The organism is Vibrio splendidus, from assembly GCF_003345295.1.
GTDB classification, from domain to species: Bacteria; Pseudomonadota; Gammaproteobacteria; order Enterobacterales; family Vibrionaceae; genus Vibrio; species Vibrio splendidus_K.
This window is the reverse complement of record NZ_CP031056.1, coordinates 1,209,211-1,324,553: the sequence shown is the minus strand read 5'-3', so window position 1 is coordinate 1,324,553 and position 115,343 is coordinate 1,209,211. Positions and strand designations below refer to the sequence as shown.

The 115,343-nt window shown below is 42.8% G+C and carries 93 protein-coding genes and 2 pseudogenes (2 of these 95 only partly in view); 55 read left to right on the top strand and 40 right to left on the bottom strand.

The genetic code is table 11. From position 1 onward, the window contains the following. Window positions 1-77: the end of a LysE family translocator gene (locus DUN60_RS21545; RefSeq protein WP_114635400.1), read on the top strand. It extends 550 nt beyond the left edge of the window; 77 of the gene's 627 nt are visible here — the last part of the coding sequence; its start codon lies beyond the left edge, outside the window; its stop codon occupies window positions 75-77. A 143-nt stretch (window positions 78-220) separates the two neighbouring features. Here DUN60_RS21545 and DUN60_RS21540 read toward each other — a convergent pair whose 3' ends face one another. After that, a complete protein-coding gene (locus tag DUN60_RS21540; protein WP_054546927.1) occupies window positions 221-826 on the bottom strand; it encodes a short chain dehydrogenase in 606 nt (201 codons plus the stop codon). 153 nt (window positions 827-979) lie between these two features. On the opposite strand from DUN60_RS21540, the gene DUN60_RS21535 reads away from it, so the two are divergent. The 3 genes from DUN60_RS21535 (at window position 980) to DUN60_RS21520 (ending at window position 4,735) form a co-directional block, all read left to right on the top strand. Beyond that, window positions 980-1,864 (top strand): LysR family transcriptional regulator, encoded by an 885-nt coding sequence (locus DUN60_RS21535; protein ID WP_114635771.1) that lies wholly within the window; start codon window positions 980-982, stop codon window positions 1,862-1,864. Window positions 1,865-2,285: 421 nt separating this feature from the next. Next, on the top strand, window positions 2,286-3,812 hold the full coding sequence (locus DUN60_RS21525; protein WP_208638374.1) for a methyl-accepting chemotaxis protein: 1,527 nt from the start codon (window positions 2,286-2,288) through the stop codon (window positions 3,810-3,812). 383 nt (window positions 3,813-4,195) lie between these two features. After that, entirely contained in the window at window positions 4,196-4,735 is a 540-nt protein-coding gene (locus DUN60_RS21520) for a type II secretion system protein (protein WP_208638364.1), read from the top strand. A 97-nt stretch (window positions 4,736-4,832) separates the two neighbouring features. On the opposite strand, the gene DUN60_RS21515 is transcribed toward DUN60_RS21520, so the two are convergent. Beyond that, the gene (locus DUN60_RS21515; protein ID WP_114635397.1) at window positions 4,833-6,215 is read right to left on the bottom strand and encodes an MATE family efflux transporter; all 1,383 of its coding nucleotides are present in this window, start codon (window positions 6,213-6,215) and stop codon (window positions 4,833-4,835) included. A 406-nt stretch (window positions 6,216-6,621) separates the two neighbouring features. On the opposite strand from DUN60_RS21515, the gene DUN60_RS21510 reads away from it, so the two are divergent. Continuing rightward, the gene (locus DUN60_RS21510; protein WP_114635396.1) at window positions 6,622-7,197 is read left to right on the top strand and encodes a hypothetical protein; all 576 of its coding nucleotides are present in this window, start codon (window positions 6,622-6,624) and stop codon (window positions 7,195-7,197) included. Between the two features lie 145 nt (window positions 7,198-7,342). Continuing rightward, complete coding sequence (locus tag DUN60_RS21505) at window positions 7,343-7,618, top strand: hypothetical protein (RefSeq protein ID WP_102555074.1); 276 nt, start codon at window positions 7,343-7,345, stop codon at window positions 7,616-7,618. Between the two features lie 1,652 nt (window positions 7,619-9,270). Here the strand turns inward: DUN60_RS21505 and DUN60_RS21500 are convergent. The 4 genes and pseudogenes from DUN60_RS21500 to DUN60_RS25065 form a co-directional block, all read right to left on the bottom strand. Beyond that, window positions 9,271-11,754, bottom strand: coding sequence for a phospholipase D-like domain-containing protein (locus DUN60_RS21500; RefSeq protein ID WP_114635395.1), 2,484 nt, complete (start codon window positions 11,752-11,754; stop codon window positions 9,271-9,273). After that, a complete protein-coding gene (locus tag DUN60_RS21495) occupies window positions 11,751-13,406 on the bottom strand; it encodes a hypothetical protein (protein WP_114635394.1) in 1,656 nt (551 codons plus the stop codon). The genes DUN60_RS21500 and DUN60_RS21495 overlap by 4 nt, the downstream gene beginning before the upstream one ends. A gap of 79 nt (window positions 13,407-13,485) precedes the next feature. Then, the gene (locus tag DUN60_RS21490) at window positions 13,486-14,157 is read right to left on the bottom strand and encodes a BrxR family transcriptional regulator (RefSeq protein WP_244212226.1); all 672 of its coding nucleotides are present in this window, start codon (window positions 14,155-14,157) and stop codon (window positions 13,486-13,488) included. A 24-nt stretch (window positions 14,158-14,181) separates the two neighbouring features. Further along, window positions 14,182-14,280: pseudogene (locus DUN60_RS25065) on the bottom strand (WYL domain-containing protein); the annotation flags it as partial. 345 nt (window positions 14,281-14,625) lie between these two features. Between DUN60_RS25065 and DUN60_RS21485 the strand changes: the two are divergent. Genes DUN60_RS21485 through DUN60_RS21470 form a run of 4 tightly spaced genes read left to right on the top strand, consistent with a single transcriptional unit; the run spans window position 14,626 to window position 21,130 of the window. Then, window positions 14,626-18,393, top strand: coding sequence for an ATP-binding protein (locus tag DUN60_RS21485; protein ID WP_114635392.1), 3,768 nt, complete (start codon window positions 14,626-14,628; stop codon window positions 18,391-18,393). Beyond that, the gene (locus DUN60_RS21480) at window positions 18,390-19,031 is read left to right on the top strand and encodes a condensin complex protein MksE (RefSeq protein WP_114635391.1); all 642 of its coding nucleotides are present in this window, start codon (window positions 18,390-18,392) and stop codon (window positions 19,029-19,031) included. Before DUN60_RS21485 ends, DUN60_RS21480 begins: the two co-directional genes overlap by 4 nt. Then, window positions 19,032-20,270: a hypothetical protein gene (locus DUN60_RS21475; RefSeq protein WP_102290488.1), complete on the top strand. Its 1,239-nt coding sequence runs from the start codon at window positions 19,032-19,034 to the stop codon at window positions 20,268-20,270. Beyond that, on the top strand, window positions 20,270-21,130 hold the full coding sequence (locus DUN60_RS21470; protein ID WP_114635390.1) for a DUF7281 domain-containing protein: 861 nt from the start codon (window positions 20,270-20,272) through the stop codon (window positions 21,128-21,130). The genes DUN60_RS21475 and DUN60_RS21470 overlap by 1 nt, the downstream gene beginning before the upstream one ends. 79 nt (window positions 21,131-21,209) lie before the next feature. On the opposite strand, the gene gcvP is transcribed toward DUN60_RS21470, so the two are convergent. From gcvP to DUN60_RS21455, 3 genes are all read right to left on the bottom strand, one after another. Next, window positions 21,210-24,089: an aminomethyl-transferring glycine dehydrogenase gene (gene gcvP / locus DUN60_RS21465; protein WP_114635389.1), complete on the bottom strand. Its 2,880-nt coding sequence runs from the start codon at window positions 24,087-24,089 to the stop codon at window positions 21,210-21,212. A gap of 89 nt (window positions 24,090-24,178) precedes the next feature. Further along, window positions 24,179-24,559 carry a glycine cleavage system protein GcvH gene (gene gcvH / locus DUN60_RS21460; RefSeq protein WP_017074376.1) on the bottom strand — a complete coding sequence of 127 codons (381 nt, stop codon included), beginning with the start codon at window positions 24,557-24,559 and terminating at the stop codon, window positions 24,179-24,181. Window positions 24,560-24,610: 51 nt separating this feature from the next. Beyond that, the gene (locus tag DUN60_RS21455; RefSeq protein WP_017074375.1) at window positions 24,611-25,903 is read right to left on the bottom strand and encodes a serine hydroxymethyltransferase; all 1,293 of its coding nucleotides are present in this window, start codon (window positions 25,901-25,903) and stop codon (window positions 24,611-24,613) included. A gap of 441 nt (window positions 25,904-26,344) precedes the next feature. Here DUN60_RS21455 and DUN60_RS21450 point away from each other — a divergent pair, with 441 nt between their 5' ends. The 3 genes from DUN60_RS21450 to DUN60_RS21440 all read left to right on the top strand — a co-directional run bounded on the left by DUN60_RS21450 (window position 26,345) and on the right by DUN60_RS21440 (window position 29,919). Next, window positions 26,345-26,968 (top strand): helix-turn-helix domain-containing protein, encoded by a 624-nt coding sequence (locus tag DUN60_RS21450; RefSeq protein ID WP_017074374.1) that lies wholly within the window; start codon window positions 26,345-26,347, stop codon window positions 26,966-26,968. Window positions 26,969-27,461: 493 nt separating this feature from the next. Continuing rightward, entirely contained in the window at window positions 27,462-28,595 is a 1,134-nt protein-coding gene (gene gcvT / locus DUN60_RS21445; protein WP_114635388.1) for a glycine cleavage system aminomethyltransferase GcvT, read from the top strand. A 265-nt stretch (window positions 28,596-28,860) separates the two neighbouring features. Next, window positions 28,861-29,919 (top strand): S1 family peptidase, encoded by a 1,059-nt coding sequence (locus DUN60_RS21440; RefSeq protein ID WP_114635387.1) that lies wholly within the window; start codon window positions 28,861-28,863, stop codon window positions 29,917-29,919. Window positions 29,920-30,011: 92 nt separating this feature from the next. Here the strand turns inward: DUN60_RS21440 and DUN60_RS21435 are convergent, their stop codons facing one another. Then, complete coding sequence (locus DUN60_RS21435) at window positions 30,012-30,338, bottom strand: hypothetical protein (protein WP_065206070.1); 327 nt, start codon at window positions 30,336-30,338, stop codon at window positions 30,012-30,014. A gap of 201 nt (window positions 30,339-30,539) precedes the next feature. On the opposite strand from DUN60_RS21435, the gene DUN60_RS21430 reads away from it, so the two are divergent. After that, on the top strand, window positions 30,540-30,857 hold the full coding sequence (locus DUN60_RS21430) for a helix-turn-helix transcriptional regulator (protein ID WP_065206071.1): 318 nt from the start codon (window positions 30,540-30,542) through the stop codon (window positions 30,855-30,857). Between the two features lie 93 nt (window positions 30,858-30,950). Here DUN60_RS21430 and arfB read toward each other — a convergent pair whose 3' ends face one another. After that, on the bottom strand, window positions 30,951-31,361 hold the full coding sequence (gene arfB / locus DUN60_RS21425) for an alternative ribosome rescue aminoacyl-tRNA hydrolase ArfB (RefSeq protein ID WP_004730912.1): 411 nt from the start codon (window positions 31,359-31,361) through the stop codon (window positions 30,951-30,953). A gap of 87 nt (window positions 31,362-31,448) precedes the next feature. On the opposite strand from arfB, the gene DUN60_RS21420 reads away from it, so the two are divergent. Beyond that, window positions 31,449-32,054: a beta-phosphoglucomutase family hydrolase gene (locus tag DUN60_RS21420; RefSeq protein ID WP_114635386.1), complete on the top strand. Its 606-nt coding sequence runs from the start codon at window positions 31,449-31,451 to the stop codon at window positions 32,052-32,054. 36 nt (window positions 32,055-32,090) lie between these two features. Here DUN60_RS21420 and DUN60_RS21415 read toward each other — a convergent pair whose 3' ends face one another. The 4 genes from DUN60_RS21415 to DUN60_RS21400 all read right to left on the bottom strand — a co-directional run bounded on the left by DUN60_RS21415 (window position 32,091) and on the right by DUN60_RS21400 (window position 38,198). Further along, window positions 32,091-33,995: a sensor domain-containing diguanylate cyclase gene (locus tag DUN60_RS21415; RefSeq protein WP_114635385.1), complete on the bottom strand. Its 1,905-nt coding sequence runs from the start codon at window positions 33,993-33,995 to the stop codon at window positions 32,091-32,093. A 237-nt stretch (window positions 33,996-34,232) separates the two neighbouring features. Then, window positions 34,233-35,981 (bottom strand): formate--tetrahydrofolate ligase, encoded by a 1,749-nt coding sequence (locus DUN60_RS21410; RefSeq protein WP_114635384.1) that lies wholly within the window; start codon window positions 35,979-35,981, stop codon window positions 34,233-34,235. A 293-nt stretch (window positions 35,982-36,274) separates the two neighbouring features. Next, window positions 36,275-37,579, bottom strand: coding sequence for an inosine/guanosine kinase (locus tag DUN60_RS21405; protein ID WP_054546914.1), 1,305 nt, complete (start codon window positions 37,577-37,579; stop codon window positions 36,275-36,277). A gap of 142 nt (window positions 37,580-37,721) precedes the next feature. Continuing rightward, on the bottom strand, window positions 37,722-38,198 hold the full coding sequence (locus tag DUN60_RS21400) for a CreA family protein (RefSeq protein WP_114635383.1): 477 nt from the start codon (window positions 38,196-38,198) through the stop codon (window positions 37,722-37,724). A gap of 248 nt (window positions 38,199-38,446) precedes the next feature. Between DUN60_RS21400 and DUN60_RS21395 the strand changes: the two genes are divergently transcribed. The 3 genes from DUN60_RS21395 (at window position 38,447) to DUN60_RS21385 (ending at window position 41,841) form a co-directional block, all read left to right on the top strand. Further along, a complete protein-coding gene (locus DUN60_RS21395) occupies window positions 38,447-38,941 on the top strand; it encodes a hypothetical protein (protein ID WP_054546913.1) in 495 nt (164 codons plus the stop codon). 60 nt (window positions 38,942-39,001) lie between these two features. Next, a complete protein-coding gene (locus DUN60_RS21390) occupies window positions 39,002-40,810 on the top strand; it encodes an HD domain-containing phosphohydrolase (RefSeq protein WP_114635382.1) in 1,809 nt (602 codons plus the stop codon). 305 nt (window positions 40,811-41,115) lie between these two features. Next, the gene (locus tag DUN60_RS21385; RefSeq protein ID WP_114635381.1) at window positions 41,116-41,841 is read left to right on the top strand and encodes an HAD-IA family hydrolase; all 726 of its coding nucleotides are present in this window, start codon (window positions 41,116-41,118) and stop codon (window positions 41,839-41,841) included. A 490-nt stretch (window positions 41,842-42,331) separates the two neighbouring features. Here the strand turns inward: DUN60_RS21385 and DUN60_RS21375 are convergent, their stop codons facing one another. Next, on the bottom strand, window positions 42,332-43,756 hold the full coding sequence (locus DUN60_RS21375) for a methyl-accepting chemotaxis protein (RefSeq protein WP_114635380.1): 1,425 nt from the start codon (window positions 43,754-43,756) through the stop codon (window positions 42,332-42,334). Between the two features lie 148 nt (window positions 43,757-43,904). Continuing rightward, window positions 43,905-45,128, bottom strand: coding sequence for an aromatic amino acid transport family protein (locus tag DUN60_RS21370; protein WP_114635379.1), 1,224 nt, complete (start codon window positions 45,126-45,128; stop codon window positions 43,905-43,907). A 446-nt stretch (window positions 45,129-45,574) separates the two neighbouring features. Between DUN60_RS21370 and DUN60_RS24915 the strand changes: the two genes are divergently transcribed. From DUN60_RS24915 to DUN60_RS21360, 3 genes are all read left to right on the top strand, one after another. Further along, a complete protein-coding gene (locus tag DUN60_RS24915) occupies window positions 45,575-45,703 on the top strand; it encodes a hypothetical protein (RefSeq protein ID WP_004730901.1) in 129 nt (42 codons plus the stop codon). 174 nt (window positions 45,704-45,877) lie between these two features. Then, a complete protein-coding gene (locus DUN60_RS21365; protein ID WP_017086305.1) occupies window positions 45,878-46,489 on the top strand; it encodes an acyl carrier protein phosphodiesterase in 612 nt (203 codons plus the stop codon). Between the two features lie 57 nt (window positions 46,490-46,546). Further along, on the top strand, window positions 46,547-47,818 hold the full coding sequence (locus DUN60_RS21360) for a DEAD/DEAH box helicase (RefSeq protein WP_114635378.1): 1,272 nt from the start codon (window positions 46,547-46,549) through the stop codon (window positions 47,816-47,818). Window positions 47,819-47,945: 127 nt separating this feature from the next. Here the strand turns inward: DUN60_RS21360 and DUN60_RS21355 are convergent, their stop codons facing one another. After that, window positions 47,946-48,686: a TetR/AcrR family transcriptional regulator gene (locus tag DUN60_RS21355; protein ID WP_114635377.1), complete on the bottom strand. Its 741-nt coding sequence runs from the start codon at window positions 48,684-48,686 to the stop codon at window positions 47,946-47,948. A 150-nt stretch (window positions 48,687-48,836) separates the two neighbouring features. Here DUN60_RS21355 and DUN60_RS21350 point away from each other — a divergent pair, with 150 nt between their 5' ends. From DUN60_RS21350 to DUN60_RS21340, 3 genes are read left to right on the top strand one after another with little or no spacing between them, the layout of a single operon-like run. Further along, on the top strand, window positions 48,837-49,925 hold the full coding sequence (locus DUN60_RS21350; RefSeq protein WP_114635376.1) for an efflux RND transporter periplasmic adaptor subunit: 1,089 nt from the start codon (window positions 48,837-48,839) through the stop codon (window positions 49,923-49,925). Next, the gene (locus DUN60_RS21345) at window positions 49,925-50,980 is read left to right on the top strand and encodes an efflux RND transporter periplasmic adaptor subunit (RefSeq protein WP_114635375.1); all 1,056 of its coding nucleotides are present in this window, start codon (window positions 49,925-49,927) and stop codon (window positions 50,978-50,980) included. The genes DUN60_RS21350 and DUN60_RS21345 overlap by 1 nt, the downstream gene beginning before the upstream one ends. Beyond that, window positions 50,977-54,036, top strand: coding sequence for an efflux RND transporter permease subunit (locus tag DUN60_RS21340; protein ID WP_114635374.1), 3,060 nt, complete (start codon window positions 50,977-50,979; stop codon window positions 54,034-54,036). Before DUN60_RS21345 ends, DUN60_RS21340 begins: the two co-directional genes overlap by 4 nt. A 193-nt stretch (window positions 54,037-54,229) precedes the next feature. Here the strand turns inward: DUN60_RS21340 and DUN60_RS21335 are convergent, their stop codons facing one another. Then, a complete protein-coding gene (locus DUN60_RS21335; protein WP_081279982.1) occupies window positions 54,230-54,967 on the bottom strand; it encodes an EAL domain-containing protein in 738 nt (245 codons plus the stop codon). Window positions 54,968-55,542: 575 nt separating this feature from the next. After that, complete coding sequence (locus DUN60_RS21330; protein WP_114635373.1) at window positions 55,543-56,178, bottom strand: hypothetical protein; 636 nt, start codon at window positions 56,176-56,178, stop codon at window positions 55,543-55,545. A 285-nt stretch (window positions 56,179-56,463) separates the two neighbouring features. Between DUN60_RS21330 and DUN60_RS21325 the strand changes: the two genes are divergently transcribed. The 3 genes from DUN60_RS21325 (at window position 56,464) to DUN60_RS21315 (ending at window position 58,000) form a co-directional block, all read left to right on the top strand. Beyond that, on the top strand, window positions 56,464-56,709 hold the full coding sequence (locus DUN60_RS21325; RefSeq protein ID WP_048660209.1) for a DUF2164 domain-containing protein: 246 nt from the start codon (window positions 56,464-56,466) through the stop codon (window positions 56,707-56,709). Window positions 56,710-56,894: 185 nt separating this feature from the next. Next, window positions 56,895-57,434 (top strand): cytochrome b, encoded by a 540-nt coding sequence (locus DUN60_RS21320; RefSeq protein WP_114635372.1) that lies wholly within the window; start codon window positions 56,895-56,897, stop codon window positions 57,432-57,434. After that, complete coding sequence (locus DUN60_RS21315; RefSeq protein ID WP_114635371.1) at window positions 57,431-58,000, top strand: YceI family protein; 570 nt, start codon at window positions 57,431-57,433, stop codon at window positions 57,998-58,000. Before DUN60_RS21320 ends, DUN60_RS21315 begins: the two co-directional genes overlap by 4 nt. 305 nt (window positions 58,001-58,305) lie before the next feature. Here DUN60_RS21315 and focA read toward each other — a convergent pair whose 3' ends face one another. Continuing rightward, entirely contained in the window at window positions 58,306-59,757 is a 1,452-nt protein-coding gene (focA, locus tag DUN60_RS21310; RefSeq protein WP_114635370.1) for a formate transporter FocA, read from the bottom strand. A gap of 273 nt (window positions 59,758-60,030) precedes the next feature. Here focA and DUN60_RS21305 point away from each other — a divergent pair, with 273 nt between their 5' ends. Then, window positions 60,031-60,936, top strand: a complete 906-nt coding sequence (locus DUN60_RS21305; RefSeq protein ID WP_009845304.1) for a LysR substrate-binding domain-containing protein — start codon at window positions 60,031-60,033, stop codon at window positions 60,934-60,936. Between the two features lie 204 nt (window positions 60,937-61,140). After that, a complete protein-coding gene (locus tag DUN60_RS21300) occupies window positions 61,141-61,635 on the top strand; it encodes a DUF1097 domain-containing protein (RefSeq protein WP_017079195.1) in 495 nt (164 codons plus the stop codon). 182 nt (window positions 61,636-61,817) lie between these two features. Here DUN60_RS21300 and DUN60_RS21295 read toward each other — a convergent pair whose 3' ends face one another. After that, entirely contained in the window at window positions 61,818-63,611 is a 1,794-nt protein-coding gene (locus DUN60_RS21295; RefSeq protein ID WP_114635369.1) for an ATP-dependent endonuclease, read from the bottom strand. Window positions 63,612-63,849: 238 nt separating this feature from the next. Between DUN60_RS21295 and DUN60_RS21290 the strand changes: the two genes are divergently transcribed. The 5 genes from DUN60_RS21290 to DUN60_RS21270 all read left to right on the top strand — a co-directional run bounded on the left by DUN60_RS21290 (window position 63,850) and on the right by DUN60_RS21270 (window position 70,151). After that, entirely contained in the window at window positions 63,850-65,589 is a 1,740-nt protein-coding gene (locus DUN60_RS21290) for a bifunctional metallophosphatase/5'-nucleotidase (RefSeq protein WP_114635368.1), read from the top strand. Window positions 65,590-66,246: 657 nt separating this feature from the next. Next, the gene (locus DUN60_RS21285; protein WP_114635367.1) at window positions 66,247-67,248 is read left to right on the top strand and encodes a TerC/Alx family metal homeostasis membrane protein; all 1,002 of its coding nucleotides are present in this window, start codon (window positions 66,247-66,249) and stop codon (window positions 67,246-67,248) included. A 312-nt stretch (window positions 67,249-67,560) separates the two neighbouring features. After that, on the top strand, window positions 67,561-67,749 hold the full coding sequence (locus DUN60_RS21280; protein ID WP_017079198.1) for a hypothetical protein: 189 nt from the start codon (window positions 67,561-67,563) through the stop codon (window positions 67,747-67,749). 231 nt (window positions 67,750-67,980) lie between these two features. Continuing rightward, window positions 67,981-68,721, top strand: coding sequence for a DUF1223 domain-containing protein (locus DUN60_RS21275; protein WP_065206090.1), 741 nt, complete (start codon window positions 67,981-67,983; stop codon window positions 68,719-68,721). A gap of 143 nt (window positions 68,722-68,864) precedes the next feature. Further along, a complete protein-coding gene (locus tag DUN60_RS21270) occupies window positions 68,865-70,151 on the top strand; it encodes a DEAD/DEAH box helicase (RefSeq protein ID WP_114635366.1) in 1,287 nt (428 codons plus the stop codon). A gap of 91 nt (window positions 70,152-70,242) precedes the next feature. Here the strand turns inward: DUN60_RS21270 and DUN60_RS21265 are convergent, their stop codons facing one another. From DUN60_RS21265 to DUN60_RS21255, 3 genes are read right to left on the bottom strand one after another with little or no spacing between them, the layout of a single operon-like run. Next, the gene (locus DUN60_RS21265; RefSeq protein WP_114635365.1) at window positions 70,243-71,598 is read right to left on the bottom strand and encodes an FUSC family protein; all 1,356 of its coding nucleotides are present in this window, start codon (window positions 71,596-71,598) and stop codon (window positions 70,243-70,245) included. A 13-nt stretch (window positions 71,599-71,611) separates the two neighbouring features. Next, the gene (locus DUN60_RS21260) at window positions 71,612-72,472 is read right to left on the bottom strand and encodes an HlyD family secretion protein (RefSeq protein WP_054546894.1); all 861 of its coding nucleotides are present in this window, start codon (window positions 72,470-72,472) and stop codon (window positions 71,612-71,614) included. A 10-nt stretch (window positions 72,473-72,482) separates the two neighbouring features. After that, window positions 72,483-72,695, bottom strand: a complete 213-nt coding sequence (locus DUN60_RS21255; protein WP_054546893.1) for a DUF1656 domain-containing protein — start codon at window positions 72,693-72,695, stop codon at window positions 72,483-72,485. A 237-nt stretch (window positions 72,696-72,932) separates the two neighbouring features. On the opposite strand from DUN60_RS21255, the gene DUN60_RS21250 reads away from it, so the two are divergent. Continuing rightward, a complete protein-coding gene (locus DUN60_RS21250) occupies window positions 72,933-73,847 on the top strand; it encodes a LysR family transcriptional regulator (RefSeq protein ID WP_114635364.1) in 915 nt (304 codons plus the stop codon). A 72-nt stretch (window positions 73,848-73,919) separates the two neighbouring features. Here the strand turns inward: DUN60_RS21250 and DUN60_RS21245 are convergent, their stop codons facing one another. The 3 genes from DUN60_RS21245 to DUN60_RS21235 all read right to left on the bottom strand — a co-directional run bounded on the left by DUN60_RS21245 (window position 73,920) and on the right by DUN60_RS21235 (window position 78,409). After that, the gene (locus DUN60_RS21245) at window positions 73,920-74,477 is read right to left on the bottom strand and encodes a PhnA domain-containing protein (protein WP_004730927.1); all 558 of its coding nucleotides are present in this window, start codon (window positions 74,475-74,477) and stop codon (window positions 73,920-73,922) included. 220 nt (window positions 74,478-74,697) lie between these two features. Next, on the bottom strand, window positions 74,698-77,136 hold the full coding sequence (locus DUN60_RS21240) for a VolA/Pla-1 family phospholipase (RefSeq protein WP_114635363.1): 2,439 nt from the start codon (window positions 77,134-77,136) through the stop codon (window positions 74,698-74,700). A gap of 13 nt (window positions 77,137-77,149) precedes the next feature. Continuing rightward, on the bottom strand, window positions 77,150-78,409 hold the full coding sequence (locus DUN60_RS21235) for an outer membrane protein transport protein (protein ID WP_048608352.1): 1,260 nt from the start codon (window positions 78,407-78,409) through the stop codon (window positions 77,150-77,152). Between the two features lie 356 nt (window positions 78,410-78,765). Here DUN60_RS21235 and DUN60_RS21230 point away from each other — a divergent pair, with 356 nt between their 5' ends. Then, complete coding sequence (locus tag DUN60_RS21230) at window positions 78,766-79,848, top strand: site-2 protease family protein (protein ID WP_114635362.1); 1,083 nt, start codon at window positions 78,766-78,768, stop codon at window positions 79,846-79,848. An 85-nt stretch (window positions 79,849-79,933) separates the two neighbouring features. Here DUN60_RS21230 and DUN60_RS21225 read toward each other — a convergent pair whose 3' ends face one another. After that, on the bottom strand, window positions 79,934-80,722 hold the full coding sequence (locus DUN60_RS21225; protein ID WP_065206097.1) for a M48 family metallopeptidase: 789 nt from the start codon (window positions 80,720-80,722) through the stop codon (window positions 79,934-79,936). 188 nt (window positions 80,723-80,910) lie between these two features. On the opposite strand from DUN60_RS21225, the gene DUN60_RS21220 reads away from it, so the two are divergent. From DUN60_RS21220 to DUN60_RS24815, 4 genes are all read left to right on the top strand, one after another. Beyond that, window positions 80,911-81,336 carry a hotdog fold thioesterase gene (locus DUN60_RS21220; protein ID WP_004730936.1) on the top strand — a complete coding sequence of 142 codons (426 nt, stop codon included), beginning with the start codon at window positions 80,911-80,913 and terminating at the stop codon, window positions 81,334-81,336. A gap of 76 nt (window positions 81,337-81,412) precedes the next feature. Then, window positions 81,413-81,646, top strand: a complete 234-nt coding sequence (locus tag DUN60_RS21215) for a DUF3389 domain-containing protein (protein ID WP_004730938.1) — start codon at window positions 81,413-81,415, stop codon at window positions 81,644-81,646. A gap of 154 nt (window positions 81,647-81,800) precedes the next feature. Continuing rightward, on the top strand, window positions 81,801-83,513 hold the full coding sequence (locus DUN60_RS21210; protein ID WP_114635361.1) for an SgrR family transcriptional regulator: 1,713 nt from the start codon (window positions 81,801-81,803) through the stop codon (window positions 83,511-83,513). Continuing rightward, window positions 83,500-83,748: a recombinase family protein gene (locus DUN60_RS24815; protein WP_244212225.1), complete on the top strand. Its 249-nt coding sequence runs from the start codon at window positions 83,500-83,502 to the stop codon at window positions 83,746-83,748. The genes DUN60_RS21210 and DUN60_RS24815 overlap by 14 nt, the downstream gene beginning before the upstream one ends. A gap of 109 nt (window positions 83,749-83,857) precedes the next feature. On the opposite strand, the pseudogene DUN60_RS24810 reads toward DUN60_RS24815, so the two are convergent. Together DUN60_RS24810 and DUN60_RS21190 are read right to left on the bottom strand one after the other, a co-directional pair. Continuing rightward, window positions 83,858-84,462, bottom strand: a pseudogene (locus DUN60_RS24810) (transposase); the annotation flags it as partial. A 924-nt stretch (window positions 84,463-85,386) separates the two neighbouring features. After that, complete coding sequence (locus DUN60_RS21190) at window positions 85,387-85,584, bottom strand: hypothetical protein (RefSeq protein WP_114635358.1); 198 nt, start codon at window positions 85,582-85,584, stop codon at window positions 85,387-85,389. A 554-nt stretch (window positions 85,585-86,138) separates the two neighbouring features. On the opposite strand from DUN60_RS21190, the gene DUN60_RS21180 reads away from it, so the two are divergent. The 6 genes from DUN60_RS21180 to DUN60_RS21155 all read left to right on the top strand — a co-directional run bounded on the left by DUN60_RS21180 (window position 86,139) and on the right by DUN60_RS21155 (window position 91,207). After that, the gene (locus DUN60_RS21180; RefSeq protein ID WP_114635356.1) at window positions 86,139-86,405 is read left to right on the top strand and encodes a hypothetical protein; all 267 of its coding nucleotides are present in this window, start codon (window positions 86,139-86,141) and stop codon (window positions 86,403-86,405) included. 117 nt (window positions 86,406-86,522) lie between these two features. Beyond that, entirely contained in the window at window positions 86,523-87,770 is a 1,248-nt protein-coding gene (locus DUN60_RS21175; RefSeq protein ID WP_114635355.1) for a hypothetical protein, read from the top strand. 7 nt (window positions 87,771-87,777) lie between these two features. Further along, window positions 87,778-88,617 (top strand): hypothetical protein, encoded by an 840-nt coding sequence (locus DUN60_RS21170; RefSeq protein WP_114635354.1) that lies wholly within the window; start codon window positions 87,778-87,780, stop codon window positions 88,615-88,617. A gap of 97 nt (window positions 88,618-88,714) precedes the next feature. Continuing rightward, window positions 88,715-89,874 (top strand): IS3 family transposase gene (locus tag DUN60_RS21165; protein WP_114633672.1). Its coding sequence is split into 2 segments (ribosomal slippage): window positions 88,715-88,982 and window positions 88,982-89,874, totalling 1,161 coding nucleotides; the frame shifts between segments, so codons are not numbered across the junction. Window positions 89,875-90,025: 151 nt separating this feature from the next. Further along, window positions 90,026-90,934, top strand: a complete 909-nt coding sequence (locus DUN60_RS21160) for a DMT family transporter (protein ID WP_114635353.1) — start codon at window positions 90,026-90,028, stop codon at window positions 90,932-90,934. A 21-nt stretch (window positions 90,935-90,955) separates the two neighbouring features. Continuing rightward, on the top strand, window positions 90,956-91,207 hold the full coding sequence (locus DUN60_RS21155) for a hypothetical protein (RefSeq protein ID WP_017082269.1): 252 nt from the start codon (window positions 90,956-90,958) through the stop codon (window positions 91,205-91,207). Between the two features lie 93 nt (window positions 91,208-91,300). Here DUN60_RS21155 and DUN60_RS21150 read toward each other — a convergent pair whose 3' ends face one another. Continuing rightward, window positions 91,301-91,909 carry a DUF2238 domain-containing protein gene (locus DUN60_RS21150; protein WP_114635352.1) on the bottom strand — a complete coding sequence of 203 codons (609 nt, stop codon included), beginning with the start codon at window positions 91,907-91,909 and terminating at the stop codon, window positions 91,301-91,303. Window positions 91,910-92,111: 202 nt separating this feature from the next. Between DUN60_RS21150 and DUN60_RS21145 the strand changes: the two genes are divergently transcribed. Beyond that, window positions 92,112-92,951, top strand: coding sequence for an isopenicillin N synthase family dioxygenase (locus tag DUN60_RS21145; protein WP_004730947.1), 840 nt, complete (start codon window positions 92,112-92,114; stop codon window positions 92,949-92,951). Between the two features lie 308 nt (window positions 92,952-93,259). Then, on the top strand, window positions 93,260-93,880 hold the full coding sequence (locus DUN60_RS21140) for a DNA-J related domain-containing protein (protein ID WP_065206102.1): 621 nt from the start codon (window positions 93,260-93,262) through the stop codon (window positions 93,878-93,880). A 96-nt stretch (window positions 93,881-93,976) separates the two neighbouring features. Here DUN60_RS21140 and mrdA read toward each other — a convergent pair whose 3' ends face one another. From mrdA to DUN60_RS21115, 5 genes are all read right to left on the bottom strand, one after another. Continuing rightward, on the bottom strand, window positions 93,977-95,875 hold the full coding sequence (mrdA, locus tag DUN60_RS21135; protein ID WP_114635351.1) for a penicillin-binding protein 2: 1,899 nt from the start codon (window positions 95,873-95,875) through the stop codon (window positions 93,977-93,979). A gap of 258 nt (window positions 95,876-96,133) precedes the next feature. Continuing rightward, a complete protein-coding gene (locus DUN60_RS21130) occupies window positions 96,134-97,789 on the bottom strand; it encodes an ABC-ATPase domain-containing protein (protein ID WP_114635350.1) in 1,656 nt (551 codons plus the stop codon). A 119-nt stretch (window positions 97,790-97,908) separates the two neighbouring features. Further along, window positions 97,909-99,816 carry a bifunctional diguanylate cyclase/phosphodiesterase gene (locus DUN60_RS21125; RefSeq protein ID WP_114635349.1) on the bottom strand — a complete coding sequence of 636 codons (1,908 nt, stop codon included), beginning with the start codon at window positions 99,814-99,816 and terminating at the stop codon, window positions 97,909-97,911. Window positions 99,817-99,994: 178 nt separating this feature from the next. Further along, a complete protein-coding gene (gene fabV, locus DUN60_RS21120) occupies window positions 99,995-101,194 on the bottom strand; it encodes an enoyl-ACP reductase FabV (protein ID WP_114635348.1) in 1,200 nt (399 codons plus the stop codon). An 81-nt stretch (window positions 101,195-101,275) separates the two neighbouring features. Further along, window positions 101,276-101,893: an arylesterase gene (locus DUN60_RS21115; RefSeq protein WP_114635347.1), complete on the bottom strand. Its 618-nt coding sequence runs from the start codon at window positions 101,891-101,893 to the stop codon at window positions 101,276-101,278. Between DUN60_RS21115 and DUN60_RS21110 the strand changes: the two genes are divergently transcribed. The 3 genes from DUN60_RS21110 (at window position 101,892) to DUN60_RS21100 (ending at window position 106,992) form a co-directional block, all read left to right on the top strand. Next, window positions 101,892-102,566 carry an ABC transporter ATP-binding protein gene (locus DUN60_RS21110; RefSeq protein ID WP_004730959.1) on the top strand — a complete coding sequence of 225 codons (675 nt, stop codon included), beginning with the start codon at window positions 101,892-101,894 and terminating at the stop codon, window positions 102,564-102,566. The genes DUN60_RS21115 and DUN60_RS21110 overlap by 2 nt on opposite strands. A gap of 1 nt (window position 102,567) precedes the next feature. Then, complete coding sequence (locus DUN60_RS21105; protein WP_114635346.1) at window positions 102,568-105,006, top strand: ABC transporter permease; 2,439 nt, start codon at window positions 102,568-102,570, stop codon at window positions 105,004-105,006. Between the two features lie 531 nt (window positions 105,007-105,537). Next, window positions 105,538-106,992 carry an FAD-dependent oxidoreductase gene (locus DUN60_RS21100; protein WP_114635345.1) on the top strand — a complete coding sequence of 485 codons (1,455 nt, stop codon included), beginning with the start codon at window positions 105,538-105,540 and terminating at the stop codon, window positions 106,990-106,992. 318 nt (window positions 106,993-107,310) lie between these two features. On the opposite strand, the gene DUN60_RS21095 is transcribed toward DUN60_RS21100, so the two are convergent. The 3 genes from DUN60_RS21095 to DUN60_RS21085 form a co-directional block, all read right to left on the bottom strand. Beyond that, window positions 107,311-108,261: a 5-oxoprolinase subunit C family protein gene (locus tag DUN60_RS21095; RefSeq protein ID WP_422641392.1), complete on the bottom strand. Its 951-nt coding sequence runs from the start codon at window positions 108,259-108,261 to the stop codon at window positions 107,311-107,313. Then, the gene (locus DUN60_RS21090; protein WP_114635343.1) at window positions 108,254-109,015 is read right to left on the bottom strand and encodes a 5-oxoprolinase subunit B family protein; all 762 of its coding nucleotides are present in this window, start codon (window positions 109,013-109,015) and stop codon (window positions 108,254-108,256) included. Before DUN60_RS21090 ends, DUN60_RS21095 begins: the two co-directional genes overlap by 8 nt. A 176-nt stretch (window positions 109,016-109,191) precedes the next feature. Continuing rightward, window positions 109,192-109,935, bottom strand: coding sequence for a 5-oxoprolinase subunit PxpA (locus DUN60_RS21085; RefSeq protein ID WP_114635342.1), 744 nt, complete (start codon window positions 109,933-109,935; stop codon window positions 109,192-109,194). Window positions 109,936-110,105: 170 nt separating this feature from the next. Here DUN60_RS21085 and DUN60_RS21080 point away from each other — a divergent pair, with 170 nt between their 5' ends. From DUN60_RS21080 to galE, 4 genes are all read left to right on the top strand, one after another. After that, window positions 110,106-112,169 carry a TonB-dependent receptor plug domain-containing protein gene (locus DUN60_RS21080; RefSeq protein ID WP_114635341.1) on the top strand — a complete coding sequence of 688 codons (2,064 nt, stop codon included), beginning with the start codon at window positions 110,106-110,108 and terminating at the stop codon, window positions 112,167-112,169. Continuing rightward, window positions 112,159-112,695: a YfiR family protein gene (locus DUN60_RS21075; protein ID WP_017082256.1), complete on the top strand. Its 537-nt coding sequence runs from the start codon at window positions 112,159-112,161 to the stop codon at window positions 112,693-112,695. The genes DUN60_RS21080 and DUN60_RS21075 overlap by 11 nt, the downstream gene beginning before the upstream one ends. Then, the gene (locus DUN60_RS21070; protein WP_114635340.1) at window positions 112,695-114,668 is read left to right on the top strand and encodes a sensor domain-containing diguanylate cyclase; all 1,974 of its coding nucleotides are present in this window, start codon (window positions 112,695-112,697) and stop codon (window positions 114,666-114,668) included. The genes DUN60_RS21075 and DUN60_RS21070 overlap by 1 nt, the downstream gene beginning before the upstream one ends. A gap of 85 nt (window positions 114,669-114,753) precedes the next feature. Further along, on the top strand, window positions 114,754-115,343 hold the 5' portion of the coding sequence (gene galE, locus DUN60_RS21065) for a UDP-glucose 4-epimerase GalE (protein WP_017079232.1). The gene runs 424 nt beyond the window's last position; 590 of the gene's 1,014 nt are visible here — the first part of the coding sequence; it begins with the start codon at window positions 114,754-114,756; the stop codon falls past the right edge of the window.

The window sequence follows — 115,343 nt, the reverse complement described above, 5'->3', positions numbered from 1 at the left end:
GCGCACATAAAAGATTAAACCAAAGTGCCGGTGGAATAATGATTGCTGCTGGCTCATATTTGGCGATAAATCGATAAACATGGCTTTTTAAGCACGACTCTTTAAACAAGAAGGCGAACCGAATGGCTCGCCTTTTTTGTTCTAGAGGAATGGACTATGTGCTTGTAAAAACTATTCTTATAAAAGGCGAGCGCTTATAAACACAGTTCATTTGCTAAATCTAAGCATCTACAAAAATCACTTCACCGGTAATGAAGCCATCGACAGAACGCTCGAAGGCTTTACCGACTAATTTGCTCGGTACAGGTTCAAAGCCTGGCATCATTTCACCGTAAACATCCCATGCTTCAGCAAGAACCGTTGGGTTGATTACATTGATACGTGTGTTTCTTGGCATTTCATAAGCGACACACTTTACGAATGTATCAATTGCGCCGCTGGTGGTTGCGTCTGCAATAGCGAAAGGGATTGGTTTAACGTTCAATATGCCACTAATCAGCGTAAATGAACCACCGTCAGCGATGTACTTTTGGCCGATACGAACAAGGTTAATTTGTCCCATCATTTTGCTCATTACCGTAGTCATCCACTGTTCTTCCGTCATATCTGCAAAGGTATTGTATTCGCAAAGGCCGACGGTGTTCACAACCGCATCAAAGTGTCCCACTTTCTTGTAAAGCGCCTCAATTGATTGTGGGTCAGTGATGTCAACAATATGGTCTACATCGCCAGAGCGACCCGCAGTGATAACGTTATGATTGCCTAAGCCCATTAATGCTGCTTGACCCATCTTGCCACGTGCGCCAATTAGAATGATTGTTTTCATGTTGTTCTCCGATCTGTATATGTTTCGTTTCGATGGAAGAACTTTAACCAAATAGCCAAACAAGTAGAAACAAAGCTTAGTTGTGAGTGTTACTGGTTTTATTTGTTGAGTGTTACACTGACATGGAATCCAACTTCACCGAAGCGAGTGCGTGTGAGCAAACTAGACCGACTAGACATAAAGCAACTTAGAGTTTTCCAAGCTTTAATCCGTGAAGAGAACGCGTCTAAAGCTGCGAATCAATTGGGGCTGACCCAGCAAGCTGTTAGTGAGCATTTGAAGAAGCTGCGAGAAGTGTTCGACGATAGGCTGTTTGTGAGAAAAACCAACGGCTTTGTTCCGACCACCTTCGCACAAGAGTTATCTGTTGGTGTTGATCGTTTACTGATCGATTTCAATTTGTTGTTATCTAGAACAAATTTCGTACCAGAGAAAGCAAAAGGGACGTTTGTGATTGCGGCGACGGATTATGCCCAGCAGATCATCCTACCAAGCCTAATTGCAAAGCTAAGGGAGCAAGCGCCAGAGTTAAAGCTGATTGTGCGTGACTTCGAAATCGACAACCTGCACGAGCTAATGGAAAGCGGCAAGGTTAACTTAGCCATCGCGTTTCCGGACTACATTCCAAGCAGCTACAAAGTAATCACTCTGTTTGAAGAGCACCATGTGTGTGTTGCATCACCTCATTCTTCAATAGCACAGATCACGCCTTCATTAGAGGAGGTGGCGACCTATCCAACCATTATTGCTTCACCATCGCGTCCAAACTTCAAAGGGTCGATTGATGAATGGTTTGGGAAGTTCGGATTAAAGCGCAATGTCGTAGTATCCGCCCCGTGTTTCTCTATCGTACCTATGTATTTAAACACTACTGACTCTATTGCTTTCTTACCATCAAGGGCAATCGAAGGGCTGAACTTGGTGACTATTCCAATGGAACAGTCACCCGAGAGTTTTGATGTGATAGCCGCATGGCACCCAAGGTATAACGATGATCCGCTACAAAAATGGGTGACGTCTTTGTTAGAAGTCGATTAATGGGGAGAGTGTTTTTGTATCGCAGCGAACCAAAGAAGGCTCTTATTGGGCTGTCTATGTGATTAGATTGGATTAGATTAGGTATTTCGACCTGAACCGACGCTACTTTAATTGGTGTTCTTGAACTTATTTGTTCATCGACATTTTTTTCTTCTAACCTGAACTCTAACTACTTGATTTTCAGTTAATGGACCTATATTGAATGATTTTGCGTGTTGCATAAATGTGACCAATGTATGTTTTTTATATTCTTCGGCTAAAGTTATCGGGATTTTTACAGATAAAGGAATAGAGGCGAGCTCTAACACGAGATAAAACGTGCGAGCTTTGGTTTCGATTTTTGAAACCTTTAGAGAACTTTTAACAAACTTGCGTCGAGACAACCTAAATGAAGAAAACAATCCTATTTGCCGTTTTTATTATGTTTGGCATTGCCGTCGCTGCGAGTATGGCGTCAACTTATTTCATTTCAAGCGAAAAAATTGATGAGATAATATTGAACAAATCTCAAGTTCAAGCTGAATTTTTGGCTGGGAATGCTGGGTATATCTTAGAGAATTCGGACAATCCAGTTCAAGATTTACAAAAGCTGGTGGGCGAGCTGAAACAACGATCTGATGTCACTTATGCCATTGTTATTGATAGTAACGTAAGTGCTATTGCTCACAGCGACAAAAATAAACTGAATAAAGTTTATGAAGATAGCTATACCGTTAAAGGCGCGACCCAAGGCGTACAACAGTTTTCAAAATGGTACGCTGATGTTCAACAAGTGTGGGTGTTTGACATCATGGCACCTATCTACGTCAACGGTGAGCTGTACGGTACTTTTGATATCGGTATTCCTATCACAGAGGTTAGCCAAGCAACGAATGGCATTATTAGCTACCAGCTCGCTTCAATGGTTTTCATTTTTGTTGTTTGTCTCGTTGTTCTATCACTTCTTCTTAGCAAACTGATGCAACCTCTCTTGGTATTGAAAAATACATTGCATGATATTTCTGAAGGCGATGGTGATCTATCAGTACGTTTGCCAATCAAAGGGAATGACGAAGTTGCTCAAATCTCATCGGCTTTCAATGTGTTCGTTGGCAAGGTGCACGAGATAATTACGCAAACAGTGAATACGGGTGTCGAATTAAATAAGACCGCTATTGGGCTTCGTGAACAGTCGCAGCAAGCATTGCAAAGAGGGCAAGAACAGAACGAACAAACCATGTTGGTCGTGACGTCTATGAATGAAATGATTGCCACGGTTAATGAAATTGCATCTAGCGCGGCTGGTGCTGCAAGCGCGGCAAACATGGCAGCGAGTGAAACTCAAGAAGGTCATAAGACGATTGAGAAGACCACGACTTCAATCTCGAACCTTGAAGCCGAAATGAATAGTGCTTCTGACATCATTGTGAGCCTTGCTGATAATACTCAGTCGATCGGTACTATTCTTGACGTTATTCGAGGTATCTCTGAGCAAACGAACTTGCTGGCACTTAATGCTGCAATTGAAGCTGCACGTGCTGGTGAAGCTGGCCGAGGCTTTGCTGTCGTTGCTGATGAAGTTCGTAACCTAGCGACAAAAACAGCACAATCTACCGATGAAATTGACACTATGATCAACCAACTTCAAACCGAAGCTAAGAACGCTGTTAGCTCGATGAGTAATAGTAAGAGCTTAATTGAAGAGGGTACGACTGAAACTGAAATGGCTCGCCAAGCTTTGGAAAAAATTTCCACGCAAGTATTGGCTATTCTCGATATTAACACGCAAGTCGCAACGGCAACGGAGCAGCAATCAGCGGTAGCGAATGAAATTAATATGAACATGGATACGGTTAATAGCTCAGTCAAAAACGGTTTGAGCGCAAGTGAGAAATTAGAGCAATCAAGCCAGCAGCTGGCAGAGTTATCACAAGTTCTCGATCGTTATGTTGGTTCATTTAAAATCTAGACTTCCCAACATATTTCTTTGAGAGAAGTGTTGAGTCTCCAGTTATTTAATAGCGCTTATGTCTTGCATGAGCGCTATTTTTTTGCGATATGCAGACGCAGATACTCCGATAGAGCGCAACAGAAATGAAGAATGTACCTGCAGTGTAATATCGACAATTTAGCTCATTCAAAACAACGCGATCAAATAAGACAGCGGCAACAGGCGCTAATTTTCATCCTCCCATGCGTAAGGTCTAAAAATCGACTAAACAACAACTCTGACGCGACACATAAGGTGTTCCGCATCTCATCACGATGTATAGTTATTGATAATTCATTCAGTAATTGTATCTGTAGTTGTCAGTTGATGTGGGTGTTATGAAGAAAAACGGATTTACTTTAATGGAATTAATCATTGTGATCGTGATACTCGGAGTATTGGCCGTTACAGCAGCCCCAAGGTTCCTCAATATTCAAGAGTCAGCAAGAGAAGCGGTACTTGAAGGTGTTGCTGGTGCGATGGAAGGCGTGATCACACAGGTGACTTCTAAAGCCATTATTGTTGGGCTTGATCCTAGTGCGGAAAACCCGGATGACCAAGGTGACTATGTTATCGATTTTGGTATCGGTAGCGTTGAAGTCGATTGGGGAACACTTTGCCCTGAAAGCCGAGGGGAGTCCGGAGACAAATTAAAAATGCTCGATTTCCTCACATTGTCAGATGATGACAGTATTATCTCAGATTATGGAAATAGACATACGGTAGTCGGATACAATCAACCTTTTAGCGACGCAGACCTGAACAGCAATAATATTACCGACGATGCCTTACCTTCGGGTTGTTATGTTATCTATGATTCTTTTGGCGGCAGGACAAGTGGAGACACATGTCCAGTAGATGGTTGTGAGTGTACAGTTCGTGTTATGAACGATGAGTGTTAAACCAAGCACATCATCTGGTTTATAGAAATTCAATAAAAAAGCGCGTTATTGCTGAGTAGCAATAACGCGCTTTTTTCTATTAGCTTATTGACCTATCTTAGTTTGCCAATGGAGCACTTGCTGGTGGCAAGTCACGTTTCTTAATCACGTGTCGTAAGCGAATTAACATCAGCGTCGCTGAAACGCTCAAGCCCGTTAGGATACCAATCCAAAAGCCTTCTTCACCCATTGCTGGAACAATATGGTCTGTTAGTCCTAGCACCATGCCGAGTGGCAGCGCCAAGCCCCAGTATGAAGCGATAGCTAAGATCATTGGGATCTTAGTGTCTTTATAGCCACGTAATGCACCGTTAGCAGACGTTTGCAATGCATCGCTGAATTGGTACATCGCCGTAAAGGTCAACAATACCGCTGCCGTTGCGCTAATTGCAGGGTCGGTGGTGTAAAGCCTAATGATCCACTCAGGGAACAGAAGGAACATCGCAACTGAAAGCAATGAAATCAAAGCTGCAACCAAAATACCGACTTTGCTGCGTTCAATTGCGCCTAGTTCGTCTTTCTCACCTAATGCATGTCCAACACGAATCGTAATGCCAAACGAAATACTCATTGGAATCACGTAAGTCAGGCTCGATATATTCAGAGCAATTTGTGCTGCTGCCACGTTCTCTGCACCAATACGACCAATCATCAGAGCGATTACCGCAAAGATACTGCCACATACCGCGATGTTCATCCCGATAGGTAAACCTAATCTTAGAAGGTGAAGCATTTCTTTAGCTTTTGGTTTTGCATCTGAAAAGTTGATGATGGTTTTGTAGTGGTGGTGACCTTTAATGTAGGAATACAGCATTCCCGACATTAACCAATACACCAAACTTGTTGCCCAACCACAACCTACAGCGCCCATTTCAGGGAAGCCGAACTTACCGTAGATAAGTACGTAGTTGACCGGAATATTCACTAACAACCCAACCACCGAAATAATCATTGGTACTTTGGTGTTGTTCATACCCTCACAGAAGCCATTCAAGGTGTAGAACAGGGCAATTCCCGGAACACCGAAGGCTAGGGCAAAGGCATAATCGCTGCCGATAGGGATGATCTCAGCGGCTACCCCAATCCATTCTAAGATCGGTTTCGCACTCACCAAGTAAGCGATAAGTAGCACACTCGCGATTAATGCCAACCAAACCATCTGGAAGAATTCAACAGAGATACTCTGGAAGTCACGTGAACCGCGGTGGTAAGCGACAACAGGCGTTAATGCCATAATCACGCCACGCAGTAACAGCAATACAGGAATCCAAAGACTGGTGCCAAGTGCAATAGCGGCGAGATCGGCAGGGCTTACTTGGCCAGCCATTGTCGTATCGACAAATCCCATTGCTTGGGTAGCTATTTGAGTCAAAATGATTGGAATCGAAAGATGCATAAGCGCACCCGATTCACGAGTAAAAGGACGAAATTTCGTTAGCATGGAAGTTCACAACACCATTATAAATACACGAATGATGGCAGGATGGCCGGTGTGCATTTTAGGATGTGCCCCGTTGGGCGGGCGACAATATAAACACCTTACCGTATAGGGTCAAGCTTTGGATTTATAGAGTTTCACTTGCTCCGAGATACGGATAGGTTCGGATGGTCAAAACACAGCTCCAACGCACGTAAGTTAATGATTTAGTGGGAATCATTCGAGAAAGATAAATTCTATATTTGCCACGCTAATCACTAAGCTAACGGTATAAGTGATTGTTATGGAAAGACAAAGGCTAGTACAATTGGTGGCATAAGGAACTAGAGAGTAAGATTCTGTATTTAGATGCGGGATTTTTTCGGTCTAAGAACTATTAGGTTTTTCAATACATGTGGAGTAAGTATAAATGACTAAGGACGATGGTAGAGATTATATCGCCAAGCTTATTGGCGGGAAGCTATTGTCGATAGTTTTAGCGGTACTTTATTTTGGCGGTGCAGCTTTAAATAACAATAACCTGCTTATCAGCGATTGGGGATTAAGTTCAGTTAAGCTTTTTGTTTTACTGGTATTATTAGCCGTTTTAGTTTTTTCAGCGTTGATAGCAACATTCGGTGGTATTAATGTGGAGCGGTGGGTATTTAAGCATACTGACCCGGAACCATATAAAAAACTAACTAAATTCGATGCTATATTGGCACATTACACCAATGTAGCTACTGTCGGGCTCTTTATTATTGTTTTGACATATACAATGAAGTCATACCTTTACGACTACCCAAGGCTTGTATCCTTTATTGTTATGATTGTAGTGGCTTTCGTTTTTGCTTTATACGGCATCCTTTTCTTTAAACTAGCAAGACGTTTTGCTCGAGATGAATCGAAGGTATGGTTGTATGCAATTATTGTTGCGTTGATATTCAGCGTAGATAGTATGGCTATTCAAGTCTTTATTGCGTCAGTACCTGAGGTCAAAAGCTAACAAGTAGCTTAAGCAGACGCAATAATCTATGGCGCTTTTGGTTTGAAGTTTGTTGGGCTTGATAAGTTCAACGCAAGCGCTACTTAGCTTAGCGTTATAACACAACGATAAATTTTGTACTGAGTTGGTATTAAAAGGATAAAAAATGAATAAAAAACTAATAAAAATTGTAGTCAAGGATGGTGGCGTACAAGATCAATCTGGGGATTGGTATGCTGCAACTATTGGGCTTTCATATAATTCAAGAGGTGAAACGTATCTCAATAAAGAACAGATACAACACTTTAATATTGATGAAGAAAAGCAAGCGATTGAAATATTTTTTCCTATGGTAAGTGAAAACTTGGCATTTCGTGTCTATCTCGTATTCCCGAACCGTGGTGGAGAGTTTCAAAGAGTTAAACGCGAACTGCTGACATAGTGTTATAACAAACGACTATGGCGCCAATATAAATTTGGCGCTATCCATCTATCAGTAACTTCAAACCTAGTGCCGTATCTGCGCCCTACTGCCACAAAGCCAGTAGAAAAACAAAAAGACCAATCCCAAGCGTTACTTTTAGAAGCAAGCCAAGAGGGGCTCCACCTTTTGGCGCTTTATTGCAACATCCCATAATCAGTTCCTAATTCATCGTTGGTTTCACTCAACCTTAAACCTTTCCCTTACGGTAAGGTCAATGCTTTCTTAGTCATATAATCTGGAACCCGAAAAACAAAAAAGCGAACCAAGTGGTTCGCTTTTGTTTATCTAAAATCTACATGATCACAGATAACTAAGATGGAAACTCGCTACCTTTCTGTATCAATCGTTTAGAAATCACGTTAAGGATAACCAAGTTGGAAACTTTTGGTAATTTGGAAGTCTGGCTGAACTCTGTAGCGATAACCAAAATGGAAACTAGGAGGGTAGTAGTGATTAGACTGTTTTAGCTTTCATACAGCGAACCGCCACTGTTTGATATAGTTAAACATCATTGAGAAATGGCCTGCTAGAGCTTCATTTTTTGTGGCACTCTCTTTCAAATCTCTTATTCTGATGTTTTTCGCAAACTAGCTTCTTAATCTGATACTTTTCCCTTTGGCTGCATTTAATCTGATGTTTTTCGCAAGCTAGCTTCTTAATCTGATACTTTTCCCTTTGGCTGCATATAATTTGATGTTTTTCACAAGTTAGCCTATTAATCTGGTGGTTTTGCTCGTTCGGTTCATTAAGCGGTCATGAAATGGTCATAAGAAAAGAGTTTTGGATGCTGAATCAGTAGTAAGCCCCTGTAGGCCAGAGATTAACTGTCGCTAAGATGATTGACTAGCCTTACTGGAGCAGAGCACTAGTTAGATTTCGGGTTACCTAATCACCTTCGAAGGTTGCCTTTTAATTGGAATTATATTCGTAAAAACAACAGTATGCAGACTCTGTGAATTATTGATTATGATCTGAATTGAACTGCCTCTTAATAGAACATTGGTTATTCGTAATCTTCTAGAACAACGTATTCAACTTTAGATAAGGATTATGTTCTACTGGATCTGATTCAAGATGCTTAGCTATGGAGTGAAATTAACTGGCAACCGAACTTTTAACGTGGCTATATTCAAAAATGTTGGTCAAGTGGCTGTTAACAAAGAACATCATGCTGAGAAAAGTAGATAAACTTTAATCAACTAACCTCCTTACATTAGAGGTCAAAATCTGTAAACAAAAAAACGCCCCCACAAGTGAGGGCGTGATATCACCGAATTACCTTTTTGTATATACGCTTTTCGCAGTCGCTCTAACTTTAAACCTCTCCCGAAGTACCTACATTAATTCGGCGATAGAGCGGGTGGAAGGGCTTTTTCAATTCGACTAATCCTTCTCTTACCTAACGAGCAGTGTAGATGAAAACCCGCTTGTAGACCATCGTTGACACGAAAACACCTGAAAGTAGAAGCTAAGGCAGAGCAGACATGTCGCATGGACAAGTCTGTGTCAGTGATACTACTAAATTAGCAATTCATGGATTGTCTAGGACTTTGCAAACCAATAGTTAAGGTGGTTAAATTTAATATTACACTACAGGGATTCGATACTGCTCAAAATACAATATCTAAGGATTTTCGGGAAAATGTTAAGTTCGAACCTACAGTAGCAAGTTGTACCGATGGCCTGTTATTCCTTTGTTTATCAACGAAGCAGAATCCGTTAAAGCCAGCGAGATTTGATTTCGCTAATTGATATCCTTTGTAAGGGAACCTGTCTTCATAAAGTAACAGTTCAGTTTCCGACATTGATCTGTATAACCACTCTAAAGCGCTCGATGAATCACTTTCAAGTAAGTTTTTCGTGATTTTATAAGCTTCTTCGTCACCATCTAACCTTTGCATCAGGAAAAGCATTTGAGCGTTTTCGCAGTGAATGATTTCGCATTCTTTAACACTTTTTGATAGCGGCGGAGCATCGCCATAGCATATACCTAACTTAAAAAGCAACCACGAGACGAGTGCTAACAACTGGGTGTATTCGTTGCTGTTGTAGATGTTTTCACTGTCATTGGAGATTTGAATTGGGGATTCTTTTTCATTAAAGAAACGAAAAAAAGAAATCTCTCTAAGCTTTTGAAGGTGCTTATCATCAACTATTGGTTTTGTTTTGTTGGCATCGTCTTTAGTCTGCTGTACCTTGATTTCATGTGAACCGATAATAAACTCGTGACGGCTAAGGTTATGAATTACAACGAAGGCCATTAGTAGAAAGCTCATTTTATTGGCTTCATTATCTGAGTTCGAAACATATACCTTTTCAAGCTTATTAAGTATTTTCGTGAGCTTTTTATGTACATATTCTATTTGCTCAGGAGAAATACTTGGGTTTTCAACAGTATCTTCATCATCAGTTCCGACAAGTTCTTCTTCATTGCGTCCTAAATAGTCTTCTCTATATAAAGAATTGCTGTCTGACTGGTTAGAAGGTATGGCAAGCAGAAACATATCTAAGATTAGGTTTAAACCATCCGACGATATGGTACGCCTTCCTGACTTGGTGTAGGCATAGTTTTCTTGATCAATGCTAACAATGAGCGAATCTCTGTCATTCATATCATCTTGAGTTTGTTGTGTATATTTTTCAGATGCACCGACAGAGCGGCGTAATTGAGGTGTTAGCTTTTCAATGCAGTTAAATAGAAGATCAAATTGAGGGTAATCAGTACTTAATGATGAAACTGCCTGTCTTAATTGACGTTCTTCAGAAGACTCACATAATTTTTCTAGCGAGGGGACGTTAAGTGTAACGACAGTAGCGATTAACTCTTCATTAAGAAGTAGGTAGATCAGCTTCCCGCAGTCTAACAACTGCTCAGATATAAAAATGACCTGATTATCGAGAGTATGTTCAATTTGATAATAATCACCAAATTCATCTTTGTAGAATGGCTGGCAACCTCTATGGCTATCCACGAGCTCGATTTCTAAAGATTGGTCAAGTCCTAGTTCAACAAACAGCAACTCGATATGTGTAGTATCTGTAGAGCCTTCGATAAGCTCTTCGCTATTTACTTCCAGTACTTCTTCTGATGTTACCATATCCAAAAAGTTGGTTGAGATTATTGCCTCCTTTGCTTCTCCATTTCGAAGAAGAAGCATCGCCTCAGCATTAGTATTACTGCCAGTCTTAAGCCATGCATTGCTGCTGAAATTAGCACTACCTGAAATGAAGAATGTTTCTTGCTTGGCGAGAAATACTAAAGCTTTTGCATGAGCATATGTTGTGAAATTTGATAGGCCATCTGGTTGGATAGATTTTATATCTACAAATTTTACGGTGCCACTTTGCAGTATTGTGGTATTCAGGCAAACGCTTTTAGGCTGTATTGCAATGATGGGTTTAGCTACAGAAAACTCAGAAAGAGAAGAAACGAACTGTCCCGATCTGTCAAAGAACGCTGAAACCCCGTATGTTTTGTCAACTGTTTGTGGTAGTTGCGTTTGGAGACTTCTCCAAAGACATTCTTTATTGGAAAAGGATGAAAACAGGAAGCTCTTGCTACTAGGTAGCTTCGGCGTTTTTTTAATCCATGGAGCTAAAGTCTTGGCTTTACCTAACATCTCTCTAACTATCTGAGATGAGCTTTGTCCATAATCATTCAGCCATACTTCAAACGCATGAAAAGCATCTTTAAAAATAGAAAGATCTTTATCGTTAGATTTCTCATCGAACCTAATTACATTTGTAACTTCTAAGTTGCTGCCGAAACCAGATAGGGTCATATTATGGCTTCCAACTATTAATAAACCTTTATTCTTACCAAGGAGCATATACACTTTGGGGTGAAATGCTTGATTACATTTCATAGGTGCAATGCCGTATGCGTAGCCAGCAAACTTAGGTGGAAAATGCTGGATAGCCGCTTTTAACATACGATTATCAACGAACAGTAAATGATTTGTCACTCCAGCAATTTGCATTTTTCGAAGAAGGTACTCTTCATAGAATACAAAGTTAATAGAGTAGCTTGTCATTAGGCATGAATCGTAACCACCTTTCTTTAGCTCTTCTATGAGCGAAATAGGGTTGCTCATAGGTTCACCTTCAGAATGTCATAGCCCGCAGGTTCTACTAGAAAAGAGTTCTTTGCTATACGAACCATGCCAAGATCTGCCATAATTTGAATAACTTGCTTAAATCTTGGTGACGTAAAAACTGCTGGGGGTGGCTTTATTATTTCGATACCAAATTCACAAGGTAGAAAACGAAAGGTCATCTGTTGTTGGTTTCTTAGCTTTCTCATAGCAACAAGAAAGTGGTTCTCAAGTAAGCTACGGTGAGTTAATTGTATCAACCCTGACAGAGTAGATTGTTTACTCAATTGAGTATTTAAAGTTTCACAGATAGCTAACAGATTGAGTGGATATCTATCTAAAAAACTTTTCTGAAGCTCTACGCTGTTATACCCCGACTTATTCTGAGTGCGGGAAACCAAAGCTGCCAAGATCATTAGGCAATTATTAGTTATGAATTCTAAATCATTACTGCCATTCTTTGTAAGTTTCTCTACTCTGTGGGCAAGAGCCATTTCATGATTATTTTCATCCCATCGCTCATAGTTAGGTAACTGAACAGAAAGTTGAGACAAGGTTTTATCGAATTGTTGATGATGATATTTTGATATTACCTTGCCACCAGGCCCTTCTTGCCAGTACCACACGGCTATTGACCGAGTGTCTTTAAAGTTCGGCCTGCGAGATTCAGTTGCTTTTAGAACACAGTAAAATATTCCCTGCATAGCAATAGATGCTATCTCATTTCTAGCGTAATCTTGCCAACTAGATTCAATGTTCCAAAGGTGCTCATATTTACCTGAGTATTGAAGAGCATTTGTATAAGCCAGTTTTCGGAAGACTGATACATCAAAACTTTGAGAGGTGTCTGTTTGAGTAAGATGCTCGGTGAGAGCAAGGATATAAGCCATCGATTCAACGCGGTTGAGAGCCTGAAAGTCTGTTTCGTATTCTGTTTGATAAAGTGAAGCGAAACCTTTGGTGAATAGGCTAATTAAAAGAGTTCGTTCTTCACTGTCGCATGATAGGTTACATGGGCAGAAGGACTTCAAATGAGTCAGAGTTTCGTAGTTAAATTCATCATTTTCAATAGTTTCCAAAAAAAGTGATGAGTTTACGTTTTGCTCAAATGCTTTGGCTAGTTTTAGCCCTACTTCTTCAATGAGTTTCCCGTTTTTAGGAGACTCGCCCGTTAGTATATTTAAGTTGCAAAGCGTACCAAAGTAATACTGTCCTAGGCCACCAAAGGAGTTCTTAAAGTATCGAGAGGAATCAGGATTAGTGTGGCTAAATTGCGATAGCTTGAATTGTTTCCCTGAGGTGATTTCTTCGAAGTGTTTCTGAAATGTATCCTTCCCTACAAGAGCTCCAGAGTGATTAGCGGTACTGTTATCACTTGTTTCATGTGCCATAGCTGCAAGTGTGAATAGGCAGTCTGCTCTTCGGAACATTTTTAAAAAAATATCACTATCTAACCATTTCTTCTTTTCAAAGGCATAAAACACCCATGCGTAGAATGAATAGTACCGAGCCCTATCGGTAACATTAGTAATTCCAGGAAGAAGTTTTCCGTAGACTTCAATACAAGGTGCTTGCACCCCTAAATGGTCAAGACCAGTGATCTGATTTACTGGCTTCACCCAGCCAGTATCTAAGGTGGTTTTCAAGCTCATTGCTCTACTCGTTAAGGGTTTGAAAATTGGTTATACGTTAGTTTTACTGCGCTTCAAGCTTCTTGTGCTTAGTTAAAATTTAACGGTTTTTCGTCATAAAGCCAGGCACTAACGCCTGAATAGAATCTACATTTTCTAGCTCGTGCCTATTCATCAACTGCAAGTTGAAGGCATGCGGTGGCAAAGAAGCATCAGGCGTACAGTCTACGTGAAGGTCATTGAGCACGTAGCCCGCTAACGCTTCATTGATTGTAATGTTTCGTACGTATTGACCTTCCATACCAAGATCAATGGCTAAGTCATTTCTATTTTCATGCTTAGAGTGTGGTGCAACACTTAAGACGACATCACGGTTCCAAAGAGAATCGTCCTCTATAGTCTTGTCGTATGAGCAGTCAGTTTGCTCAGCCTTAAGAATTCGACTGATTCTAAAGCACAGGAATTTACGTCTTTTACTATCCCAAGCACGGATGTGCCAAGCCCCAAGTCCTTTGAACAGAGAATGAGGTGTAAGGGTTCTAGTTTCGGTGCTAGTTGAGGAGCTGTAAAGGACAGAAATACAGTGTTTATTCAGGATCGATCTTGTGACTTGAGAGACGATATCAATTGATAGCGAATCTAACACTGTCGCGAAGCTGCTTACACCATAAGTTGTTACTGGAATAGAGTTTAGCTCCTGCCCCCACGCTATTAACCTAAGAGCGGCTTCTGGTTCATGCTCAAAAGCAGGGCTAAACGATGCTGACCTCATATATGCTCGTATGCTTTCGTTGAAAACCGTGTTATTGGGGCAGCGTTCCTTGTAAACGTTAAAAGAACAGCTGGCTGTAGCAACGGCGATATCACCGTGCTGAATAAGGTCGGATCGATTCACTTTCCCGAAGAAGCAAAGATAGAAATCAATAAGCCTTAGTCGTTTTGTTTGTGGAGATTCAACACAACGCACAATGAGTACCCTTATCAAAATGAACTGTACTAATTTACTCTAACGAATCTTTTGATACCAATGTAATATAAAATCAGTTGATTATCTGACCGCTAGTAGACTCGTTACACTCGGCTCTTATGGGTGTTGAGGCATTTCTCTTTTAAAATGCCTCTTAACTCTAGTGGAAGTTGGAAGCGCAAATAACGGACTAACTTAATGGCAGCCGAGTCAGTAAGTTTGTCGTAAATCATTCACTAGCCGAGGGGTTGAGAATATCTCTACCGCACTGTAATGAAAGAAATAAATAAAACTGAAACGAAGAGTTCAAAGCTACTAGGAATCGTACTTTTTCACTCATTTATCCCTGGAAAGTTATTCAAGGTCAAAGCTATTGGGCATAGCAACAATACAGGTGATAACGGAGCTGGCAAGTCTACTTTATTAAGCTTATTACCTGCGTTCTATGGAGCCGATCCAAGTAAGCTGGTGGACAGACAAGCGGATAAAGTTTCCTTCGTTGATTACTATTTACCGACTCCAAAATCTGTCATCGTATTCGAATATGAAAAGCTTGGTGAGAGAAAGTGCTCTGTAATGTATCGGAATGGCTCCAGTGTCGCCTATAGATTTTTGACGGGAACCGCTGAACAATTGTTTTCTCAGCATTTGTACGACGAGCTGATTAAGCAAGGAAGTGAAACTCGAACATGGCTTAAAAACGTTGTGTCTCAGTCAATGTCGGTAAGTTCGCAAATAGAAACAAGCGTCGATTACCGCTCAGTAATTCTAAATAACAAAAAGCGTTTGGCCCATAAGCACCGTGCGGGTAAAAATTTAGTTGCAATCGCTCATGAGTATTCGTTGTGTTCTGCGAACCATAACATGAATCATATCGATATTTTGACGGCGACAATGATGCGCCATAAGAAAATGTTGAGTCGTTTTAAGACGATGATTGTAGATTGTTTCTTGAACAATACATCGATGGACGATGTCCCATATAAGAAAGAGTATATCAACCTAGCAAATAGCCTAGACGTATTTGTTCAACTAGACACTAAAAAGAGCAAGTTCGATGAAGCAGTTGCAAATAAAGACAGCCTTGAAGAGTACATCAAGCAATTAAACTCGTACCGAGCTCAAATCTCTTCTTACCTGCATCAATTGGCATTTAGTGACACTCAGTTGTCAGACAAGATTCGTTCGCAGAAGGTGCTGTGCAGCTCGTTAGTCGGTGAGAGGAAAGATCATCTTCAAAAGCTCGACACTGAGTTAAGCATCCATCGAACTGAGTTTGAAAGGAAATCCAAGGTTATTGATGCTATTTACAATAAGCGTGACAAGTATGAAAGTGAAGATGATATTTTAGGAAAAATCACGTTTTACAATAGCTTGAGCGATATGCTGAAGGAAGCGGAATCGGCCCAGAACCATTACGACAATCTACTGGAAGATGTACAAACAGAAGAAAGTACATTTAACGCTCAGGTTCAAAAACTGGAACTCGAATGTTCGGATTTCCGCTCTCGCAAGCACCAAGAAATCAATATCATACTTAAAACTAAGGAAAAGATATTCGAGCACAAGTCTGACCGTATAGAGGCGCTGCAAAGTGACCTTCTCCTTGAAAGAAAAAGGTTGCAAGATGAGTTCGATGAACAGTCTGAAAAGATAAGACAAGAACAAGTTCGACTTGCAGTTCTTGAAGGACAATCTCTTGAGTTCACACAAGAACAAAAGGGTGAATTACGTAGTCTGGAAAATGATCTTGAGGGTAAGCGCCAAGACCTTAGAGCTTCGCAAAGTGTAGTAATTCATTTAAATGAACAACTTCGTCAAGCAACCAAAACTCATGAGGACAGTCTATCGGCTTACCATGCTTGTAGGGATGAGCTGAAAGAAATCTCAGATGAAATCATTTCTGTAAGTCGTGCATTGTTGCCTACAAAAGGGTCACTCAACGAGTTTTTAGAACAGAAAGTGCCTGACTGGCGTTGCAATATAGGTAAAGTAATCGCCCCTAACTTGTTAAATTCAAAGAATCTAAAGCCAATTTTTGACCTCGATACGACTGAGTCAATGTTCGGTCTTCATCTGGATCTTGATTCAATTGCGCTTCCTGATTTTTGTCTTAGTGAAGAAAAGCTTTCAGAGCGTCTAGATATTTTAAAAATTAAAGAGTTGGAAACAGAAACACGCAAAGAGAAAGCTAAGAGTCGAGCCAAAAGTGATGAGCAAGAAACAGAGAATCTTCAGAAAGAAGTAAAAATTCAGAGTCAAAGATCAAAAGTCTTTGAGGATGAACTGAGTAAGCTTAGCCTCCTAAAAGATCAAAAAACAGGCCAGTTTGAAAGTGATGCTGAAAGTCGTACATACGAAGTTAAGAAACAAAAAAGCGTACTAGAGTCTGATTTTTTTACCATTAAGTCCGAGTTGAAAGCAAACCTCGAAAACGAAGAACAGCGCCACCAACAGGAGCGTGTTCAGGTAAAAGCTAACTTTGACTATAGGTTGTCAGAAGAAGACGCGAAAAAAAGTGCTATTGAAGCTTTGATCAAAGATAAAGAAACGGTCACTTCAGACAGAATCAGAGACTGCAAGTTAGCGTTCAACCATGCGTTGATGAATAAAGGCGTAGATCCAGTCAGTATCGAGAGTGCCAAGTCGAAGTGGTGTGCGCTCGAACGCCAGTGTGAGGAGATCAAATCTTTTCAAGCTTTAATTATCGACTATCACACTTGGCTCGAAGCAGAATGGAAATATATTGATACTTATAATTCTGAGAAGCTGGATTTAGAGCGACAGATCGCGAGAGGCGTTGCGAAGAGAGACGATTATGAAAAATCGGTGGGCAGAAAAATCGATGACGTAGCGACTTCAATTAAATTGGATGAACAGGAGCTAATTTCAGTCAAGGAGGCTATAGGGCAGCTTACAACTTGTACCAATAACTTGGAAAAAGCAGTCGATGAATCAGATTTAGCTAGCTTAGAAGATGTATCTGTAGATTTAGAGTTTCATTCTGTTGAGCATGCCGTAAGTCTAGTGACAGACAAAATCACTGCTATTAACACGCTTAAGAAAGAAATCGTTAGTAAAGTAAAAGATGTAAGTAACACAATCTTAGGATTGGACGACAACAATGAAATAAAAATGATGTGGGAGCAGATGCGCTCTGCGACCATGACGAAGCTTTCAGAAAATTATGACTATGCTATCAACTACGATAGTCCTCAATTTTCCCTTGCTTGCTTGGGAGACCTTGAAGAGCTTGTCCTAAACGTGATTCCAGATGTTAGGGACGTTAAAATTGAAACTCTTCGTTCAATCTCGACTCAGGTTTCTAACTACCACCAAACCCTTAAACAGGTGAATAGTAAAGTAGATTCAGTTTCGAGCACTTTGGACAAGTCGATTGAAACAGGCAATCCTTTCCCTGCTATCGACAGCATACACATCAAACTATCAAGCAAGATCCATACTTTTGATCTTTGGAAAGACCTCAATCTCTTTAGTGTAGAGTTGGATAGATGGTCAGGCGAAACCTCAAGAGGTCTACCTTCCAAAGCGTTTCTTGCTTCTTTCAAGCAATTGTTGGCTTCATTTAAAGAGGCTCGGATATCTAAGAACCTAGAGTCTTTGGTCGAGATGGAGATAACGATTGTTGAGAATGGACGCCCAGCAGTGGTTCGAAATGATGAAGATCTAGAAAAGGTCGGCTCCGAAGGGATTTCCAAACTAGCTATTATCGTTGTTTTCTGTGGGATGACTCGATTCTTGTGCCAGGATGAAGACGTTGTTATTCACTGGCCGCTAGACGAATTAGGGAAAATCTCTATTTCTAACTTAGCTATTTTATTCGACATGATGGCTCAAAAAGGTATTTGCTTGTTCACTGCTCAACCAGATCTGCATCCAGCCACTTACAAATACTTCGCGACTAAAAATCACATAGTGAAGAATGTAGGTGTTAAATCATTTATTGGCGGACGTAGAAGTAAAGTCAATCCATTGCTTTCTGAGTCGAAGCAAAATCAGTCTATAGAGGTGGTTGAATGAATAAGTTCGAATCGGTTTTCCGACTGCTCATGAGTAAAAAAGTGATCTGTGAGTATGCGACTCCTATTGAGTACACATATTTATCCGATACCAGAAATCGAAGTGACATGAACCAATACTTGTCTCGAATAAGTATGACAACAGTCGAAACACAAGACGGGCTAGGTTTTTACTGTGGATACGAGAACATAGATAACACACGTAAGAAAAACGAAGTTCTCAAAGACTTTGAAGTTTTTTCGCAGACAATGGAAGGGATAATAGCTTGGGTAAAGCTAGCCCGAAATATTGACTCAGACTCAAGACCTATAATGGCTGGTGGCAAACTATCGGAGTCAGAGTTACTCGCAGCAATAGAGGAAAGTAACTCTCTTCAAAATCAGCTTGATCATATTGCACATAAACTTAAAAGAGCTCATAAAAGCAAAGAGAGCAAAACGAAGCTGAGGTCGATCTTAGATTACCTTGTCCAAGAAGGATACTTTGTATCTCCATCCTCAACTGGTTCTCTTTTTATTGCTACAGCGAAATGGTCGTTGCTTTATGAGACTTTGGAGTTTATCGCTACTAATGAAGGGATGCTAGAAATCGAAGCTGATGCTGAAAACCAACTAGATACTCAAATGGGGTTAATTTAGATGTCTCGACAGGTGGAGTCAAAAGAAGCTGTACGAGCGCTGAGTACTCATACTGAGGTAGTAGACGAGGCTTGCTATGAGCATGCTGGAGTACTTCATTATAGTGAAAGCAATAAGGCTGCAATCGCTGCGCTTACAAAGCATCAGTTAGCGTATGACTTAGATGATGAACATGGAGTCCAAATCCATTCGTCTGTTAAGCGTTTACTAGATAGGGTGACTAGCCGTTATAGATTCAGAGAACGTCATGGTGAGTTTTCTAATCAGATTGAAAACTTGGACTATGCCGTTGATAGTTATAGACGAGTTAAGGATTTCAATGATGATAAAAAACAAAACTATTTAGATGAAATTCGAGAGATAACCGTCGAGATAAATGACGCCTTGGTTGAGACTGTGTCTTCTTTTCATAGGATCGTTGCGGATGAATTTAGCATGGTCACGGATGTTGATGACAAAATTCGCCAAATCGGTCGATGCAAACGTGAGATCGGTAGAATCAATGATATCTTCGAGCACTTAAGTGTGAAAAAGCTTAGGGAGTGGGTACAAACTGATATTCATCTTGAGAGAATCCTTCTTAAGGTACTTAAATCTAAAATTGATCTAGCATTGAAGGATTTAAATGTATCAAACAAAAAAATGGTCGATATGTTGGCAAAGCTTCAGCGAGATAAGAAATCGTCCAAGCTTAATCGTATTATTGATGTTTTTGCAATTAAATTCCAAGATGACAAAACCTTCTCTCCATCCATAGATTCAATTGAATGCTTGCCTGACTGCTTGTCTCAGGTTTCGGAAACGGAAGTACGAGCCTATGGAAATACTAACAGTGAGATCCAAGCTGATGACTTAATCGATTTGGCAGTGAGGGCTCTTGCTAGCGGTGAGCGGAAGAAAGGTAAAGCTTCAGATTTAGACAGTATCGAAGTCATGGATGTCCGTGAAGATGAGGAAGAGTTTGAACTTAATGAGGTAGACGAAGCGTTGGAATTAATGTTTGAGGCTATAAAAACTGATCTGAACATTCTCCCTCTGTCTGCTGCGCAAAGCTATATGATGTTTGACCTTAATATAGAATTAGAAGACTGGCTTTTATTGGTCGATGGATACATTAGTGCGCAAAAAATTGGTTTGAAGAGCATTGTCCAAATCAAGGAAGAAAGAGAAGTAATACTTCCTTATGACGGTAATGTGATTATTAGTGACATTGTTTTTGAAGCAATCGGTGGTGCTTAATGATGTTATCTCGATCGTTAATTAATGCAGCTAAGAGGATTGTTGCCAGTTCTAGGGAGAGGATATCTGCCAACAAGTCCAATACTGAAGTTTGCAGACTAGTGGAAGTAGGGACTGTCAGTGGCAATTCAATTCTCGTATCCCGCTCCGAATTGAGGGAAATTGATAATTATTTTACTTCTGCATTGGGGCAAAATTTATTGACCTTTCAACAGTGTAGTAATTCAAGATTGGACGCAGCAGGCCCTAGTATTAATGAGAAATCAGCTAAAGGTGGTGTATTTCAGCAACTAATTAGCTTAGCTGGTAATGTGAATATCCCGTTAAAGAACCAGCCAGATGTACTGAAAGAAGCTAGCTATATTGTTTCTGTAGAATTGGATGACCTTGATTTCCAGCGTTTTAGCCGTGTCCTCATTATTGAAAATGGTGAACTTATTGTTCGATGGAGAGATGTCGTACACTCTTTACCTGTGGAATGGCAATCCGCAGTGCTCGTCTACCGTGGTCACGGAAAGAACCAAAAAGACCTACCTACCATGATTGAGTGCTTTGACAGCAATGATGTTGAGGTGGGTTTTTTCTTTGATTACGATCCAGCAGGCTTAGACATGATCGACCAACTAAGTAATGATAAACACTATTGGATTGTACCTGTCGAAAATCTGGAGTTGTTTCGAAGTATCAATAAACTAGATGAATTTTTGAAACAACTAGAACAGCTTGATAGGCTAAAGAACAGAGTTGTTAGCGCATCAATACGAGAGCATTTAACTTTCATTGAGGAGAATTCACTGGCAATAACTCAAGAGCACTTGATTAGAAATCAGTGTTCTCTAGTAAGTTGTAATCTCAAGTAGTCAGTTACTGTCCGTAAATCGGGCTAAACAAAAAAGCGAACCAAGTGGTTCGCTTTTGTTTATCTAAAATCTACAAAAATTAGTCTTCGTAGTTGTCGATGCTTGGGCAAGAACAGATTAGGTTACGGTCGCCGTATACGTTGTCTACGCGGTTAACTGTTGGCCAGTACTTCGAGTTCTTGGTTGCTTTCGATGGGAAGCAAGCCAGTTCGCGAGAGTAAGGGCGATCCCATTCTGCGCCTGAAAGGTCAACTTGTGTGTGCGGTGCGTTCACTAGAGGGTTGTTGTCTAGTGGCCATTCACCCGCTTTCACAGCTGCCATTTCGTGACGGATTGCGATCATCGCTTCACAGAAACGGTCTAGCTCTTCTAAATCTTCTGATTCAGTTGGCTCTACCATTAGTGTGCCAGCTACTGGGAAAGACATAGTCGGCGCGTGGAAACCGAAGTCCATTAGACGCTTAGCAATATCTTCTTCGCTGATGCCTGTGTCTTCTTTCAGTGGACGAATATCGATAATACATTCGTGCGCTACGCGGCCATTAGTGCCACGGTAAAGAACAGGGTAGTGAGGACGTAGTTTCTCCATCACGTAGTTCGCGTTCAGAATCGCTACTTTCGTTGCGTCTGTTAGGCCAGGTTCGCCCATCATTGCGATGTAAGCCCAAGAGATAGGTAGGATTGAAGCACTACCTAAATCTGCTGCTGATACCGCGTAGTCAGAACCTTGTACACCGTTTTCGATGTGACCTGGTAGGAAAGGTGCTAGGTGCGATTTAACGCCGATAGGACCCATACCCGGACCGCCACCACCGTGTGGGATACAGAATGTTTTGTGTAGGTTCAAGTGAGATACGTCTGAACCGATGAAGCCAGGTGAAGTTAGACCTACTTGAGCGTTCATGTTCGCGCCGTCTAGGTAAACCTGACCACCCGCTGCGTGAACTTGTTCACACACTTCTTTCACTTGCTCTTCGTATACGCCGTGCGTAGAAGGGTAAGTGATCATGATGCTTGATAGGTTTTCTCTGTGCTTCTCGATTTTCGCTGCTAGGTCTGTCATGTCGATGTTGCCATCTTCATCACACTTAACAACCACTACCTTCATTGAAACCATTGATGCTGTAGCAGGGTTAGTACCGTGCGCAGAGCTTGGAATCAGACAAACGTTACGGTGAGCTTCACCGCGGCTTGCATGGTAACGTTGAATTGCGATTAGACCTGCGTATTCGCCAGATGCACCAGAGTTTGGCTGTAGTGAGAAATCGTCGTAACCAGTGATTTCACATAGCTTCTCTTTAAGATCTTTTGCTAGTGCCGTGTAACCAGCCGCTTGCTCTAGAGGTGCGAATGGGTGAATAGAACCAAACTCAGGCCATGTTACTGGAATCATCTCAGCAGCAGCATTCAGCTTCATCGTACAGCTGCCCAGAGGGATCATGCCGTGCGTTAGTGAGAAGTCTTTGTTCTCAAGCTGTTTTAGGTAACGCATCATTTGCGTTTCGCTGTGGTGAGTATTGAATACTGGGTGAGTTAGGAACTCTGATTCACGACGGCAGTTTTCTGGAATTGCTGCAAACTCGTTTGATGCAATGTCAGAAGATAGTGCTTGAATGTCTTCTTTCACGTCGAAGATTGCGAACAGTGCGTTCACGTCGTCGATCGTTGTTGTTTCATCTAAGCTGATACCGATTTTACCAACAAGTCGACGAAGGTTGATGTCTGCTGCTTGCGCTTTCGCGTACAGTGCATCTGTCTTGTCTTCTGTGTTCAGCGTAATAGTATCAAAGAAGCTGTTGTTCGTTAGCTCGTAACCCGCTTTAGTCAGGCCAGCCGCTAGGATAGCTGTCATGTGGTGTGTACGACGAGCAATAGTACGTAGGCCTTCTGCACCGTGGTAAACCGCGTAGAAAGACGCCATGTTTGCTAGAAGTGCTTGAGCTGTACAGATGTTCGATGTCGCTTTCTCGCGGCGGATGTGTTGCTCACGAGTTTGCATTGCCATACGTAGCGCTTGGTTACCGTGAGTATCGATAGATACACCGATTACACGACCTGGCATTGTACGCTTATGCTTTTCACGAGTACCCATGAATGCAGCGTGTGGACCGCCGTAACCCATAGGAACGCCAAAACGTTGCGCTGAGCCGATTACTACGTCTGCGCCCATTTCGCCCGCAGGCTTAAGTAGAGCAGAAGCAAGTAGGTCAGTAGCAACTGTAACCAGTGTTTTGTTAGCTTGAGCTTTCGCGATGATGTCTGTTAGGTCGCGAACTTCACCCGTAGTACTAGGGTATTGAAGAAGCGCACCAAATACGTCTTGCTCTGGAAGTGTTTCAAGAGCACCAACCATTACTTCAAAACCGATGTACTCAGCACGAGTTTTAACAACTTCTAGTGTTTGAGGGTGAACATCGTCAGCAACGAAGAATACTTTGCTCTTGCTTTTACCAGCACGCTTACACAGTGTCATCGCTTCGCCAGCCGCTGTCGCTTCATCAAGAAGGGATGCGTTCGCGATTTCCATACCTGTTAGGTCCATTACCATTTGTTGGTAATTGAGTAGAGCTTCAAGACGACCTTGAGAAATCTCTGGTTGGTATGGTGTGTAAGCTGTGTACCAGCCTGGGTTCTCTAAAACGTTACGTAGAATAACGTTTGGAGTGAATGTGTTGTAGTAGCCTTGGCCAATGAAAGTACGTTTCACTTGGTTTAGGTTAGCGATCTCTTTAAGAGAGGTCAGCATGTCCATTTCGCTCAGTGGCGCGGCAAGTGTCATTGGTTTTTCAAGACGGATTTGTGCAGGAACCGTTTCGTCGATCAGTGCGTCTAAGCTAGTCGCGTTGATCGCTTCAAGCATTTTTTGCTGGTCTGCTTTATTAGGGCCGTTATGACGAGCAACAAACTCGTTTTGAGTACCCAAGTCTTTCAGTAATTGGCTTTGAAGTAATTCAGTCATGATATGTTCTACTTTCTCTCTGGAGCCGTGAGCTAGCCCCTAAAATTAAGCTGCTCACAAGAGCAGCTTTATCGTAATGAGGTTACCTATTAGTCTTCTTCTACAGAGCTTAGGTATTCTTCCGCATCTTTAAGGTTGTTTAGTTCAGACGCATCAGACATCTTCACTTTAACAATCCAACCACCTTCATAAGATTCTTCGTTAATTAACTCTGGGCTATCTTCTAATTCTTCGTTGATTTCTACGATTTCGCCAGAGATTGGTGCGTAGATATCAGAAGCTGCTTTTACTGACTCAACGAGAGAGAAGCTTTCGCCAGCTTCAATTTCGTCTCCAGTGTCAGGCAGGTCAACAAACACAACGTCACCTAGTAGCTCTTGAGCGTGCTCAGAAATACCGATAGTTACAGTACCGTCACCGTTGTCTTTTACCCACTCGTGGCTGTCTGCAAACTTTAGTGTATTGTCCATTGCTTATTCTCCAAAAATTTATGAGGTTTTAATTTAAATCTTAAAAACGGTTTAACGGTAAAGAGGGAAGCGCTTGCAAAGCTCTTTAACTTGCTTGCGAACACGTTGCTCAACTTCAGCATTGCCTTCAGGGCTTTCAACTAAGCCATCAAGTACATCGCCGATCCATTCACCGATAAGTTTGAATTCTTCAGTGCCAAAACCACGAGTGGTTCCAGCTGGCGTGCCTAAACGGATACCAGAAGTAATCATAGGCTTCTCTGTATCGAATGGTATGCCATTTTTGTTACATGTGATCCCAGCACGCTCTAACGCTTCTTCTGTTACGTTACCTTTCAAGCCTTTAGGGCGAAGGTCTACCAGCATCAGGTGTGTGTCTGTTCCGCCTGTCACAATGTCACAACCGCGAGTTTGCAACACTTCAGCGAGAACTTTTGCGTTATCGATCACTGAATCAATATAAGTATTAAATTCTGGGCCAAGAGCTTCGCCAAACGCGACTGCTTTCGCTGCGATAACGTGCATTAGTGGGCCGCCTTGTAGGCCTGGGAACACTGCAGAGTTAATCTTTTTGTTGATGTCTTCGTGGTTAGTCAGAATCATGCCGCCGCGTGGGCCGCGAAGTGTTTTGTGCGTTGTTGTGGTTACAACGTGTGCGTGTGGTAGTGGGCTCGGGTGAGCACCTGTCGCGATAAGACCTGCGATGTGTGCCATATCTACCATTAGGATAGCGCCAACTTCGTCAGCAATTTCGCGGAACTTAGCGAAATCAATAACGCGTGGGATAGCACTACCACCAGCAATAATCATTTTAGGTTGGCTTTCGATAGCTAAAGCACGAACTGCTTCGTAATCGATTTCTAGAGTATCGCGGTCTACGCCATATTGAACGGCATTGAACCATTTACCAGACATTGCAGGGCGTGCACCGTGTGTAAGGTGGCCACCAGCGTCAAGAGACATACCCAAAATAGTGTCGCCAGGTTGAAGCAGAGCAAGTTTAACTGCACCGTTTGCTTGAGCGCCTGAGTGAGGTTGAACATTAACGTAGCCACATTTGAATAGTTGCTTTGCGCGTTCTATAGCGATAGCTTCAACGGTATCTACGTGCTCACAGCCACCGTAGTAACGACGACCAGGGTAACCTTCTGCGTATTTGTTGGTTAGGCAAGTGCCTTGAGCTTGCATTACTGCTTTAGAAACAATGTTCTCAGAAGCAATAAGTTCGATTTGTTCGTTTTGACGAGTGTTCTCTGCTTGGATTCCAGCAAATACTGCGTCGTCAGTCGCAGATAGGTTCGTAGAGAAAAAGCTGTCTAAGCTATGGTTTTGGTAAGCGTTCATTATCGAGACCTTTCATTAAGCTAATGGTGATTGTTTTTATAGTCCATTAGGTCTTACGTTGATTTCTGCATTGGTATCGTTTGCGCTATATAGGTATAGATAAACGTGAATTGCGTTATAAATATACTCTTACAGCGTCTAAGCGATCGTTGTAGGGTCAATGCAGCACGAATTGTTTCCCAAAAAGTTCGGGTAAAAAACAGCTCTTACAAATGTTAAATCTATCATTTGCTGCAAGCTGAAGTAGCATCTCTTCATCTAACAAGTCGATAACATAGCTCCGATAAAATCAATTTTCAACAAAAATTTCCAATAGGAAACAACTTTTCTTGTTTTGCTACGGGGAGCACGCTTTATTTCTGTGTGTGCTCTTTAATCAACAAAGCGCTTCATGCAACAATGAAATGAATAGACAGGATGTAAAAATATAATGAGGGACCTATGTCAGAAGACATTTATGATGAGTACCCATCTTTAACGTTAGCGAAAGAAACGTTAGACCAGAATATCGAACCTCTGAGGCTTGGCCAGCGTATTAAAGATATACGCAGCAAGCTTGGGATTACGTTAGAAGAAGCTAGCCAAAGAACAGGTTTGGCTCGCTCTACGCTCAGCAAAATTGAGAATGAGCAAATCTCGCCAACCTTTCAGGCTATGCAAAAACTAGCGATGGGCTTACAAATAAATATGCCCCAACTGTTTGAGCCACCAAGGAAAAAGGTCGCAACAGGGCGTCGTGACTTAACTAAGGCTGGCCAAGGTAAACCTCACCCAACCCCAACGTACGAGCATGAACTGCTTGCAACAGAGCTTTCTAATAAGAAGATGATGCCGTTTAAGAGCCGCGTGAGAGCGCGTACTTTTGAAGAGTATAACGATTGGGTACGTCACGACGGTGAAGAGTTTTTGATGATCATCTCTGGTGATGTGATGTTCTACTCAGAATTCTATGAACCTGTGCCAATGAGTGAAGGAGATAGCATGTATTACGATGCCAATATGGGTCATATGCTAATTTCTACCAGCGCAGAAGACGCGCTCATTTTGTGGGTGACAGCAAAATAAATTAACAAAGTTGGAATTTCTTATAGTGAATGCAACCGTTTGCTTTTGTTTCTAACGTTGTTCAAAAGACGCGATATTGATGTGATAATCATCAATATCGCGTTTTTGTATGTATCGAAAAATTGTTTTTAAATTGTTAAATGTCACATTTTGAACTGTTTTACTATTGTTAAGGGTGTAAAACTGACTCATGCTTGTTTATTATAGTGAACACGGTTTACTCATGTTGATTGAAGTTTACTGAAGTGAATTCTTAGAAAGTGACTTGTAGAGCTTTTGTACAGCTAACCTGATTTATCAAGCTAACGATATAAGCCTATATAAAAGACATCACTTTTTACTATCTACTGTTTCTAAAGTTAAGACGTCAAGGTGACTAACGCGAATACGCTGAGGTGACTAATGATGAGACTTATCGTTAGAAGCGACTCTAAATAGAGATATAAGCGGCAGACTCGATTTGAAAAGCCTGCAACGCTTCATGGAGAAGAAAATGACTCAAGAACACGCTAATCAAGACCTACTTACAACACCACTGCATGCACTTCATGTTGAAGAGGGTGCAAAAATGGTTCCTTTCGCTGGCTACGATATGCCAGTTCAGTATCCACTAGGTGTAAAGAAAGAGCACTTACACACTCGTGATGCTGCCGGTCTTTTTGATGTTTCTCACATGGGGCAACTTCGTCTTCATGGCGTAAACGCAGCAGCTGTCTTAGAATCTTTGGTTCCTGTAGATATTATTGACCTTCCTTCTGGTAAGCAGCGCTATGCGTTCTTTACTAACGAGCAGGGTGGCATTATGGATGACCTGATGGTGGCTAACCTAGGCGATCACCTGTTTGTTGTTGTTAACGCGGCTTGTAAAACACAAGATATCGACCACCTAACTGCGCACCTTCCAGCTGACGTAGAAATGGAAGTGATTGATGATCGCGCTCTATTAGCACTTCAAGGCCCTAAAGCGTCTGAAGTTTTAGCTCGTTTCCAACCAAGTGTTGCAGACATGCTGTTCATGGATGTTCAAAAAGTGGATATCGATGGTGTAGAGTGCATCGTGAGCCGCAGTGGCTACACAGGTGAAGATGGCTACGAGATTTCAGTACCTAACGATCACGCTGAAGCACTTGCTCGTAAACTAACATCAGAAGCAGAAGTAGAGTGGATCGGCCTTGGTGCTCGTGACTCACTTCGTCTTGAATGTGGTCTATGTCTATACGGTCATGACCTAGACACAACGACAACACCAGTAGAAGCTAGCCTTCTATGGGGTATTCAAAAAGTTCGTCGTACTGACGGTGAACGTGCAGGCGGTTTCCCAGGCGCTGATATTATCCTTGAGCAAATCGTAACGAAAGATGTTCAACGTAAACGTGTCGGTCTAGTGGGTCAAACTAAAGCCCCAGTACGTGAAGGTGCTGAATTGTTCGATGCTGAAGACAACAAGATTGGCGTTGTAACGAGCGGTACTGCGGGTCCTAACGCTGGCAAGCCTGTTTCTATGGCGTACGTTCGTACAGACCTAGCAGCAATTGGCACTGAAGTATTCGCTGACGTTCGTGGCAAGAAGCTACCAATGACAGTAGAAAAAATGCCTTTCGTACCTCAACGTTACTACCGTGGCTAATCTCTTTTAAGAGAAACCACTAAGCTAAATCAAAGCCTATTGTTTGCTTCTCTGTATTTGAGGGTGTTAACGGTAGGCTTTTTTGTTTTTCGCAACGTATAAAACTTAGGATGATTGGCTGAGATAAGTTGTCGATAAATCCGTTTATAAAATGAGAGATGTGGCCATATCGTTGCAAATACTTACTATACTCAGGGTTACGCCGTGTTATGGTGTCCACATATCATTTTTATAAATAAGTCGTAGCGGTTACAAGGAGTTAACTATGAATGTGAACTATGCAGTGAGTCCGGTTCGTAAAGCCGTTTTAGGGCTTTTAGTGCCATTGATTTACACATCAAGTGTTATGGCGACAGAAAACTCGGTCGAAAGTACTCCTAATACGGGTGTAACACCTTATATCGTGAATGGTAGCAATGCTTCGGTCACTGAGTTTCCTTCGATGGCGAGCTTGTTCATTGATCGTATTGATTATGACGGTGTTTACTCTACAGGCCCTTACTGTGGAGCAACAATTTTAGATCCAACGCATATTCTGACGGCAGCACACTGTATTTACGGCAATGAAGAAGGGCAGTTATTTACGGTTGTCGTTCCTCAAATTGAAGATACTTCTCAGTTTCCTAATGGGAACATTCAAAAAGCGCGAGTCTCAGAAGTTTACTATCGCAGTGATTATTCAAATGCGTTGAGTGATCTATTACGCAATGATGTTGCTATTCTTAAGTTAGAAAACGCACTTAATATCGATTCAGTTAACGATGTGGTTAAGCGCCCTTCCGATGAGAGTTACCGTGTTGGTGTTAATGACTTTGTTGCTGTTGGGCATGGTGATACACGATCAGGCTTTGATGGGACAACTTTGTTGCAGAAGGCTGACTTGAATTACGTAGACAACGCTACTTGTGCTTCAGCCTTTACTGACGGTTCAGCGTTAACTGATAATCAAATCTGTTTTGTTGGTGACAGGGCTACTTCTGGTTTGTACGGTGGTACGTGTCAAGGCGATTCAGGCGGCCCAGTGTATTGGAAAGATGGTGCTGATTACAGACAAGTTGGTATTACCAGCTTTGGACCAGATACTTGTGGTGGAAGTTCAACAGTAACGTCTGTATTTACGGAAATCCAAGACTATGAAGCTTGGATTGACAGTGTTATTGCTGGTACTGAAACCGCTAAGTTTGTTTCTACTGATGCTAAGCGAACAGCTTATGTGAATGCACGTACATCGACTGGCTCTGGTAGCAGTGGTGGTAGTGTTTCATTTGGTTTGCTAGGTATGCTGATGTTGTTCGCGGGTCTTAGAAAAACCGTGTTACGTTAGAACTTCAATGTTGTGAACAAGTCGACGCTGTATCTAACGATAGCGTCGACTTTTTTATGTCTGCAGGTTTAGCTGTTTAGTCATTTACCCGCTTAGTTGCTTAGTTCTACAACTGCTTTACGGCTGTACCTTTCCAGAATCTCGTCCATCTCTTTTATTGCATCGTTGATGCTTTTAATACCGCCTTGCGCGACATCTTTTTCATTTTGGTTCAACGCAGAAAAAGCCTGTCTTAATTCCTTGTCTTCCAACATGTTCCCGTGCAACAACACTTCTTTGTAAGTGAGTAGTCTATGCTGTACCGCGATAATTTGATTGCGAGTATTTTCTGATTCTAATGCGTGCTTTATGCAAGGAAATGCCAATGTATAGCGATTCGCAATTTCCAATTTCACGTCTTCATTATTCGCAATTTGCAATTTTTCTTATTTCCCAACACTTGAATATTCAAGTTTACTAGCCTGTACGCTCACGACCGATCTAAGTGTCAAAGTTTATGAAACGTAACGTTTTTTAATAATCGAATAATATGCCTTTAATGGCGTATGTAAACCGTTGCGAGTCAATATGGTCTGCTTCTTGCTGAAATTAGGTCATAACTGTCTATTGAGGATAAGCTTATGTCACAAGAACCCATAATCATGGCGCTGATTGATCGTAGGAAGCTCGCCAATTTGTCCCAGGAAAAATTAGCCTCAAGCGCGGGAATGAGTTTAAAAACTTATCAACGAATCGAGCGTGGTGAAGCTGATATCAAAATGTCTCAGTATCGTTCGCTCACGAGGACGTTGAAAGTTACCGATTTAGATGTGGTACTGGATGTTGTTGGCGCATCACAAGCGACAGCGGAAGACGTAGCGGCGGTCAGTCGTTTACTGACCAGCGAAGAGCGCATGTTGTTAATCAAGCTGATTTTGTCGGTCAAAAAGCAGCCGTAGCGTTTTGGTCTAATAGGTATCGTCTTTTCTCTAAATAAATAGAGTTAGAACGGTTGTTTGATGGGTGACGTGTTCACTGATGACATGAAACAATTATTCTACTCTTCCGCGCAGTTGCTTGGTGGTGCTTCTTTGTTTCTTTCCTTCTAAACGTCTTTTCTGAGAGCCACGCGTCGGCTTAGTCGCTCGTCTTACTTTTTGAACTTTTGTTGCTTCCAAGATAAGTTCTTTCAAACGCACCAAAGCATCATCACGGTTTTGTTCTTGAGTTCTATACTGCTGCGCCTTAATGATAATCACGCCATCTTTAGTGATGCGGCTATCTTTGTGTGCAAGCAGTTTCTCTTTATAGAAATCTGGTAGGGTGGAGTGCTTGATGTCAAAACGCAAATGTATCGCGCTCGATACTTTATTGACGTTTTGGCCGCCGGCTCCTTGTGCTCTGATCGCGGTTAACTGAAGTTCCCAGTCTTGAATCGAAACAGAGTTAGATATTTGTAACATAAACATCCATTTTGAACGGTAATATGGGGTCATGATACTGAATATTGGTTATGGTATCAGTAACTTTCTCAAACAGTGGTAGTAGTGATGAAAATAGATTTAACGGCATATGATGGATTAATCTTTGATATGGATGGTACGTTGATCGATACGATGCCAGCACATGTAAAGGCGTGGCAGCAAACGGCTGAAGAATTCGGTTTTCATTTTGAAGCGTCTTGGCTGCATAGCTTAGGTGGCATGCCGAGTTATAAGATCGCCAGTGAAGTGAACAGTAAGTACGGTTTATCGCTCGACCCACAAGCGGTTTCTACGTTTAAGATGGCGTCGTTTGCGGCTATTGAAGATAAAGGGGATATTATCCCTTGTACTCATTCTCTGTTATTAGAGCATTTAGGCAGCAAAAAGATTGCGGTTGGAACGGGCAGCCAACGTAAAAGTGCCGAACAGTTGTTGGACAAAACAGATATCTTGAGCAAGCTCGATATCCTAGTGACAGCAACAGATGTTAAGAATCACAAACCCAATCCAGATACCTTCTTAGATGCGTGTTTTGGTATGGGATTACAGCCAAAGCAGTGTGTTGTGTTTGAAGATACGAACTTAGGTAAGCAAGCTGCTCATGCTGCGAACATGGATTGTATTCTGGTGGTAGAAGGGAACAAGTTAGAGTTTTATCCGGCCCCAAGTTGATCGAGAGCCTAACAAGAGTGCTTGTACTGTCTATTGTTAGGCTATTTCACTCATTTCTTTGTCTAGGAATAAGCATACATTGTTTCTACCTGCTGCTTTAGCTTCGTATAACGCTAAATCAGCGCACTTGTAGTTCAGTGCTGGATCGTTGGTGATGTTAGTAATGCCGCCACTCACAGTGACTACGTTATCGAGTTCAAGGCTGACTGCAATTCTCAGCCTGTTGAGAACGTATTCAGCTCCTTCCGTTGTTGTGTGAGGCAGAATAACACCAAACTCTTCGCCACCAATGCGAGCAACAAAATCTGTTTCACGGCATTCACGCTGAAGTACTTGAGCGACTGTTTGAATGACTCGATCACCGTAATCGTGCCCAAATCTGTCGTTAATGCGTTTGAAGTAGTCAATATCCAAGATAGCTAAGCAAGATTGCTCGCGAGTAGGGTAACGATTAACACGAGAACATTCGTCACGAAGTTCAAGGTCAAATTTTCTTCGATTCCAGCAACCAGCTAATGCGTCTTTTTCACTTAGATTTCTGAGCTTTTTTTCGAGTTCTTTGTGTTTACTAATATCAACAAAAGAAGCGACGTAAAACTGAATCACATCTTTCGAATCTTTGATGGTTTGGATTCGTAATATTTCAGTGATCAAAGACCCGTCTTTACGGCGATTGACCACTTCGCCTTCCCAAACTCCCGTCTTAGTGATAATGCTCCACATCTTGATGTAGAACTCTTGATTGTAGCGACCAGAGGCAAACATCGAAGGCTGACGTCCTTTTACATCTTCCAAATCGTAACCACTCACGCGAGTAAACTCTTGGTTTACTTTGATGATTCGGTTATTTCGGTCAGTAATTACCAAGGCTGACATGCCATTCATCGCGGCTTTAGCCAGTTGGCTATCGATGCTGTTCTTTTTATGGTTACTGTTCCAAAGCACAAAACCTGCTGAGATCATCGAAATTAAGAAAGATAAGGTAATGATCTGCACGAATATGGCTTGTTTTTCTTGTCGGTATTGGCTGCTAAATTGTTGGTTTTCAACATGAAGAACCAAATAAATTGGTCCTTTAAATTGCCTTATTTTAGGGCTGATATCTGAGTGAAAATACCAGTTTTTACCATCAAAGTAGCTAGAAGAGGTATTTTCTTGAATGGCTTTCCAAAGCTCTGGGTAAAGCTTCGCATAGGTTTTATCTGAACGAGATTCAATAAGATGCCCAAACGATTCTTCGATATCAGGGCCCATGATGACATGTCCGGTTCTGTTAAGAATGACAGGGACGGCTGATGATGTGCCGATTTGATAAAGAAGGCGGTCGTAGACCTCGAGCATATTAAGGTTAGCAATAAAGTAGCCAATAATACGATCTTCTGAGGCGACGGGTGTCATTATCCTTAAGGCTGGCATCAAAGGATGGACGACTTCACCATTCTCAATCTCTAAATCGATACCGTTGGAGCTTACTTCTCCAATCTTCAGTCGGTGGAGGTCTTTAAAGTAGCTACGAGCTGATTTGTTCTGCAGTTTATTCTCAGGAACTATTGTCGCTTTATTGTTGTTGTAGTTGATACGGTAAACCTCGTTACCTTCTAGGTCGAGGTAGCGAAGTTGAGAATAGTATTGTTGTCCGCGAGCTAACATCACCCACAGATCTTGCAAAGCTTGTTTATGAACAATTGATGGTTCTTCAATTGCGCGAAGTAACGTTTGAGAGTCTGCGATGGAAGGAACAGAATTAGATATTTGCTCAACAATAACGGCCAGTTCGTGAAAACTGTATTCGATTTGGTTTTGGCTAGACTGCTTAATATTTAGAGTATGCTGAGCATCAATTCTGTCAAGTTCAGAATTGATGTAGAGGGCAGGGACTAATCCTAGGGCAAATATGGTGCATAGAAATTGGCTGACTAGTTTTTTTATACTCGTATTCATCACTGTCCTCAAAGAATCAGCGCAATACTATATATTTTATGGGGTTTTTAATGTGATCTTAACCCAGAACTTAAAACAAGATTTGCATATAACTACGATTTTAGTGCAACTTTTTGCATTTAAGCTTGATTGTTGAGCAATCACTTCGTTATGAAATGATTGCTCAATATAGAACGCCGCTCTGAAGCTTGAGCCCAATTAATCGCGATTAATTGCCGTTTATCTAGCTAAGGACACCTAGCTTAGGCCGATAATATTTCCATTGCTATCAATATCTAATGACATGAAAGCCGGTTTATCAGGTAAACCTGGCATGGTCATTACGTTGCCGCACAAAGCGTAGATGAAGCCGGCACCAGCACACAGTTTTAACTCTCTAACGGGTACGTCAAACTGAGTGGGTGCACCCTTTATTTGAGCTTCTGTTGAAATCGATAATGGCGTTTTCGCCAAACAAACCGATAGGTCGCCATAGCCGTGTTGGTTGAACTCAGTCAGTTGTTTTTTTGCCAGTGGTGATAGTGAAATACTGGCTGCGCCGTATCCGACTTCAGCGACTGCCATCAGTTTCTCTTCTAAGCTTTGCTCAGAGTAGTACAAAGGCTTAAATTTACTCTCTGTTTGGCATGCTTTTACCACGGCGTGAGCCAACTGAATTGCACCTTCGCCACCTTGACCAAAAGCTTCACTTACTTCAACGCTAACGCTTGGGTCAAAGTCGATGATCATTTGTTTCAAAGCATCGAGCTCTTGAGCTGAATCTTGTGGGAATCGATTGATCGCTACGACAGTAGGTACTTGGTATTGTTTAACGTTGTTGATATGCCATTTAAGGTTCTCAAAGCCTGCTGTGAGCGCGTCTTGATCGTCATTAAAGATTGAATCAGGCAATGGAGTACCCGGTCTCAAATCGTATAAACCAGAGTTGGCTTTTAATCCGCGTAATGTTGCGACAACTACGGCGCAATCGGGCTTCTTGTTCGACGCTTTAACCTTGATGTTACACGCCTTCTCAAACCCCATGTCAGAGCCGAAGCCGCCTTCAGTCACAACAAAATCACTGAGTTTTAGAGCAATATTATCGGCAATAATTGAAGAGTTACCATGTGCAATGTTTGCGAAAGGTCCTGCGTGAATCAACGTTGGCACACCTTCAAGGGTTTGCATCAATGTTGGTTCAATAGAGTCCTTCATCGTTACTGTCATAGCGCCCGCGACGTTAAAGTCTTCTGCGGTTAATGGCGAACCTTGATTGTTATATGCGAGTACGACATGGCCGATCCGCTTGCGTAGGTCTTGTAGATCATCGGCCAGCGCGAGAATAGCCATCAGCTCTGAAGCGGCTGAGATATCAAAACCATCTTCGCGTTCAAGACCATTAATTGTTTTGTCTGCTTCGTTTTTGCCTACTGTGATCATGCGCAATGCACGGTCATTATGGTCGAGTACACGGCGCCACACGATTCTGCTTGGATCGATGTCTAATGATTTTAAGCCAGAGCGTGTTTCAAAGGCTTCTAATCCTTCACGCTGCTCATGATACAAGCGTGCATCAATGGCTGCAGAGGCGAGGTTATGAGCGGCTGTCACAGCATGAATATCACCGGTGAGGTGCAAGTTTAATTGTTCCATAGGGGCGACTTGAGAGTAACCACCACCGGCTGCGCCACCTTTAACACCAAAAACTGGGCCCATTGAAGGCTGGCGAATGCAGGCCATCGCAGATTGGTTAATCTTTGCGAGGCCTTGTGCTAATCCAATAGTAGTGACGGTTTTGCCTTCGCCAAGAGGCGTTGGTGTGATAGCGGTCACCACGACCAATTTACCATCTTGTTGCTTGGCGAGGCGTTCAAGTGATGTCAGAGACACTTTAGATTTGTATTGCCCTAATGGCTGATGTTCGTTGTGTTGCAGGCCAGCTTGTTTGGCAACTTCACTGATGTTTTTAAGGGGAGTAGAGCGACAAATATCAATATCAGACAGCATATTTGATCCTTATATCAGAACCGAAAGGTGGTACGTAAACGTTTGCGTGGCGATAGTACTGTATAAATTTGCCAAGTAAAGGCAAACCACACGAATTATGTGCTGGAAGATAACAGATCTAAAGAGTCATTGCGCGAGATCAAATGTTAAACGAGCAAAATATTCGATGTGACTACCTTCAGCTGCAGTTATATTAGTGCTGAATACAAAAAGGGCTGCATATAGCAGCCCTTCAGGAATGGAAAATCTAGCTGGTCATCAACTTTGATGAGTTAACAACCTGGCATGGTTGATTATCGATCCCAGTATGTTTCTTCTAAGCTATCTTCGCGTTCTGGTAGTGCACGAGAAAGGCGAGGAGAGTGCTGAGTCAATACTTCGTAGCTTACGCGGTTTGCGTACTTACAAATTTGAGACAGTGACGAGTAAGTTAAGCACGCGTGCTCGTGTTTCTCTGAATTCGGTACGTTCACGTGATGGTAACTGTTCGCCGCCATGTCATGTAGAAGTGCCGAAAGCGCGCCATCACCAGCACCGTTTGTGTTTTTAATCTCAAGTGGGCCACCTAAGTAAGGGCCGATGTGAGAGTACACTTTTACTGGGTCTTTACAGTCTTGCTTACGCATTGCACGGCTGAATTCGTATTTGTTAAATTCAGGAATGTTACCCGGTAATAACGGTAGTGTTGTTTCGCGTTTCGCTGGCTCGTCAGTGTAGCCTGCCATGTATAAGCCGACAGGGCCTGCAGTGCAGAGAACTAGGTCAACCCACTCAAGCGCTTTGTTCGCCGCTAGCAAAGGATCTTTTTCACCCGTTAATGCTTCACCTTCATCTTCGTTCATTGCGACGATGGTTACGTTCTCTTTCAGGTATTCTTGCCACCATTCAGCGTTACCTTCGATCACGTACTTCGTACCAAGCGTCAGTACAACTGGCACATTGTGCGCTTTCGCGTATTCAATCGCTTTTTGTACCGCTTTTGGCATCGGATCTTCAGGCTTACCGCGCATTAAGTATGAAGACACAACCAATGCAGACGCTTTTTCAAAAATCTGTTCAGGAATACTTTCAGGGAGTAGTTGGTTCATGTGTCCTTCGTTGATCGCAAACGTACGTTCGCCATCTTCGGTAATGAGCGTGTAACAACGACCAATTGGACCATCAACGGTTTGTAGGTGGTTTAAGTTCATACGAGAAGAAGTGCGGCAAAGGTAGCGGTAACCAAATGAGCCAACTTCAATCTTCTTAGACATTACGCCAAGCAGGACAGATTTACTGTCTGCAAGTACGGAATAGTTGTGCAATGTATTGCCGATAGTATCGCCAGGGTATTGATGCGTGATCAAACCGCGTTGAACTAATTCTTCATACAGCGCATCTGCTTTACTTTCTTCCAATACTAGTGAGTGACCTTTACTCAGCTCGTATTTTTCTAGGAACGCGTTGTCAACACGGGCCTCGATATCAACAATAGTTTGACCCACACCGACAATTGTTGCGCGGTGAAGCTTAGGTGTTTGTTGAATTTGGTTGACCAACGGATCACGGGCGTGAGTTGGAAAGTAGTGCTTAGATTTACGCTGTCCAGGAAATTTCATATGACAAATACAGTGAAAAAATTTTGCCGCATGATATCACATTTTGTTTCTGTTTCTTTCATTTTTATTACATTTTGAATCACCTGCGCAATGTCTGTACAGGTGATTCAGCTTACTCTTGCTTCAGACCGTTCGTGTGAGACTATTCGGCTGGAACGAGTGTTGTCGGATCTACGTAAGCCTTTGTACCCCAAAGAGGAACGGTTGAAAGGCTATGTTTGAAACTGCCTTCTGTTTCTTTGGTTGTGTACGACAAGTAAAGCAGCGATTGATTCTCAGCATCGTAGATACGACGTACCTTCATCGTTTTGAAGAAGATACTCTTCGACTGCTTGAATACCACTTCACCTGATTTACTTTTGTCTATTTTAGCAATCATTTCTGGAGTGATTTCGCCCGTTTGACGACAAGAGATAGAGCTATCGCTTGGATCAGAAAGGCTAAGATTTGCTTCGATTGATGCAATGTGACAAGTCACACCTTCGATCTTATCATCATCTAAAGATGACATTTTGATATCCTTCATTGTGAAGAATCCCAAAGAGACGTCGCCAACCTCGTTGTCCGAACAGCCTGCCAACATTGTGATGATACCTGCTGCTATTAAGGCTTTTTTCATAAGAAGTCCTTTTTATTTATATAGTTCTGTTTACTATAAGGATATTGAAAGCTTGAATACGAGTGTAGAGCTTTTCACCGAGTTCTTAAAGGATGTTATGAGAGAATGAAAAATATGAAGCATTTAAAGTACTTGTTGGCGTTAGTCATGCTCTGTATCCTTTCTGCATGTAGCTCGGCTCCTACGCCGACCATATGTCTCCCAAATAACTGTGATATTTGGGGTTACTAATCTTAGGTACTAAAAGAATGAATAACGAAATACCTGAAAGCGCACATAAAAAAAACCAATGGCTGTTTAGCCAACTCGACATTGCTTATCCCGCAAAGGAGAGCTTGCTAGGTCGAGAACTTTATAAAAGCAGACTCCCATCCAAGAATTACCAACTCCTCGCTCAAGATCAAATTCCTTCCCAAATTGATGAACTGCATAAAGTCGATTTCCATAAACTGACGGTACTTTTTTCACTTAACCAAGCCAGTGTTTATCACGATGAAACCGAAAGGGCACATATGCTTGAGTTCTTGAGTCAGATTATGTTATCTGATGAGCATGTTTTATACATTGGAACTCAAAATGGTGATGTTGTGGCGAGTGCTATTGTCACAGAAGTGGAAGACTCTCTGTTGATCTCCGACGTGATTATTGAAAACGGTCAAGATATCAACGGCTTTGCTAAGCAGTTACATGATTTTTGGGCACAAGATCATGCTTCTCACGATAAAGTGTGGGTCGAGAACTAAAGATTCTTTGAGAAAGCGTTAATCTAAGTACAATACCCCGTCTTTTATAAAGGGTTTTGTATGTACAAGCTATTGATATCAATCGCTGTATTGTGTGTTAGCGCTTTTTCTACAGTCAGTTTTGCTACCGACTGGGATATCAAACGCATCCTAGTTTTACACTCATACGAACCTTCTTACCAATGGACTGCTGACTTTCAGAAAGGGATAGACAGTGCGTTCAGCCAATCTCAAACCGAAGTTAAACTCTCAATCGAGTATTTGGATACAAAGCGCGTCCATAGCTCTGAGTACTACCACTCTCTCACCGATTACTTACAAGCCAAATACGCAGGTTATAAATTTGATGGTGTTATTGCGACTGACGATAATGCGGCTAATTTCCTTGAATCACTGAGTGCGTTGATTGACCGTGCGACACCTATTGTTGCGGCGGGTATCAATGACATAAGCACCGATATGTATGCGGTGTCTGATAGAGCGACTGTGCTTTATGAAAACGATCAGATAGACGTCAATATTAAGCTGATCTCTAAACTAAGACCTAATCTAAAGAACCTCTATTTCATCAATGATTACAGTGTCACTTCTGAGCTAATCCGTAAAGATATAAGCCATATTATGGCAGACTTTCCATCGATTAATTTGGTAGAAATACGCGATTTGTCGCTCAAGCAAACAAGTGAGTTCTTGAAAGGGGTCTCTGTTGACGATGCGGTCTTACTGAGCCACTACAATACTGAGTTAGATCAAGGTGTATATCATACCTATCAAGAGGTCGCGGAAACCTTATCTGCATCGAGCGCCGCACCAGTGTTTGCGTTATGGCAGTTTAATATAGTCGGTGATGTACTCGGAGGTTATGTAAACCACTCGCGAAGTATGGGCGAAGAGGCCGTTAGTGCATTGGATAAGTATGTGCCTCTTAATTTTTCTACACCTTTAGTTCCCGGTGACAACAAGCGTTTTGTTTTCAATTATCCGGCGCTTAAAAAGTTTGGTATTGGTGATAATGTACTGCCGACAGGATCTGTGATTGTTAACGAGCCTTCCTCCTTTTTACAAAAGAACTTTCAATTGTTGTTGGGCTTAATCATGGTCATTACAGGGCTGAGCGTGATTATCGTGATGCAATTTATTACCCTGCGCCAAAAGAAAGAGTTGGCAAAAAAGAACAAGCGAATCCTTGCTCTACAGAAACAAACTTTGAATGTTCAAAAGGACATGATTCATGTGTTGGGTGAAGCCATTGAAACTCGCTCTGGCGAGACGGGTAATCACGTTAAGCGTGTAGCCAAGTTATCCGCATTGCTTGCCAAGTATCGTGGCTTGAGCCATCGCGAGGTCGAGATGATTGAGATCATAAGCCCGATGCATGATGTAGGTAAGATTTCGGTTCCGGAATCTATCTTGGATAAACCAGGTAAATTGACAGACCAAGAGTGGGATGTAATGAAACTTCACACCACTGCGGGCTACAATTTACTGAAGAGCGGAGCGGGTGATATTACCAACCTCGCAGCAATCATTGCTAACGAACATCATGAGCGTTGGGATGGCACTGGATACCCTAATGGTAAGGTAGGTGAACAAATTCATTTGTTTGCTCGCATTACTGCGGTAGCCGATGTATTTGACGCATTGCTTAGTGCCCGCTGCTACAAAGAGCCATGGCCATTAGAGATGGTCGTCGATTTGTTCGATAGAGAGTGTGGCTATCAATTTGACCCTAAACTAACCAAACTGCTACTGAAACACTTGCCCGAGTTTGTCGCCATCCGAGATTCGTATCCCGATACTGGAACTGTAGAATATGCGTCTGTACCTTCGATTGAAGTTAAGGTATTAGAAGAGTCGGTTGTTAGCTAACTCTCGCTCTATCTGAATAGTCTATAAGTCTTGGTTTCTTTATCAATTCGCCATAATCCGACTAGGACGTGGCAATTTATATTTTCCACTGAAATTAAGTCATTTATGTAAACCTTGCAGTATTTGGTTTCGCAGATTCTGGGTTAATTTGATGAAAGCTGTTGCTTATGTCGAGCCATAAGGTGATCAAGCCCATATTTCGCGAAGAGAAATAAGCCTGTGTCTGTAAACTGTTATCTCAATCATCCCGCGCATTGAAAGAACACTATAGGATAAAACTTGAATTCAATGCGAGTGAGAGAGCTATGCGGTTAGAACAGACTAAATGTGTAATTTTCGATTGTGATGGAACACTCATCGATAGCGAAAAGCTTTGTTGCCAAGCCTTGGTGAATGTATTCACCGGCTTTGGGGCGGAGCTAAACGTTAATGACTGCTATGCGCACTTTCAAGGTGGAAAGCTGGCCGACATCTTAATGGATACACAGGAACGTTTAGGGCTATCTATCTCGATTGATACGCTTGAGCCGTTATATCGTATTGAATTAGAAGCCTTGTTCCAACGTCATTTAAAGCCGATGGATGGTGCTATCGAGCTCATTGAATTTCTAAAGCAACAGGACATCGAATTTTGTATCGCTTCTAATGCGCCTAAGTCTCGGGTTGAATCTTCATTGGCCATGACAGGAATGCTTGATGACTTTAAAGGTAAAGTGTTTTCAGCTTTTGATGCCAACAGCTGGAAGCCAGAACCTGACCTGATTATGTATACAGCCATGAATATGGGCTTTTTACCCAATGAGTGTATCTATGTGGACGATACTTTGAAAGGAATTGAAGCGGGTGTTCGTGCGGGTATTCAATCATTCCGATTGCGCCCAAGTATTAATGAATCAATCGTAGATCCCGAAGCCGACTCATCAGAGGTAGCGGCTCAGGATATCTACAGTTTGGAAGAGATTTCGGTTTGGATTAATGGCAAACACTGCTCAAGTGGTGGAATACCGAACCCTGCAGCTTTGGTGGGGTAGAGCCTAGCTGAAGGCTGACTACCTTACTAAATTGTTTAGTGTGAAAACCGCAAGAGGCACAAGTAAACTTTTCTCCACTTTCTGAGAGTAGATATTCGTCGTGTTGGCATAAAGGGCATGTAATGTCGTCGGTGTTTGGTGTTTCTGTTTTATTCATTATGTGTCACCTGCAGCAAGAGGGTAAGCGAAAAAAGACCCGTTTAATTAGATTACCCCTAAGCTCGAATATTAGACAGTTTTGACACTTGATAATCTCGCCTTTGCGACTTGCTTCATGGTAATGATAATCTCATCGTTAAAGACCATGTGTTTCCTGTAGTTATTAAGGGAAGTTGTTATTAGTGAAAGTTGCTATTAACGGACGCTGCTATAAACGGGCGTTACTATTGGCGGACGCTGCTATTAACGAACGTCGATAAAAAAGGACTCATGATGAGTCCTTTTTAGTTTCGCTGAATTTAACTTGGTCAGCCTAAGTGAACACTCAAATCTAAGTGCGGTATCTTGCCAAAGTTTTAGACAAAGAAACTGATGCGTCTGTCAGTGTCGACACGCCATTTGAAGAGTTTTGAGCCACTTCTTTAATCACATCGGATTGACTGCGAATATCGTTAAGCTCAGCTGCGATGGTGTTCGCGACGTTGCTTTGCTCGTCCGCTGAGGTTGCAATCTGAATACTCATATCCATTAGCGCTTGAGCTGAGTCGGCAATCGAGTTTACATCGTCCCCAATGTTTGAAATCAGTTGGCTGCTAGTTTGCGCTTGATCGACCGTTTGCTCGGTGATCTTAGCGATATTTTGGCTCTCTTGCTGTAAGCGTTCTATCATCGCTTGGATTTCAACCGTAGCCGACTGAGTGCGACTTGCAAGCGTTCTTACTTCATCAGCAACAACAGCGAAACCACGGCCTTGTTCACCCGCACGAGCAGCTTCGATCGCCGCGTTCAGTGCAAGCAAGTTAGTTTGCTCTGAAATTGCGTTGATCGTCGTGATCACTTCATTAATTTGACTAGTGTTCACATTCAAGCTGGTAACTGAAGATGAGGTTTGCTCAATCAAAGAAGAGAGCGTGGTGATCTCTGAGATGGCTTGTTGAACTTTCGTATGGCTGTCGTTGATTTGCTGCGCGTCTTGTTCAGTTTGTTCAGTTGAACGTGCTGAAATGTTAGAGACTTCATTGGCTGAAGCGGTCATTTGATCCATGGCAGTAGCAACAGAGTCTAGAGACGCATTCTGGCTCATGATTTGTGTTTCACTGCGCTTCATCTCTGTTTCGAAAGAAGCCGATGTTTCGCTTAGTGTCGCTGCACTGTGGTTTACGTTGTTGACTAGCTCACTAAGCGTGTCCATTGAACGGTCAAGTGCACAACCAATCGTACCGAACTCATCACGTCCAGGGTGGAAACCAAGGCGTGATGTTAAGTCGCCATCACCAATCTTTTGAGTGGTTGAGTAAAGCACCCAAAGTGCGCCGCCTAGAAAAGTCGCCACCCAGTAACAGAAAAGACCAAAAGGCATACACCACAAAAAACTGAGTAATAAAGAGTACAGTGCTTGTTGCTTTTGATTCTGTGTATCGAGATTTGAAACGGTAAGAGAGTAGTAATTACCATCTTGCGCAATGGCTGTTGCTGTAACTGCACCACTTTTCAATATGGTTGTTTCTTGAGGACGTGTTTGTTGGCTAACTGAACGCACGGAAGCAGGGGAATCTGACGCTGATAAGATGCCTTGCAATTGATATTCAACCTGCTGTTTTGCACTCGCGTCAATTTGTTCCATATTGTTGACGTAGTTGAGGCCAGCGAGGCTTGCCACAGCGGCAAAAAAGATCAAGAAAATGACCCAAAACTTGTCGTTGATAGACATTTTAATAAACAGTTTATCTATCGTTCGAAATTGTACTTCTTTCATAAAAACTCCACGGTAAATCCTTTACCGTGGACTCTAAATAACCGACCTCAATAAAAATGTGATGCCAATCGACTAATTGTGAAAATTAATGATACCAACATATCGTTTATGAGATATCTATCAAGTATTTTTGTTCTCTATGGGTTTATTAGCCTAGAGAAGGCAATAACCCTACTGAAATAAGGATTTGAATCGCAATGATAAAAACGCCTACGCTGCCAACTAAAAACAACGCTTTACTTCCACCGAGCACTTGGTAAGTCGCTTCTGTGCCTTGAGGTTCTACAGAGAAATCCGTGTAACGAATCTTGTATACCATCACTGTCGGCAGCAAAATTGCGAGCACTGAAAGTGCTATGGCTGCGTAGCCCAGAGCTGTAATGAAACCCTGTGGGTAGAACAAGGCAAAACCTAATGGCGGTAAGAAAGTGATAGCGGCCGTTTTAACGCGTTTTGCACTGCCTAGTTTCTTGCTCAGTGAATCCCCCATGAATTCAAATAACCCCAAGCTCACACCAATAAAAGAAGTCAGCAGTGCAAGGTCTGCGAATACGCCAACGATCACGCTAAGGTTTGATTGATGAACGGTTTGTGACAATGAGACTAATAGTGCGCCTAAGCTTGTATCCGACAAAAGCTGCTCTTGGCTGATCACACCTAGAGTCACACTCTGCCAGAAAACATAGATGACCAAAGGCAGTGCAGAACCAACAATCATGACCTTACGTAGAGATCGAACGTCACCATCTAGGTATCGAACAATTGAAGGGATGCTGCCGTGGAAGCCAAAAGAGGTAAACACAACTGGAATTGCAGCAACAATCAGCCCTTGCTGTAAAGGCATGCTCATTAGGTATTGAGAGGTGATGTTTGGTGCTAGGAAGCTGAGTACCAGTACCATCGCAATCAGTTTAAGTCCGAATAAAACGCGGTTAACTTTATCAACACTGTGCGTACCAATCGTCACAACGCCAGCAACTAACAGTGTGAATAGAAGGGTTGTAATTTGGCCATTAAGCTCAAAGCCTGAAATATCCGAGATACGCTGATTAAACTGCGCACCACCACCTGCGATATAAGCTGCACACAGAGCGTAGAAAAGGAACATAACTGCAAAGCTAGCGATCCACTTACCTTTTGTCCCTAAAATTTTGTCAGCTAGCGTATGTAGGGTTGCGTCAGAATCAGCGAATTGATGTAGTTCTACCATTAACAATGCAGTAAAGGCCATTAGAGCCCATAAGCCAAGCATTAGAAAAAGTGAGGTTGAAAAGCCAATACCTGCAGAAGCAAGTGGAAGAGCGAGCATGCCAGCACCAATAGTGGTGCCTGCAATGATCAAAGTACTACCAAAAACCTTTGATTTATTCATTGTATATAATTCTTTACGTTAGGGTGTGTTTTCATTGTAATTCTTCTAGCTTAAGCGCATAAACCCAAAGAATATCTCGATTTTAAAGTATTCTGATTGAGTTTAATTCCAAATGCAATGTCTAATGTAATTAAAAATATCCACTGTAAATTATAATTTACGACTGGTGGGTTGAAAGCACTCAAATGCCCGAAGCAAACGTTTGACCATGATCTGCTTCAAAATGTGTAGAGTAATTTGTTGTACTTGGTGTAAGGTGACAGTACATATGTCGTTCGCGTATACCCCTTTAGCGTAAACAAGCGCTAATGATCGCGAGTAGCTTCAAGCTATAAATATGGAATGGGTAGAGTAGAGTGCGTTCATCAAAGTGACATAATATAAGTCCAAGATGGTGCACTAGTTAATCGGACATCATGTCCGCATCAAGGAATAGAGGGGGCACTATGAGTGACCAATCTTTTAATGACGAAAGTCTTGAGTTGTTAGATGCCATGGAAATTGGCATTGATTTATCTGACTACGAGCAGGCGGTTAAACAATTAGCAGAAGAACTTTTTAAGTCTTCGAACTAGGTTTTACCTGAACTAAAGGTTTCTGTAGTTCAACGTTCTCAAATTAGACAATTCTTAAACTGAGCAAATCTCATTCGCTCACACGTCATAACAAAACTATCCTCATTAAAGTTCGCGAAGATAAACGAGTACGTTTACCATGTTACTTAGTTCTCGATACTTTAATGAGGTTCAATGAACTTTCTCGCACACCTCCACATCGCTCAACACTGTAAAAGTAACTTAGCTGGTAATCTGTTAGGTGACTTCGTTAAAGGCGACCCTAATAAACACTATTCAACCTCGCTTTCAGACGGAATAAGACTTCATCGATTCGTGGATAGTTACACAGACCGCCACGATGTATCCCGATCGGCAAAATCGCTTTTTTTAGACCAAACGCGTCGCTTTGCACCTATTGCACTGGATGTATTTTGGGATCACTGCTTAGCCAATCATTGGACTCAGTTCTCGCAGCAGACGTTAGAGCATTTTTGTTTCGATAGTCATCAACAGATCTTTGAACATCAAGAGCCTCACTGGCCTGAGAACTTCATTACGATTCATCAGAAGATGGCTGAACAACGTTGGCTGGAAAGCTATCAAGACATGTCTTCCATAGAGGTGGTATTGCAACGTATGGCGTTGAGAAGGCCCAAGTTAGGCATGCTCAAAAATTGTTACGACGACCTCGAACGTCACTATGATACGTTGCAGTGTCACTTTAATGAGCTGTATCCCAACGTTTTAGAAGAAGCGAAGCAGTTTAATGCACTTCAAATGAAGAAAAATCAAAAGGAAAGGTAAACAGCGTAATGCAGGTTTGCTACAATCCGCGCCTATTTAATCTTTGAGCATCATACTATGTCTGAATCTACCCGATCTTTTAACCAACTAGGATTGTCTGAGCAACTTCTTACAACGCTATCAGAGCTAAACTTTACGGCTCCGACTAGTGTTCAAGAACAAGCTATTCCATTGGTACTGGAAGGCAAAGATGTACTGGCTGGTGCGCAAACGGGTACCGGTAAAACCGCGGCGTTTGGTTTGCCGATTATTCAAAGATTAATCGAGACTAAAGACAATGTTATTCCGAACCCTAAGCTCGTTCGTGCACTTGTGTTAGTGCCAACGCGTGAATTGGCACAACAGGTGTTTGATAACGTAACGAGTTATGCGAAAGGCACCGATATTAAAGTTGTGGTGGCTTACGGCGGCGTTAGCATGAAGGTTCAAACCGATAACTTACGTGGAGGCGCCGACATTCTTGTAGCGACGCCTGGTCGTCTTATTGACCATATGTTCACCAAGAACATCATGTTGAGCCAAACGGAAGTGCTGGTATTAGACGAAGCAGACCGCATGCTAGATATGGGCTTCATGCCTGACATCAAACGCATTCTTTCTCGCATGAACGACGTACGTCAGACGCTGTTCTTCTCTGCGACGTTCGACAATAAAATTAAAGCGCTTGCACATCGAATGATGCAGTCACCAAGCGAAATTCAAGTTACGCCAAAAAACAGCACCGCTGACACCGTTACCCAGATGGTTTATCCGGTTGATAAATCGCGTAAAAGTGAACTGTTGGCCTATTTGATTGGCTCAAAAAACTGGCAACAAGTGTTGGTGTTCACGAAAACTAAGCAGGGCACTGATGCTCTAGTTAAAGAGCTTAAGTTAGACGGCATTAAAGCGGCATCAATCAATGGTGATAAGAGCCAAGGTGCGCGCCAAAAAGCACTGGACGATTTCAAATCAGGCAAGGTGAGAGCGTTGATTGCAACCGACGTGGCAGCTCGTGGTATTGATATCCAGCAGCTAGAACAAGTTGTGAACTATGACATGCCATTTAAAGCTGAAGATTACGTTCACCGTATCGGACGTACTGGCCGTGCAGGTAATACCGGTTTAGCGATTTCTTTGATGAGTCAGGATGAAGCGTACCTATTGGGTGACATTGAACGCTTACTTGATACTCGCTTGCCTCAAGAGTGGTTAGAGGGCTTTGAACCAAGCCTAGAAAAAGATGTAACCCCTGATCGCGGTGGTCGCAGTAAAAGTCGTTCATCAGAAAAACGTAAGATGAAAGCGAAGCTTAAGATTCACCAAAACCGCGGTAAAGCACGTCGCTAACAAGCTGGACAAAGCTCCAGTTTAAAGATCTGTAGATATAAAAATGCGCCGTTACAGTTGGTTCTGTAACGGCGCATTTTTGTTTCAAGTAAATAAATTTATGACCAAGAAAAATAAAAACACTGGATTAATGATGTTCTTGATTGCACTTCCATACACAGGGCACTTCATAAATTAGCTCATCTAGGCTAATTGGGTTTAGCACCCATTGGTCTTCGATTCTAAACTTACTTACCATTTGTGAGTTGAATAGTTGCCAATGCTTAAGTAGGGCATCTTCGGGCGAGGTGACCATATCGCCTTCATTCCAAGTGCTTTCCATGAAGGGAGTTAGGCATACCGCTCCGTGCGCATACATGATCATTTGCCATTTAATCTCATAAATGTTGATCAAGTTCTTTGGATTCGCATCGTTATATTGTTCAGCTAACATGTTGATTTCTTTTTCGACATCGCCAACATTGTCGATAAAGTAATCGACCAAGTTGTCTTTTTGACGAACAGAGTCAGTGATAAGTTGCATCGGTTTTCGTGAGTGAATCATGTTGCTAAAGAGGCGCATACTAAATAAATAGATAGTAATGTTTGGTGCGACGCCTTTTGGTAACTCTTCTACTATCTTAGCAATATAAGACTGAAAATAGGCGTGTAAACAATCGCTTATCGCATGCCAGATTTTTTCTTTGCTGCCAAAGTGGTGGCGAATAAGACTATGCGATACGCCTGCTTTTTCACTGATGTTACGAAGCGAAACGCTATCATAACCATGCTCACAGAACATATCCGCGGCAACACCCATGATCAAAAATCTCGTCTCTTCAGCGTCTTTTGCGCTTCTTCTGCCTTGTTTCTTTTCAGTCATCTTCATTTCACACATTTACCTGATTACCACATTCTACACTGTTTTTACTCAAATAAAAAATACTGCACAGGTGGAAAGTAAAGCTTGTGGATTACGGAATTTTGAATATACTGCCCACCTGTGTAATAAATCATAATAATTAAATGGAGAGACATCATGCAGTCCAATTTGTCTATCAATGTCATATCGAGCAAGCGCATGGGAGCTGTGATTGCAGCACTATTGCTCGCAGGCTCTTTGACCGGATGTAATAAGGTTCAGTCAGAAGAAACGGTGCAAGTTGTTAAGCCTGTAAAGCTGTTTGAGATTCCTTTGCAGACGGATATCGAGCTTGATAGCTTTATCGCAAAAGTAGATGCAACCGACCGTGCTGCGCTTTCCTTCCAAGTAGGAGGCGACATTGAAACCTTCGATGTTCGTATGGGACAAGAAGTGAAGAAAGGTCAGGTGCTCGCCGTATTAGATGCGACGGATTACCGTATTGCGGTTGATGCAGCACAAGCCAAATTTGATCTTGCGAATAGCCAATACAAACAAGCTTCTGAGTTGTACGCGAAAAAGTTAGTCAGTACCGATTACTACGACCAAGCCGTGAACACCTTTACTGCCGCTGACGTTGAGTTGGACCAAGCAAAAACAAACCTTGGCTACACCACCTTAGTTGCTCCATTCGATGGCGTGGTATCGATGGTGTTTGGAAAACAATATCAATTGATCGCAGAAAAGCAGCCTGTACTGAATATTTTGAATCACAGTGAGATGGACGTGACGTTTTCAATTCCAGTATCAAAGCTTGAAGACCGTTCTATTCAAGACCTAACGAGCTCAAACATGTGGGTTGTGATGGATAGCCACCGTGGTATTCGTATCCCGACTCGCTTTAAAGAAATCTCTACACAACCAGATGAAGACACCAACAGCTACCAAGCGGTTGTATCCATCGAAAAGCCGGAAGGCATCAATTTACTTTCTGGAATGACAGCACAAGTTGAAGTTCAGAAGCATAAATCTGACTACGGTATTGGCATTGTTGATTCAGCTTGGTTAACCAAAGAAGCTGACCATGGTGAGCTATGGCGCTATAACCCTGACTCTCAATTGATTTCTAAAGTACAAGTCCTTCTTGATGAGCAAGGTAAGGTTATTGATGGATTGTCGTCTGGCGACCTTATCGTTGAAGCGGGTGTGGATGTGTTATCCGATGGACAGCAAGTAAAAGCTTGGTTACGTGAGGGCGGTATTTAATGAACCTTTCCAAATTATCAATTGTTGTCGGGTCGGCTATGTTGCTTCAAGCCTGTAACAGTGAAGCCGTACACCGTGAACAACCCCCTCTGCTAGTTTCTACCTTTGAAGTTGGCGCGCCGCTGACTGATCAATTCAGAAGTTTTAACGGTCAGGTAATGCCCGCTGAATTGACCCCCTTGGCATTTAAGCTCGCAGGCGAAATCCAACAAGTCTTGGTAGAAGCCGGTGACAACGTCGAAAAAGGGCAGTTACTTGCGACCTTAGACAACGCAACGTATCTCCAAGATCTTACTGACGCTAACTCTCAATTCAAACTGGCGAGCAAGCAGTTAGCCCGTGGTACGGAGATGTTTGGTAGCAAGATGTTGTCGCAGTCAGAGCTAGACCAACTAACGGCTAACTATAAGCTGGCATCGGCGAATTTGGCGGCTGCAGAGCGCAAGCTAAGTTACACAGAGCTTTTAGCGCCATTTTCCGGGACCGTTTCTACCGTGGACAAGCAACGTTTCGAAAACACGACACCGGGTGAAACACTATTAAGCGTGTACCAGAACGACAAGGTATATGTACGAATTCAAGTATCAGATTCGATCTTGGCATCGATCAGTCCAGACATGCGTTCAAATAGCTATCGTCCTGAGGCGACCTTTGGCGGTCACACTGGCCAATATCCACTGACGTATTTGGAGCACACCAGTGAATTGCACCCGCAATCGCGTACTTACGAATTTTGGATGCAGATGCAACAACCTAAAAGCGAAATCCTGCCGGGCACCAGCGTTACGGTGAACGTGGATATGGCGAAAGCTGGCTTGAGCGATGTTCAAGGCTACCAATTACCAATGACAACTTTAGAAGCGGGTTCTGAAGCGAATCAGTTTTATGTGTGGAAAATGGAAGACGGACAAGCATTCAAAAGCGAAGTAGAAGTCGACAAGATCAGTGGCCAAGGCGCATTAATCGCTCATGGTGTTGAGCAAGGTGATCGACTCGTAAACTCGAATCTAAGAAAACTCCGTGACGGAATCAAATTGTCAGGAAAAGCAGAATGAACATCGCAGAATATTCAATAAAGAACAAAGTAATCAGCTGGCTGTTTCTAGTCATTTTGGCCATTGGCGGTGTGACGTCTTTTGGTAATCTATCCCGTTTAGAAGACCCAGCTTTTACCATTAAAGATGCAATGATTATTTCAACTTACCCTGGCGCTACGTCAATGGAAGTTGAGGAAGAACTGACTTATCCCCTTGAGAAAGAGATAAGACAGCTCCCTTATATTGACAAGATAACCTCAACGTCGTCGAATGGTATGTCTCAAATTATGGTGAGCATGAAGATGGACTACGGTCCAGACGAGCTACCACAAATCTGGGATGAAATGCGTCGTAAGATCAACGATCTACAGCCCACGCTTCCTAGTGGTGTTAACTCAGTTCAGATCATTGATGACTTCGGTGATGTGTTTGGCGTGATGATCATGCTGACGGGTGATGGCTACGATTACGTTGAACTCAAACAATATGCTGATTATCTCACACGCGAAATCGAACTGGTTGAAGGCGTAGGCAAAGTAAGTATCGCAGGCGACCAACAAGAGCAATTGTTTGTTGAGATGTCGCTTGAGCGTTTAGCCGCGCTGAATCTAGATATGTCGATGGTTACTTCACTGCTATCACAGCAAAACAGTGTGGTATCGGCAGGCGAGGTAATGCTCAATGGTCAAAGCCTAACGATCAAACCGAATGGCACTTTAAGTACGGTTGAAGAACTAGAAAACTTAATCATTCATGGCCGCGATACAGGTAACCTAATTCGCTTAAAAGATGTCGCTGAGGTCACTCGCGGAATCCAAGAAAAGCCAGGCAATGTACTCACTTACAATGGTATGCCAGCCATCAACCTCGGGATCGCATTTTCTTCAGGCGTAAACGTAGTGGAAATCGGTCAGGCACTCGATGCAGAGCTTGAGCGCTTAGAAAGCATTAAGCCAGCCGGTGTTGAGTTGAATTACTTCTACAACCAAGCGCAAGAAGTTGACAAGTCCGTTGCTGATTTCTTGATCAGTCTAGTAGAAGCGGTGGCAATTGTTATCATCGTGCTTCTGTTCGCCATGGGCTTACGCAGTGGTTTGATTATCGGTTTAGTACTGCTACTGACTGTATTTGGTACGTTCATCTTGATGGACTACAACGATGTTGAACTGCACCGTATCTCGCTGGGTGCTTTGATCATCGCACTGGGTATGCTGGTGGATAACGCGATTGTTGTCGTTGAAGGTATTTTGGTTGGCTTGAAGAAAGGCAAAACCAAGCTTGAAGCAGCGAAAGACATCGTGACACAAACACAATGGCCACTATTAGGTGCAACCATTATTGCTATCACAGCCTTTGCACCTATCGGATTATCAAAAGATGCAACGGGCGAGTTCATGGGTTCATTGTTCTGGGTTCTGTGTTTCTCGCTATTCTTGAGTTGGGTTACCGCGCTAACGCTGACGCCATTCCTTGCTGAAATGCTGCTTAAAGAAGAAGATAAAGTCGATGAAAACGAAGACCCATACAAAGGTATCCTGTTTGTTGTATTCGGTGCGTGCCTGAAAGTAGCACTTCGATTTAGATGGCTCACTGTTATCAGCATGGTTGCGCTATTAGCGGTTTCCGTTGTCGGCTTTGGTATGGTGAAACAGCAGTTCTTCCCGCCATCAAACACGCCAATGTTCTATGTAGACATGTGGATGCCGGAAGGCACTGATGTTCGTGAAACGATCAAGCAGACAGACAAAGTCGAAAGCTACATTCGTCAACAAGACGACGTAGAGTTTGTAACCACAACGGTTGGGCAGGGCATGCAACGTTTCGCGCTGACATACCAACCAGAGAAAAGCTACGAAGCGTACAGTCAGTTACAAGTAAGAACCACTGACCGTGACACCATGTTCGAAGTCCTAGAAGAGTTAGACAAGGACTTAGCCAACAAATTTGAACAACCTACGTTCCAATTCAAATTGATTGAGTTTGGCCCGTCACCAGCTTCAAAAATCGAGGCTCGTATTAGTGGTGCCGACCCACAAATCTTGCGCAGTATTGCGGTTGAAGTGGAAGACATCTTGTTAGCGGACCCTGGCTCTCGAAATGTTCGTCACGACTGGCGTGAACGTACCAAAGAGCTAGTGCCACTGTTTAACGAATCAAAGGCTCGTCGTCTTGGTATTTCAAGGACGGATCTGTCCGAGACGTTACAGATGGCGTTTGGCGGTTACAACATCGGTCTACTGCGTGATGGTACTCATATGTTGCCTATTGTTGCGCGTTTACCTGAAGCAGAGCGTTTTGATTTTGAATCACTGAACAATGTGAAGATTTGGAGCCCATCGTTACAAACCTACATTCCAGTTGAACAAGTGATTGATGGTGTAGAGCTTCAATGGTCTGAACCACTGATTCAACGTCGTGATAGAAAACGTACGCTAACCGTACTGGCTGATCATGATGTATTGGGTGATGAAACGCCGGCTAGCTTGTTTGCTCGTGTTAAACCAAAGGTAGAAGCATTAGAGCTACCAGCAGGTTACAACATTAGCTGGGGTGGCGAGTACGAAAGTTCGAAAGATGCACAAGAATCTCTATTTGGTTCACTACCAATGGGTTACTTATTGATGTTTATCATCACCATGCTTTTGTTTAATTCGCTTCGTAAGCCACTTGTGATTTGGTTTACGGTACCACTTTCTATCATTGGTGTTTCGATTGGTCTGTTAGGTACCAATATGCCATTCAGCTTCACGGCGTTCCTTGGCCTACTGAGCCTAAGCGGCATGATTTTGAAAAACGGTATCGTCCTGCTTGACCAGATCAACACCGAACTCTCAACAGGTAAAGACCCATACCTAGCGGTTGTCGACAGCGCGATTAGTCGTGTACGACCTGTATCTATGGCAGCATTGACGACTATCTTGGGTATGATTCCTTTGGTATTCGATGCATTTTTCGGCTCGATGGCGATTACCATCATGGCAGGCTTAGGCTTTGCTACAGTACTAACGCTAATAGTAGTACCAGTGATGTTCGCTATTCTATATAGAATCAAACCGTCCACTGCGGGTTATTAGGGAATGATATAAAACAGATTCTTTTAAGCCAGCCTAGTCAATTTTGACTGGGCTTTTTTATGGGTGTGATTTGGCGACTAAGGAACTATAGCGTCAGCGAGCGTTGCGTTAAGAAAGAGATAGGTATTAAAAAGCCGCTAACCAATGGTAAAGCGGCTTCCTGTAGAATAGGGAATAGAGAATAGGGGACAGTTTAGATTGCGAGGCGGAGATCTAACTCAATCGGCTTTGGCATCGCTAAGTGATAGCCTTGATACATATCGAAGCCTAAGCTTTGCATTGCTGCGAGCTGTTGTTCGGTTTCGATACCTTCGATTACGGTCTTAGCACCAATTTGATTAGCAAGGCTAAGAACCAATTCCATCTCGCTTGTGTCGCCTTGTTCAAAATCCAACATGACAGAGCGATCTATCTTGATGATATGAGGATTAATATGACGAACGCGCTGTTCTGTTGACGCTTGTGTTCCAAAATCATCAACAGCAATTTGAAAGCCGTTCTCTGCGAGAGAGTGAGCAGCATCTTTCAAGCGTTCTTCACTTTCTGCATTCAGTTCTACCAGCTCCATGACGATTTGTTCGCATGAAAGGTTAAGTTCATGCAGGCGTTTAGCCAACAGGCTGTCACTGACTTTTTCTGCGGCAAACAGCTCACCAACGTTTGGAAGAACGTTTAGGAAGAGGTGTAAATGACGAATATTCGATTGCGCGAAGTTACGGATATGGATAGCGCGACTCAGCCTTTCTACATTGATCTTGTCAGTGCACAAGGTATCGTCGGAATGGAAGAAGTGATCAGGACGAACAACATCCCCTTTGCTATTCGAAATACGAACCAAAGCCTCAACGCCTATCTGAGTCATTGAACTGTCAAATATAGGTTGATAGACACTTCTAAGTGTTAAGTCTTGATATTTCGCAATAAACTGCATATCGGCATCCACAGATATACAGCTAATAAATTCACTTCTGTCTGATAAAATCATAGTCGCTAATAAAGGTGTTTATTTAATGACGAAAATATACGTCATGGCTGTCACAATATTGACAGGTGTAAGTAAATTGTCAATTAATAAAAATTCATTTGCAGGGTCAATATTTAAATAAATATAATTAACGAAAAATCAGCATGATAAATGACATTAGCTATTAAATTTACTTATCATTCACTATATTTGATAGTTGCAGTGAATTTAATGGCTAAGTAACGTCTCTCATATTAACCCCAGCCAATATAAGGCTAGAATGCTGATACACCAGAGAAAAGTAGGGTTAAAGGCTTAGATTGTGGGGGAATGTCAAAGTTACAAAACAGAGAGACTAAGCGAGTTACATAGAAATGGTATCTATCTCTCAAAATCGAGACGGCAAGTACAACAACTATTAATAATTAAAACAGAAGGTTCGAATAATTAATGAACAAGGAATGAGTTGTCTTTTATAAAATATTGGGATGAAGGTCTAACAATTTACTTTCAATATTGAATGAAAAAGTTGACCCGTATTATCACTGCCATTGAAGTACCGCATAAAGTTGCAGGTATTTACGAACCAATTGTTGATTTCCTGACCGTTTGAGTGGGTGGCTGAATTTAATAAAGCAAGGGCTGATTCTGAAATTGTTATTTAAATCGGAAGCGAATTGAGAATCACTCTCTCTTAGGGTGATGCCTTGCTGGCTGTATTCCGTTATCTCGTCTGGGAGTTCTCCCATCCACCAATGTAACAACTCACTACTGTTTTTACTTCGGCTTATCCAATGGTCGGAGACAATGATCAAAACGTCATTTGGCTGAATGGCAAATCCATACTCTTGCTGCCAGTTATGAATGTCTAGCATCAACTTTTTACGACAGGTTTTTCCTGCACTCACCATATGATGGCTGATCATCCAAACGGTACCGATTTCAGAAGAGATTCGGAAGTGTCGAGGGTTTTCACCAGAAGAGAGTATTTCGAGTGGGCTGATGTTGCTTGCATGGTTAAAGCTAACAAAGGTGTGTTCCATTCGTCGGGCAAAGGCTTTGCCGATGTGATGCTCACTGATTCCTTGATTGTGTACCGTAGGGTAGTGGCGTTCACATAGCTTTAGGCAATCATCTTGAAATTGATTGACGCTTTTAATCACTAGATCTAATAACAATGAAGTCCCTTATACACAGTTACTATCTTATTGATGGGCAATAGTACGGTAATTGAGGTTCCGTTACCTATCGCCAAAGTGCGAGTTCTTGATCCCTCTATCAAAATTAGCTATTGCCGAGCGATTTTATGGATAGCACTGGCACTTCAATTGTCTGTATTCTAAATTATTAGGAATTCTAATTAGTTAGAAGGATTATGCTTAGTTAGCAAAGTTACTGGTGGCTAGCTTAATCTTAGTCAGCTAATCACAATTGATCTACTTACTCTTTATTTGGAAACATTCATGACCATTCAATTAGATTCGAAGCAAAAATCTGAGCTTACCCATGCCCTTCAAAAGTACCTTCAAGATGAACTTGATGTAGAACTCGGTCAGTTCGACACAGAATTCTTGGTCGACTTCATTAGCAAAAAGTTTGGTGCGGTGTATTACAACAAGGGGATAGAAGATGCTCAGAAAGTCATGGAACGAAAAATGTTGGATATCTCAGATGAGCTCTATGAAATTGAACAAATCGTTGAAATATAGACACAGCAAGCGATTGTTCGACAAAGAAATTTGTCAATAAAGCAACTTGTTCAAAAATTTTGAATAACTTGTTTAATTTGAAATGATGTAACTAATGTAAAGCTTGGTAAATAATATGTTACACAAACTTAGTGTAGGGTACGCTTTTCAAAATTACACGACTCGTTAACATTCGGAACAGATGCATGGACAACAACGTTAAAAATTACAATCCCTTAGCAAGAGCAATGCATTGGATTTCAGCACTCGCAATATTTGGCTTATTTGGTGTAGGCCTATGGATGGTTGATCTTTCATACTACAGCGAGTGGTACAAAACAGCACCAGACTACCACCGTTCGGTAGGCATTCTTTTGGCTACAGTTACTGTTCTCCGCTTGCTTTGGAAACTAGTTACCGTGTCACCTAAGGTGGAAGGTAAAAGCTATGAAGTTGCAGCAGCGAAGATCGCTCACGGCTTTATGTACATCAACTTAGCAGTTTTATTTGTTTCAGGTTATTTGATTTCGACATCAGATGGCCGCGGGATCGAGGTTTTCAATTGGTTCACTGTACCAAGTATGGGTGAACTGTTTGCAAACCAATCTGATCTCGCAGGTACGGTTCACTACTATGCTGCATGGGTACTGATCATTATGGCATCAGTGCACGCCTTAGCGGCGATAAAACACCACGTTATCGACAAAGACGATACGCTACGAAAAATGATAGGAGCTTCAAAATGAAAAAGTCAATTATCGCTACAGGATTAGCATTTGCTATGGCAATGCCTTTCGCTGCGAACGCCGCTGATTACGTGATTGATACAAAAGGTGCGCATGCTTCAGTTAACTTTAAAGTTAGCCACCTAGGTTACAGCTTTATCCAAGGTCGTTTTAACACATTCTCAGGTGATTTCTCATTTGATGAAAGCAACGTTGAAGCGTCTAAAATAAACGTAACGGTTGATACTACAAGTCTTGACTCAAACCACGCAGAACGTGATAAGCACATCCGTAGCGGTGATTTCATCGATGCAAGCAAGTTTTCTGATGCTACATTCAACAGCACGAAAGTGGTTGATAAAGGTGACGGCAAACTTGAAGTAATGGGTGACCTTAAACTTCATGGCGTAACTAAGCCTATCGTTATCGAAGCTGAATTCATTGGTGCTGGTCAAGACCCATGGGGCGGTGAGCGTGCTGGTTTCGTTGGTACAACTCGTCTAGAGCTTGCTGACTTCAACATTCCAGTAATGGGCGCTTCAAGCTATGTAGACATGGATCTGCACGTTGAAGGTGTAAAGAAATAATCTAGCCTTCAATATTCGCTGACAGGTATCAACATTTTTTAGAAACATCAAAAGTTTGGTCGATACTAAAGAGGTCAGCAGCTAGTTAGCTAGTTGGTAAGTAGCAAAACAGCTAGAAATAGAGAAAGGCGCAAAGTTTTCACTTTGCGCCTTTTTTATTGAGGTAAATGGCCACGCGTTTAGGTCTGTTTTGTGTCAAACCTTTTACTGCGTCTTAAGCCACCATTTACTTCTGCCAGTCAACGTTGCCATGACTGAGTTATCTAATTGAACTACTAATCCCTAATAGTTCAACTTACGATTAGTTAAGCCGTTTCCAATTCAGCTTGAGGAACCACGTTTAGTCGGTCACCGTAGATTGGACGTAGTGCTTGCATCACTTCAATGCGAGTTAACACACCGACCATTACGCCATTTTCTAACACTGGCAGCATATGTGGTTGGCTTACTTTCATCGCTTTTGCACGCTCTTCTAGAGAAAGAGAAGTCAGGCGAGTGGCGTAGCCCATGCTTGTAGTAGGGTAAAGTTGCTCTTTGTCGATACATAGGAATTCAGCAACATCGACCAACTTATCGCTAGCAGAGATAGCGACTACGTCACGGCTCATTAGGTCTACCACTTTCTGGCCTTTAGTCGGAATGTAGTCTTGGCACCAAAGGTCAACCATTACGTCATGAACAGAGAAGATACCCACTAGACGACCTTCAACATCGCAAACAGGAGCGCTAACAAGTTGAGCGTCTAGAAGAGAGTCAATCGCGACTGATGTAGGCATTTCTACGCTCAGTGTAATTGGTTGAGTGTTCATGATTTGCTTGATAGTCGTTGCTGTGTTCATAGTGATTTCCTTAACTGACGTAATTTCTGTTGTTTGTGTAATTGCTGTAATTTTTGCTGCTTTCAGCTGCGGGCGACGGTAAATGCTCCAATTGGCTAAGCCGACCAATACTGAACCACCTACAATGTTGCCGATTGTCACTGGTATTAAGTTTGCGGTGACAAATTTCATGATGTTTAAGTCTGCGTACTGAGCAGGCGTTGCTCCGATTTGCATCCAAAAACTCTCTGGTGCGAATGTTTGAATCGTGATGCCTAGTGGAACCATGAACATATTCGCCACACAGTGCTCAAAGCCTGAGCTAACGAACATTGCAACGGGTAATACGGTCATCATTGCTTTGGTCATGGCGTTCGCAGAGCTGAACGTTAACCAAATCGCTAAACACACCAATAAGTTACAAAGCACACCCAAAGCAAAAGCTTGAACAGGGCTGTGGTGTAGCTTGTGTTGAGCAATGTTCAGAGCGTTTAAGCCCCATTGACCGCCATCCAGTTGATATAAGCCTGCTGCGCTTACCAAAGCCAATAGGAACATGGCACCGATAAAGTTACCGACGTAGACCTTGCCCCAGATAGACAACATCTTGGTGAAGGTTATCTGCTTGTTAGCCCATGAAATGCTTGATAACACTGAACTGGTAAACAGCTCGCCACCGCAAATCACAATCAGGATTAACCCCATACTGAATGCAAGACCGCCGGCTAAACGACTCAATCCCCATCCAGCATCAGCGCTACCCGTGGTCACCGTGATGTAGAATAAAAAAGCAAGCCCGATGAATGCGCCAGCCATGATTGCCAAACTCAATGTCATGCTGCTGGTTTTATTTGCTTTGCTTAATGCAAACTTCTCGGCTTCCGCCATCATTTCTGTTGGCGAGAACAGTTGCTGATTTTCAGAAGTGCTGGTTGCCATATTCCCCCCTTGAACAATCCGTCATGTGTAATTCCTAGTGTTAACGACTTGGTTAATCCGTAATGGTTAATCAGTGATTTTTTGCAGGGCTCGTTGTGTCCTGCCATTCCAGATTAGGGGGTAGAGGGGTAGAGGTAAAATTGATAATTTTTAGAAACCACATCAAATTTATTGATATAGATTGGGTTACGCGTAGAATGAAATTGATTGCTCATCGGCTTAAAAAAAAATGAGCAATAGGACACAAGTTATTAAAAGAATTAAGGATGAATTTTGCGTTATTCATTAAAGCAACTCGCGGTATTTGATGCAGTGGCAGATTCCGGGAGTGTAAGTCAAGCAGCAGACAGATTGGCGTTGACTCAATCGGCGACAAGTATGTCTCTTGCACAGTTGGAAAAAATGCTCGGCAGGCCTTTGTTTGAAAGGCAGGGCAAGCAAATGGCCCTTACTCATTGGGGTATGTGGCTAAGGCCTAAAGCGAAGCGTTTACTGCAAGATGCGCAGCAAATTGAGATGGGTTTTTATGAGCAGCACTTACTAAGTGGAGAGCTCAAACTCGGTGCAAGCCAAACACCAGCGGAACACCTTGTTCCTGACCTCATCAGTATTATTGATAACGACTTTCCTGAGATGCGAATCTCGCTCGGCGTACAAAGTACCGATGCGGTTATTGATGGCGTATTAGATTATCAATATGACTTGGGTGTTATCGAAGGTCGTTGTGATGACAACCGAGTTCACCAAGAAGTGTGGTGTACTGACCATTTAACGGTGGTTGCATCGGCTCATCACCCGTTTGCCAAGCGTGAACGAGTAAGCTTGGCGCAATTAGAACAAGCAAAATGGGTATTACGTGAACATGGTTCGGGTACTCGCAAAGTTTTTGATAGCTCTATTCATCATTTAATTGGTGATCTTGATGTTTGGCGAGAGTATGAACACGTTCCTGTTTTAAGAAGTTTGGTTGCAAACGGCCCATATTTAACGTGTTTACCTTATCTCGATGTCGAACAGTTTGTTGAGTCTGGCCAACTGGTCACGTTAAATGTCCCTGAGCTTGAAATGGAACGTACGCTTTCGTTTATCTGGCGTGCTGATATGGCCGAAAACCCACTTGCTGAGTGTATTAAGCGAGAAGGTAAGCGCATGATGAAAGGCAAACCGTCGGTTCTGTAGCGATAAATTGATAAAAGACTAATAACTATTTATGTTGAATAAGCGATTTCGGTCTCCATCTGGTGATAAATGCATGTTCGCATACATTATTAATGTGATCGTGATCAGCTAAAAAAGGGTGTTCTTCCCATAATATGCTTACTTGATTTTAAGTGAGGCTAAATCCGGTTGCGCTGAATTACGTAATTAGGCTTTAGAAATAGTATGAGTACATTAGTCGCGATTTCATTAACAACAGGTATTTTGTCAGGTCTATGGGGATGGATTGCTATCTCTTTCGGCTTATTGTCATGGGCAGGTTTCCTAGGTTGCACCAGTTATTTTGCTTCGCCAACAGGCGGCGTTAAAGGACTAGCCGGTAGCTTATTGACCAACATGACAGGCGTATTCTGGGCAATGGTGATTATCGAAAGTTCAACCTTCGCAGGGTTAGAGATTTTAGGCTATATGATTACCGCTATTGTGGCTTTCTTTATGTGTATCCAAGCGAAACAAGCGTGGCTAGGTTATATCCCAGGAACCTTCATTGGTTGTTGTGCGACGTTTGCTGCAGGTGGCGATTGGCAACTTGTAGTACCATCTTTACTGCTTGGTGGTGTATTTGGATACTTGATGAAAGCAACGGGGCTATGGCTTCACGAGAAATCGACTCAATCTTCGGAAGTGGTTGAACAACACACTAAGCAAGCTAAGGCCTAATTAATACGTTAAGCCGTAGTTTAGTGACTGTAAACTCTTGCAAGATAACCCCCCAATTAATTTGTATATCGATTTATACAGGCACACCACTTGGTGTGCCTTTTTTGGTTCTTGGTTAAGCCAATCAGTCAAAAAATTCATCTGCAGAAGAACCAATAGCATCTATCAATTAATTAAAGCGCTTAGGTGTTGCCGTTTGCCATGGTGATGACACGTTTTAGCGTCCACCTTAATAACAAGGGAATACAGTCTTGTCCTTGATTCTCACAATGAGACACGATCGCTAAAGCCAGATCTGGTTTTGCGTGTTTCTTAAGAACTTTAGCCACGACTTTTTTCGCTGGGATAGGGTGATCGTAAGGAATCTTAACCATGTCTCTGAAAAAGTTCTCAAACCCATTCATATACAAGTAGTGCTCGATGTCCCTATCAGGCAGTTCTGTGAGGCGATGTCGCTCTTGATCGTTCCCAAGTTTAGATAGCACTGTTGCCGCATATTTTTTGCCTGCTGCATCACCATCGGTGACGACATGCCAATCGATGCCAAACTCTTGCGCGACTTTGATTAATGCCTTTAGTCCTGATTGAGCGAACTCAATAATCTGAACGCCTTCCGCAGCAAGGTTATACCCACATTGGTTGGCTAGCTCGTTAAACAACCAAACTTCAGTCTCACCTTCTACCAATAACCAACAGCGAGCATACAGAGCACCTGAACGATGGAAACGAATATGAAAACCAATTCGACGAAGCTCATCTTTGCTAAAGTGGTTCATGTTGAGTTGGTTAGCGATGGTTTTATCGGACTGACGCACCAAACGACGAATCGATTGAAGTGGTACAGCAGCAAGTAGATCGCCACTGTTGGTGGTAAGGATTTTTTGCATGGGTAACTTCTGCATTAAGCTCCAAGCCCTTGCTAGGTGCGTTGGGTGCAGTCGACCTTCTGGATCTTCAATGATCAAAAGAGGGCGAGCGCATCGTCTTAAGTCAGTCGGCCCTTTAGCCTGTAGATATGCGTTAAGTAACCCCATGAATAACAGTCGAGTTTGCTTATTCTTGGTCTCCTCGACCAATTGATGAATGCTCTTGTCGTTCGCGCCAGCGGAGTACAGTAGCCCGTCACGTGGTTTTCTCGGATTCTTACGTGAGACACTCTTAAACGAGAAGTAGTGTTCTATTAAGCTTTGCATTGACTCAAGACTACTGCGCATTTCACCTTTATTAACATGTCCGGGTATCGCCATAAGACGGCGGCAGGTGTTGTCGATGCGCTTTTCTATTCTTGCCTGACGGCCATTGCCATTGCTGCCACTTCCATTCGAGCCATGACCATTGGTCGTGTGATTATGTCCGTTCCCATGTCCGTTATTTGGATTGTTGTTCCCATTTCCGTTTGCATTGTTAGCGTGACCGTTATTAGTGTGAACATTAGTTGGCAGGTGAGCATTGTGGTTGAGTGAATTTCCGTTGAAAGGGCGATCAAAGTGCCTTGCGTCTCGTAAACGGATCACAGGATGTAAGGTCATTAATTCTTGAGCGAGCTTTTCTGAGTGGTGGAGTTTGAGCGGATTACCGTCTAAACCTAAAAATGCGTAGTTTGTGGTCGTTTCATATTGTTCTAATGTGGCACTTATTCGGTAATAGATACGATAGACGCCAAATTCATCTTGAACCCAGATAGGTTTGAGCTTGCGATAACGACCAGCGTTGAGTTCGCTCTTGTCATTGGCTTTTAATGCGAGAACAATTTGAAGATGTTGAGACTGTGGATGTGAAACCGAGTAATCGACATGAAAATCAGTCATTTCGAAGTGATATGGCACACCGTCAGAGGGAAGAACGACGGAAAGGGCATCCAATAATGAAGACTTACCCCAAGTATTTTCACCAATCAGCGTGGTTAGCTCATCAAACGCGAGTGACATACGCTTAATACCTCGAAAGCCAGAAATCTCGATTCTTTCTAGTTGCATAGGCTTACTCCTAACGGAAGGCTCTGCTAATTGTTTGAAAGCTAACAGATATCTTTAATCATAATCGAAAAATACCAATCCGGTATGCTCACCTGTCACAAAACCCGTTGTTTATTTATACGGATCGAAACGAGATTTTTGATCTATCTCGAGTATTTTTTTGCAGTGCAGTTTCATAAAATTCACGATTCTGTCATGATTCTCGACCTAGTATGAAGGGACAAAGAGAGAAGAAAATATGACTAAAAAGAATAAGCCGACAAAAATAGTGTTGGCACACATCAACGACACCCACTCATACTTTGAACCAACCTCGTTACAGCTATCACTTAAAATGAACAACCACATCATTGAACCTTATGTGAGTGCAGGTGGCTTTGCTCGAATTTCAACACGCTTTAAACAAATAGAACAAGATGCCCAGCGTCAGAAGGTTGGAACCTTGTTTTTACACGCCGGAGACTGCTTCCAGGGGACTTTGTACTTTTCTTTATTCAAGGGAAAAGCCAACGCCGATTTGTTGAATGCCCTTAATATAGATGCCATGACGCTTGGCAATCACGAGCTAGATATGGGTAATGAGCCCGTTGCGATTTTCGCGAAAAGAATCAAATTCCCATTGTTGGCCGGTAACTGGAATCTATCGAATGAGGATATCAATAAAACTCATACCTTAGCGGACAACGAAATTGTTAAGCCTTATCTGACTGAAACGCGAAGTGCTTCTTTTATAACGAAAGAGTTTGATGGCGAGAATGTTGCAATATTCGGCTTAAGCATCGATAAGATGGCAGGCATTGCTAATCCAGATATCGATACACCATTTGAAAATGCTTTAGAAATAGCAAAAGCGACCATTGAGCAGATTCATAAAGCTGGTATCAACAAGATTGTGTTACTTAGCCATCTTGGTTACGAAGCTGATTTAGAGTTAGCAGCCAACGTAACAGGTATTGGTGTCATTGTTGGTGGTCATAGTCATCGCTTACAAGGTGATTTCTCTGATATTGGCTTAGTTAAAGATGATGATTACGGCGTGAAAATCGGTGACACTTATGTTGTGCAAGCGGGTTTCCATGCAATGAGTCTAGGACACTGCGAAATTGAGTTCGATGCTAAAGGCAAAGTGACTCACTTTAACGGTAAGAACGAACTGCTACTAGGCCGTCGACTGTTTATAGACGCAAAATTGAGTGAAGTAGGGCAAGACGATGCCCACGATATGGCGTGTGAGTTTTTGAACAACCACCCCAATATTGCGGTATGTAAAAAAGATCCGGAACTTCAGAGCATTCTTACGGATAAATATCAGCCGAGAGTTCGAAAGCTTCAGCAACAAGTTATTGCTCATGCAGATACAAAACTGCGCCACATACGTATCCCGGACGAGAAAGGCCCGAGCCAACTAGCGCCCTTAGTTGCTCAATCATTTCACTACCTAATGAACAAAAAAGGGCATCAGGTTGAATTTGCCATTCACAACGCAGGTGGTGTTAGAAATTCACTGAATAGCGGCGATGTCTCTATTGCCGATATTGCCGGAAAACTACTACCGTTTGCCGTACCCATTGGTGTGTATGAAGTAAAAGGTGAAACGATCGCAGGCATGCTTGAAGGTGCAATCAACAATGCTTTGGATAATGGCGTTGTAGGGACAGGTTCAGGCAGCTTTCCTTATACGCATAACTTGAGGTTTTGTTACCACAAAGAAGCACCTCTAGGGCATAGGGTTCACCATTTAGAAATTCACTCTGAAGTATTGGGCTGGCAGGCTGTTTCTCGTGACCGTATTTACCGAGGCGCGTCGTCAGCCTATACCATGAAAGGAAAAGAGGGCTATAACGCCGTCTTGGATATGATAGGTGATGGCGTGGTTACGACCGACTCAATGGCAGACTGTTTCATCGAGTTTCTACAAGACCACCCAGAGTCACTGCAACACAACGAGCCGCTGAATTGTTTGGAGTGTTTTAGATAGTCACAGGTAATTTAGATAGTTACAGGTAATGCTTGTGGTTAGTATTATTAGTTTTACCTATTTATAAATTTGGCATTGTTTATGCTTTATTCCTGCAGGTCGCCTTCTTGTGGAGATAAGCATGGATAAGAAAGATTGGTTAGATGCGGTAGCGGTGGTTGGTTGGGTATCGGTTTGGTCTGCGTTAGTGTACTTGGTACCCGCTGCAGGTTTATAATGTAGCGTGCCTTGAAGTGAACTGTCAGACAAAGTGCGTACCAGACTCGTTCGTTATTCGCATCATTGAGTAACGGATTTGTATCATGAGTAACGGTAGTAGGGGTTAATCCTCTCAGTAGTATTCTCAGAATCAATACGAATGTCGTTTTGACAAGCCTATAGAAATAAATGAGGAGCGTTTTGCTCCTTTTTTATTTATTTCCGAAAATTTTTCTAGACGAAACAAAGATAGAGGAATATTATCCACGCGTTTGGGGAGTAGTTAGCGCAAGTTTACATATCGTCATCTCGTTAGGCCAAGAGTCTATCCGGTATGTAAAGGTGAAATCCCATATTTCACTTCAACGAGACCAACGCAATCACAATCAAGATCCGTCGTGGAACTTGATAGTTTTGTTTGCGGAAGGTCTTTGTACAGTTCTTCCGCCCGGAGGAATAATGAACTCAACTCAATCTCTATTATCTACAAATAGTGAATCCTTTTTTTCATCGCCAATCATGACGACTTATGCGGGCTTTTTCCTGCTGACAGTCATTCTCGTCTCTATTGATATCTATCAGACTCGTGGTGGTAGTGTAACCATCAAGAAAGCGGCAATTTGGAGCGTTTTCTGGTTTGTGCTCGCGTTTTTATTTGCTGGTTCCATTTACCTTTTTTGGGACATCTATGCGCCGAATAGTGAATACACAGCCCAAAAAGCAACCGTGTCATTTGTTACCGGTTACTTGCTAGAAAAATCATTGAGCGTAGACAACTTGTTTGTTTTCGCGATGATCTTTGCTCAATACCAAGTTCCTGAGCATCTAAGACCTCGTGCGCTTCTTTGGGGCGTAATTGGTGCATTGGTGCTTCGTGCAATTATGATCGCATTAGGTGCTCAGCTATTGGCTGAATACCACTGGGTGCTTTATGTATTTGCTGCATTCCTGATTGGTACGGGTATTAAGCTGGCGCTAGACAAGGGCGAAGAGGAGAGTGTGAATACGCTACCTGAGAAGTTACTTCGTAAAGTGATGCCTGTGACTGAAAACTTCCACGGTCCTGCATTAATGGTTAAACAGGGTGCAAAATGGGCATTCACTCCAATGATGTTGGTGATCGGCGCGATTGCAGTCATGGACGTGATGTTCGCATTGGATTCCATCCCTGCAATTTTCGCCGTTACGCGAGAACCATTCTTAGTACTGGCGGCGAACGTATTTGCATTGCTTGGCCTTCGTTCTTTGTACTTTGTTCTTCAAGGCATGATGGATAAGTTCATCTACTTGAAGCCTGCACTGGCATTCATCATGGTGTTCATTGGTGTGAAAATGCTATTGGTTGATAGTGAGTGGGCTATCCCAACGTATTGGTCGCTAGCTGTTCTGATTTCTACTATGACGATTGCGGTTATAGCGTCGATTTATGCGAAGAAGCCAGACATTGAACAAGTAAATTAAAACAAAAATAACTTATCGAAAACTCGATAATAATTAGGTGGTCAATGAAGCTTGAAATTTATTTATGTAAATTTTTTGTGACATTGACCGCTGTTGTTTGAGGGTTATTTGTACTAAATGCATGATTTAGGCACTACTGTGAATTTTTACTCATCAAGCGTGAATATGTATTTCGAGGCGTTGTTAATGATTTGTTTTATTAGAAAAACTAATCTGAATTTCTAATTTTAGTCATTTTTTAACCTGCAAAAGATCACCTATTATTCTTGTCATCAGAACGAACCACATAAACAAATTTATAGAGAGGCAATCATGGCTCAAGCAATGCAAATGAATACTATCGCTGTTCCTAACTCTATGGATAAGAAGACCTACTCGGTTAACATCAAAGGATTGATTGCACACATTTTCGATATTCTTTTCGTAGACAACTCTCCACGTAGTTACTACGCAAGCGACCTATCTGGTCACATGCAACGCGATATCGGTATCAACCGTTAATCTCTGCGTTAACATGTAAAAATATAGAATTTTAAAAAACGCCAGCTTCTAAAGCTGGCGTTTTTGTATCTGAAAGAAACTGTGCATCTAAAACAAGCTGTGTATCTGAAATAAACTACACATCTGAAATAAACCCAGCACCTGAAAGAAACTCATCACCTGAAAGAAATACTTAGGCATAACGGTCTTTATTTGAGCGCCAGTAAATTCGCTTTGTACAAGGATCTCGGTATGTCACACGCCACACGCAATTCATCATTGATTAAACTTTGTTTATTTGCCTTACCGATCGGCGCCTATTCCTCTGTGTCGTTTGCACAAACCTGGAGTAACGAAGGCCAGCCTGCTCAGGTTATTGAGCTGTTTACCTCTGAAGGTTGTTCTAGTTGTCCGCCTGCTGACACGTACCTTAGTACTTTTGCAGATCATCCAAAACTTTGGACCGAGGTCATACCGCTTGCTTATCACGTAGACTACTGGGATTACTTAGGCTGGGGAGACAAGTTCGCCAGCAAGGCATTCAGTCAGAAGCAACGTTTGTACAAAGCTTATGGGGTAACAAGTGGCGTCTATACACCGGGCTTCGTTGTCGATGGAAAAGAGTGGCGTGGTTACTTTAATTGGCTAGACAGAACGTTGCCTTCGCTCCAACAACAAACTAATCCCAAATTAACAGTGCACCATGAAGGCGATACGTTCAGTGTGAGTTACGAAAGCAAAGGGGATTATGTCGCTCATATTGCCTTGTTGGCGATGAACGAAGTCACCAGCGTTAAAGCGGGCGAGAACAGAGGTAAGAAACTTGAGCACGATTTTGTCGTGGTTTACGATGGCTACCAACGTGGTGAGTCTGAATGGCAATTCAATATCGACTTCTCCCCGTTAGTTGCCACACCTGACGCAGTAGCCGTGTGGTTAACAGAGCCTAACTCGTATGCTCCAGAGCAAACGGTAGCGGGGTGGCTTAACTAAATTTGCGATAACTTGATATCTGGATGTGTTTTAGAGGGGCTTAATCGCTGAAACACGGGAGAAAGGGGCGATTTAGTTACGTAATACTGCTGAAATACGTTAATATAGCGCGCTATTATTTTAGCTTTGAGTTCCTGCAATTAATGACTAACACCACAACACCAACCAACTTCTCTGATCTTGGCTTAATCTCTCCTTTGATGGCTCGCTTAACAGAGCTTGAATACCAACAGCCAACGCCTATCCAAGCGCAAGTTATTCCAAGTGTGTTAGCAGGACGCGACCTAATTGCAGGTGCAAATACGGGTTCAGGTAAAACCGCAGCATTTGCACTTCCACTGTTACAGCAGATCCATGAAGATGCACCTTTAGACCGTCGTTCGGGCAAAGGTAACTTTGTGTCTGGTCTTATCTTAGTTCCAACTCGTGAGCTTGCTAAGCAAGTGGCTGACAGCGTTAAGTCTTACGCAGTACACTTCAATGGTGCGATCAAAACGGTTTGTGTATTTGGTGGTGTATCGGTAAACACTCAGATGCAAACGCTACGTGGCGGCACAGATATCTTGGTGGCAACACCGGGTCGTTTGCTGGATCTGATCTCAAGCAACGCTATCAAGCTAGATAAAGTAAAAACGTTAGTGCTTGATGAAGCTGACCGAATGTTAAGCCTTGGCTTTACCGAAGAGCTCGATGCTATCTTGAAACTTCTCCCTAGCAAAAAACAAACCTTGTTGTTCTCTGCGACTTTCCCCGAGCAAGTTAAAACGCTGACTCACGAACTACTGAATGATCCAATTGAAGTTCAACTTCAAAGTGCCAATGCGAGCACTCTGGTTCAGCGTGTATTCGAAGTAGAAAAAGGTCGTAAGACCGCATTGCTAGCGCACCTGATTCAACAACACGAATGGCGACAAGCTCTGATCTTCGTTAATGCGAAGAACAGCTGTGAGCACTTGGCAGACAAGCTTTACAAGCGCGGTATTATCGCGGAAGTATTCCACGGTGATAAAGGGCAGGGTTCACGTACTCGCATCCTTGAAGATTTCAAATCTGGCGAGATCGACGTTCTTATCGCGACAGACATCGCGGCACGTGGTCTGGATATCGAAAAGCTACCAGTAGTAATCAACTTTGACCTACCACGTAGCCCATCAGACTACATGCATCGTATTGGCCGAAGTGGTCGTGCGGGTGAGGTTGGTCTAGCGCTATCTTTGATCGACCACGAAGATTACCATCACTTCACAATCATTGAGAAGAAGAACAAAATCCGTCTTGAGCGTGAGCAAATTGAAGGTTTTGAAGTGGATGAAGAGGCAACCGCTGAACTTGTTGCTGCATTAAAACCCGTTGCGCCACCGGCTGGTACAGGCAAGAAGAAAAAGAAGAAAGCACCTAAAAACCAAGATGTTTGGTTGAGAAACAACTGATATTGAGTCAGTAAAAATAGAATTTCTAAAGGCGCTTAATTGCGCCTTTTTGTTTTTATTATTCCAAGTTTAGCGAATCCGCGTAACGAGATTAAACGACACTCTTGACTCTAAAGAGGTCAGTAAATAATTTGCCGATCATCAAAATGATGAGCAGTGTGGTTAACATTAGCAAAGGTGTTTGAATCTGATAAACCGGTGTTAGATTGAGCGCGCCAGATGTAAGGACGACCAACAGGTTAATGCCAAGTATTCGGTGTACCATCAGTTTAGGCGTTGCGAACACTTTCCATATCACCATGCTATTAATGAAATAGAACAGTGCCAATTGCCACAATTCAGTCATCATCGGCATGATAAAGATGTATTGAAGCAAGATAACGGTGCCAGTGCCAATCACCCCGAAAAAAGCATCTTTGATAACACTTGGTGGCATCGTCGGCAACATGGAAGAAAATACGCCTGCAATCATCGGAAAAATAAAACCACCCGGCACAGGTAGATATATCCAAACCAGTAGCGACGTTACGAACATCGAGACTCCTTGTAAGACTTTTCTCCCATCTTCATCCAGGTGTTGAACAAAGGTACGGTGCTCATGGTGCCAAGAAACGTTTTTCTTCTCACTCTTCACAAACGGCACATCATCAATCAATGATAAGTGCGGCGCCATTAACTCTAGTTTTTCCATTTTTTCGGTGAGAATTGGCCAATCAATAGGTTGAGTCAGTTCATCCGAGGCGAGTTCAAGCAGACGATCTTGAATATGAGCCATTTCACGGACTCGTAAACGCCACGCATGGATATTTTGTTTTAGGTGATAACTGCCAGTGAGCGGTAAATCCAACAGTTGATAAAGCTTCTTAATATTAGCGGTATTGGACTCAAATGCTTCTATATCTAAGTTGTTAGTGTTGCTCATTGCTGTTATCAGCGTTTCTCTGCTTGTTTCAAATCGTTGTACGAAGTTTTGTTCAGTGTTTACCGGCCAGATTAGACGATAAACAATTGAGAAGGTGATAACGCCTAGCAGAGTTTCTTGTATTCGTAGTACCGCAAAATAAAATGTAATTTGGTTATCGAATCCGCCCATGCAAGAGATGATGGAGCAGACAGCAAAGCCTATAGAAAAGACATAACCGTATTTTTCATCACTCGACATGAAGATGCATGTACCGAGAAATAAGGTGAAAAACATCAGAAACAGAAAGCGGTCCTGAGAAAACATCGCAATTAAGAAAAAGGCATAACCCGTCCCTAACAAGGTTCCCATTAATCGGTTATGGCCTTTGTTTATTGAATGGGCAAAACTCTCGTTCAATGCCATGACTGCAACCGCAATTGCCGCCCAATAGGGCTTCTCCCACTGAAACCACAACGCAAGGCAGATAGAGATAACAATCGCGAGAGAAGCCCTAATTGCTTCTTTGGTCGATGCACTGAACATAAATGCCATCCAACTATTTGATTATTTTGATTGAAGCTGTCATGCCGACACGAAGTTGCAAGTCTTCAGGCACGTTATCGAGTACTACTTTAATTGGTATACGCTGAGCGAGGCGAATCCATTGAAAATTTGGGTTCACGTTGGGAAGAAGGTTATTACCAGTACTGCCATCTTGTGTCGCAATGCCAAAACCAATACTTTTAATATGGCCTTTTAATTGAACATCATTGTGCATCATGAGCGTGACGATAGCTTTGTCGTTTGGTGCAACGTTCACAAGATCAGTTTCTTTGAAATAACCTTCAATCCAAAAACTATCCTCATCGATTAATGCCACCACAGGGGTATTAGCAACAACTTGAGAACCTTCACGTAGGTTTAAGTTCGTGATGAAGCCATTCGTTGGAGCGTACACCTTGGTGTATTTGAGATTTAAATGTGCCTCTTCAACATTGGCCTTTGCTAGTGCAACGTTAGCTGCATTTGTCTCAACCGCATTGTTCAGGTTATTCAAGGTCAGCACTGGCAGCGCGCCAGGCGTTCTTTTTTCTAAGTTCAACGCGCGTTGCTCTTCGTTTTTAGCTTTTGCTAAGAGCGCGCGAGCCTGTTTCTGTGTCGCGAGTGCTTTATTGTAGGCTGCCTGATAAATGCTTGGGTCGATCTCAAACAGTAGATCCCCTTTAGCTACCTGTGAGTTGTCTTCAATATGGACTTTGGTTACTTGCCCGGTGACTCTAGGGGTAATCGAAACGATGTATGCGCTGACCTGACCATCTCTAGTCCAAGGATTACTTGAATAGGATTGGTAATAGCTATAAACCACAGAGCTTGCGGCAACGACCAGTAGTAGCGTGATGAGATAACGTTTAATCAAGGTGAATGCCTCAGAAAATGGTAATAAATTGGCCGATAACGCCGACGAAAATAACGATTAAGCTTATTTCGGCTATTGCAGGAAAAGCGACATATTTATGTAGCCCAAGTTTTGTCGCGATTGAGCCAGTCAATATCGTCAATACATACGCTAACGCGATAACCAAAAGCAAAGGCGGGAAGTAGATCTCACCCCACACGAGTTCATGTGGCATTGTGTTCATGGGTCTGTCTCTATCGTTTGAAGAAGGTTACGATAAAGGAACTATTGCAATGTTAATAATCGTATATAGAGGACCGGATCCATCAAACGTAGGTAGGTTTAGGTATATACTAGAAAGAAGAGTTAGCAAAAGGCACAAATCATTAGCTATTTAGATCCGTCTTTTTATCATTATTATTCTGATGCAGTAGATATTTTTCTATTTCATATGCATGACTAAGAAAGTAAGCACATCAAAATGAACTTTAGTATTGAACAACTTCTCGCGTTTGTGACCGTTTATGAACAACGGTCATTCAGCAAAGCAGCAGTAAAACTCAACAAGCACAGAACGACCGTCGGCCAGGTTATTACAAATTTGGAAGATCATCTTGCTGTGCATCTTTTTGAAAGAGTTGGCCGCTCTGTTGAACCAACGGAGGACGGGCACCTCCTTTATCACTACGCAAAACAGACGATTGAGCAAGCTCGTACTTTTGACAAAGTAGCGTTGAGCCTTTCTTATGGTGGGTTAGAGAAAATAACAATCGCGTATTCTAGTTTCGTTCCACAACGTGTTTTGGTGGATATACGTAAACGACTTAAGCACGATTTCCCAATGATGCGAGTGAACTTTCTGGTTAGGAATAAGAACGAAATTAAACAAGGAATACAAAGTGGGGAATATCACTTTGGACTGGTGAATGCTCACAATAGCCGGGCGATGCATAGTTTTGATTCTACTTTCCTTGGGCATTTTGAGTTCTACCCATTCGGACAAAAAGGGGGAGCGCTCTCACATATAGACAAAGATGAAGTATTAGTCGCACTAAGGAGTTCTAAACAGTTCGTATTGAAGTCTCTGATTGATGAAGGGATGTCTGAGAAGATTATTGTTAGCTCTGACTATGAGGAAATCGATCAGCTTTCGTTAGTGATCAAAATGCTTGAAGAGGGTTTTGGATGGGCACTTCTTCCTAAGGCATTTTTTACCGACTCTGAATTTTCAAAACATTCAATCGAGCCCATTCACTCTGCGCAAATGGTGGAAGGATTCAAATTTGGATTCGCGTTGTGGTGTCCGCACTCGAAACAAATCAGTGGTATCAAAGGTTCTTTGGTGTCGGTTATTAAAGAGTACCGCGAGCAACTTATTGATAGTTTTAAGTCGTGAAAATTTGAGATATTAAAAAGGCGCTAATTATTCATTAGCGCCTTTTTAGATTTTGTTCAGCGAAAAGAAGAATTACTTCTTACGGCAGAACTCAGCGATTACGTACATTGATTGACCGCCGTTTGTTTTACCAGAAACAAGCTTAGGATCGTCACCAACGCTGATGCCACGGATAACAGTACCTTGCTTAATCACTTGGTTAGTACCTTTGATTGGCAGGTCTTTGATTACTGTTACGTCGTCACCTTTTTTAAGTTCAACGCCGTTCACATCAAGAGGCTTGTCATCAGCAGACATGCCGATTTGTGCCCAAACTGATGTTTCTTCTTCAAGGTACATCATGTCTAGCGCGTCTTGAGCCCAGCTTTCAGAGTTCAGACGAGTAAGTTGACGCCACGCCATTACTTGAACTGGCGCTTCTTGGCTCCACATGCTGTCGCTTAGGCAACGCCAGTGGTTGATATCTTTTGGATCGTCAATCTCACCCAGGCATTTGTCACATACCATGATGCCGTGATCCACTGTTACGTGGCTGTGTGGCGGTACTGCGTATGCAGTAAGAGAAGAATCAGAACCACATAGTTCACATTTAGATTGGCAGCGTTCTAGCATCGTAGCTTCAGAAGACATAATGGACTCACATTTATTAGGTATTAAATTACGGGGCTATTATCCACTTTATTTACAATAAAGAAAGAGGTCGTACGGTATTCTGTCTTGATTAATTTTAGCTGAGATCAACCATTTGTGTTTTAAGGTTCTATGCAAACGGTTAACTAGGGGAATTGTTCGAACGACAGATACAAAAATGCCAGCGGTTAGGCTGGCATTTGTTGAGTTGCTCTATTTATTATTCCAGGAAGGAACCAGTAATAGATCCTGAAGTTAACGCGTTGTCTATTAAGAAGTCTACAGCTTGTGTCTGCATGCTTACATGATGACCTGCGTCCAAAGGTGTCGGTGTCGTCTTATCTTGCGGTATTACAAACGTACTGTGCGCAGCAACATCACTGAACTTAACAAAATCCTTCGCTCCGTCTGGGCTCGTATTACTCGAATCAACGACTTTTAGTTTCAGCTTCGTTGCTAACGGTGTGGTTCCCGCGAACGGAGCGTTTGCGACTGTGTTTGGTACTGTATCATCACCTTGTACTTGTCCCATATAAATAGGCAGAACAGGTGAGCCAGAAGCAACTAGATAAGCAGCATTGGTAAACGGATCAACAGTATCCAACACGGTTTGTGCAGCGTAAGCGAACTGTTGAAAAGCGGCTGTCATGGTTGCTTTCTGCGCAACGGTCGCGTTTGCTTCAAACGTTGTGTAACACTGTTTGCTAGAGAGGCTTCCACAGTTCGCGGTTGCAAAACCTGCGTACTCAGTTGAAGCGCTCAATGCCACGCTGTGCTTAACTTGAGGGCCAAACTCTGTAGAACCTAATAGAAGGTTCGATATCTGACCGCCTGAGTTTTCAAAGGCTGCTGCACTGAATGAGTAAAGCGAATTAGCTGCGACACTACCGAGAGTACGGCTAGAGGCTGCAACTGCAGTCGTTCCAACAATACCGCCGAGTGAGTGGCCTAAGAACTTCACTTGTGAGCCAGTAGCTAGATTAAATGCCTTCAATGGAGACGTTGTGAGTGCCCCAGCTTTTAATGATACAGCTAAAGCTGCGCGCAAGCCCAACACATCAAGTGCACTTTGACGTACGTTATCGCGAGCGACGGGTAAGTTCGCTAAGTTCAGATAAGCTAACACGTCAGCGTTTGCCGAACGAGTATCATCTAAACTGCGTGTACCGTGGATCGGTAAGTCAATCGCCAATACAGCCACACCTGCTTTTGCAAGGTTGTAAGCGAAAGCATAAGCGTTCTCTTTAGCCGAAGTGATGCCGTGTTGGTAGATCACTACATTCGTCGGATCAGAACCATTTGGCGTAAACAGTAATAATTCGACGTCTTCCAATGATTTAACTTGAGGGACAGGAGAGTATTTGGTGATGACTCTTTCGCTATCAAGTGCTGAACCATCTTTGAGAGTCAAGTTTAACCCAATGAGTTTCAGCTGCTCTGTTTGACTTGTCGCTAATATACTTGCATCAATACCAGCAGCAATAAGCTGAGCTGCCATGTTCGCCTTTTCTGCACTATTACTTAGGGCACTTGAAACCTTAGCTAGGCTAGGCATAGCAGATTCAAATGGCTGAGAATTCCATTTGCTGCTGCTTGTCTCAAGGTAATAAGGTAACTTAACTGACCCTTGGCTTACATTGACATCAGCGCTTGATGCATCGTACATCGCGCCGATTGCAAATTTGGCTTTAGCAATCTTCGTCGCGTCACCACCACCAATGTATTTGTCAAAATCAGTGTCATTTGCTAATGCTGTTTTAAATGTTACTGCAGGAAGAAACGACATAGTGTAAGCGGTTTTTAGGTCAACCGAATTAGGGTTTGCACTGCCTTTCCAGACACCATTGAGATTTGCAGTTGCTAATCCTGTTGCGGTTGCAGCCTTTGTTGCGAAAAGAGAATCACCAACGGATTCAGTAGTAAACCAAGTCGAGTAAATGATGTTCTCAGTATCAAGATTAATTGCACCAGCTGCAGTAGCTCCGGCGAAGATCTTTTCAACGCCTTGAGTGACTTGTTGCGCTTGAGCAAGGCTACCTTCGGTATAGGTTACTACACTTGATTTCAGGGCTGCATAACTTGGTGACATACCAACTGGGTCACCGTTGGTATCGGTTAGTTCATTCGACAGCGCCAATACGTATTCGCTTGACGCATCAAGAGATTCGTTGAATACAATGGTGAATGTGTCAGTTGAGGCGCTAGATAGAACATTAAAATGAGTTCCTTGTGCCAATACGCCAGTAACAGTTGGTGCAGTTTCAGAAGTGAGTGAGCCACTAAGCTTTAACAGGTAAACACCACCAGTTGCGACACCATCAGCTAAACCAGTACCTTCAAAGTTCATGATGATTGGCATCGAAGTTGACCAACCATCCATTGTGTTCATTGCTGCAATAGGGTTGGTTAATGAGTCATCACCACCGGTCGGCAAGCCAAGTGTACCGTCGGTAGCATCCATCAACGCGAAACTAGGAAGAGGAACAGCAATATCAGCACCCGTTAATTGAAACTTGATGCTCGTCGCTTGTGCGAGTGAATCTTGAATGTATTGCTCATATTGAATCGCTGTTGAAGCACCTGAACTCGAAGAGTCATCACCACAACCAGCAAGAAACATTGCTGAAGCGAGCAGCGAAACATTAAATAACTTTTTCATGTTTTAATTCCGTTTAGTTGAAGGTGTAGTTCATTTGAATTGCAGATAGGTAAGCGACTGCATCACCAGAGAATTCAAGTTCCTGACCCAGTTCATTGGTTTCAGTGAAATCACCTTCTTTACTTTGAACAAGAGCGAAACCAGCATCGATTGAAAGGTTAGGGCTGTACTGATAAGTCAAACCTGCGCTGTACCAGAAACGGTCGCTATCTGGAATACTCAATGTCGCTTCACCGGCTTGCTCGTCATAAGCTAAACCAGCTCTTAAGGTCCATTCTTGGTTTAACTGGTAAGTTGCACCCAGTGAGTAACGGTTATTGTCGTCGTAGTCTTCGGTCTTTTTAAAACACTCGCCATTTGCGCAATCTGAACTCGTCGCTTTAAGCTCTTTAAAGCTACTCCATCCAGTTTGTTGCCAGCCGTAGTGAATTGCCCATTGGTCAGTCAATTGGTGGAAAGCTGAAATTTCAATAATTGAAGGCAACGTGATTTTTAGACGGCCTGTTGTTGTCGTAGCACTACCTTGCACGATGCTGCCCGTGTAATCAGTAAAGTCACCATCATCAAAGTCGAGGTCTACCTCTGAACGATAAGCGATAGAGAATCGGTTGTTTTCATTCAGTTCATATAACGCGCCTACGTTCCAACCAAATGCAAATGTTTCACCTGTCATGCTGATCAGTTTTGTAGAGGCAGAGTCACCAGTAATGTTAGAGATAGAGCCTTGGTGACGATTAAGTTCAGCTTCTGCGTAAACGAGATTTGCACCCGCACCGACACTAAATTGATCATTAATACGATAAGCGACATTAGGGTTTACGTTTACTGATATAAGTGAAGTATCACCAGCAAGATCACCCGCATAAATATCATCTGGGTAATCGGTAGCAACTCCATAGTTAGAGAACATACCGATACCCCAAGCCCATTTATCGTTGATTGGGCTGATGTAGTAAGCAGCAGGAACGACTTGCAGTGGCGCTACGTCTTTGGATACTTGGCTCTGTCCGCCTGAACCTGGAACATTGTTTTGAGTAATATCCACCTCTGGATCAACGATAGAAACCGCGCCTGAAAATTGGGCTGTATCAAATAGGGTCATTGCGGCGGGGTTTCTCGCTAGTACACTCGCGTTATCAGCTACAGCACCTTCACCTGAAAATGCGCGACCAAGACCTGAGGCAGAGTGCTCAGCAACTTGGAAACCAGCCGCAAGTGAATTACATGCAAATAGCACAGAAAGTGAAACGAGAGAGCGTTGTATTGTTTTCATCCTTGACCCTCCTAGGGCATCAAATCTCATTCTTATTGTTGAAAACACACTGAGCGTTGTTGGTGTTTAAGCTCCAATGTAAATGGCATGTTAAATTCATGTTTAATATAAAGTCAAAGAATGAGTTGTCATTTTGTGAAGTAATATTTTAAAGGGACGGCACTCTAACACTGATAATATAATTACAATCAATGATTTATGCGTGGTTGGAGGTGTGACCAGAATGTTTATGTTAGGTGTTGGTATAAATAGTGTTCAACTGCTCAATATGTAACAACTTTGTTTATGTTTACCGTTAATCGCTAAATCGGCATAATATCGATTCATATTGATAGTCATTAAATTGGAATTAAAGTTTGGAATTACTCGCGATAGAGTTTCTTGGAAAACCACTTCGTTTAGAGGGGTCAATGGCAGGGTGGCAACAGTTGTATTGGGACAATACTTTGGTGTCCCAATTAGACGCAACCACAGATCAAGATGACGCTCGAACTCATGCATTTACTCTGCGCGCAGGCGAAGAAACGTTGCAGTGTCACGTTGAGGCGTCCGTTCAGTGGCAACCGTTTGAGATGACCTATAAAGCGACCGTGAATGGCCAAACCGTTACCGAAGGCAATCGAAACACCAAAGATATCGAGCAACAAACACCGGTTGTCGCACCAAAACCAGAGAAGCGTTTTAGCTTAATCGGGTTAGTTTCGCTGGGAATGAAAGCCCTCAAGAGTGCCAAGTTAATCAAGGTGGTACTTGCCTCTGCGAGTTTAGCCGCTTATTCGTGGCTATTTTCAATTCAGTTCGCTTTAGCCTTGATCGCTTGTTTAATGTTCCATGAATATGGGCACATTAGAGCTATGAAATACTTTGGAATGAAGACCAAAGGCATCTATTTGATACCATTCCTTGGTGGTTTGGCGTTATCCGACGAAAAGATCAATACGCGCTGGCAAGATGTGGTTATCTCGATCATGGGACCATTGTTTGGCTTGATACTGTCGTTGATATTTATGGTGTTGTACTGGGCGACTGGCGAAATGTTCTTCGCCGGGCTTGCAGTATTTAACGCATTATTAAACTTGTTTAATCTATTGCCGATTTTGCCTCTCGATGGCGGACATGTGCTGAAAAGTATCAGCTTTTCGATGAACAGCGTGCTTGGCATTGTACTTTGTGTTGCAGCAGCGGTTGCTGGCGTCGTATTGAGTTACCAGCTGAACTTAACCTTGTTTGGTTTCTTATTGATTATGGGCAGTGTGGAAATACTATTCGAATGGAAAGGGCGTCACCACAGTCACTTGTTGCCATTAGACAAATACGGTCAAGTCGTGTCGTTTGTTTGGTATGTGGGTCTAGTGAGTAGTTTGATCGGTGTTATCTGGTATTTTGCATCTACGGGTGATCAGCTATTAAGCCTACCATTGCAAATTCTTGGTACTTAACAAGAATCAAAAACAAAAAAATGCCCTAACCAATACGGATAGGGCATTTTTGTATTCGAAGTTTAGCGTCTAAACGAATGTTAGATTACGCTTTGCAATTTGGTCTTAGTGAACCCGAACTAGGTAACGTTTTTATCGTCGCCTGTAGATCTTTGATACGCGTACTGTGGGAAGGGTGCGTAGACAGCAATTCTGGCGGTTGGCTACCACCTGATGCTTTCGCCATGTTTTGCCACAAGTCGACGCTCTGTTTAGGATCGAACCCTGCCTGAGCCATATATTCTAAACCAACAACATCGGCTTCTGATTCCTGAGTTCGGCCATACGGTAGAATAACCCCGTATTGAACACCTAAACCTAGGGCAGCCATTGTCATGCCTTGGTACTGTTTGTATTCTGATGCTCCTAACGCAACACTGGTAATGGATAAACCAGTATTAGCGATTTGAGACTGAGAGAGACGTTCGTTGCTGTGGTCAGCGAGAACGTGCGCCACTTCATGTCCGATAACCGTTGCGAGTTGGTCTTGATTGACCGCTACCTTAAGTAACCCTGTGTACACGCCAATTTTGCCACCCGGCAAAGCAAAGGCATTCACCTGGTCGCTATCAAAAACAACAACTTCCCATTCACTAAAGCCCTGTTTTGGAATATGTTGAGTAATGCTATTTGCAACGCACTGTACATAAGCGTTCGTTTTCGCGTCTTTACTTATTGGCTGTTCTTTCTTCATTTGTTCAAAAGATTGCGCCCCAAGTTGAGACATGTCTTGATCAGAAAAAAGCAGTAATTGGTTTCTTCCTGTCGGGGAAGCGCTACATGCGGTTAGGCCTGCAAGTGTGAGAAGCGAGGCAAACTTCATCCATGACGTCATACAATATCCTCTGTGTATTCGGTTTTTATGCATGTTAACATCAACTTGCGTAATAACTAAGAGCTGTAAGATAAGTATTGTATTTAAAAACATTGTTATCGTTAAGATCACTATTAACGATAATGAAGCTATTCACTTAATAATAAAGCGATTCACGCACTAATAAAGTCAATAATTAAGGAACCCATATGAGTATTTGGAAAAAGCCCGTTGACCTAGATACCTTCAACGCGACCTCAAAAAACACCTTAATTGAGCACCTCAACATTGTTTACACAGAAGTAAACGATAATTCCTTAGTGGCAACCATGCCGGTTTGTCATTTTACGCACCAACCACTAGGCATGCTTCATGGCGGCGCATCGGTTGTGCTAGCTGAAACGCTTGGCTCATTGGCGGCTAATTTCTGCGTACCAGAAGGCTACTATTGCGTTGGATTAGATATCAACGCGAATCACGTAAGATCAATGCGTGAAGGCCATGTTATCGGTACGGCTGAACCTATTCACCTGGGTGTCTCTACCCAAGTATGGCAAATCAATATCACTGACGAGCGCCAACGCTTAGTTTGTACGAGTCGATTAACGATTGCGGTGAAAAAACATAAGCGATAATAGAGTAGGCAGCAGTTAACTGTGTTCTATTTAGAAAATAGTAATTTGTATTTAAAAGAAGTAGCTAGAGAAACCGATGGTCATAACGTTTAAAAGTGGAAAAGTTATCGCAACCGCACATGAGCTGGTTGTTCGTTTAGATGGGGAACATAGAGTCACGCTGCAAGCGCAAGTTGATGCGATTCAATTAATTGGAAAAGGGGCAAATGTCATTTCGGCGAATGGCTCTGAGTGCAAGTGGTCAATTAAATTAGATAATGAACAACAGCTTCGTGACATCGCCAATGAAATCGGCTGCGATGTGATGTAACCGTATGCTGCAAAAGTACTTAGCCATTCTGTTTGAATAACATCTTGGGACGTCATACCCAATAATTCGCAATAAAAACACGTCAGTAAGATTGATTTTACGTCTTAAAATAGGGAAACTGAATTCAATGTCCTTTGAATAAGTTTTCCTCTTTATGAGCAGCCCAAGACTTCGCGTTCAATTTGAAACCCTGTTTGAATACTTCGATGGTAAAGATTCTGATGTTCAGCTCGATGACATAACAGATGTACTCTGTTGTACCCGTCGTAATGCAAGAATGGTACTCAACAAACTTGAAGAACAAGGCTGGGTAGAGTGGCTACCGGCGGCTGGCCGAGGTAAGTTATCTCAACTTATCTTTAAGCAGAATCGTTGCGATGTCAGTGAAAACTTAGCGAGGCGGTACTTACAGGAAGGTAAAATTGGTCAGGCGCTGTCAGTGCTTGACCACAATGCTGCCAAGCTTACTCAGGTTATTCAAAACTATTTGGGTGTGCAATATCAAGAAGGTGAGCAGGTCATTCGTTTGCCTTATTACCGACCGCTCTCTATGCTTAACCCGACAAAATCGATGCGACGTTCAGAGCAGCATATTGCCTGCCAAGTCTTCAGTGGGTTAACGCGATTGGATGAAAATGATCAGTTACAGCCCGATCTTGCTCATTCATGGCAAAAAATCAGCGACTATCAATGGCGATTCTTCTTAAGGCCGGGTGTCCGTTTTCATAACGGGGAGCCTCTATTAACGAACCATGTTGTCGACACGCTTCTTGCGCTCGAACCACTCAATTTGTTCTCGCATATTAAAGATGTCTCTTCACCCGCAAATTGCGTGGTCGATGTCTTCTTAACGCGCCCAGATAAGTATTTCCCACTCGCGCTCACGGAATCGGTCGCTAAGGTCACTTTACCGATGATTTTACGTGGCGAAGACTACGATATTCGACCAATTGGTACGGGCCCGTATCGCATTGAGAAGAACGATGAGAAGCAACTGGTATTAACGGCTTTCAACGGATACTTTGGTTTCAGGCCGTTGATTGATCGCGTTGAGGTTTGGGTGGTTGATGAGGCGTATTCTTCTATGGTTTACCCAAGTCTTTCGAAACCTGTAATGGCCGACCGTGGTGATAGTGATGAAGTAGAGCTTGATCCCGGTTGTACGTATTTACTGTTGAATAGAAAGAAGGGCATCGCACAAGATCCCGCATGGGCGGAGTTTTTGTCTAACGCATTGAATGCCGCTGATCTGTTTGTTCATATCCCAAAAGAGACCGTCATCGATTTGGGCGTTCTACACGCCTATGGGATAAAACCTGGTTGGTATGACATAAAGTTAAACACGCCAGTCTGTCCACCAGCAAATGCGAAACCAACCATAAAATTGGCGTACCAATGCCAACACCCGATGTTCCCAACACTTGCCAAAGCGATTGTCACCATGTTGAAGCAATATAATGTCGATGTTGAGCTTATCGGTTACGAAACCGATCCTCCACACGCCGATAATGTTGATATTTGGATTAATCCAATGGGTATCGCTAACAACAGAGACGATGCATTGGCCGGCTGGTTAATGGACTACAGTTTTCTTGATGAATCTAGCCCAGCTGGAGACTTCGACCAATGGTGTCACATGATTGATCGTTGGCGTTCAGGCGAATTCGACCAATTCCCAGCAAGGCAACTCGGTAAGCAACTGGTGCAAAGCAATCAGTTAATTCCGATGTTCCACTGTTGGTTGGGCGTTAACAAAGATCAATGTGGTACGTTGCAGAACGCAAAATGTAATGCATTAGGCTGGTTCGACTTTAGCCAAGTTTGGGTTCGCCCAGACCATCCGGAGAAATCGAATGATAACGTATAGTTATAAGCGTTTCAGTAGCAAGCAGCAGTCAGATGGTACTTCTATTGAGAGGCAGGCAGCCAAGGTAACAAAGTATTGTAAAGAGAACTACTTAGAGCTGAGTCGTCAGAACTTTGAAGATTTAGGGATCAGTGCATACCATCAAAGGAACACTGAAGAAGATGCTGGGTTAGGTCAGTTTATATCAGGCCTTGAAGAAGGAAAGGTTAGTACACCTTGTTACTTGCTTGTGTAAAGCTTGGACAGGCTTTCAAGGGCTAATATAAAGACAGCTATGACTCAGTTATGGCGTATCACTGATTACGGTGTATCAGTTGTTACATTGATAGATGGGAGAATCTATATTTTGCATGTCTATATCGATGCGGACCTGGCTGTTTACTCATTAAATCACCTTCACGCATTATCTGGCGAACCTTGAATCGTCCGGCCTTTATGCCTTCTTCGCTCAGCATCGAGACAAGAGTACGACTGCCAGCAGAGCCTCGACTCATGTTGAAGAGTTCTTTAATTTGGCTAGCTAGACGAATGCGACTGGCATCCGGCTTGCGTTGCTTAAACTCGTAGTAACAAGATGAAGCTACGTTGAACAGTTCGCAAAGCATTTTGACCGATTCATGCTCCCTCAACTCGTCTATTAACGAGAACGTTCGAGTTCGTCCGACATTAAGAGAGCTGTGGCCTTTTTTAATATGGATTTTTCTCGTTCTAGCCGGTTAATCCGGGTTTCTAACTCTTGGATTTTCTTTTGCTCAGGAGTGAGGGCTTTGGTCGTTGGAGTCATCCCACCTCGCTCAACTTTGAGTTGGTCGACCCACCGCCGTAAAGCCGTTTCACCTACGACCATAGAGTTAGCTGCTTCAGGTATGGAGTGCCCTTGATCAAGAACCAAACTTGCAGCATCTATTTTGAACTCAGTAGAAAATGTACGTCGTTGTCGTTTTGTCATTGAACACCTCATTTATGGTGGAGACTTTACCACCTAATTTGGTGTCCGGGATCATTAGATCACTACATAACGCCTCGGAGTGAAATTAAGTCTATCGAGCTAATACAGGACGGTGGCAATCCATTTTACAAGGGGGCAACTAGGGCAACTAAGATTTGTAATGAAGATGACTACACTGTTGTATTACTTGACCAAGGCTAGTCAAATCCGCCACTGAAATTACACTGAAAAAGGGAAGGTCTGTGTCTTTGGTGCAAAGCTGTAGTGCCATTCTAGGCACGTAAGCGAATGCGCCTATAACTTATGTTTATGTTAAGTTATTTAAACCGCCACTGGTGTCGTACTGCACCGTCATATATGGCGGAATCATAGAGGCTTACCCAGCCTCAATCAGTCTCCATTCCACTAAGTGACTGAAAAATGGCCTGTTATGTGGGTTGTTTTATTGATTAATGTTAAGCGTATGCTAATATACGCTTGTTTTCAAAGGAAATAAGTTTACCAGAAGATTAACAGTTAACTTGAAGGTAGCACCCTAGTTAAAAAATTGGCTATCTCCTGAACACATTTGAGTTTTATTAAGGAAATTTATTTGTGGGCTACATCGATATAAAAATGTTGATAGAAATATGTAGCTATTTAACTCGTTATCAGGAGAACTTTAATGGAAATAAAAATAAACTGTAAGCTAGACCCTCGTTCATTGGAAGCCGTGTCTAACCTTGTAAAAGTTATTGCTTTGGGGGGTAGTACGGTGACTGTCTTATTAGCAGTCATTCCATTTATTCCTTTACTTGGTTAGTAAAGGGTTAAGATTGAACGATTAATGCCAGAGGGGGTTAACAACAGAAGGACTATGTTGTTAATCCTCTTGCTTACTCTAAATACTGCTAGTAACCACAATGCCCGAGTAGGGCAGAGTCCCTATAAGAACTCCAGCACTTCACCTGTATTAGTATCAACTATCACATCATCATCTTTACTAATGTGCTGAAAGGCATTAGCTAAGAATCTATCATTCCATCCATTCCTTAAATTCCACAGATGACGATCAAGAGGCTTAATGTTCTTCTTTGGTTCACCTTTAAATCTTGTCTCAATATCAGCTATTACATCACTCATGGGTCTCTTTTAGTTTCCGCAACGTATGTAACGGGAACAGAAGGAGAAGGGTTAGTTGGGTCATTTGGAAACTCACTGAAGCAATTATCAACATCAATGTAAATATCAGTCTCTTTACCCAAACTGATGAAGTTCCTTTCACCATGAAACAAGATAGCTGAACTAGCACAACGTAAAGCAGAACTAGCCCAAGAAGACGCTGGTAAGAAAGCACTAGAAGCTGCACACCTCAAAGAGATAACAGACAAGGCTCAGAAAGAAGAAGATGACCGCAAACAAAGGTTGGTTACTGAGTCCTTACGTCAATCTAAAACCCAAGAACAGCAATCTATAGAAAGCTCAAAGATGCAAGAGCGCAAAGTTAAAGCCGAAGTATGGATAGCTGAAAGGAATGCTGAACATTTGGCATGGAGACATCTTGGCAATAGCTATGACATTGTTAATAAGAGGAACAACGCTCATATGAAGTGGCAAGTAGCAGAACCTATCCGCCCTACAGATCACTGGTTCAACCCTGACTGGGTAATTAAGGAGCAATTTAAGGAACTCTACCAATGAGCTTAGAGAAATTAAAGAAAGCCGAGCTTATTCAAATGGTTAAAATCTTAGAAAGCAATCATGACAAGCTAGTAGATGACTATAACTTGCTTCTACACTTCTTGGAAAAAGAGGAAACTGATAACAAAACAAGCATGGACTCTCAAGGTTTATTTGTACAAGAGATTATGAAAGCTTCCAAGTTCAAGAAACCAGTTAATACACCAGAAGCGATTGATCAGCTTGTTAAACATATTAAGAAATGCGACAAAAGGTGGAAATAATAAAATTTCTTCCAGTTATTGATTAGTTGATAGTAAGCCCCTTGAGAGATCTTGGGGCTTTTCTTTTATATAAAGAAAAGTGATACTAGTTACTTATCAATTAGATAGGTAATGACTATGGGCCAAGCCCTTGATGAAATGCTAGTAGTCTACACTGACGAAACTTTCAAAGACCAGTTTATAGATTCAATAATTAGCCTCCAAAATACTATTAAGGGCTTCGAAATCGAGCTCGAAATAAGTGAATTAAAGGAAAGTGTCTTGGATCATGATGGAATTGACGCCAAGTCAGTCGCGTTTGTCATTGACCCAGATGAGCAGGTCGAGGTCTACAGTCATGCAGTTCATGAGTTTGGTGAATGCATGTCTATCTTACAAAAGGATCTTATTCTATTAGAGACAGATCTAGAGATTGCTCAATTGATAGACTATGTAGAATACTTTAGTCCAACGCTATATCTACATAGGGTATTTGCTTCTGGTCAAGAGCAAATAGATTACTTCCATCTTCTAACTCTTGAAGCTATAGCTGAAGGTGTACAAGTCTACTTCTCTTCAGAAGGTTCATTTCATTTTAGTTGTCTACTAGAAAAGAAAGGCCATAAAGAGCCAGTAGGACACGATAGTTTCGTAGTTATCAGAGGGGACAACCTGACTTTGGAACGATGCAGGAAGATATACAAGTCATTCATATTTGAAGTCAACACTGTCTCAAATATCTCTCTTGAATCTAGTCCTAATAAGCCTTATGAACTTGATGATTACGTTTTAGATGAGCCTTACATCGATTCAACTACTTACAAGAGAGGGTTGATTATGTGTGATGATACAGAGCAGGTAATCGAGCTTTATAACAAGGCTATGTGCTGCGATGATGATGAGGTCTCTATCTTGTTCTATTCAAAGGTTCTAGAGTTCGTGTCTGAGACTGTTGTGAGATCTAAAATAACTGATGAGGCTAGAAAAGCTCTATCTAGTAATAGGGCAATGAATCCTGATGCAAACTTCATTAAAGAGTTACAGAACCTATTTAAAGACCATTCTTATCAGAAAGATGCTGACTCCATTAAATTAACAGTCCAGACTTGTGGTTACATGAGTGATTTAGAAGATAAAATACCTAGCCATATCAAGAAAAAAGTAGTTACTGCGAGACAAAAGGGCGTTCCAGATGCTCTAAGTCTAATAGCAGACTCAATAACTGCCACCAGAAACAGCATTGCTCACGCTAAATCGAACTATAGGCCATCCGGTAAAGAGATCCCTGAAGAGCAATATAATGAATTATCAGAGCTTCTTCGGGTGTTGGCTCAGCAATGCATTAGGTGGTATGCCGCACAAAGCCCACTCACTAGGGTTAAGTAACTAACCTATGACTAAGAACCATGATAAGGCACTGACAGAGCTTGCTGAATTTAGGTGGGCTTTTGGAGGACTACTATTACTCAGCGTTATATTGTTTGGTGTTATTGGCTATAACTCAGATCTTAAATGGCAGTTTGACTACGAAGGGTTCAACTTCTTTGTCAAAGCTTTTTCAGTGCCTTTTGCAGTCCTAACTTCAATCATACCTATCGTTGGTTTTATTGCTTTGAATCACAGGTCAGTACAAACAAAAGAACAGATTGAATTAGCAAGATCGCAGAACTCATTTACTAATTACTACAAACACATTGAAGAGTTTGAAAAGTACGTAAGTGATCTATATGACCCACTAAATTCTATAAATGCCAGAAAGGTCCATTTTGAGCTTTTTCCGAACGCTAAAAGCGGAGACTACACGCCTATTGATCCAGGACACTTTGACTTCACCGTAAGCATCACGAATATAGCTAACAGTGCTATCAGTTATATTGAAGAGGGTGAACATCAAGATTATATAGCGTTTGTGAACAATTGTAGTGACCTGCAATGTCAGATTTACCATTCTTGTTCTGATATGGGAGAAGACATAAGTAACTCTGCTTTTGTAATAACATCTACAGAAGGTACACCTGAGGAGCATGTCTTCAATGGGTTGCGCTCACTGTATAGAACAATTAATGGTTTTCATAAATTAAGAGCGTTTGAATCCCCACAGGTTCAATGTGTAACAGAGTCTTTGTTACATAAACTTGTATTACGTAATAAAACTCCCATTGATAAGAGCAGCTCTGAAGAGATACTGGTAACCCTTAAAGAAATTGTTAACCACTCTAACTTACGGTTTTAAAACTAAACCGATTAAATCTCACTGGTTCGGTGTAGTGGTCTAATGATCCCGGACACCAAATTAGGTGGTAAAGTCTCCACCATAAATGAGGTGTTCAATGACAAAACGACAACGACGTACATTTTCTACTGAGTTCAAAATAGATGCTGCAAGTTTGATTCTTGATCAAGGGTACTCCATACCTGAAGCCGCTAACTCTATGGGCGTAGGTGAAACGGCTTTACGGCGATGGGTCGACCAACTCAAAGTTGAGCGAGGAGGGATGACTCCAACGACTAAAGCCCTCACGCCTGAGCAAAAGAAAATCCAAGAGTTAGAAGCCCGGATTAACCGGCTAGAACGAGAAAAATCCATATTAAAAAAAGCCACCGCTCTCTTAATGTCGGACGAACTCGAACGTTCTCGTTAATAGACAAGTTGAGGGAGCACGAATCGGTCAAAATGCTTTGCGAACTGTTCAACGTAGCTTCGTCTTGTTACTACGAGTTTAAGCAACGCAAGCCGGATGCCAGTCGCATTCGTCTAGCTAGCCAAATTAAAGAACTCTTCAACATGAGTCGAGGCTCTGCTGGCAGTCGTACTCTTGTCTCAATGCTGAGCGAAAAAGGCATAAAAGCCGGACGATTCAAGGTTCGCCAGATAATGCGTGAAGCTGATTTAATGAGTAAACAGCCAGGTTCGCATCGATATAGACATGCAAAAGCAGAAAGGCTAGATATTCCAAATCTACTGAAGCGTGAGTTTTCTGTCAGTACTCCGAATCGTGTTTGGTGTGGCGATATTACTTATATTTGGTCAGGTTCGAAGTGGACCTATTTAGCGGTAGTGCTTGATCTATTTAGCCGACGCGTTGTGGGGTGGTCTTTATCCGATAAGCCCGATACCGAATTAGTATCTAAAGCTTTGGAGATGGCCTGGGAGCAACGAGGATGTCCGAAGAACGTGATGTTCCATTCAGATCAAGGCTGCCAATATAGCAGCCGTAAATATCGCCAAAGACTTTGGCGATATCGTATAACTCAAAGCATGAGTCGTCGTGGTAATTGTTGGGACAACGCTCCCATGGAGCGGCTATTTAGAAGCTTGAAAACCGAGTGGATACCAGCAACAGGTTACCTGACACAAGCTCAAGCTAAGAAAGACATCAGCCATTACCTGATGAGTTACTATAATCGGCAACGGCCTCACCAAGCAAATGATGGGCTGTCGCCAGTAAATGCCGAAAATCGGCTTAAGTCAGTGTCCGGAATTTGTTGACCACTACACGGGACTAGTTCTGTTACTCAAAACATTCTCCCTACTTAAATATATGAGACAATTTTTTAGGTGGTATAGTAAAACCCATAGCCAAGTCTAGGTAAAACCTGACGTTGACTAAAATCAGAGAAAACTCAATTAGGACAACACGATGCAAACTGTGATAGTTACATTTATTACGCTGGTGGCCTTTGCTGCTAATTCAGTTTTGTGTCGCTGGGCTTTAATGGATCAAACGATTGATCCTTTGAGCTTTTCGATCGTGCGCATCTTGTCTGGTGCGCTTACACTTCTGATTTTATTCACTTTATCTTCCCAATCAAAATCTAAGCAAGAACTAGCAAACAACAGCACATCGGTATATATAAAGCTAAAGTCACAGTTTCAATTCACATCAATATTGTCACTGCTTGTGTATATGTTTGGTTTCTCATTCGCTTACTTAAAGCTTGGCGCAGGTCTTGGTGCGCTGGTGTTGTTTGTCGCAGTACAATTTACGATGATTGCCGCGCACTTGTTCTCTGGAAACAGAATGTCATTACTTGAGTGGGGAGGATGTTTGTTATCTGTAGCAGGGCTTGTTTACTTGTTAATGCCAACTGAATCGACACAGGCACCAGACTTAGTTTCTATCGTCTTGATGTCTCTGGCCGGAGTTGGGTGGGGTATTTACACATTGGCAGGAAAGAAATCTTTAAACGCACTGCAATCGACGACCGCTAACTTTGGATTTAGCTCGCTAGTTATCCTTGCAGGTTTAAGCCTTCTAGTTGTAATACCTAATGCAATGCCTCAAGCCTCTATCACTGAGCAAGGTTTGATTTACGCGGTTATATCGGGCTCGGCGGCTTCTGGTGTGGGTTATAGTTTGTGGTATTACGTGGTGAAAAAGCTTAATACAGTGGTCGCATCCATTGCACAGCTCTCTGTGCCGGTTATCGCGACACTCGGTGGCGTCTTGTTACTCTCCGAGCCGGTCACCATGCAATTTATTATCTCATCGACCGTTATTTTACTCGGGATAAGCTTGGTTCTTGTCGCACCTAAACTTAAGAAATAAAGAGTTCAATCATTAACTTCTATGGCTAAACCAAACAAGAAACAACCAACCAAAACGGTTCAGATTTTCTGTGCGAAATGCAAAACGCAACTTTTTAAGTATCGGAAAGGTGGCAAAGGTGCCCTCGTGAAGTGTTTTAAGGAACGTATTGTTGAAGATTTCACTAAAGAGCCATGTGTATGCCCTGAATGTGGGATTGAATTCGCGCGAGATACCTTGGTTCGAGGTACGCCAGCCTACAAGTTTGTGGGTGGCAAGGTGACTATGAAGTAGAAAAGAACAAATGCCACGACACAGTTTCTGTGTCGTGGCATTTAAATCGACTTATTAGCTTATAAGCAAGAAGTTGAGCGGGCTATCCACGAACTATTGAGCTCTAACTCGCCCTTGAAGTTTCAGAAGTAATAGCGAGACAATAGCACCCGTTGTATCACACAGCATGTCTTTCTGCGCATCCCAAATATCACCTTGTGAGCCAAGGAACGCGATACCTTCATCACCACCTGCAATCTCGGCATACCACCACTCGATAATTTCGTAACCTGCGGCAACACTCATGATCGCAAATAAGGCAAAGAAACATGCCAGTACTGGTTGAGCCAGTTTCTTGCGCATCAAATACTCGGCGAGTGGGTAAGCGTAGAGACCAATCGAAAAGTGCGCCACGCGGTCAAAGTTATTACGCTCAGATCCAATCAGGTTATTAAACCAATCAAAGGGGACTTCAGCGAAAGTGTACTTAGCGCCAATCGTATGCAGAACCAACCAGATGAACATTAAAACGTAAGCCGTCTTTGAAAAGGTGAGCTTGGTTGATAGCCACCAGATACCTACTAATATCGCTAGAGCAGGAACAATTTCGGCAATCCACACTGCTCTTGAAGAGGGAGCAAACGCTGAAAATAGAAACACAATCAGATAAAGCGTCGTTAATGAAAGCAATGGTCGATTTTGAGCAAGTGGCGTAATTGTCATATCGAGATCTCTCGTCGAAGTTTTTAATAGTGTTACACAATATTGAACAGTGTTCAATTGGGCTGTAATCACCATATTTGTTGAAAACTGGCGTTATCGCCCAGTATCTAGACAAACGGTTGCGAGAGTTTCACAAAAGTTTGATTTACAACAAAGCGATCCTTAAAATCGCTTCATCACTACATAACAAGAAAGAAAAGTCATGAAACTGGAAACTGTCGATTACCTTGCTGACGACGCAGCAGAACAATTTGTTCGCTCTCTACGTGAAACTGGTTTTGGTGTTCTTAAGAACCATCCAATCCCGAAAGAGCTTGTTGAATCTATTTACGAAAACTGGTACCAATTCTTCATCTCTGAAGAGAAAGAAAACTTCCACTTTAATGTTGAAACACAAGATGGATATTTTCCACCATCAGTGTCTGAAGTTGCTAAGGGCCACACTGTAAAAGACATCAAAGAGTACTTTCACGTATACCCTTGGGGCCAAATTCCCGAGCAGCTGAAAGAACAGATTCTAGATTACTACCAACGTGCGAATGCTTTTGCTCAAGAGCTTCTAGGATGGGTTGAAGCTCATGCTCCTAAAGAAGTACAAGAGAAGTTCTCTATCGCGTTGTCTGAAATGATCAACGGCAGTGAGCAGACTCTGCTTCGTGTTCTTCACTACCCACCAATGCAAGGTGATGAAGAGCCAGGCGCTATCCGTGCAGCAGCACACGAAGACATCAACTTACTGACTGTTCTTCCTGCAGCAAACGAGCCAGGCCTTCAAGTTAAAGCTCAAAACGACGAGTGGTTAGATGTTCCGTGTGACTTCGGCAACATGATCATCAACATTGGTGACATGCTTCAAGAGGCATCGGGTGGTTACTTTCCATCGACAACTCACCGTGTAATCAATCCATCAGGTGAACGCCAAGAGAAATCTCGTATCTCTTTGCCTCTATTCCTTCACCCGAAACCGGAAGTTGTGCTGTCAGAAAAGTACACAGCAAACGAGTACCTAATGGAGCGCCTAAGAGAACTTGGCGTTATCTAATTAGCGAAATATGTCGTGCTAAAATTGGTATAGATATCAAAGGTCAGCTAAATTGCTGACCTTTTTTGTACCTGTACTTCAGGATCACTTCTGCATTGATGGCGGTTGCACTCACTTAATGACTTTCAGTTTCATGATGAAAGGGTGCCTTTGAGCCAAGCGTTTGAAAGTTGTTGGTCCATTAGCTCGACAAATCACAGAAAATCGCTTTCAATTAAAAGAGATACGCCAATGGGTATGATGTAGGTTGCTCATTGTATCCAATGCCCTAGTCATCCATTAATACAGAAAATCTAACTGAGTCCACTATGTCGAATCATCAAGAGGTGAGAGCAAATTTTCATTGCCATATGGAGAACCCATTGCTTTGGCCGATTATGGAAGTGCTCAAGCAAAAGCCAAGCGGCTGGAAAGTACACACATTGGCGGCTCATCTTAACGACCTTGGGTTTGTGCCGGTGCTAGACCCAGCACCTGAGAAAGAGTTGTTTAAAAAGAACTTCCTCATCATGAATGCGCTTTATCAGCTTCAAGAAACCTTACACCCTGATGGTTGGCTACAAGTCCAAGCGATGGATATTGAATTGATGAATGGTCGTTATCACGGAAGCAGTCACAGCATCGATCATCAAGACCCACTGCGAGAATACTACATTAATTGGATTAACTATGAAGCGGACGAGGGCGAAGTCAAAAGGCTGCTGAACGAGTTCTGGACTCGGTACAGAAAGTTTGTCGGTGGCGATGAACTCGATATGGATAGAAGCCGAGCGTTAAACTTGTTTGAGTTACCGTTGGACGCGACTCACCATGAGATTAGAAAGCGCTGGCGACAATTGGCTTTGCGCTGGCATCCAGATCGGGACGAGGGAAATACGGCTAAGTTTCAGACATTGTGCGAAGCATGGCATATATTGAGAAGCTCGTAACCTAACGAAGTCTTTAGCTACGTCTACGTCTACGTCTAATGCAACTCTAAAATAAAAAGCCCCATACTATGAATCTAGAGTGGGGCTTTCTTGGTATTAGGAGTTATCTTTGTTTTGGCCACTTTTATGCTCAAACGCATAATCGAGTACTTTACGGATATATGGCGCGCCGACTTTTGAACCGCCGTTACCGTGTTCAATGACCACCGTCGCGACATACTCAGGGTGCTCGTAAGGTGCGAAAGCCGTGTAAAGCGCATGGTCGAGTAAATGCTTAGCCAACTTTTTCGAGTTATAGACCTGATCTTTCGCAAGATCAAATACTTGTGCCGTACCTGATTTTCCGCCGCTAGTGTAGTTGGTTCCCTTAAATGCGCGCCTGCCGCTACCTCGACTGCCGTGGTTTACGAGTCTCATTGCATTGATGGGTACATCCCATATTTTGTCAGGGACTTCAGTGATAGACGGCATAGGTTCAGGTGTAACGAGTTGTTGTGTGTCAAAGTCCTCACCATGATCCAAGATTGCTCTCAGGATATGAGGTGGCATCACCTTTCCATGATTGACCAACACTGAAGTCGCTTTTGCCAGTTGCATTGGTGTCGATGTCCAATAACCCTGACCAATACCAATAGGGACTGTGTCACCTTGATACCAAGGGGTACGATAGCGCATCATCTTCCATTCTCGAGTTGGCATATTGGCGGTACTCTCTTCATAGATATCGATACCTGTAGGCTCACCAAAACCAAAGCGATTCATCCAGCTTGAGATACGGTCAATGCCTAAGTCAAAAGCGGTTTGATAGAAGAACGAATCCACTGACTCTTCAATGGCTTGAGTTACGTCGACAGGACCGTGACCCCAGCGTTTCCAGTCTCGCCATGATTTAGAGTTACGCTTAGAACCAGGAATTTGCCATGAACCGTGATCATCACGAATCGTATCCTCAGAGATGACATGCTCTTGCAAGCCAGCGACTGCCATAAATGGTTTGATGGTAGATGCCGGAGGATAAACGCCGAGAGTAGTGCGGTTTACCAATGGGTGAGCAGGATCATTCAATAAACGTTGATAGTTCTTGCTAGAAATACCGTCGACAAAGAGGTTCGGGTCGTAGCTTGGGCTTGATGCCATTGCAAGTACACTGTTGTCTTTCGGGTCTAGAACGACCGCGCTGCCTGTTCGGTGATCAAGCTGGTCGAATACGTATTTTTGTAGTTCGAGGTCGATATTTAAAACGATATCTTTTCCTGCTACCGGAGCTACATACTCAATGGTGCGGACGACTCGCCCACGGCTGTTTACTTCGACTTCTTGATAACCTTTGGTACCGTGCAGGATATCTTCGTAATAACGTTCAACACCGAGCTTACCTATGATTGTTGTGGCTTGGTAATTCGCTTCGATGCCTTTTTCTTCTAGTCTCTTAAGATCGCTATCATTGATGTGTGCGACATATCCTAAGACATGGGTAAGTACCTCTCCATTTGGATAAAATCGTTTCAAGCTGGTATCAATCGATAAGCCGGGGAATTGGTACTGGTGCACTGAGAACTTAGCAATTTCCTCTTCGCTTAGGTTCTCTAATATCGTGACCGATTTGAAACGGCGAGTGTTGTGATAACGCTTTTTGAAACGAGCAATCTGCTCAGCCTCTCGCGGGATGTATTTATCCAACTTGGCAAGCATTGCATCGACATCATCAGTTTGCTCTGGAATCATCGTCAGATTAAAGACAAGTTCATTCTCGGCGAGCAACACACCATTACGGTCGTAAATAAGCCCGCGAGTCGGGGGAATAGGTAATACTTTGATTCTGTTGCCATCTGCACGAGTCTGATAGCTTTTAAAATTTTCGACTTGAAGTCGGTAAAGGTTGCCGACTAAGACAAGAGTGAACAGCAAGATCCCACAAAACGCAACGGTTACACGGTTTTTGAACAGATTTACTTCTTTTTTATGGTCACGCATCTTAACGCGTTTATGATTCATTGAAGCCTCAAGGGTTTGTTACATTTAGTTACACCTGTCGAGTCGGAACTTTATATGAATATCGCCATAGTTTTGTAAAAGCTGTGTCATGATTTTTAGGATAAGCACAATATTGGTCGGTTTTATCGCCAAACAAGATAAGTGAGGCAGGAGACGGTCTTAAGGCTTTAGATCTAGATCTAGAGCTAGAGCTAGCGAATAAAAAAACGGCCCTCACAATGAGAGCCGTCCATACAATTTATTATGCTTGGATCTAACTTAGTTCGAAGGTTTGAACTGAGATTTACGCATACGGTTTAGTGCGGCCATTACATCCAATACTCTTGGTTTCGCTAAATCACCGTAGTTTGGCATATTAACGTGCCACTCATCGCTTAAGATCGCACTAAACTCTTTAGCAGGGTTGTTTGACCAACCTGGAGTTTGTGCAAACTGGAACCATGCCCAACCAATCGCGTTAACTTCTGATGTCGACTCTAACTGCTCCAATGCAGAAAGATCAGCAAATTCCTTACCAAAACGCAGAGACTCTTTGCCTTTCGCGTTAACACGGAACTTACCGTCAGTAAGAATATTCATCAGTGCTGCGCGGTTTAATGAACGAGGAACAAACGTTTCTAATGCCGTCTCACATTCGTTAGTACGTTGAGTAGGGTGTTGAGCTATCACTTCTTGTGCTTTTGCAGTGACGTCTACCGCTTGGTAATCGTGCATTTGAATCACAGTGTCAGCCACATCTAAGTAATCGCCAGAACCACCCATTACAACAATGGTAGAGATATCCATCTCTTCACGTAGTTGGCCTATACGGTCAACAAGTGGAGTGATAGGCTCAGCCCCTTTTGATACAAGCGCTTGCATACGCTCGTCACGAATCATGAAGTTAGTCGCTGACGTATCTTCATCAATAAGTAGCGTTTGAACGCCTGCTTCAATTGATTCTTGTAACCAAGCCGCTTGCGATGTCGAGCCAGACGCATCTTGTGTACTGAAATCAGACGTGTCTTTTTGCATCGGCAAATGGTTGATGTAATTTGATAGGTTCAAGTTGTGAACACAGCGGCCATCTTCAGCGCGGATCTTCATCGTATCAGTCGCCGTCACGATACCTTCACGACCGTCACCAGGAATATGGTTGTAGATAGAACGTTCAACGGCGTTCAACAGCGTAGATTTACCATGGAAACCACCACCAACGATTAGCGTGATACCTTTTGGAATGCCTAGGCCAGTCACATCACCTTTGTTCGGTGTGTTTAACGTAACACTCAACGATTCTGGAGCAGAGAAAGGCACCGCACCTTTCATTGGTAGGTCACAGTTACCAGCAATACGAGGTAATACGCTGCCATTTGCTACGAATGCTGCTAGGTTGTTTTCTTCCAATTGAGCACGCAACGCGTCTTGGTCTTCAACGGCTTCACAATGCTTAATCATCGCTTCAATGTCGAGTTCGCGTTCAAGCGTTGCGCGACGAATAAACTTAGGCAAATAGAATGTAATGATGTTGATTGCTTTCTTTGCAAGAATACTACGACCATCAGCAGGTAGGTTGATACGAAAACGGATTTCGATTCCGTGCTCGGTGAAAACCACTGAGGTGTTATCTAAAACAGTTTGGCCTGTTAGTGCGATAGACACAGTTGTTTCTTGCTTAGCAAATTCAGAGAAGCTACGTGCAATAAAATCACGTGCTGCTACTTGGTATTCGTAAGACTTTTCTTTAAGCCAATCTAACCCAGTTAACGACCAAGCGCGTGTTGCGCGAAAACGTGAAGAAGATGCATACGGGTCACCTTGAACGTGGTCGATGTGTAATTCGAAATCAGCAAAGTCGTATTGACCTTTAATTTGTTGATATGCGCGGAAGTTTTGTTTTTCGAGCTTTTTAAGCTTTGCAGTCAACTGATCCATAACGAGGAATGCCTATATAAAGGGAAGATTAAAACAGAAAGGCGGCGATTATAAAAATCACCACCTTTAGAGTAAAGAGAAAGTAGGCCTAAATCCAAAACAAACTGCTCTTTTTTGCTTTAAGCGTAACGGGTTGTCCCCAAATAGTTTTGATTGATTAAACTGTGTTCGAATTCTTGGCTCGGCATTGGCCGCCCATAAAGGTAACCTTGGCCCACATCGCAGCCCTCGTTGATAATAAATTGCTCCTGAACTTCCGATTCTATCCCTTCAATCGTGACTTTTAGGTCGAGCTTCTTCGCGATTTGGACAATAGAACGAACGATTTCCGAGTCTTCGTGTGAGTTAAGCATCTGATCGATGAAGCTCTTATCAATTTTAATCGTATCGAACGGAAATTTCTTGAGATAACTGAAAGAGGCGTAGCCCGTCCCAAAGTCATCCAGTGACAATGTAACGCCAATGTCATGCAGCGATTCTAAGGTATTCTTAGCGACAACTTCATCGGCAATCAGGCCACTTTCTGTCACCTCGAGTTCCAAAAAATGAGGTTCTAGGTGATAGGTTTCGAGTAGGTGAACCACTTGTTCCGCAAAGTGCACGTTCTTGAGTTGAATTGCAGACACATTCACAGCCATCTTGAAATCTTCAACGTATTCGGACCACTCTTTCGCTTTTTCAATCGCATTGCGTAGAACAAAGCTTCCGACTTCGAAAATCAAGCCGTTTTGCTCGGCCATATGTATCAAGGTTTCGTTGGAGATATCACCTAAAACTGGATGGCGCCAACGTAGTAGGGCTTCAGCACCAACCCAACGATGCGTTAATGGACATACTTTAGGTTGAAAGTAGAGCATGAGGTCATCATTACGGACAGCTTGAAGCAAATAACCTTCGATCTTATTGATGTGACTTTGTTGTTCAGTATGAGATTGAGAGTAGTAAGCGAATTTTTGCCCGGAATCTTTACAGGCGAGCATGGCTTCTGATGATTTCTGGAGAATGCTTTCCGCATCATCTTCGTTATCAGTAATCGCGATCCCGATAAAGGCATGCAAATGTACTTTGTCACTGTCGATATCGAACTCTGAATGGCCGACTTTAACGAGCGTCTGGCAAAGTTCTTCTAGGCGTTGGTGCAAATCTTTTACGCTGAACGCCAGTACGAGATCGATAGAAGTAGGGCGTGCAGTTAGTACCTCGATATCCGAGATACTGTCGATACGTTGTCGGTATTCAACCAGCACTTGATCTAACGCGTCATAGCCATATCGAGCCTGTATGCGCCTCCCATTCGTAAACCCTATATGAATAACCGCAAATGAACTGTCCGTCAGCCTTTGTTGTGACGATAGTTTGTTATTTAGGCGAGACTCGAATGCGGTTCGGTTCAAAAAACCGGTGCCGATGTCATGATTCTTTTGGAAGTTTATCTTTTGTTCAGCCGCTCTTCGCTTATCAATCTCTTGGTTTAAAGAATAATTGAGGCTCGCAAGATCTTTAGTGCGAGTGTAAACCCGGTTCTTTAAGTCGCGATTCATTTGGGTGAGCTTAGCATGCTGAAACAAGGTTTTAAGCTGGGACTCTATCGAGGTACGAAAGCTCTCTAATAGCTTGATATAGGTAGGCGTATAGTGATTCTCTTTCGAGTCCAAGATACAAATGGTGCCGAACAATTCGCCGTTAGGCCAAAATAGCGGAATGCCACAATAAGAGATTAAGCCAAACTTTGTGTCGGGGTTGTTTTCCCAATCAGGATCTGCAAGCGCATTGGGCACCACAAGTTGTTGCTGAGACTCCATCACCGTTTCGCAGTAAAGCCCATTTCCTAAGGTTTCAGAATCGCCTTTGTTGTAAGGGTTATTCTCACTGTGACTGGTAGAGAAGACTTCAATATAGTTGGTGTGAACACGCATGATAAGTGCGGCAGGCACTTCAGTGATTTGAGCCAAGAGGTCGACAATATTCTGCCAGCTGGAGGCCATATCGTCAGGGATATCTAAGTCTATCGTTTTTATCTTCTTCATATGACTCCGAGTCAATTATGCTAAATGCATCAACACATCCTGTGTTAATTAAGATGAACCAAATAAACTGTGAATCTTACTTTTACTAAGTATAAGAAATGTTGCACAAAAAAACCTCTGCAATTTTGCAGAGGTTTTCAAATGTGAATCTGGGTCTCAGTAATGAGATAAGTTTCGATTAAGGCTTTAACTTTATAAAATCATCAGTGTTAAGTTTCTCTTTATAGTCTACCGACGGTTGAGCAAAACCGTTCAACTGTAAAAACTCTTCTTTGAATCCTTGATAGTCGCCAATTGCTTGAAAGTTGTTTTCATCCATAGCTTCAAGTAGCTCAGTCACATGGGCTTGGGTTTCTGGATCGAGTTCCCATTCATCCATGCGAATTAGGCGTTCGCCGTCCAGAGGGACTTTTGATTGACCATACAGTTTACTGCTGAATAGACGCTGCATTTGTTGGATACAGCCTTCGTGCGTCTCTTTCTCTTTCATCACTTTATATAAAGCGAGCAGATAAGGACTTAATCCCGGAATGAATACACTGGCTTTGGTGACGAGTGCCTTACACACAGTCGCGTAGGCATTACCGCCGAAGTTTGCTAGTTCAAGATTCAGAGCATGGCTGGTTTGATGAAGGTCTATTTTAGCGCGTCCCAAAGTGCCGTCTAAGTAAATCGGGTGCGTGACTTCTGGACCAACATAGGAAAATGCGATGGTTTTACAACCAGGGGCAATGGATTCAGCGTTGATGAGCTCATCTATCCACTGTTCCCAATCTTCGCCGCCCATGACTTTGAGTGTACTTTCGGCTTCTTCTTCCGTCGCTGCAGCAAGTGTGTCTGTCACCCAGTTGTCGTGCTCTAGCGAGATAGTCGCGCCGGTAACGCTTTCACCAATAGGCTTAATGGCAGAACGCCAAAGCTCATCAGTATTTGACTTAGGTCGAACGCCAGCCGCTAAGCTATAGATAATCAGATCCACTTCACCTTCGAAGTAGGTTTCAATGGCTTCGACAACTTGTGTACGTGTTTCTTGTGAAAATGCATCGCCAACGATGTTGATAGCAGTGCGTTGCTCTCGTTCGGCTTCTTTCTTGAAGTAGATGTTGTTGTACCAACCAGCACTACCGAGGGACTTTTCGTTAGGACCGCGCTCGAATGAGACGCCGATGGTGTCAGCTTTTGCACCGCCAAAGGTCACGGCAATACGAGCGGCAAGGCCGAAGCCTGAGGAAGCGCCGATAATCAGTACTCGTTTGGGGCCATCTTTGATTTGCGGCGCACTCTTAACAAACTTGATTTGTTGCTTTACAGCTTCTTGACAGCCAAGAGGGTGAGCGCTTTTGGCTACCACACCCTTGATAATAGGTTCGATCAGCATAAATAACCTTACAGTTAACGGTGATATGCACTCAGGCTAACGTAAAGCTGTGTAAAATTTATTGAGCTAGACCATTAAAACTTAAAGATACTGATATAATTCTTCGGCGACGAATTCAGCGATCCAAGGTTGAGCTTCTGGTTTTGGATGCAGTCCGTCGTTCATCATCCACTCAGGTTTAAGGATGATATGCTCTAGGAAAAACGGCAAAAGCGGCACATTTTGTTGATCGGCAAGCGATGCAAAAACGTATTCAAATTGCTGGTTGTAACGCTTACCGTAATTCGGTGGGATTTTAATCTGCATCATAATTGGCTTGGCGCCCGCAGCTTTTATCTGCTCAATGATTTGATCAAGGTTCGCAGACATCAGCTTAGGTGGGAAGCCACGAAGGCCATCATTTGCACCGAGTTCGATAAGAACAGTGTCTGGAGCATGTTCTTCAAGCAATTGTGGTAAACGAGCTAACCCGTTGCCGGTTGTGTCACCCGAAATACTGCCGTTAACCACGGTAACTGTTTTGTCATGCTTCGCTAATGCGTTTGGCAATAGACTTGGCCAACTCTGTTTGATGTCCATGTTATAACCAGCACTCAAGCTATCACCAAGTACCAGTAACTTAGAATCTAACTCGGTATCTTGAGCCAAAGAAGCGGTTGAAAATATAATAAAGAATAAAAAGGAAATTAGTCGAGTCATGCATACATCCATCATTAAAGCAGAAGCTGTTTCGAAGACAGTGTCTACTAATCAAGAACATTTAACAATCCTAGAGCACGTCGATATTGATATTCGTGAAGGTGAAACTGTCGCGATTGTCGGCACGTCTGGCGCAGGTAAATCAACCCTAATGACGTTGCTTGCAGGGCTTGATGTGCCAACGAAAGGCGAAATCAGTTTATTAGGACAGCCGCTTTCACAGCTTGATGATGAAGCGAGGGCTAAGATCCGCAGTGAGTCTGTCGGGTTTGTATTTCAGAGCTTCTTATTAATTCCAAGCCTTTCTGCGCTGCAAAATGTCACGCTTCCTTGTCTACTTAAAGGGGAAGACGAAGACATCGAACGTGCGACGGCTTTGCTTGAATCAGTGGGCTTAAAAGACAGGCTTGATCACCTGCCATCTCAACTATCAGGCGGTGAACAACAAAGAGTCGCTTTAGCTCGAGCTTTTATGATCAAGCCAAAAATCCTTTTTGCTGACGAACCCACAGGCAACCTAGACCAACAAACTGCAGCCAAAATTGTCGAGTTGCTGTTTGAGTTGAACTCATCACATGGCACAACGCTTGTTCTAGTGACGCATGATCCTAAACTCGCACAACGTTGCCAGCGAACACTTAAGATGCATGTCGGTCAGATAGAGGAAGTCTAAATTGAATTCATCAAACGGACTGAATAAACGACTGTTCTCATGGAGTATCGAAGAGATTCGACACGGTCAATTGTGGCCAGTTTCCATAGCATTAACACTGATCATTGCGTGTGTTTTTGCATTGTCGGCATTGGCCGAACGTATGGAGCAGGTGATTGTTAAACAGGGCAAAGATGCGCTAACTGCCGATAGCGTATTTATCTCAGCAAACCCAATCCCGCAACCCTTGCTAGACCTCACTCAGGTTGAACAGTTAAAAAGCTCTCAGTTGACCCGTTTTTCAACGATGGCATTCAGTGATAACTCGATGCAGCTAGTGACGGTGAAAGCGGTTGAAAGTAATTACCCATTACGTGGAGAAATGATACTAGAAGGTGCGGACAATGTGTCTAGTAACCATGTTGCGCCAGGTGAACTTTGGTTAGACGAGCGTATATTTGCACAGCTTGAGGTTGAAATTGGTGACAATGTCACTATTGGCGATGCCGATTTAACAATCACAGGGCGTATCGCGCAAGAGCCAGGTTTGAGCTTTAACCCATTCCAACAAATGCCTGCTGTGCTAATTCATACAAGCGATATCGAGGCCACTGGAGCGATTCAACCGGGCAGTCGTGTAAGCTTTAGGCTGTTTCTAAACGGTGATGATACAAAACTGAAAGCCGCGCAAGACAGTGTAGAATTGACACCGAGCGATCGCTGGCGCACGCAAGACTCTGCGAGCCGTACTAACGACATGTTCGAAAGCACGACTCAATATCTTTCGTTAACTGTGGCTATCGTTGTGATAATGGCTGCGACCACTTTGGTACTTACTTGCCAACATTATGTGGCGAGTCGCCGTAAAACCATTGCGATGCTTAAGAGTTTAGGCGCGAGCAAGCAATGGATCATTAAATGGTTGTTTGTACAGGTGTCTCTGTTAGTGGTCATCGGCGCTGTACTGGGAATTACAATAGGGGTCGGCTTAGAGTTTCTACTTCGTATACCATTAGGTGATTTGTTGCCAACACCACTTCCTAGCTATGGCATTGAACCTGTCATTTTGGCGATTTTATCAAGTATCCTCATTGGTGTGCCTGCTCTTGGTATTCCGTTAATTGGCTTGGTCAACACTTCGGCAATCAGCGTGATTCAATCAAGTCATCAATCAAATGAAAGCTACAAGAAATACTTGTTGTTGCTGGTACCTATAATTCCAATGATGCTGATGTACGGCGACAATCTGTTGGTATGGATAGTTCTAGCAGGTATCGCATGCCTGTTCTTAGTGCTCGCGATTGTGAGTACGCTTGTTCTGCGTTTGGTCGGCAAGCTGCCGACGTCGACATCTATGCGTTTGGCATTGAGCCGAATTAATCGCACACCTTTAGCAACAGGGATTCAATTTGGTTCTCTAGCGCTATCTTTGATGCTGCTATCGATCATATGGCTTGTGAGAAGTGACTTGTTGTCGGATTGGCAACAAACCTTGCCCGAGAACGCACCTAATGCGTTTGCGCTGAATATTGCGAGCTATGAGAAAGACAGTTATCTCGAGACGATTGATGCAAACGGAGTAGAGCGTACTCAAGCGTTTCCAATTATACGAGGAAGACTCACGACCATTAAGGGCGTTGAAGCGGCAAAATACAGTGATACCTCACAAGAAACAGATGCACTAAGCCGCGAAATCAACTTCACTTGGGGAGATAGCCTTCCTGAGTACAATGAAGTGTTAGAAGGCAGCTGGACACAAGAGCAGGGCGTATCTGTGGAATCCGATGTCGCGGAGCAGCTGGGTCTAAAGATTGGCGATGAGTTATCGTTCACAATCAACAGCCAGAATGTCTCTGCCAAGGTGAACAGCATCCGAAAAGTAGAGTGGCGAGAAATGAAGCCGAATTTCTACTTCATATTTACGCCAGATGTTTTGAGCTCTATTCCTTCTACTTGGCTCGTGAGCTTCCGACTAGAAGAACAACATAATCAGATGCTCAACGAACTCTCTCGAAATCACCCAACCGTGAGTTTGATGGATATTCGTAAGATGGGTAGTAAGATCCAAGAGTTGCTCAAACAGATTGTTTGGTCGATAACCGTACTTGCGGCTCTGGGTGTGGTAGCAGGGTTGTTGCTAATCTTTACTCTGTTGCGATTGAGCTTGTCTCAAAGACAACAAGAGATACGTTTGTACCGCACTTTAGGTGCGAGTAAAAAGCGAATTCTCAACACTATTTGGTGTGAATACGGGTTAATGGCGTTTGTGGCTGGCTCGATTGCTGCGATGGGTTCTGAGCTCAGTGTTGCAGGAGTAATGAACTTTGGCTTCGAATTACAACCTTCACTCCACCCAATGCTGTGGATAGCGCTACCTGTACTAACGTTCATCACATTGGCCGCGGTAGTGAATAGCCTAATCAAACGTTTGTTGGCACCCGTGAACAAGGATTTTGGCTAGTCGCTAGCGAGATCTCACAAATGCTTAAAACGGTCTAAAAGTGATATTATTTATATTTAGTCATGCACTATTTATATGGCGTCGCTTTAGACCGTTTTTTATTTGACCAATGGGTAGCACAAGTAACGAATATCGCACCTTAATTTTCCAATTTTTTAGTGTTTTTTAAAACTAATCGCACAATAATGCCGATTTAATGAACAGCTGTTAGTCCCTGTAAACAAAGGGTTTGCGCAACTTAGCAAGAACGTTATCAACAGTTATCCACAAAAACGGTGGATAACTTTAGGGATAAGTTAACATCTATGTTTTAAGAGTACTGAGGCAGCCTTTATGTGGCGTCACTTAGGACAATTTTGACTGTTAGAATAACCTTTAAAACTCTATCTGGAGTTATTGAGTCAAGAGATTATTTATGTTTTTTACATAGATATTAAATCCCACTGAACTAAGACCTTGATAAAAATGTGTTTTAATTCATCGCAGAACAAAAGTAGAATAGCGGCAGTTAATCTTATTCTACAGAACACGATGAACCACAACAAAACGGATACAAATCAGCCTTCTATTGCCATTGTTGGTGGTGGTATTGCCGGAACAACGAGCGCGATTCACTTTAGTGAGTTGGGTTTTAAGGTCACTATCTTGGAAAAAGGGCCGAGTTTGGTTAATGGTCCACCAATTTGCCACCTGCACGCTGGCGGCAATTTGTATCGGGATATTTCTGTAGAGCAGTGTCTTCAGTTGCTCACTCAGTCAATTGATACTGTCCGCTTGTTTCCCCACACGATCAATATTCGTCCGACAATTATTGCTGTTCCACACAGTGATGGTGGAGAGCCGTTGGATCTACTTCCGCGTCTAAAGATAATCAAGAACGCTTATGCTGAGCTTGTTAATCAAGATAAAAGCAACCAAGTGCTTGGTAAACCGGAAGAGTATTACAAGCTGTATGGTAAAGAAGAGTTACTAGCACTTGCTACCCGAACACAGCCTCTGAAACCAACATCGCTTGATGATTGGTGTATTCCTTTTGCGAAACATACGGATCTAGAAACCCTTAAGTATCCTGTTGCTATGGTCCAAGAGTATGGCTGGAGTGTATTCCGCTTATCTGCAACCGCTCAACTGTCTTTGGGGCAACAATCGAATTGCTCAGTATTAACCAACAGCCGATTACAATCTGTTGAATCGTTAGAGCAAGGCTGGTCTTTGACTTATACAGACGCTGAGAACCAAAGCTGTCATCTAACGACCGACTACTTGATTAATGCGAGTGGCTTTGAGACGGGCATCGTGGATGACTTTGTCGGTTCTAAGCAACAAAGGCTTGTTGAGTTCAAAGCCGCATATGTTACAGAGTGGCCGTATTCGCAAGAATGTAAGGAAGAGTGGCCAGAGGTGATCTTCCATGGCCCGAGAGGCACACCGCAAGGCATGGCTCAGTTAACACCGTACGCTGATGGTGTATTCCAACTTCACGGTATGACAGAAGGGATTACTCTATTTGAGGGTGGGCTTGTTTCATCATCAACAGATTCATCACAACCACAGTTACCTTCGAAGCTTCTTAAGAAAATCGTATCAGGTTGGAGTGAAGAACAGCTTGAATTAAGAACTCGCGCTGCGATAACGCATATGTCTCAGTTCATCCCAAGTTTTAGCTCTGCACTGGTAGGTGGTAAGCCTCTATTCGGTGCACAGCAGATTCCGGGAATCGATCCGAGCTTAAGAGCTTCAGATGTTTCATTCTGTGGTGAGCGCTATGCTCGACTTGAAGTAGTCAAAGCTTCCTCAACCCTTGAGGCTGCACAAAAGGTTGCTGAGCATTGGTTTGATGTCGCAGAGTCAGTATCGATTGAAGATACGCACTCGGTGACAATGTCACTTAATCTAAATGCTATTGAAAACAGAGCGATAGATTTGACACACGAACGTGGATACCCAGAAGCGCTTGCAAAGGTGTCAGGTCAAGACCACGCTTAAAATTGCGCTGATTCACCTACCGTTTAAATCATGATGGCCTCACCAAAAAAATCCAGCTTGCTGCAAACAGTCAGTTGGATTTTTAGTTTATATGTCTTGCTTCATGTTCGAAATTCTACCAATCACAGTAAGTAAGTGATCAAAAATAGCGTAGGAAAAAAGCTTGAGAACAAGGCGGCTCTTTTCGACAAGAAGTTTCGATAAGTAGTTATTCTACAATCAAAAATTCTAACGAAGTTATCGAGATTTTTAACAAGCTAGGGTGACCAGTTATTTACTACGATTGGTATTAAAGTGGCTTCTATCTACAGGGGCACATCAATAACCGAAAAATTGAGCCCATTGGCACCAAACATCTTGTAAGCCTAAGCGATCTCCCTTGCTGAATGATATCGCATGTCCAGGTTTGGCTTGTGCTAAGCGCGGTAAATCGATTTTGGCGACACATCCAATCTTTGGGTAGCCACCAATAGTCTGTCTGTCATTAAGCAACACGATAGGTTGCCCATCTTGGGGGATTTGAATCGCACCTAAGGCAATGCCTTCTGACAATAGCGAAATATCAGGTGAATCAACCGATTCACCACTCAGTCGATAACCCATGCGATTTGAATTTTGGTCAACGTGATACTGCGCGTTATACAAAGTCTCTTTTGCTGACTCGGAGAATAGTTCGCTTTGATAGCCTTCAATCACTCGCAGGTTCACTGGTAGGTTGTAATTAGGCGTGTATCGGAAGGTGACACTCAACGCTTTAAACGGGCGAGAGAGTTTGTGTTGGGTAAACGCAATTTGTTGCCCTTGCTGGCATGGCTCTCCATCTTTCGTTAATCCACCAATCTTTTCTCGAGTCACCGTAGAACAGCTATGAAGAGTTGATGGAACATCGAAGCCACCCTTAATGGCTAAATACGCCCTTAGACCATTTTTAGGTAAACCAAATGAGAGAACTTGCCCAGCGAAAGCTTGAAAAGTACGCCAGTTCGACTGTGGTTTGCCATCAAGCTTCGCTTGTAAATCGCCACCGCATAACGCCATCTCACAATCAAAGTCGATTCGTAACGCGCATTGCCCAAGCGTGATTTCCAACGCCGCTTGGTTGACTGGGTTTCCGAGCAGGTGATTGGCCCAGCTATATGAGTAATCATCAACAGGGCCACCTTGTGTCAACCCGAGATGAGCGACACCAAATCGTCCGAAATCTTGAATCAAACTCAACGGGCCGGGTTTAATCACTGTTAGTGTTGGTTTAGCTATTGTATTAACCATTAGCGACATCTCCACTAATCTCCATAAGCTCTACAAATTCTTGTTTTGAAATCGCGATGAAACGGACCGTATCACCGACATTAAATAGAGACAGCGGCGTTTGCGTGGTATCAGCGTTCTTCAATTGGCTGTGATCAAACAGTGCGAGCGGGCAATTGCCAATAATATTCCAACCGCCCGGTGAGTCCGAAGGATACACCGCCGTTTTCGTATCCGCGATGGCGATGCTGCCTTTCGGCACGCTTAAGCGTGGGGTTGAATGACGAGGCAAAGCAAGTTCATTGACCACATCAGACATAAACGCAAAGCCAGGTGTAAACCCAATCGCACTGACGCTGTATGTTTGTGAGGTGTGATGTTGAATGATTTCATCCAGCGACATGCCTTGGGCTTGATATCGGTCTAAATCGAGTGCTGTTTCTGGTGAGTAATAGGCGGGAAGCTCGATAGTGTTACGCGTGTTAATAACACTAGAGAAGGACGAAACAGCATGACTCAACAAGGCGTTGAGTTGTTCCATGAGCTGATGTTCTGAAATTCTATAAGGTAAGTAGTCAACCAGAATGGTGTGGTAAGCCGGTGTCACATTCATCAATACAGGTGCTAAGTTTTGACGAATAGCATCGGAAAAATGAGCCATGTACTGCGCATATTGAGCGCTAGATTGATTATTTGAAGGCGATAGCGTCAAGGTGACCAAAACGCTGCATTCTGCGACTGGCGCTATATTGAACTCAATTTGATTCGTCGTCATTTCGTTTCCATACTTTTGCTTGCCTTTGATTTACTTACTGCCTTTTATTTACTTATTTGGCGTTTCTAACTTCCGTGTCCAAACCAATACAAAGCAATTAGACCTTACTAGCAATTGGTTAAGTGCTCGTAAGGCGAGCGATAAGGCCGTGCGCCATACCAATCACACGCTTCATATTAGTTAAAAGCGTTGAGGTCTTGTCTGATTTTTCTAATTAATGCGATAGATTGGGGGTTATCACCATGAACACAAATGGTATCGGCTTCAATAGGCAGTCTTTCGCCTTCAATGGTCGTGACCGAACCGTAGTTAATGATTTGCATGACTTGGTTGTAGATGTCGTCTTGATTGACGTAAACCGATCCTTGTTGAGTTCGCGGCGATAACTGCCCATTATTCAAGTATGCACGATCGGCAAACGCTTCAAACAAGAGGGGTAAGTCATGATCGTCAGCAATATCTAAATACTGCTGATTGTCTGACGAAGAGAGGATCATTAAGGGGATGTTAAATTCAGCGACTGCTTGTGCTACCGCATTAAACACATCAATGTTCGCCATCATATCGTTGTAAAGGGCGCCATGAGGTTTCACATAACCAACAGATGCATGGTGATATCGGCAAAGGGCTTGTAGTGCACCGACTTGATAACAAACCAGTTCACTGATCTCATCCATGGTGTGCGGAATAGAACGGCGACCAAACCCGACTAAATCTTGATAACCAGGGTGAGCACCTATTTGGGTGTGATAGTGCTGTGCCAGTTTAATAGTCTTGGACATAACGTGCGGATCAGACGCGTGAAAGCCACAAGCGATGTTTGCCATATCGACCCATTCCATGACCGACTCATCATCGCCCATCTTCCAATTGCCGAAACTTTCTCCCATGTCGCAATTAAGCAAAATCTTCGTTGTCACGTGGTGCTAATCCTTTACGTTGAGGTAAGTAATGACGGTCTTATAAATGCCATAAATAAACAGTGACCTGACTCAAACTTTCGACACCGAAAATTTACCAGTATGGCATTTCATATATAGTTGAACTATTGATTAAAGGATTAATATCTATCTGTATATTAGGTGAGCACATGATATCGCGCCAGGTTTGCTTAGGACTAGCATTAACGACACCTGTTTTTGTAGCTGCTCAAGAAAACTCTTTAGACCAACTCATGTCGATGAGCCTTGAAGAGTTGTCTATGTTAGATGTTGAGATGGAAACGGCTTCGAAAGTGACACAAAAACTTGCCGACATTCCCTCATCGGTTTATGTACTTTCTAATGAGCGAATTCAACGCAGTGGGGCTAAAACCATTGCGGAAGTGCTGACGCTAGTACCCGGCCTCAAAGTGACTAAGTTTAACGAGACCTCGTGGTTTGTTTCGACGCGCGGCTTTCATGATGGGCTGTATAACAAAATGCTCGTGATGATGGATGGACGAAGCTTATTTAGCCCAGTCTATGGCGGCACGTATTGGAGCGATGTTGACTATATACTTGCCGACATCGAACGTATCGAAGTATTAAAAGGCCCCGGCGGAACGATTTGGGGAGGCAATGCGGTTAATGGTGTGGTAAATATCATTACTAAGTCTGCCAATGATACTCAAGGGACGTATCTCTCTGGTGTCGCCTCTACTACTAAAAATTACGAGTTTAGTGTTCGTCAGGGTTTAAGCTTGAATGACGATGTGAATGCGCGTGCATTCTATAAGTACCGAGAAGAACCCACGTATCGCACAAACGAATCTGAAAAATGGAAAGCGCAAACGGCTGGGATGGTGTTTCAACCAAGTAATACTGAAGAAAACTGGTCATTGCGTATCGGCGGCGAGAAAAGCTTTTACGAGTCGGAACTCTATACGTTCCAATATGATAACTCAGGTTCGTTTGTCGGTTCACAAGCCAATGATTTCGATAACAAGAGCCAATCTGTTTACGTCCAATTCAACGACTCTCGCCATTTTGATGAAAGTTCGACACTCTCATATTCGTTATGGGGGGAATATAATGAGGATAACGCGCCAGATGCTCCGGGAAGCTACTCGACCCTCGATTTTGACTCGACCTATATCAACCAGCTATCTGCAAAGCATCAGATGACACTCGGTGGTGGCCTGCGATATATGTATCTTGATTTCTCGTCTAGCCAAGTTTCGGAGGTTGATTGGTACAATCCCGATTACGAAGGTCGAGCCTACAATATCCAATCTGCCAACGATTATATTGCGAACGCTTTTATACAGTCTCAAATTCAAATGACGGAAGCGTTATCTATTACTATTGGTGCCAAGGTCGAGCACTTTACACAGAATGATTCAACTGAGCTTTCACCTCAATTGCGAGGTTTATATAAGTTAACTCAACGTCATTCTGTGTGGGCGGGGCTCAGCCGTGCAGTGGTTGCACCATCATATATGGATTCAAACTCTACATACTACTTCAACAGTTATAATACCGATTCAAACGACAGTTATCTGGATGTCTATAAATCAAACTCTAACCTTGAAATAGAGGACGTCATAACGGCTGAAATGGGGTATCGCTACTCTAACAATTCAAATTTCGAGCTCGATGCAACAATCTACCTGAGTGAACATGACAATCTACGCTTCCACAGCTATGACCCGAATGATATCCCCGCGAATCATGTCTATGTCGGTGCATTATCTGATGATTATAAAGCGAAAACCTATGGCTTAGAGCTAGGTGCAAGTTATCAACTTACAGAAGATCTCACCAGTTACCTGAGTTATGCTTATTCAACGTTAGAAGGCGAAAACAAGGGGGATGACCCTAAATCTAACCCACAAACTGGCGTCTATCATGACATTGATAATGAACATTTAGCCACGGCACAGTTGATGTGGAATATCACCGATAGCTGGCAATTCGATGTTATCGGCCAATACATTAATGTGAATTACCCAGACTATTGGATAGCAGGCGATGGCACTCAATACGAATGGCAATCTTACCCACATGAAATAACCTTTGACGCACGTCTTGCATGGAAAAAATCATCCGCAGCACCTTTAATTGAAGTGGTCGTTGAAAACATTGGTAAGAGTGACGGCTATCAAGCTGAATTCACGTCTGAGAAAAGTGTTAACCAAGAGTCTGTATATATGAGGGTCTCTCATGAATTCTAAGTGGCTTAAGTACCGTATTAAGCTCGGTTTTACTAAACTCAGCCTTGCCACTTTAGCGATGTTTATTATGCCTTTAAATACATCGGCGGCTAGTTTCAAGCCTTATGAAGTGAAAGCGGTGTACCTTTTTAGAATTGCCAACTTTATTCGTTGGAACGACGAAAGCACCATGAATACGGTTAACTTCTGTGTGATTGGCGATGAGAAGGTAAGCAAAGCACTGACGTCGATTACACAAGGGAAATCTATTCGTTCTCTCGCTATACAAGTACATCAATTGGTGACTCCTAAGTGTGATATCACTTATCTATCTGATCTCGATAATGATGAATTTAGCGGTAAAGCCCACTCACCACATACTGTGACGATTAGCGATATCCCAAACTTTACGGACATGGGAGGAGTCATTGAGCTAACGCACATCGATAATAAGCTAAAGCCTAAGATCAACTTAGTGAATGCAAGACGCGGTGAATACATCATCGGCTCAAACCTGTTACGAATCGCTATAGTGGAGGGCCAATAATGTTGTCTTTCATTAATAATTTATCGATTAAAAACAAGCTGATATTACCGATTGTCATCTTCATCGCGGTTACTTTTGTGACGATTCAATCAGTTAATTACACTGTCACTTTTGAGCGAGAGAAAGAGAGTCTTATTCAGCGAGTTAAAGTGTTAGCACAAGGTGTTGCTTATAACCTACAAGCCGCGATTCTATTTGAGGATAAATCTTCGGCTCAGGAGATTTTGTCAGCCTTCGTTGCGGATAAAGATATCGTCAGGGTGAAGCTCTATGACATTAACGAACAGCTTTTTGCGAGTTATCAAGTGAGTAATACGCTGGTTCCAAGGCCGAATACAGATGAATTAAATGACATCGCGGATCACCAATTTTCCATCTCCGAGAATTTCATCTTTTTGCTTGTTCCGGTGACGCTGGATGACGCTGTGATCGCTAACTTGAGAGTGACAATATCAAAAGAGACGTTTAATATGATCTTAACGAATATTTTCAAGGTTGCGGCCGTCTACTTGCTGTTTCTGGTGATCTTAGGCGGGGTACTGGTCAAATTGGTTCAACGCTTGATTATCGAACCGATGTTTGACCTTAATGAGGCGATGCAAGCCTTTGTTGAACGTCGTTCTGAACAACAAAAATTAGTCGCAACGAACCACGATGAGATAGGGGATCTGGTTCGAGCTTTTAATACCATGCTCGAAAGACTTCAACATCGCGACAACCAAATCAATTTTACGCTAGATAAACTACAAGAAGAAAAGTCGTTTGCGAATGAGGTAATTGAAACTGTTCAGCACTCGTTGTTGGTAGCCGATGAAAAAGGGTTCATCGTTCATGCGAACGCTGCCACTCGTGACATTTTTAAGTGTACCGAAGCGTTTCTTGAAAATTTATTGATCCAAGAGTTGATCTCGACAAAGCAAACTGGGTTCTTACAAGAGGTTATCGACGCCAATATTGAGCTGAATGACGAACTACTCGAAACCACCGATCTCTTTAACTCAAAACGCTGGCTTCGTGTGAGTAGCCGTTCGTTGCCAAAGCACGGTCGTATTCTTTATGCAATCCAAGATGTCACGGGGATGGAAACGGCCATGAGTCGCCAGCGTATAGCTGCGGGTGTTTTTGAGAACAGCAAAGACGGCTTAATCGTACTGAATTCATCCAACGTAATTACCATGGTTAACCCAGCTGTCACCAAACTTCTCGGTTATCACGCCGATCTGCTGGTGGGCAAAACACCATTTGACGTTTTTTCTTGGCAACAATTTTCATCCCTAATGCCGACAATTCGCAGTTCATTGGAAAATTATGGGCAGTGGCAAGGCGAGGTATGGGAGAAGAGTGCATCCGGCACTTTGGTTCCAATGTTTGTAAAAGTGAATCGAGTTTCGTCAGACAACGAGAAAGACGAGTTCGATATGGTACTCACATTGTCTGATTTATCTAATGTCAAAGAGATGGAAAGGCTCGAACACTTGGCTCATCACGACGCATTAACGGGTTTGGCCAACAGAGCTCAGCTGTATAAAGTGATGGATGATGTAGTCACGTCTAGCCATTATTCTAATCAACACTTCGCGGTTATCTATTTGGATCTCGATGGCTTTAAACACGTTAATGATAACTATGGACACGATGCGGGCGACGAAATCCTCAAAGCAGTATCGAGCCGGTTGCTATCTCAAGTTCGTGCAGGAGATTTGGTAGCACGTTTGTCGGGTGATGAATTTGTTCTTATTATTAAACAAACCAACAAAGTCTTGTTAGCAAAGTTAGCGGAGCGACTGTTGGAGCTGATCGGGCAAGAAGTAACCCATAAACAGCGCTCGCTTCATGTTGGAGCGAGCTTGGGCATACACTTAGTTGATGGTTCAGAGCGTGATATAGACGTGATCCTAAAGGTTGCCGATGAGGCGATGTACCAAGCAAAACGCAAAGGAAAAGGTCAATTTGTGTTCTCTCGTGATAGTTAATAGCCGTAGGCGTTTGTGACCTCTACCTAAGTTGTTGTATCATAAGTGATAGGTTGAATATTTTTAATTAAAAGGTCTGCTAAACATGAATGTTTTAGTTACAGGTGGCATGGGTTACATCGGTAGCCATACAAGTATCCAGATGATCAACGCAGGAATGACACCTGTACTTTTTGATAGCTTGTATAACAGTAAACCAAGCGTTCTAGAGCGTATCGAAAAAGTATCTGGTGTTCGCCCTAATTTCATTGAAGGTGACGTTCGTGATAAAGCGCTTTTGACTGAAACCATGAAGCAACACAACATTGAAGCCGTTATTCATTTCGCTGGTCTAAAGGCGGTTGGTGAATCTGTGGCTAAGCCACTTGAATACTATGACAATAACGTGAACGGTACGTTAGTTCTTGTTGATGCAATGCGTGACGCTGGTGTGAAAACCTTAGTATTCAGCTCTTCAGCAACGGTCTACGGCGATCCTGCGAGTGTGCCTATCACAGAAGATTTTCCAACAAGCGCGACCAATCCTTACGGTCGTAGTAAGCTAATGGTTGAAGAGTGCTTAACCGATTTCCAAAAAGCCAATCCAGATTGGAGCATTACACTGCTGCGTTACTTTAACCCAGTAGGTTCACACCCAAGTGGTGAGCTAGGTGAAGACCCGCAAGGTATTCCAAA

What these genes read in the sequence shown, in the direction of transcription:
- DUN60_RS21400 (WP_114635383.1), bottom strand. Translation starts at nt 38,198, where the DNA reads ATGAAAAAAGCCTTAATAGCAGCAGGTATCATCACAATGTTGGCAGGC.
- DUN60_RS21420 (WP_114635386.1), top strand. Translation starts at nt 31,449, where the DNA reads ATGAAAATAGATTTAACGGCATATGATGGATTAATCTTTGATATGGAT.
- DUN60_RS21345 (WP_114635375.1), top strand. Translation starts at nt 49,925, where the DNA reads ATGAACCTTTCCAAATTATCAATTGTTGTCGGGTCGGCTATGTTGCTT.
- DUN60_RS21215 (WP_004730938.1), top strand. Translation starts at nt 81,413, where the DNA reads ATGGTCATAACGTTTAAAAGTGGAAAAGTTATCGCAACCGCACATGAG.
- DUN60_RS21405 (WP_054546914.1), bottom strand. Translation starts at nt 37,579, where the DNA reads ATGAAATTTCCTGGACAGCGTAAATCTAAGCACTACTTTCCAACTCAC.
- DUN60_RS21355 (WP_114635377.1), bottom strand. Translation starts at nt 48,686, where the DNA reads ATGAAGATGACTGAAAAGAAACAAGGCAGAAGAAGCGCAAAAGACGCT.
- DUN60_RS21240 (WP_114635363.1), bottom strand. Translation starts at nt 77,136, where the DNA reads ATGAAAAAGTTATTTAATGTTTCGCTGCTCGCTTCAGCAATGTTTCTT.
- DUN60_RS21350 (WP_114635376.1), top strand. Translation starts at nt 48,837, where the DNA reads ATGCAGTCCAATTTGTCTATCAATGTCATATCGAGCAAGCGCATGGGA.
- DUN60_RS21075 (WP_017082256.1), top strand. Translation starts at nt 112,159, where the DNA reads ATGAATTCTAAGTGGCTTAAGTACCGTATTAAGCTCGGTTTTACTAAA.
- DUN60_RS21455 (WP_017074375.1), bottom strand. Translation starts at nt 25,903, where the DNA reads ATGAACGCTTACCAAAACCATAGCTTAGACAGCTTTTTCTCTACGAAC.
- DUN60_RS21365 (WP_017086305.1), top strand. Translation starts at nt 45,878, where the DNA reads ATGAACTTTCTCGCACACCTCCACATCGCTCAACACTGTAAAAGTAAC.
- DUN60_RS21415 (WP_114635385.1), bottom strand. Translation starts at nt 33,995, where the DNA reads ATGAATACGAGTATAAAAAAACTAGTCAGCCAATTTCTATGCACCATA.
- DUN60_RS21485 (WP_114635392.1), top strand. Translation starts at nt 14,626, where the DNA reads ATGAAAGAAATAAATAAAACTGAAACGAAGAGTTCAAAGCTACTAGGA.
- DUN60_RS21490 (WP_244212226.1), bottom strand. Translation starts at nt 14,157, where the DNA reads ATGAGGTCAGCATCGTTTAGCCCTGCTTTTGAGCATGAACCAGAAGCC.
- DUN60_RS21175 (WP_114635355.1), top strand. Translation starts at nt 86,523, where the DNA reads ATGGGCCAAGCCCTTGATGAAATGCTAGTAGTCTACACTGACGAAACT.
- arfB (WP_004730912.1), bottom strand. Translation starts at nt 31,361, where the DNA reads ATGTTACAAATATCTAACTCTGTTTCGATTCAAGACTGGGAACTTCAG.
- DUN60_RS21540 (WP_054546927.1), bottom strand. Translation starts at nt 826, where the DNA reads ATGAAAACAATCATTCTAATTGGCGCACGTGGCAAGATGGGTCAAGCA.
- DUN60_RS21440 (WP_114635387.1), top strand. Translation starts at nt 28,861, where the DNA reads ATGAATGTGAACTATGCAGTGAGTCCGGTTCGTAAAGCCGTTTTAGGG.
- DUN60_RS21505 (WP_102555074.1), top strand. Translation starts at nt 7,343, where the DNA reads ATGAATAAAAAACTAATAAAAATTGTAGTCAAGGATGGTGGCGTACAA.
- DUN60_RS21515 (WP_114635397.1), bottom strand. Translation starts at nt 6,215, where the DNA reads ATGCTAACGAAATTTCGTCCTTTTACTCGTGAATCGGGTGCGCTTATG.
- DUN60_RS21225 (WP_065206097.1), bottom strand. Translation starts at nt 80,722, where the DNA reads ATGACGTCATGGATGAAGTTTGCCTCGCTTCTCACACTTGCAGGCCTA.
- DUN60_RS21395 (WP_054546913.1), top strand. Translation starts at nt 38,447, where the DNA reads ATGAATAACGAAATACCTGAAAGCGCACATAAAAAAAACCAATGGCTG.
- DUN60_RS21250 (WP_114635364.1), top strand. Translation starts at nt 72,933, where the DNA reads ATGAACTTTAGTATTGAACAACTTCTCGCGTTTGTGACCGTTTATGAA.
- DUN60_RS21210 (WP_114635361.1), top strand. Translation starts at nt 81,801, where the DNA reads ATGAGCAGCCCAAGACTTCGCGTTCAATTTGAAACCCTGTTTGAATAC.
- DUN60_RS21125 (WP_114635349.1), bottom strand. Translation starts at nt 99,816, where the DNA reads ATGAAGAAGATAAAAACGATAGACTTAGATATCCCTGACGATATGGCC.
- DUN60_RS21290 (WP_114635368.1), top strand. Translation starts at nt 63,850, where the DNA reads ATGACTAAAAAGAATAAGCCGACAAAAATAGTGTTGGCACACATCAAC.
- focA (WP_114635370.1), bottom strand. Translation starts at nt 59,757, where the DNA reads ATGGCAACCAGCACTTCTGAAAATCAGCAACTGTTCTCGCCAACAGAA.
- DUN60_RS21280 (WP_017079198.1), top strand. Translation starts at nt 67,561, where the DNA reads ATGGCTCAAGCAATGCAAATGAATACTATCGCTGTTCCTAACTCTATG.
- DUN60_RS21315 (WP_114635371.1), top strand. Translation starts at nt 57,431, where the DNA reads ATGAAAAAGTCAATTATCGCTACAGGATTAGCATTTGCTATGGCAATG.
- DUN60_RS21390 (WP_114635382.1), top strand. Translation starts at nt 39,002, where the DNA reads ATGTACAAGCTATTGATATCAATCGCTGTATTGTGTGTTAGCGCTTTT.
- DUN60_RS21325 (WP_048660209.1), top strand. Translation starts at nt 56,464, where the DNA reads ATGACCATTCAATTAGATTCGAAGCAAAAATCTGAGCTTACCCATGCC.
- DUN60_RS21150 (WP_114635352.1), bottom strand. Translation starts at nt 91,909, where the DNA reads ATGACAATTACGCCACTTGCTCAAAATCGACCATTGCTTTCATTAACG.
- DUN60_RS21370 (WP_114635379.1), bottom strand. Translation starts at nt 45,128, where the DNA reads ATGAATAAATCAAAGGTTTTTGGTAGTACTTTGATCATTGCAGGCACC.
- DUN60_RS24815 (WP_244212225.1), top strand. Translation starts at nt 83,500, where the DNA reads ATGATAACGTATAGTTATAAGCGTTTCAGTAGCAAGCAGCAGTCAGAT.
- DUN60_RS21220 (WP_004730936.1), top strand. Translation starts at nt 80,911, where the DNA reads ATGAGTATTTGGAAAAAGCCCGTTGACCTAGATACCTTCAACGCGACC.
- DUN60_RS21295 (WP_114635369.1), bottom strand. Translation starts at nt 63,611, where the DNA reads ATGCAACTAGAAAGAATCGAGATTTCTGGCTTTCGAGGTATTAAGCGT.
- gcvT (WP_114635388.1), top strand. Translation starts at nt 27,462, where the DNA reads ATGACTCAAGAACACGCTAATCAAGACCTACTTACAACACCACTGCAT.
- DUN60_RS21340 (WP_114635374.1), top strand. Translation starts at nt 50,977, where the DNA reads ATGAACATCGCAGAATATTCAATAAAGAACAAAGTAATCAGCTGGCTG.
- mrdA (WP_114635351.1), bottom strand. Translation starts at nt 95,875, where the DNA reads ATGAATCATAAACGCGTTAAGATGCGTGACCATAAAAAAGAAGTAAAT.
- DUN60_RS21100 (WP_114635345.1), top strand. Translation starts at nt 105,538, where the DNA reads ATGAACCACAACAAAACGGATACAAATCAGCCTTCTATTGCCATTGTT.
- DUN60_RS21495 (WP_114635394.1), bottom strand. Translation starts at nt 13,406, where the DNA reads ATGAGCTTGAAAACCACCTTAGATACTGGCTGGGTGAAGCCAGTAAAT.
- DUN60_RS21470 (WP_114635390.1), top strand. Translation starts at nt 20,270, where the DNA reads ATGATGTTATCTCGATCGTTAATTAATGCAGCTAAGAGGATTGTTGCC.
- DUN60_RS21155 (WP_017082269.1), top strand. Translation starts at nt 90,956, where the DNA reads ATGGCTAAACCAAACAAGAAACAACCAACCAAAACGGTTCAGATTTTC.
- DUN60_RS21090 (WP_114635343.1), bottom strand. Translation starts at nt 109,015, where the DNA reads ATGACGACGAATCAAATTGAGTTCAATATAGCGCCAGTCGCAGAATGC.
- DUN60_RS21235 (WP_048608352.1), bottom strand. Translation starts at nt 78,409, where the DNA reads ATGAAAACAATACAACGCTCTCTCGTTTCACTTTCTGTGCTATTTGCA.
- DUN60_RS21430 (WP_065206071.1), top strand. Translation starts at nt 30,540, where the DNA reads ATGTCACAAGAACCCATAATCATGGCGCTGATTGATCGTAGGAAGCTC.
- DUN60_RS21450 (WP_017074374.1), top strand. Translation starts at nt 26,345, where the DNA reads ATGTCAGAAGACATTTATGATGAGTACCCATCTTTAACGTTAGCGAAA.
- DUN60_RS21480 (WP_114635391.1), top strand. Translation starts at nt 18,390, where the DNA reads ATGAATAAGTTCGAATCGGTTTTCCGACTGCTCATGAGTAAAAAAGTG.
- DUN60_RS21335 (WP_081279982.1), bottom strand. Translation starts at nt 54,967, where the DNA reads ATGCAGTTTATTGCGAAATATCAAGACTTAACACTTAGAAGTGTCTAT.
- DUN60_RS21080 (WP_114635341.1), top strand. Translation starts at nt 110,106, where the DNA reads ATGATATCGCGCCAGGTTTGCTTAGGACTAGCATTAACGACACCTGTT.
- DUN60_RS21500 (WP_114635395.1), bottom strand. Translation starts at nt 11,754, where the DNA reads ATGAGCAACCCTATTTCGCTCATAGAAGAGCTAAAGAAAGGTGGTTAC.
- DUN60_RS21115 (WP_114635347.1), bottom strand. Translation starts at nt 101,893, where the DNA reads ATGACTCGACTAATTTCCTTTTTATTCTTTATTATATTTTCAACCGCT.
- DUN60_RS21285 (WP_114635367.1), top strand. Translation starts at nt 66,247, where the DNA reads ATGAACTCAACTCAATCTCTATTATCTACAAATAGTGAATCCTTTTTT.
- DUN60_RS21095 (WP_422641392.1), bottom strand. Translation starts at nt 108,261, where the DNA reads ATGGTTAATACAATAGCTAAACCAACACTAACAGTGATTAAACCCGGC.
- DUN60_RS21160 (WP_114635353.1), top strand. Translation starts at nt 90,026, where the DNA reads ATGCAAACTGTGATAGTTACATTTATTACGCTGGTGGCCTTTGCTGCT.
- DUN60_RS21525 (WP_208638374.1), top strand. Translation starts at nt 2,286, where the DNA reads ATGTTTGGCATTGCCGTCGCTGCGAGTATGGCGTCAACTTATTTCATT.
- DUN60_RS21145 (WP_004730947.1), top strand. Translation starts at nt 92,112, where the DNA reads ATGAAACTGGAAACTGTCGATTACCTTGCTGACGACGCAGCAGAACAA.
- DUN60_RS21410 (WP_114635384.1), bottom strand. Translation starts at nt 35,981, where the DNA reads ATGCTGTCTGATATTGATATTTGTCGCTCTACTCCCCTTAAAAACATC.
- DUN60_RS21170 (WP_114635354.1), top strand. Translation starts at nt 87,778, where the DNA reads ATGACTAAGAACCATGATAAGGCACTGACAGAGCTTGCTGAATTTAGG.
- DUN60_RS21375 (WP_114635380.1), bottom strand. Translation starts at nt 43,756, where the DNA reads ATGAAAGAAGTACAATTTCGAACGATAGATAAACTGTTTATTAAAATG.
- DUN60_RS21190 (WP_114635358.1), bottom strand. Translation starts at nt 85,584, where the DNA reads ATGAGTGATGTAATAGCTGATATTGAGACAAGATTTAAAGGTGAACCA.
- DUN60_RS21180 (WP_114635356.1), top strand. Translation starts at nt 86,139, where the DNA reads ATGAGCTTAGAGAAATTAAAGAAAGCCGAGCTTATTCAAATGGTTAAA.
- DUN60_RS21270 (WP_114635366.1), top strand. Translation starts at nt 68,865, where the DNA reads ATGACTAACACCACAACACCAACCAACTTCTCTGATCTTGGCTTAATC.
- fabV (WP_114635348.1), bottom strand. Translation starts at nt 101,194, where the DNA reads ATGCTGATCGAACCTATTATCAAGGGTGTGGTAGCCAAAAGCGCTCAC.
- DUN60_RS21110 (WP_004730959.1), top strand. Translation starts at nt 101,892, where the DNA reads ATGCATACATCCATCATTAAAGCAGAAGCTGTTTCGAAGACAGTGTCT.
- DUN60_RS21255 (WP_054546893.1), bottom strand. Translation starts at nt 72,695, where the DNA reads ATGAACACAATGCCACATGAACTCGTGTGGGGTGAGATCTACTTCCCG.
- DUN60_RS21520 (WP_208638364.1), top strand. Translation starts at nt 4,196, where the DNA reads ATGGAATTAATCATTGTGATCGTGATACTCGGAGTATTGGCCGTTACA.
- DUN60_RS21070 (WP_114635340.1), top strand. Translation starts at nt 112,695, where the DNA reads ATGTTGTCTTTCATTAATAATTTATCGATTAAAAACAAGCTGATATTA.
- DUN60_RS21385 (WP_114635381.1), top strand. Translation starts at nt 41,116, where the DNA reads ATGCGGTTAGAACAGACTAAATGTGTAATTTTCGATTGTGATGGAACA.
- DUN60_RS21510 (WP_114635396.1), top strand. Translation starts at nt 6,622, where the DNA reads ATGACTAAGGACGATGGTAGAGATTATATCGCCAAGCTTATTGGCGGG.
- gcvP (WP_114635389.1), bottom strand. Translation starts at nt 24,089, where the DNA reads ATGACTGAATTACTTCAAAGCCAATTACTGAAAGACTTGGGTACTCAA.
- DUN60_RS21320 (WP_114635372.1), top strand. Translation starts at nt 56,895, where the DNA reads ATGGACAACAACGTTAAAAATTACAATCCCTTAGCAAGAGCAATGCAT.
- DUN60_RS21265 (WP_114635365.1), bottom strand. Translation starts at nt 71,598, where the DNA reads ATGTTCAGTGCATCGACCAAAGAAGCAATTAGGGCTTCTCTCGCGATT.
- gcvH (WP_017074376.1), bottom strand. Translation starts at nt 24,559, where the DNA reads ATGGACAATACACTAAAGTTTGCAGACAGCCACGAGTGGGTAAAAGAC.
- DUN60_RS24915 (WP_004730901.1), top strand. Translation starts at nt 45,575, where the DNA reads ATGAGTGACCAATCTTTTAATGACGAAAGTCTTGAGTTGTTAGATGCC.
- DUN60_RS21130 (WP_114635350.1), bottom strand. Translation starts at nt 97,789, where the DNA reads ATGGATCAGTTGACTGCAAAGCTTAAAAAGCTCGAAAAACAAAACTTC.
- DUN60_RS21275 (WP_065206090.1), top strand. Translation starts at nt 67,981, where the DNA reads ATGTCACACGCCACACGCAATTCATCATTGATTAAACTTTGTTTATTT.
- DUN60_RS21245 (WP_004730927.1), bottom strand. Translation starts at nt 74,477, where the DNA reads ATGTCTTCTGAAGCTACGATGCTAGAACGCTGCCAATCTAAATGTGAA.
- DUN60_RS21140 (WP_065206102.1), top strand. Translation starts at nt 93,260, where the DNA reads ATGTCGAATCATCAAGAGGTGAGAGCAAATTTTCATTGCCATATGGAG.
- DUN60_RS21360 (WP_114635378.1), top strand. Translation starts at nt 46,547, where the DNA reads ATGTCTGAATCTACCCGATCTTTTAACCAACTAGGATTGTCTGAGCAA.
- DUN60_RS21475 (WP_102290488.1), top strand. Translation starts at nt 19,032, where the DNA reads ATGTCTCGACAGGTGGAGTCAAAAGAAGCTGTACGAGCGCTGAGTACT.
- DUN60_RS21300 (WP_017079195.1), top strand. Translation starts at nt 61,141, where the DNA reads ATGAGTACATTAGTCGCGATTTCATTAACAACAGGTATTTTGTCAGGT.